The organism is Kitasatospora sp. NPDC088346 (assembly GCF_044740765.1).
Lineage (GTDB): Bacteria > Actinomycetota > Actinomycetes > Streptomycetales > Streptomycetaceae > Kitasatospora.
The window spans coordinates 54,892-155,786 of sequence record NZ_JBIURH010000015.1 but is presented as its reverse complement, the minus strand read 5'-3'; the positions used below and the strand labels follow the sequence as shown (position 1 = coordinate 155,786).

Genomic DNA, 100,895 nt, shown 5'->3' with positions numbered 1-100,895 from the left:
CGAGTTCGGGTACCTCACCCCACTCGAAACCCGAGCCAGACTGCAGCACGACTTCACCCCCGCAGCGTAAGCACCCGCTGTCCAGTTCCAAGGGGGAACTTCAGACTGACGCCGAGCGAGAGGATCAGCCGTGCTCGAACCCGACGACGAAACCGTGACCGACTGGTACGGCGTTCGCGCCAACCGAGAACGGCCACCGGGAACACGAGACGCGCTGACCCTTGACGCCGAAGTCCGGCGGGGACACCTGTTCCAAGACACCCCCCGCCTTGTCGTGGAGTGGGACGGTAAGCAGTGGCAGCCGGTCGGGGTGGCCGATACCTACGCCGATGCCTACCCGATGATCGTTCGGAGAGGCGAGGACTTTGCCCCGCCACAGGCCGACACCCCCGTGGCACTGCTGCGCAAGGGAAACGGTCGGCACCGGAAGAACTAGGCAGATATCCTCCGGATAGGCGCGGCGTCTCCTGAAATTACGACCCCCGCCTTCGCTGCGCCCCGTTAGGCCCTGTCCCGCTGGTGATCCAGAAGGGGCGGGGCCTACTGCTCCCCGCGGCTCTCAAGGTCGGTGACGTAGCTGCCCATGCCGAACTCGGTCCGAACCAGCTTCCGGGCCCGAAGCTCTGCCGTAACCTTCCCCGCGGTCACCTTGGACACCCCGAACTCCGCCATGATCTCCGGAACGGTGATCTTTCGGCCAGGCTTCCACCTCTCGCCCGTGATGCGCTCCGCCAGCGTCTCGGCGATCTGGGGCCACTTGGGGCGGGTCGGGTCGAGGTCATCCATGTTGCAACGGTAGCGGGCTGTATGCGGCTGCACCCGCCTACTAGAGCCTGTAGGCGCCTATAGACAGGTATAGGCTGGTCCAGTATTTTCAAGGAAAACAGAGACCCCCAGCAGCCTGGCCGGGCTACCGGGGGTACAGCCGAACAGCTTTCGAGGAGCTGCCGACATGCGTCACCTTATCGCCAGTGTCCTACGGGCCGCCCTGCACCTTGTCCTGCCGGCCCGCGGACAGCACCGCGCCGCGCCGACTAGCCCTGAGACCATCCGGATCAAGCTCGCCGGGCAGCGACTCGCACCGCGGGCAGAGCGAGAGAACCCGTTCCTGGGGCCCCTTGTCCGTCCCTACATCGACCGGGAAGCCTGGTTGGTCGAGTTGGACGAGATGCAGCGAAAGTACGAGGAGGGGGAGCAGCAGCGCGTACGGCGCGAAGCTCTTCGGGCAGTCGTGATGGGGCTTCCGGACCCCGGATACACCTACCCTGGTGCACACGCCCTCGCCGGGGCGGTGGCGTGATGGCTCGGAAGTTCATCAAGACTCTGGAAAGCGGCGTGCGCGTCGGCAACACGCGCGGCCTGATGCAGTCCCAGCGGGACGGCTGGACCCTCATGGGCGGCCCGTATCAGTACGTGACCTACGCGCCCCGAACGAAGAACGACCCCCGCCCGTGGACCGACGGCACGTTCCGATACCGAGCGCTGGACTGTTGGGCCGTTGCGCCGACCGCTCCGCAGATCCCCGCCGAGTAGTACCCCCTCGGCCCCGTCCGTGACCGATCCGGGCGGGGCCCTCTCGGCTCTATCGCAGAACCCCTAAGACCGCCTCTCCGGAGACCCGGAAGGCAACGAATTCTGCCTCCTGCGCACCCGGCTCCGCCCGCTCTGATCCCTCCGCCCCCTCGTCCCGGGGCTCCCCGCCCGGCCGAAGAGCGGTGCCCGCCCGATCGGGTGAGCGGCCGTCGGTTCCGGGCCGACCGTCGGTGGTCGCCGCTACCGTCCACAGGATGAGCGACATCACCGACCTGTCCGGGCCGACCGCCGCCGCCCTCGACGAAGTGGTCACCGGCACGCACCGGTTGTACCCCGACCCCGGCCCCCACCCGACGCTGGACGGCGACCCGATCAGCTACGTGTCCGCCCCCCTGTGGGACGCACTGACCGTCATGGCCGCGGGCCTCGATCCGGTCGCGACCGCCGCCGACCCCGGCGGCACCGCCTGCGACGCACTCCGGCTGATCGTGGCCGCCGCCCAGGACACCGCCGACCCGGACGAACCGGCCGGCCGCCTCTACATCACCCCCAGCGTGGTCGAACTCGGCCGCCGCCCCGTCTGGCTGCTGCGCCCCGCCCCGCGCGGACCGATCACGGCGGGCTTCCCCGCCGACCACTGAGCGGGCGGCGGGGAGCGGCGAACGAGCGGGCGGCGGGGAAGGCGGCGAACGAGCGGGGCGAACTCCCCCGCGCCGGCCGGGCGGGGCGTGAGGCGGGCGGTGGTGTGGTGCCGCCCGGCCGGGGCGCCGGGCTGGCAGGATGGGGCGCATGGAACGTGTGCTTGGAATCGGTGGATACTTCCTGCGGGCCGCCGACCCCGCCTCCCTGGGTGCCTGGTACCGCGACTGTCTGGGCCTGGACGCCGACGAGAACGGTCTGTGGCGTCAGGAGACCGGTCCGACGGTCTTCGCGACGTTCGAGTCCGGGACCGACTACTTCGGTTCCCTCGCGCAGCAGAGCATGCTCAACTTCCGGGTCGGCGACCTGGACGCGATGCTCGCGCAACTGCGGGCGAAGGGGGCGGACGTGGCCGGGGAGACGCAGGAGATGGCGGGGGTCGGCCGGTTCGGCTGGGTCACCGATCCCGAGGGCAACCGGATCGAGCTCTGGCAGCCCGCCTGACCCGACCCGCGGCTCAAATCCGACATCCCTCCGCAAGGGGTCTCAAAGCCGGTCTTGCCGGTGTTGCACGTTCACCCGGCCGTGAGAGGCTCTCAGCCATGCCCACGGTCAACTCCCGTTTCAGCGTCCTCTCACCGGACTTCGCCGCCGACCCGTACCCGTACTTCGCGGGGCTGCGGGAGTACGCGCCGGTGCACTACGAATCCGGGATCGACAGCTACTTCCTGTCCCGCCGGCACGACGTGCTGCGGGTGCTGACCGACCATGAGACGTTCTCCACCGAGATGCTCCAGGTACGGGCCGAGCCGGTGATGCGCGGTCGGGTCCTCGCCCAGATGACCGGCGCCGAGCACACGGCGAAGCGCAAGATCGTCGTCCGGGGCTTCACCGGGCAGGCCCTCCAGGACCTGATCCCCGCCATCCGCACCAACGCCGCCGAACTCCTCGCGCCGTTCCTCCCCCGAGGCCGGATGGACCTCGTGAACGACTTCGGCAAGCCCCTCGCGGTGCTCGTGACGCTCGACGTCCTCGGGCTGGACCGCCGGGACTGGCGGCAGATCGCGGCCTGGCACAGCGGGGTCGCCGAGTTCATCACCGCCATCACCCTCACCCCCGAGCGCCGCGCGCACTGCCTGGACTGCGCCGAGCAGTTGGAGGCGTACCTCGTCCCCGTCATCGAGCAGCGGCGGCGCCGTCCGGGCGACGACCTCATATCGAGGCTGTGCACCGCCGAGTTCGACGGCGTCGCCATGAGCAACCGCGACGTCACCGCGCTGATCGTCAACGTCCTGGCCGCCGCCACCGAGCCCGCCGACAAGACCCTCGCCCTGCTGTTCAAGCACCTGATCGACCACCCCGAGCAACTGGCGGAGGTGCGCCGCGACCCGTCCCTGCTGCCCGCCGCGATCGCCGAGACGCTGCGGTACACCCCGCCGGTGCAGCTCATCCCCCGTCAGGCGGAGTCGGACACCGAGTTCGCCGGCACGACCGTCCCGGCGGGCGCCACGCTGTTCTGCATGATCGGGTCGGCCAACCGGGACCCCGAGGCGTTCACGGCCCCCGACACCTTCGACATCCACCGCCCGGACCTGGGCACCGCCCGCTCCTTCACCGCGGCCGCGCAGCACCTCGCCTTCGGCACCGGGCTCCACCAGTGCGTCGGTGCGGCGTTCGCCCGGGCGGAGATCGAGACCGTCGCCGCGATGCTCCTTCCGCTGCTCGACCAGGTCCGCTTCAGCCCCGGTTCCGCCTACCGGGAGTCCGGGCTGTACACCCGCGGCCCCGCCTCGCTGTGCCTGGACTTCACGCCCGTCGACGGGGGTGCGGCCCGGCCGTGATCCGGCCGCCGCCGGGGGCTGCGGCTGGGCCGGGCGGGTGGGGTCCGGTGGTGTTCTGGTGCGGTACCGGCGCGGTGGCGGGTGCTGAGGGCCGGTGGCGGCGGGAGGCTGGTGACCCGGTGGCGGCCAGGAGAGCGGGAGGGCGTGTGAGTGCGCCCAGTGGAGGTGTCCGGGGGCCGGGGGCCGCGGGCGGGCAGCGGGGGGCCGCCGATCCCGGTGTGCTGGGGACCGCGCTGGCGGCGTACTCGCTGGTGGTGGGTCTGTGCGTGGCGCTGGCGGTGGCTCCGGCGCTCCAGCGCTGGGACTGGCTGTTCCCCATGCCGGCCACCCGGCACGGCTGCGTGGAGGCCGGCCGCTACGAGGTTCTGCGCACGCAGGCCGCGCTGGGGGCGGCGCTGCTGGTGGGCCTGGGGTCGTGATGGTGGGCCCGGTCCCGGGCGCGGCGCGCCGCAACGGCACCGGGGTGAGCAGGGCCTGATGTGCCGTCCGGAACACCGCGGCCGGTGGCTACCGGTCCGGCAGCGCCTCGCGCATCGCCTTGGCGGTGGTGGCCGGGTCGTAGCCGTCGGGGACGCCCGGGACCAGGATGACGTCGCCCGCGATGTGCCGCGAACGCAGGGGGGCGATGTCCCGGTAGGCCGGCGAGTCCCACCACGCCCGGGCCTCGTCGATCCCCGGGAAGGCGATGACGACGACGTGTCCGGGCCAGCTGCCCTCCTTCACCTCGTGCTGCGCGGCGTGCACCAGGAAGCGTCCGCCGTGGGGCTCGAAGGTGGCGGTGATCCGCTCGACGTACTCGGCGATCTCGGGGTGCGGGGCGGCCTCGCACAGGTGGGCGATGGCGTAGGCGGGCATGGTGTCCTCCGGTCGGGTGCGGTTCGGCAGTGCGTCGATCGTCGCAGCCCGCCCGGGCGGGGTCCATGACCTCGGAGGTCATGGACCCCGCCCGGCGCGGCTACCGCAGCCGGGCGTCGGCGGCGAGCGACTCGACCAGTTCCGCGATGCGGTGCTCGGCGAGACCTCGGGAGGCGAACCAGGCGCCGACGTTGCGAACGTCCCGCTCCAGGAAGGACCGGCCGCGCGGGTTGGCGATGACGTCCACGATCTGCGGGACGTCGATGATCACCAGCCGCCCGCGGTCGACCAGGATGTTGTACGCCGACAGGTCGCCGTGCGCGTAGCCGTCGACGGCGAGCAGGGACAGGCTGCGGCCCAGCTGCTCCCACAGGTCCTCGATGTCGGCGTCCTCGGAACGGAGTTGGGCGAGCCGGGGCGCGGCCTTGCCACCCGCGTCGCCGACGAACTCCATCAGGATCTCGGTCCCGGTGATCTGCACCGGGTACGGCACGGCCACCCCGGCCGACCAGAGCCGGCACAGCGCGGCGAACTCGGCCGCCGCCCACTGCCCGGAGATCGCCTCCTTGCCGAACGCGGTGCGCTTGGCCATCGCCCGGCTGACCCGGGACTCCTTGTGCTGACGGCCCTCCAGGTACCCGGAGTCGCGGTGGAACATCCGGTGCCGGCCGTCCCGGTAGCGCTTGGCGGCCATCAGGGTGCGCCGCTCGGTGCCCGGGACGCCGCGCTCCAGCAGGAAGACGTCGGCCTCCTTGCCGGTCTTGACGATCCCGAGCTCGGTGTCCACGGCCGCCAGCTCGGTCACCACCCAGGCGGGACGCGGCTCGGGCCCCTTCTCGGTGGGCGTGGACCGGTCCCAGGTGGACCAGCGGTCCCCCTCGGCGGGACCGTCGGGCGAGGCGGGGACGGCGGATGCGGACGGGTCGAGGTCGTCGGAGCCCTCCGGGGACCCGACCGCCCCGGAGGGGAGGTACTCGGGCTCGAAGTCGTCGAACCGGTCGGACCGGCGGCCACGCCGGGACCCGCCCCTGGGGCGGATACGGGAGAAGGAATCGCTGTCGGCAAAGCGCTCACGCACTGCGGTGGCTCCTGAGGAGTGGCCCACCGGGGCGCGTGCGGTGCGACGCGCTGTCAGCCGGTGGGGAGAGGACGTACGAGGAGGGCGTATGGCGCGCACACGAAGGCGCGCCGCGACACGGCGGCAACCATCCGGACACACCTCCTCGACGTCTGGTCCTCGCCCGGCACGGGCGGGAACGGGACCACCCTAGCCGCCACCCCTCCCGGCGCAACCGGTTTTCCCGCGCACCCGCGCACCCGCCCCGCCTCCCACTCCGCCGGGCCGACGGCCTACTCGGCGCCGCCGATACCCGGGGCGAGGAACCGCCGGTGCAGCGGGGCGAAGGCGACCTGGGGCGCACCGGCGATCCCGGCCTTCGCGACCGCCGGTGCCAGCCGCTCCGCGAGGAAGGACTCGAACGCCTGCTGGGATTCCCACACGTCGGTCACGTGCAGGCCCTCGCCGTCGAACCAGGCCACGTGGACCTGGCCGCCGGCGGCCGGGACCTGCTCCCAGTCGACGGCGTCCCGCACCACGTCGTACTGGTCGGGCGTGACTCCGGCCCACTGCATCGACATCACCACGGCCATGCTCAAGTCCCCTCTGTTCGGTATCGGCACACCGGTCGCCCACCAGCCAACATCCCGGGCCCGCGCCCCGCATCCCCGCGAGGGTCGGTCGGGCCACCGGGCGCGGACGGCCGGGGCCGGCCAGGACCGGCCCCGGGGCCCGTCCCGCAACGGGCCCGTCCATCGTCCCGCCGGGCCGGCCCCGCCAGCAGAGCGCGCGGAGGCGCGGCAAAGGCGGCGACCGCCCCGAACGCCCGGTACACGGTCCGATGACCGCTGGCCGGGCGCCGCCGTACGGATGAAACGGGCCGCCCGCCGCCCCCGGTGCGGGGCGTGGCGGGCGGCCGCTCGGCATGGTGGGACGGACCGACCGACCCCGCACGTCCCAGGAGGCCATCATGCTCGGCACCGACTTCCGTACCGGATCGCCCAACTGGCTCGACCTCGGCAGCCCCGACACCGCGGCGGCGGCCGCCTTCTACGGCCGGGTCTTCGGCTGGGAGTTCGTCTCCGCCGGTCCGGAGGCCGGTGGCTACGGCTTCTTCCGGGTCCAGGACCGGACGGTGGCCGCGCTGGGCCCGCTCACCGAGGAGGGGGCGACGTCCGCGTGGATGGTCCACTTCCAGAGCCCCGACGTGCAGGCCACCACGGCCTCCGTCCGGGCGGGCGGCGGTGCGGTGCGGATGGAGCCCATGGACGTGATGGGCGAGGGCGTACTGGCCCAGTTCACCGACCCGCAGGGCGCCGAGTTCGCCTGCTGGCAGCCCGGCCGGACGCCCGGACTGGGGCTGGCCTCCGCCGAGAACTCGCTGCTGTGGGTGGAGCTGCACGTGCCGGATCCGGTGGCGGCGATCGCCTTCTACGCCTCGCTCTTCGGGTGGCGGCACGCCGAGATGGAGGCCCCCGGGATGCTGTACCGGGTGCTCAGCGTCGCGGACGGCGACCAGCAGGACGGCTCCTTCGGCGGGGTCGCTCCCCAGGGCGACGGGGCGGGCGCCGGGTCGAACGAGGTGCCGCGGTGGGTCCCGTACTTCAACGTGGCGGACGTGGACGCCACCGTCACCGCGATCGAGGGCGCCGGCGGGCGGGTGCTGATGCCGGCGGCGGACGTGCCGCAGGTCGGCCGGATCGCGTGGGCCGCGGACCCGGCCGGCGCGGTGTTCGCCCTGCTGAAGCCGGACCCGCAGATGTGACGGGACGGCCGGCGCCGCGGCCCGCTCGGGCGTTCACGCACCAGGTGCTGGTCGCCGCGGCGACGGCGCTCGACGCGCAGCTCGACGAGGCCGGGGGCGGGGGCGGGTGAGCCGGTCAGGGGCCGTCGGCCAGCCGGAAGGCCAGGCAGACCACGGCGGTGTCGGCCCCGACCGGGCTGCCCAGGAGCCGCCAGTAGCGGCGGTGTCCAGCGTCCCACTCCTCCCGTGAGGCGAAGCCCTCGCCCTCGGCCCGGGCATGCTCCCAGGTCACCTCGCCGAACGGTGTGACCTCCACCCCGGTGATCTCGATGACGGCGACGAACCGCCCGCCGTCGTCCACCAGAGCGCCAGCCGCTCGCCGAGGTGCTCCAGTTCCTCGCCCTCCTCGGCGTAGTCCGCCAGCAGGCCGGTGGTGGCGGTCTTCTCGCCGCTCAGCACCAGGGCGTTCAGCTCCGCCCGCATCCCGCCCGGGGTGCCGAGCTCCATCGAGCGCATTCCGTTGACCCGCGGCCACATCCCGCCATCGCCTCCTCGGACACCGCCGACGGCCTGCGCGTCCTCCCCCGACGATAGGAGCACCGGTGTCCGCACGACCGCCCGCACCACCGGTGACCGGGGGCTCGGCGCGTCCGACCCGCCGCCGAGCGGCTACGGCAGGGCGCAGCCGTCCGGGCCGCAGGACTCCGCGGTGGTGTCGGCGCCGGTGAGCAGGGGCACGGGGACGCGGCTGTCCCAGGCCTGTTCCAGTGCGGCGGTGAAGGTGGCCGGCGGCTGGGCGCCGGAGACCCCGAGGCGGCGGTCGAAGACGAAGAAGGGTACGCCGGTGGCGCCCATCGCGCTCGCGGTCGCCTCGTCCTCGCGGACGGCGTCCGCGTAGGCGGTGCGGTCGGCCAGGACGTGTGCGGCCGCTCCGGCGTCGAGGCCGGCCTCGACGGCCAGCTCCAGCAGGCGCCCGGGGGCGAACGCGGACCGCTCGTCGGCGAAGTTGGCCCGGTAGAGGACGTCGAGCAGTTGCGCCCGGCGTCCGTGCTCCTCGGCGAAGTGCAGCAGGCGGTGCATGTCGAAGGAGTTCGCGGCGTCCCGTCCCTCGGTGCGGTAGGTGAGGCCCTCGTCGCGGGCACTGGCGGCGATGCCCTGCTCGGCGGCCTCGGCGCGGTCGAGCCCGATGCCGTACTTGGCGGCGATCAGCGGGACCACCGGGCGCGCCTCGGCCGGCGCGGTGGGGTCGAGCTCGAAGGAGCGGTGGACGATCTCCACGTCCTCCCGGTGGGGGAACCGTTCGAGGGCCTTCTCGAACCGTGCCTTGCCGATGTAGCACCACGGGCAGTTGATGTCGCTCCAGATCTCGACGCGCACGGCGCTGCTCCTGTCCTCGGTCGGGCGGGGACTTCCCGCTCCGCTCGACGTCCAGCATCCGTGATGCGTTAAATATTTCCCGTACTGAAGCAATAGCGGGCGACGGACGGGCCGGGCGGCCCGGGCTCAGCAGCCGGGGCCGGAGTGCCAGCCGGAGCTCCAGTTCACGATCTGCTGGTTGTCGAGGTTGAACATCGTGACGTGCTCGTTGACGCAGGCGTCCACCCCGTCGACGCTGACCGGTCCGGCGTAGGTGGTGAAGCCGCCGTGGTCGAAGCCGCCGTGCACACCCCGGTTGTTGACGATCGAGATCTGGGTCTCGGACCTGATCCCCGCGAACTCGGTCTTGACCACCACCGAGCAGTTCTGCGACCCGTTCCAGTAGTCGTAGACCCAGCCGGCCTCGTTCCCGCCGTAGTCGGTGACCTTCCCGGACCACGAGAGGTTCCCCGTGCAGCCGTACCCGCCGGCGTGCGCCGCCGGGGCGGCCACCAGCGTGCTCATCGCCACCAGGCCGGCCACCGACAGGGCCGCCCCCGTCCTGCCTGCGCGTGCGGTCATGTCCGCTCCCCCGTCGTGGAGTTGATCGATCGTCGGGCGATCCTATCCACCACCCGTCCCCGGGGACCGACCGGGATCGGGACGTCGGCGACCGGAACGGGATCCCCGCTGCGGACCGGCCGCCGGACTCCCGGGGTCAGGCCGCGAAGCCGCCGTCGACGGCGATCTCGGCTGCCGTGATGTAGCGGCCCCTCGGCTCCGCAGAGGTGGGCGACGGTGGCGGCGACGTCCGCTGCGCGGCCGAAGGCGCCGAGGGCCGTCAGGGAGGCCTGGAGTTCGGCGGCGGGGCCGTCGGCGGGGTTCAGGTCGGTGTCGATCGGGCCCGGGTGGACCACGTTGACGGTGATGCCGCGGGGGCCGAGTTCGCGGGCCAGCGCCTTGGTGAGTCCGATCGTCGCGGCCTTGCTGGCGCTGTAGAGCGAGGCGCCGGGGAAGGCGACGCGCTTGGCGATGCAACTGCCGACGGTGATGATCCGGCCGTCGGCGGCCAGGTGGGCGGAGGCGGCCTGGGCGAACAGGAACGGCGCCCGGACGTTCACCTCCAGGACCCGGTCGACGTCGTCCAGGGCGATGTCCCCGATCGGGCCGAGGACGCCGATCCCCGCGTTGTTCACCAGGATGTCCAGGCGCCCGAAGCGCTCGGCCGCCGCCTCCACAACGGTCCGGACGGCCTGCGGGTCGGCACTGTCCGCCCGGACCGCCCAGCCGCGCCGGCCCATCGCGCCGATCCTGTCGGCGACCGCTCCGGCCCGTTCGACGTCCTCCCGGTAGGTCAGGACGACGTCGGCGCCCTCCTCGGCCAGCCGCAGGGCCACGGCCTCGCCGATCCCCCTGCTGCCGCCGGTCACCAGGGCCACCCTGCCGTCGAGCTTCGCCGTGCCGGGGGTGGTCGTGGTCAGCGTCGTCATGATGCTCGAACTCCTCTTCTCGGTCTCGGACATGACTCGATCCTCGGCCCGCGGGAGGTGCGGGTCCGGCGGTATTCGGACGTCGTGCTCACCGTTCAACCATTCGCCGGGATCAGGACTTGAGGCGGTACTGCAACGGCGACAGCCCGATCGTCCGCCGAAAGGCCCGCCGCATGGCCTCCGGCGTGGGGTATCCGGCCTGGCGGGCGACGTGTTCGACGGGGGCGGGGGTGTCGTCCAGGAGGCGGCGTGCGGTCTCCAGTCGGATGCGGTCGACGTAGCGGCCCGGCGGGGTGCCGGTCTCGGCGGTGAAGGCGCGACTGAAGTGGCGCGGCGACAGGCCCGCGCGCCGGGCGAGGGCCGGGACGCTCAGGTCGGCGTCGGGGTGTTCGGCGATCCACCGCTGCACCGTGCGCAGGCCGGGGCGCCGGGCGGGCCGGCCGCGCGGCCGCACGGTGAACTGCTGCTGGCTGCCGTGCCGTTGGGCGGAGACCAGCAGGTGACGGGCGATCAGGACGGCAGCTTCGCGGCCGAGGTCGTCCTCGACGAGCGCCAGTGCCAGGTCGATGCCGCCGGCGGCGCCGGCCGAGGTGGACACCCGGCCGTCGCGGACGACGGTCGGCTCGGTCTCCACCCGCACGTCCGGGTGGCGGGCGGCGAGTTCGGCGGTGCGGCGCCAGTGGGTGGTGGCGCGGCGCCCGCGCAGCAGGCGGGCCTCGGCGAGGCTGAAGGCCCCCGTACCGACCGCCACCACGCGCCGGCAGCGCCGGACGGCACCGGACGCCAGCCAGGCGACCACGTCCGGATCGAGGACGGTGCCGCCGTGCGGCGTGGTGGCGCCGCCGGGGACGACCAGCGTGTGCGGCGGCTCGGCGGCATACAGGTCGAGGTCGGGAAGGAGGGTCAGGCCGCCGGACGTCCGGACCGGGCGGCCGGCCGGACCGGCGGTCCGCACCAGGTAGGCCGGGCCGCCGGGGCTCGCGGGGAACCTGCGCGCCGCCCAGGCGTTCGCCTCGGTGAACACCTCCAGGGGCCCGACCACGTTCAGGGCCACGACCCCGTCGAACAGCACGACCAGCACCTCGCGCGTTCCCACACCCTCCACTGTCCGGCCCGCCCGGGAGGGCCGCAAATGCGCCCACCCCTCCTTTCGTGCCACCGCCGGGCCGGCTCCGGCACACCCGGAACGGGCGTTTCGGTCACGCAGGGGAGCGGGGCGACTACCCGGGAGGACCGTCCCGGGCCCGGGAGCGCGGGGCCGCGAGGGCCGGCGGCGGTCCGGCACAGCGTCCGGTGGCTACTCATTGTGCTTTCCCAGGGCCCGAGTTGACGCTGCTACGAGCCGTTCGCCCGGATGCGGCCCGCAGACGCTGCCCCTAGCGTGAGTCGCGGGGCACCGTCGGACCCGGCGGTGACGTCCTGAAGGAGGAGGCGTTCTGACAATGGCGACCCAGGAAGTGCTGCGTTCCTCGGTGACGCACCGCGCGACCGCACAGGAACGGCTCGCGGCCACCGCGCTGATGACGGAACACGAGACGGCGGTCAGCGACCCGCCGGTGTTCTGCCCGCAGGCGCTCGGTGCCGGCGTGTTGCTGCTCGGCCTGCTGCTCTCCCCGAAGGTCCCCAAGGAGCGGCCGCCGCGATAGGGGTGTCGTCGACGACGATCCCCCGGGCCGCGAGGCCGACCGACGCCCGAGCCGTCGCGCTCCACGGCGGCCACGAGTGAAGGATCTTCCCATGCCGTTCACGGACACCGCGCTGCAGGACGAGTTCACCGCAGCGGTCGAGTGGGTGGCGGACCGAGTCCTCGGCGCCCTGACCGGCGCCGGGGGCATCGGTGTGCCCGGCGACGCACTCGGCACCGACCACCACCCGCACGTTCCCGCGGCGCCGGCCACCGCCGCCGCGCTGCGCGTCATCGGCCCCGACCTGTTCGCGCCGGAGCTGCTCGCCGGGAAACCCCTCGACACCTCCACCGCCGCCGCACTGGCCGCCGCCGGGCACGCCTTCGACGCGTTCCGGCCCCCCGGGGACGGCCGCGAGGAGCTGGTGGTCGGCTGGCGGGACTGGGCCGGCGCCGAACTCCTCCACGCCGCAGGCCGGGACGACGTCCCGGTGCACCGCCCCGCGGCCCTTCCGTGGGGCCGGGACGACAACCCTCCCGGCGGGCCCGGGGACTGGCCCGCGTGGTCGGTCCCGATGTCGCAACTGAGCTGCCTCGCACTGCCCGGACTCGACAGTGCGGTCCACGAGTCGGCCCGGCGCTCGCCGCTCGCGCTGGCCCGCGGCACCACCCGCTCGCTGCTGCGCCGCGACCACCGGGTGGCCGCCCGGCTGGTCCGCTGGCTGGCCTGGGTGCAGACGACCGGCACGCCCGTCCCGATCGAGGTCGCACCGGTGGTGCGCCACCTCGCCCTCGTCGGCGGCGGCGGCTCCCGCACCGCGCTCGACCTGGAGATCGCCCGCCGCCTGCTGGCCGAGGAGCCGTCCCCATGACCACCACCGCGACCGACACCGCCACCCTCGCCACCGCCCACACCGTCGCGGCCGCCTCGCTGGCCTGGCTGCACGGTCAGCACCGCCAGGGACGCGGCGCGCTGCCCGCCGACACCGGCATCGAGCTGAACGACCCCGACGGCGCCTACAAGCCGCTCGGCGAGTACGCGCTCGCCGCCTCGCTGGTGCTCCGCGAACGGGTCTCGGGTGCCGCGGAGACCCGCCTGGCGGCCGACCTGCTGGCGGAGGCCTGGCGGCAACTGCGCCACGGCGACCTGCTGTTCGACCGCCAGCTGCGGCACCTCCTGCTCACCGACCCGCTGGAGACGTACTCGCACTTCGTCCGGGGCGGCTACCGCCACCCCCCGCTCGACGAGCTGCTGGTCGAGCTGAGCCGGCTGCGCGCCCCGCACGCCGTGGAGATGTACCCCAACCGCCGGCTGGCGGTCGCCAACGCCCGCCGCGTCGTCGGCCTCGACCACCGGCCGGACTGGACGGCCCTGTGCGCGGCGACCTGGCTGGGGGCGAGGCCCGAACCGTGGGCGATCGACTGGACGACCGCGTACGACCTGACCCACACCGTCTTCCACCTCACCGACTGGGGCGCCCGTCCCGACGGTCTGCCGGGGCCGCTCGCGGCCTACCTGCGCGACTGGCTGCCGGTCTGGCTGGACGTCTGGCTGGAGGTCGGCCAGTGGGACCTGGTCGGTGAACTCCTCATCGTCGACGCCTGCCTGGCCGAACCGGCCGGTACCGGTGACGCCTGGCCGCGACTGGCCGGGGCGCAGCGCCCGGACGGTCTCCTCCCCCGGGACGCCGAACCCGTCGACGACGGCGACCCGGACACCACCTTCAAGAACCACGAGCACACCGCGGTGGTGGCGGCCGTCGCCGGCACCCTCACCCTGGCCCGCGCACTCGGAGCGGGCCGTGCGGCCGCGGCCTGAACAGCCCTTCGCGGGGCGGGTGGTGGCGGATCCGGCAGTGACGGACCCGGCCGCCGAGGGCTTGGACGCCGTCTCCCGGCGGGCCCGTACCGCCCTGGTCGGCTGCCTGGCACCGCGCTCCGCCCTGTCGCTCGCCCTGGTCGGCCGGGAGGGCGTGGCCCTGCGGACGCACGGCCGCACCGCGCAGGCGGCGGGCCCGCCGGTCACCCCGGAGACCCCGTTCGAGGTCGGGTCGGTGAGCAAGGTCTTCACGGCGCTGCTGTTCGCCGACGCCGTCGCGCGCGGTGAACTCGCCCACCGGGACCCGATCGACGCGCTGCTCGCGCCCCGGCACCGCCCGGACCTGTCCCACGGCGGTCCGATCACCCTGCTGCACCTGGCCACCCACACCTCGGGGCTGCCGCGGCTGCCGCCCGGCCTGCTGCGCAGCGCGCTGCCCCACTGGGCGAGCAACCCGTACGAGGCTTTCTCCGCAGAGCAGTTGACGGCCGCGCTCGGCCGTACCCGGGTCCGCGGCCGTCCAGGGGGCCGCCTACGGTACTCCAACTTCGGTGTCGGGCTGCTGGGCCGACTGCTGGCGGACGCGGCCGGGACCGACTACCCCGCCCTGCTGGCCGAGCGGATCGCCGGGCCGCTCCGGCTCACCGGGACCGGCTGCGCGGCGGGACCGCCGTCCCGGGCCGTGGGCCACGCCCACGGCCGGGACCTGCCGCCGTGGCGGATCCCGGGGATGCCGGGTGCGGGGGCCGTCCGCGCCACCGGCCATGACCTGGCGGTCCTCCTGCGGGCCCACCTCACGGCGGGCGGCGATCCGTCCCCGGACCTCTCCGTGCTGGGCGCGGCGCTGCGGGACGTGCAGCGGCCGAGGCTCACCGTGCCGCACGGCACCGACCGGCTGGCGCTGGTCTGGAACGTGCGCCGGTGCGGTGAGGGCGATCTGCTCTTCCACTCCGGTGCGACGCGCGGATTCACCGCCTTCCTCGGCTTCGCCCCGCACGCCGGGGTCGGGCTCGCCGCGCTGACCAACCAGCCGCCCGCGCTGAACGGCCGGTTCGTGCAGGCCGCCTACGAGCAGCTGCGCGCCCTGGCCGGCTGACCCGCCGCCGGTCAACGGAGGTGTCAGCAGGAGGAGTTCGCCGAAGGTTCAGCGGGTTCTCGGCTCCGACGCGGGTCAGCTTCTCCGGGGTGCGGACGCAGGACGAGCCGGGAGCCGCTGCGGTACGGCCGGGCGGGGCGTCAGGACGGCGGGTCGAGGCACTCCTCGGCCATCGCGCCGCCGAAGGCGTGACGGGCGTGGAGGTGCATCCGGGCGCCGTAGCGGTGGTCCGCGGCGAGGGCCGAGTAGCCGGAGCCCCGGCGGGTGATCAGGCCGGCCGTGTCGGCGAGGTAGACGTCGAAGCCGGGGTACATCAGCTCGATGCAGGGCAGGTCGTCGATGTCGAGGGCGAAGACCGGGTACTCGCCGTGCCCGTCGGGCGCTCCGACGGCGAGCACCCGGCGGGAGTCGGAGCCGCCGGGGAGCAGGAAGCACTCGGGGAACCGCCCCGACAGGGCGTCGTAGACCGCTCCCCAGCCGTCGCCGTACTCCGCCCGGGCCAGTTCGCCGAGCGGGCGGGGGGTCAGCTCGAAGCCCGGGTCGGCCCCGGTCGCGCCGGTGGGCCGGTCGGCATACCAGGTGGTGGGCCCGAACCAGCCGAAGCGGCGCAGCAGGCTGGTGTCGTAGGCGAGCCATCGGCGCAGGCTCGGCGACAGTGGCCGTCCGCCGGGGAGGGCGGCGGTGGCCAGGAGGTCGGCCGGGAACGGCGTCCGCTCACCGCCGACCCACGGCCCCGCGGCCTCGTTGTAGTCGAGGACGAGGCGGTGGGGGTCGGCGTCGACCGCGGCGATGGCTCGCTCGGTGAGGGCGAGGCCGTGGTCGGGCGACGGGGTGGCGGGCTGGTCCACGGATCCGGGTGTCCTTGCTCGAACGAGCCCGGCTCGGGGCGGCGGGCGGCCGGCCGCCGGTGCGGCGGTCGGCACGACCTTACGGGCCGGCGCCGACAGTGGGTCTGCGCCGGCGGGGGACGGGCTGCGGTCGGGGTGGCGGGCGGGTCAGTTGACGTGGACCGCGGGGCTGCCGGGCTGGGTGCTGTCGGTGACGGCGCCGTAGGTGGCGGAGAAGTAGCCGTCGGCGGGGCAGAGCAGGGAGCCGCCGCTCTTGGCGAAGTGCTCGTTGCGGAACGCCAGGCTGTGGGCTGTGTTGTCGGCGTTCCCGGTGAACGCGCCGCTGAGCTGGTAGGTGCAGGTGAGGGTGCCGAACCAGCTGTTGAGCACGGCGGTGGCCTGGATCGGCCCGGTGGCTGCGCCGGTGAGGGTGACCGGGAGTCCGGCGGCGTCGTCGACGGCGATGCCGTAGGGGAGGTTGCCGACCGTCAGGCTGCGGACGGAGGTGACCCCGGTGACGTTGCTGGTGCAGGAGCCGAAGGTCAGCGCGGTCAGGGAGGCGGTCGCCGTGGCGGGTGCCACCGGGTTGCTCTGCACCGTGGCCGCGAGCTGGGAGACGGCGCAGGTGACGCCGGTCGTGCTGTTCGCGGCCGAGAAGAAGGTGGCGCGGGTGGTCGCGGCGAGCGGCGCGGCGAGCACGTCGCCCACTGCGACGGCGGTGCCACCGGCGCCGCCGGTGGTCAGGACCGGGGTGGCGGCCGGGTGCGGTGTCGCGGATGCGGGGACCGCGCCGAGCGCGAGCGCGGCGCCGAGGGTGACGGTGGCGGCGAGGTGGCGGTGCATGCGCATGGGAAAGCCTCTTCCTCGGTGAGGGGGGATCGAGAAGGTGAACTTTCGCTGCTCCCGCACGGTGGGGGAATCGGGGAGCTGAACTACGTTGTAGAGCCGTGTCCATGCACCGTCAAGACGATGGGCCGAACTTGCTGACAATTCGTCAGCAAGAACGGGAGGGCCCGGGCGGCCGCTCCGGCGGCGTTCCGGGTGTCCGACCCCCGTTCGCCACTCCCCCGGGCTGGGGCAGAATGACTCCGCCGGGACGCCCGAGCCGATCACCGGCACCGGGCCGGCAGGCCCCCACCAGGGCGGCCGGGGCGACGGAGGCGACGGCGTGGTGCAGTGGCAGGGCATCGACTTCACCGTGGACGGCCGCGAGCCGGCGACCGCCGAGGAGTACTACCGGATCGGGCTGCACTGCTGGAACGGGACCCGGCAACGCGAGGCGGCCCCCTTCTTCCTGGCGACCGCGGCCGGCGCCGGCCACGAGGCGGCCGTCGAGCTCCTGGGACACATCGACTACGTGCAGGGGCGGTACGCGAGCGCGGTGCCGCGGCTCCGCCGGAGCACCGGGTCGCCGCGCGCCGCGTACTACCTCGGCACGCTGCACCAGCAGGGGTGCCCGCCGGCGGGCCTCGCGCAGTCCTTCGACGAGGCGGCCCGCTGGTACCGCGCCGCCGCCGAACTCGGCGAACCCGAAGCCATGCTCGCCCTGGGCGACCTGTACCTCGAACGGCTGCTGCCGCCCACCCGCAGCCCCGCCGAACACGCCCTGGAACACTTCCTGGCGGCCGCCGCCCGCAACCACCCCTACGGCCAGTACCGCGCGGCCGAGATCTACCGCACCCTCTACCAGGACGTCGAACGGGCGGCCGCGCTGTACCGCGCCTGCGCGGACAACCCGCTGACCCCGCGCCACGCGCTGGGATCGCTGATGACCCTGCAGAGCCAGGCCCAGCTGCGGGAGGCGGCCGCGGCCCGGACGGCCGGACTGCTGCGGCAGCGACGCGAGTCCGTCGATCCGGCGCGCGATCGGGGCGACTTCTTCTGAACCCCGGCCGGGCCCCGACGAACCGGGACGGGACGAGCCGGGCCAGGACGGGCCCTGGGGGGCCGGGCGCTCAGCCGCAGGCCAGCGTCCACAGGAACGCGGCGACCACCCGCAGCAGGTCCTCCGTCTCCTCGGCCTGGTCCTTCAGCGCCGGAGGTACCCGGGACAGCTCCCACTCCGCCGGGTCGGCGGGCTCGTGCGACCTGCCCTCCCACAGCCGCTCGACCTCCTCGGTACCGGCCCGCAGCGCCTCGCACGCCCGGGCCGCGGCCTCCAGGACCTCCGCCACCGGACCGGGGCGGCCGCCGTCGGCACACGACAGGGTCCCGGCGACCGCCGACAGCACCGGACCGAGGCGGACCAGTCGGGACGCCCGGCCGAGCCGGCCCGGTACCGGATCCGCCGGGGCCGCGGTGGTACTCCCCGGGGGATCCCGGTCCAGTCCGGTGCGCCGGCCGGCCGACCGGTCCTCGGCGGTGGGCCGCCAGGCCCCCGACGCGCGGAGGTCGTCCGCCCGCCGCATCGCCCGGCGGGCCCGGGTGAGGGACTCCGTCCAGTCCCCGTGCTCCCAGTCGGGCGTCGCCCGCAGCTCCCGGACCCGGTAGCCGAGGGTCGGCGCCGACCCGGGGGGCCGGTGCCGCGGGGTGCCGTCCGCGAGGTGGGCCCGCACCACCCGTCCGGCTTCGGTCGGCGACTCGGCAGCGTCGTACCGCGCGGCGTCGGCCAGGGGGACGTCGTCGACCAGGGAGCCGCCCTCCCGGGCGGTCCGCCAGAGCAGCCGGGCCACCTCGGTGTTCAGGGCGCTGCGCCACGGCCACTTGGGACGGGCCCGCCGACCGATCTGCCGCTCGTCGTACCAGGCGACCAGCAGGTCCCCCTGGCGACAGGCCCGTTCCCAGGACGTGCAGCCGTACGCCGTCCCGTGCCGCGTCTCCCATGCACCCGTGTCCACGGGCACGAACCGTATCCCGGGCGGGCGGGCGTCAGACGCCGCCCTCCGCCTGCGCTGCGACGGCCTCGACGACCGCGGCCTCGACGGCGGCCTTGTCGAGGCCGAGACCGGTGAGCACGCCGGCACCGGCCTCCTGTTCCAGCAGGGCGAGCAGGATGTGCTCGGTGCCGACGTGCCGGTGGTCCTGCCGCAGCGCCTCCCGGAAGGTCAGCTCCAGCACCTTGCGGGCCGGCGCGTCGTACGGGATCAGGTCGGGCACCTCGGCGGCCGGCGGCGGGAGCACGGCGGTCACCGCGGCCCGGACGGCGTCGAGCGCGATGCCCCGGGCCTCGATCACCCGTGCGGCGACGGCCTGCGGTTCGGCGAGCAGTCCGAGCGCGAGGTGCGCGGTGCCGATCTCCTCGTTCCCGGCGGTGCGGGCCTCGTTCTGCGAGGTGACCACCACGTTGCGGGCCGGGACGGTGAAGCGGCCGAAACCCTGGCTCGGGTCGAGGTCGGAGGGCTCGCCCGGGTCCTTCGGCACGAAGCGCTTCTGCGCCGCCTGGCGGGTGACGCCCATGCTGCGGCCGATCTCGCTCCAGGACGCGCCGGAGCGGCGTGCCTGGTCCACGAAGTGGCCGATCAGGTGGTCGGCCAGCTCGCCGAGGTGGTCGGCGGCGATCACGGCGCCGGAGAGCTGGTCGAGCGCGTCGGGGTGGACCTTCTTGATGCCCGCGATCAGGTCGTCGAGGCGTACGGGGCCGGCCAACTGCAGGGATTCGTCCATGCGTCAACCGTAGGTTGACACCCCGAGTCGCGTCAACCCTCGGTTGACACCTGCTCCGCCGGGAACGCCCGCAGGTCGCCCGCCGCGGCGCGACGGCCTCCGCCTGGGCCAACAGGACCGGCACCCGGGCCGCTCGGCGCGGTCCGCCGGCGCGGCCACCGCCCGCTGCCAGCGCAGCCATGGCGTGGCACGGCTGAGGTCGGCCGCCGGATCCAGGCACGCGTGCGCCAGCTCCAGGAGCCCGCCCGAAGCCGGTCCACCGCCGCACGGACCCGCGTCGAGTGCAGCCGCACCCGGACCGCCTCGGGCGCGGCGACGGCGGCGACGGCGTCCAGCTCCGAGCGGGTGCGCGGTGGGCGGCCACCGTGGCGTCGATGCGCTCCCGCCCGGGCCAGGACCACTCGGGGCGCAAGGCCCACCGCCACGCGCGCCCCGCAGATCTCACAGACCTCATGGACCTCATGGACCTCATGGACCTCATGCTGGCAGCCCCGACGCTCGGCCCCGGCGGCCACGAGCCGGCGAGCGGGGTGATCCAAAATCGCAGGCGCCGAGCCCCCGCTCCGGCCTAGGCTCTGCCGGCACCCGACGACGACACCACCTGGAGAATCGTGTACCGACCCGTCATGTCCTGGGCCCCGACGGCCCTGCTGCTGACCGCCGTGCTGTCGGGCTGCGCGTCGGCTCCGGGCGGCCGGCCGGACGCTGCGGCCCCGCCGTCCGCGTCCGGCGGTGCCTCCCCGCGCGCGTGGGTCACGCTCGGACCGCTGACGGAGGACCAGCTCTGGGCGGCCCGGCTGGTCGCCTCGGACCTGCCCGGCGGCACGGTCGTCGAGCCGCCCGGACCGGCGGCACGCACGCAGTCGGCGACGCCGGACGCGGAGACGGCGGCCGGGTCGCCGGAGTGCGGGTCCGTGCTCGCCGCGGTCACCGAGCAGCCGCGGGCCCGGTGGGGCGCGGTGTACGTGGTGGGCAACAACACGCTCGGCAACCGGACCGAGGTGGACCTGGGCAGCTTCGACCCCGGGCGGGTGCGGGCGCGGTTCGACGCGCTCTCGGCGGCGGTGCACGGGGGCTGTCCGCGCCTGCGGATCCCCGCCGGTAGCGGCTACCGGACCCTGACGGTACGGGAGGTGCCGTTCGACAGGCTCGACGTCCCGGCGGTCTGCTTCGCCCTCGACGACCCGTCCGGGGGCTTCGCCTCCACCGGTGGTCTCACCACCGTGGTCCTGTACGCCGCGCTGGGTGACAACCGGGTGCGCTTCGCGACCGCCGACGACACCGGGAAGGCACCGGCCCTGCGTGCGGACATCGTGCAGGCACAGCTCCGCAAGCTGGCCGCGCAGGCGAGCCCCGGCACGCCGTCCACGACCGGCTGACCCGGGGCCGGACGGGGGCGGCCGTCGCGGCTCGTCCGGCGCACCCCGCCGCGGGAAGGCCCGGCGGTTCGGCGCCGCCATCGACGCCCCGGCCCGGCGTCGGACGCTACGGTGAGTGCATGTCCAGTAGCCGTCCGCCCGAGACACCAGTCGGTGCCCGTACGGCGGGCGAGATCGAGGCCGCCGTCGCCCGGCTCTCGACCGCGCCCGCCGCCGGCTCCGAGACCGTCCGCGGTGCGCTCGCCGCCTACACGTGGGTGGCGGGTCACCAGCGCGAGGCACCCGTCAGCGGCGCCGCCGGCCCCGGGGAGGTGCCCGACGACGCCGAGGTCGACGGGGAGGAGCGGGCGGCCATGCGGCGCGCCCACGACACCACGGCGGCCGGCGACGCCCGGGACTTCTCCTCCGGCGTGGCCCAGGCACTCGCCTGGGTGCTCGGACACATCGACCACCAGCCCTGAGCGGCTCCGGTGCGGCCGGGCGTACGGTTCACCGCCGGCCGGGCGGCGGGCCGGCGGCCGGGCGGCGGGCCGGCGGCCGGGTCAGGCCGGGGAGCCGAAGTCCTGGGTCCACCAGGGGCCACCGGAGCCGAGGTGGACACCGACGCCGAGTTCGGTGAAGGAGCAGTTGAGGATGTTGGCCCGGTGCCCGGGGCTGTGCATCCAGCCGTCCACCACGTCGGCCGGGTTCTGCTGACCCCTGGCGATGTTCTCCCCCAGGCCGCCCCATCGGTAGCCGACGGCGTCGACGCGGTTGCCGAGGCCGGCGCCGTCGGGGTTGGTGTGTTCGAAGAAGTTCCGCGCCGCCATGTCGTCGGAGTGGCCCTGCGCCGCGGCCCGGAGCTTGTCGTTGGCGGCGAGGGGGCCGCAACCGTTCTGGGCCCGTTGGACGTTGGTCAGGTCGAGGACCTGCTGGGCGAACTGCTGCTCGGTCCCGCCGCCGGGCGGCGGGGTGGACGGGCCCGCGGTGTTCGACGGCTTGGCGGACGGCTTGGGGGTCGGCTTCGCGGGCGGTGCCACCTTCGTACGGTCGGCCGCGGTGGGGTCGGCCTTCGGGGGGTCGATCTTCGGGGGGTCGGCCTTGGGGGGCTCGGCAGCGGGTGCGGTGGACGCCGGGGCGGCGGGTGCGGCCACAGCGGCGGCGCTGTCGCCGGCGGCCGGAACGGGCTGCGCGGAGCCGCCGCCGGCCCCCGGGGAGACGACGGCGACGGCCGTAGCCGACGGGACGGCCGACCGGACGCCCTGCGGTGCGGTGGCGCCGGCCCGGGTGGACGTCCCGGCCGGCCCGTCGGAGTACGCCGTCACGCCCACGACCAGGCCCGCCACCACGGTGGCCGCGCCCACCAGGGCGAGGGTCAGCGGCGCGCCCGCGCGGCTCCGACGGGGCGCGGCCCGCCGGCCGCCGCCCGCCCGCCGGCCCCGCTGTGCGGCGCGGCCCTGCCGGCCCGCCTGCGCGCCGGACTGCGCACCGGACTGCGGATCGAGGAACTCGGCCGGTATCGACGGTAGTAGGGCGGTCTCCGCCTCGGAGTGGCTGTTCACGGGGTGCACCTCTTCGTTCGTGCGGCTGTGGGATCGGTTCCGGTCAGGGCCGGTTGGTCCTTCGGTTCGTACGACACGCCGCCCGGGGTGTACGGGAGTTCGCGATCGGACCCGGAGGTGTCCGGGCGGACGGCCGACCGGTCGGCGGGAGGCCGGGAAGCGGAAGGCCGGGAAGCGGGTACGGACCCGGCAGCGGGAGCGGCAGGGAGCCCGGCGGCGGGAGCGGGAGCCGGGGCGGCCCGGGGAGGGGCAGCGGGCCCGGATGCGGGAGCGGACCCGGGTGGCGCCGCGGCGCCGTCCGCGGCGGCTGGATCGGGGCGTTCATGATCACACCTCGGCATTCCTCGAAGTCCGTTGCGGTGATACTCCGTTGGTGCGCGGCCGGCACGTCCGCACGCCGCAGGTCACCCAGCCGCCCTGCGGTGCCGGACGGACCGGGCGCCGAGGTAGGCGGTCCGGGCCGCACCGGGAAGCAGGACCTCGACCGGCATCAGGTCGCGCTGCTGGCCGCAGCAGCACTCGCAGCCGCGGACGTGCCGGGCGATGCGGTTGCGCCACAGCGGTGTGACGGCGTCGTCGCGGTCGGCGGTCGCGGCGGTGAGGGCGGGGCATCCCGGCCGCACGGCCAGCGCCCGTACCACCGAACGGCCGGTGGTGAGGCGGGCCTTGAGCCGCTGGACGCGTACGCCCGCGTGGTGCAGCGAGATCCCCAGGGCCGCGGCGAGCTCGGCCCGGCTCAGCTCACCCGCGTTCTCCCGGCACCAGAGGGCCAGCAGCTCGCCGTCCTCCGGGTCCAGCCACCGGACGGCCTCCGCGAACTCCCGCCGGGCCTCCAGGATGCCCAGTCGCAGGATGGTCACCTCGACGAAGTCGGCCTGCGGGTCGGGAAGTTGGTCCCCCGGCTCGACCGGCTCCAGGACCTGCTGGCGGCGGGTCCAGCGGCGGCGCACCTCGTTCTTGGCCACCGCCACCAGCCAGGACCGGAACGAGGCCGGGTCGCGCAGGGTGCCCAGGCGGTCGACGACCCGGACCATGGTCTCCTGGACCACGTCGTCCACGTCCACGTGCCCGTCCAGCTCGCGCCCGATCAACCGGTACACCAGCGGCAGGAACGCGGCCACCAGCCGGCCCAGCGCCGCCTTGTCACCGGCCTGGGCCGCGGCGACGTCCGCCACCCATGCCTGTCGATCGGACGTCACACTCGGCTCCTCATTCGTTGTCCTCGGCCGCGCTGCCGCCGCCGGCACCGCACGCACGGCAGGGCGCCTCGGCGCGGGACCCGCGGGGGCGGGCAGCCACCGGGGCAGGCCGTCGGCGGCAGGTGATCCGGGGGCCGGCCCATGCGGCGCGGTCATGGTCACGGCGTTACCTCAGGCGGTGTGGCCACTGAGCACACTCGTTCCGATCGGGGACACGGGGGTGTCCGGCGAGGGGGACCCGGCGGACCGCGGGAGGCAGGCCTGCGGTCCGCCGGGAGCGGCGCGCCGGCCCCTCCGGTCCGGGGGAGGTTCCGGAAGGGCCGGCACGGGACGGTCCGTGCGGCGGTGGATGTCGCGAGCGGAATCCGCCCGCGGACACCTCCGCGCCGCGGGAACCGGATCCTTGGCGAGCTGGTGCCGGACCGCGGTCCCCGAACCGTCCTCCGGCGGGGCTGACGGGCCCGGCCGGTGACCGATGTGATCGATCGTAGGAGCGGCTCAGCGCCGAACGCGCAGTTCACAGGGTGCGCTGACCATGCCCTAATGTTCCGCTCAGCTTCGGGCCGGCCGGCTGCCCGGACGTCCCGGCCGCACTTCCCCGCCGCACCGCCGGACGCCGCACCGGCCGCCGCGGCCCGGTCGACCCCCGCCGGCCGGGTGCCCGGGCCGGGTGCCCTCCGGGTCGTCATATTCCCGGCCGCGGGCGCCGATCGGCCCGTAGGATCAGCGGCCATGGCTGATCTCTATCCTCCGACGAACCCCTACGACCACGGATTCCTCGACACCGGAGACGGCAACCGCGTCTACTACGAGCAGCTCGGCAACCCCCGGGGCAAGCCGGCGCTGTTCGTCCACGGCGGCCCCGGCTCGGGCGCGCCGCAGCGGCCGACCAGGGCGTGGGACCCCGAGCGCTACCGTCTCATCCGCTTCGACCAGCGCAACTGCGGCCGCAGCACCCCGCACGCCGCCGACCCCGCGGCGGACATGAGCCTCAACACCACCCAGCACCTGATCGATGACATGGAACGGCTGCGCCGACACCTGGGCATCGACAGGTGGTTGCTGGAGGGCGCTTCCTGGGGCTCCACACTCATCCTGGCCTACGCGCAGCAACACCCTGAGCGGGTCAGTGAGATCGTCATCCAGGCCGTGACGACGACCCGACCGGCCGAGACCGACTGGCTCTACCGGGGCGCCGGGCAGTTCCGGCCGGAAGCGTGGGACCGTTTCCGCGACGGCGTCCCCGAGGACGAGCGGGACGGCGACCTGCTCGCGGCCTACGCGCGGTTGATGGAGAACCCCGACCGGGCCGTCCGGGAGAAGGCCGCGGCCGACTGGCTCGCCTGGGAGGACGCCGTCATCTCCGACGAGCCCAACGGTGTGCCCGGCATGTACAGCGCCCGGGAGATCGACGCGCAGATCGCGTTCGTGCGGATCTGCGCCCACTACTTCAGCCACGGCGCCTGGCTGGCCGAGAACCAACTCCTGCGCGACGCACACCGGTTGGCGGGCATCCCGGCGGTACTGGTGCACGGTCGGCACGACATGGGCAGCCCGGTCCAGACCGCGTGGGAGCTGGCGAAGGCCTGGCCGGACGCCCGGCTCCACATCTTCGAGGACTCCGGGCACGTCGGCGGCGAGGCGATGCAGCGGACGGTCCGGGCGGCCATCGAGGAGTTCAAGGACCGCTGAGGGCCCGCGTCGGGGCGGCTGATCCCGGGTCAGGCGCCGGACGGCCCGAGGTGGGCGTCCAGGACCGCGGTGAGGAGGTGGTCGAGCGCGTCGGGCCCCTGGTCGGCGGGGGCCCGGCCGGCGGGGGCCCGGCCGGTGGATGTGCGGCCGGCGGATGTGCGGCCGGCGGATGTGCGGCCGGCGGGGGCGTGGTCGGCCGGCGGGGTGTCGAGGGCGAGTTGCAGGCTGCCCCAGGCCCACAGCTGGGCCGTCCCGTGCAGGTTGGCCCAGAGGGCCGCGGCCGTCACGGCCGGCGGCGGGCCGGTGTCGCTCGGCGTGAAGGGGCGGCGGGCGACGGCCCGTTCCGCCCGGTACTCGGCGACCAGGCCGACCGTGCGCTCGAACAGCGGAAGGGTCGAATCCCGCAGGCGGGGCTGGTCCGACCGGTGCTTCCCGCCGTCGAGCAGGTCGTGGCGGAACATCAGCTCGAACATCCCGCGGTGCGCGAGGGCGTACCCGACGTACGCCCGGCCGAGCGCGTGCAGTTGGCCGCGCGGGGAGGCCGCTCCGCCGGTCGCGGCAGCGAAGAGGGCGGACAGGTCGGCGAAGCCGCGGCGGGCGATCGTGGAGAGCAGCGCGTGGTGGGTGGGGAAGTACCGGCGTGGCGCGCCGTGCGAGACCCCCGCACGCCGGGCGATCTCCCGGAGTCCCAGCGACCCCGGCCCCTCGGCCGTCACGAGCTCCACGCCGACGTCGACCAACCGCTCCCGCAGGGAGCCCCCACTGTCCATGGACACCGTCTACCAGCCATGGGTAGACAGTGTCTACCCATGCCCGCACTCCGCCGTCCGGGGCCCGGTCTGGTGCGTCGGGCGCCGTTGGGCCGGTCGGAGCAGCCGGGGCCCCGAGACTGATCGGAGCCGAGGGAAGGTGAGGTGGCCGACATGGCCGAGGCTCCGACGGGCGGGCCGAAGGACGGGGACACCAAGGACGCCAAGGACACCGGGGACGTCGCGGAGACCGGGGACGTCGGAGGGTACCGGCAGGAGCTGAGGCGCAGCCTCGGCTCGTTCCAGGTGTTCGCGATCTCGTTCGCGTTCATCTCGGTGGCGGTCGGGATCTTCGCGACGTTCGACGAGGTGCTGCAGACGGCCGGGCCGGTCGGGATCTGGCTCTGGCTGATCGCGGCGGTGGGGCAGACGCTGGTGGCGCTGGTGGTCGCCCAATTCGCGGCGCGCATCTCGCTCAGCGGCTCCTCCTACCAGTGGGCGTCACGGCTGGGCAACCCGCGGGTCGGGTGGTGGTTCGGCTGGCTGACCTTCTGTTACCTGTCGATCGCCGTCGTGGCGATCGACAACGCGCTGGCGAGCCAGGCGTTCATGCCGCTCGCCGGCATCGCGCCGGACGAGGACACGGCACGGGTGATCACGCTGGTGGTCCTGCTCGTCCAGGCGGTGCTCGCGATCGCCTCGACCCGGCTGGTCAGCTGGATCAACTCGGCCGCGGTGGCGATGGAACTGACGCTCGTGGTGGTCGTGGCGGTCGCGCTCGTCGTCGCCGTGGCGGTCACCGGTGACGGGTCGGTCGGCAACCTCACCTCCCAGGGCATCGCCGAGGGCGCCTCCGACTACTTCGCGTTCGGCGGCGGACTGATGCTCGCGATGATCATGGGGCTGGCCACCCTGGTCGGTTTCGACTCCGCCGCCAACCTCGCCGAGGAGGCCAAGGACCCCTACCGCAGCGTCCCGCGCGCGATCGTCGGGTCCGTCGTGGCGGCCGGCGTCCTGGGACTGCTGTTCCTGATCACCCTCACCGTCGCGATCAGGGACATCCCCCGGATCAGCGACGAGGGTTCACCGGTCGCGGCCATCATGAACGACCGCCTCGGCCCGGTCGCGGAACGGATCCTGCTGGTCGCGATCACCTTCGCGTTCTTCGGCGCCGGGATCGTGGTGATGGTCGCCTGTTCCCGGCTCGTGTACGCCATGTCGCGCGACTCGCGGTTCCCCGCGTACCGCCTGATGCGACGGGTCGACCCGCGGACCCGGACGCCGGTCCCCGCGACGGTTCTCGTCCTCGTGCTCGGGGCGGTTCTGATGGGAACGCTGCCAGGCAGCGCACTCCTGGAGCTGATCACCGCGTCGACCATCCTGCCCGCCCTGATCTACGGCGCCACCGTCGTCCTCTACCTCGCCGTACGCCGGCGGCTGGACCGCCGGCACGGTGCCTTCGACCTCGGGCGGTGGGAACTGCCGGTCGCCGTCTGCGCCCTGGTGTGGACGGTGGTCGCGCTGCTGGTCCTGGTGGCGCCGGAGGAGGCCCTCACCTCCGTGGTCATCGTGGCGGGACTGCTCGTGGTCGGCGGCGTGTTCTTCCTGCACATGCTCGTCTTCGGTCGGGCGGCGCTGGAGCGCGAGCCGGCGGACGAACGCGGCGGCCCCCGCTGACGCCGGACACGGCCGGACGGACCCCGCCGGCGCCCGTCCCGGCCCGTCCCGGCCCGGGCCGGGACGGGCCGGGACGGGCCGGGACGGGCCGGGACGGGCCGGGACGGGACGGGACGGGACGGGACGGGCCGGGACGGGACGGGACGGGACGGGCCGGGACGGGCCGGGACGGGACGGGCCGGGACGGGCCGGGACGGGACGGTCGGATCACCGACCGAGGTGGTGCGTCATGCCGTGGAGGACCGCGGTGACGGCGAGCAGCAGCAGGACGATCGCCCGCCGCTGCCCGCGGCCGGCCCGCCGCCACGGGTTCACCGGGCCGCCGCCGCCCGCACCGGGGCGCGGGCGCCGTCCGGGGCGGGCGTGGACTGCTCGTCCGAGCCGGCGGCCCACAGCACCGCGCCGGCGACGGCCAGCAGCAGCAGGCCCACCAGCACGGCCACGAACACCCGGATCAGGCGGGAGGCCGACGTCATCGCATCTCCTCGGGGTGGGTCAGATGTTCTTCAGGTAGCCGCTCTTGAAGCCGTAGGCGTTGGCCGTGACGTGGTGACGCTTGTCGATCTCGACACCGAAGCCCCGGTAGATGATCGACCCCTCCCAGATGACCTCGCCGTTGGCCTCGCCACCGTACAGCGACGCCTTCGGGACGCTGTGGCTGATGGAGACGGCACCGTTGAAGTTCCGCTTGCCGCAGTCCGCGTGGTCCACCTTGGTGATCTTCGACCCGTTGGTGTAGTAGTCGACCCACACGCTCAGCTTGGTGATGGTGATGCCGAGGATCTTCTGCTTGACGGTGTAGGTGGTCTCCCACCAGCCCTTGCTGAGCTTGCCGCGGGCCGCGACCCCGTCGGCGTCGCCCGCGTCGGGGTCGGCGGTGAAGACGGCGGCGCTGTCGGCCTCGATCTGCACCTCGCCGCCCTTGAGGTTGACCAGCTGGTGCACGGTGGTGCCGGGCTCGGGAGCCTCGGCGGCCTCCTGCAGCAGGGCCTTGAGGTTCTCGGGGTCCTCGGCGTAGTCGAGGAACCGGACCTGCTTGTCGTGGGACAGTGCGTCGAACTCCCTGAGGGTGTCGGCGGCGCCGGGCTCGGCGCTGTTCCGCAGGCCGTCCTGGTAGGCCGCGATGCGCAGGCCGTCCTTGGAGATGATCGAGGCGTTGGCGGTGCCGGTGCCCAGCAGGGCGGCGGTGGCCAGGCCTGCGACGACGGTGGTGGCGATGCGGCGGGCTATGACTGTGGACATGGTGTGAGTGAATCCCCCGTGCGTGGTTGGCTTGTGACGATCAGTCAATCAGCCTGCGGGGCTCCTGTGCCTCAAGGGAAGCTCAGACTTTTGACCTCCCGTCGACAACCACCCCGCTGCGCCGGGTCGGGCCGGCGCAGCGGGGTCGGCGGAGCGGGGCCCCGGCGCAGCGGAGGCGGCGGCCCGCCGCAGCGGGGTCAGCGCAGCAGGCTCGCGGCCAGGGTGATCGGCACGCCGGCCAGGGCCTGGCTGACGGGGCAGTTCCGCTTGGCGTCCTCGGCCGCGGCGGCGAAGGCCTCGGCCGACAGGTTCGGCACGTCGCCCTCGACGGCGAGGATGATGCCGGTGATCCCGGTGCCCGGCTGGAACGTCACCTCGGCGCGCGCGTCCAGCGACTGCGGCGGGGTGCCCGCCTCGGTCAGGCCGTGCGAGAGGGCCATGCAGTAGCAGGAGGCGTGTGCGGCGGCGATCAGCTCCTCCGGGCTGGTCACCCCGTTCGCCTCCTCGGCGCGTGCCGGCCAGGACACCGGGTGGGCGCCGACGCTGGACGACTCCAGGGTGACGAGACCCTCGCCGCCGATCAGTGCGCCCTTCCAAGCCGCGGACGCGGTGCGGGTGGTGGCCATTGTTCCTCCAACGATGTACGGAGACCGCGCGTCCGGCCGGCCGCATCCCGTCGGGCCGGTCCGACCGGGGCCGGTCGTGGGGTTCGCAGGCCCCGTGACGCGGCGGCACCCGTACGTACGCGGCCCGCCCGACCTGCCCACCGATCAGACCAGGTCGGACCGGCCACCGGCCAGCGCGTCCGGGGACTGCGGGGGAAAGATTTCGGTACCGCCCGCGCACCGTGCCGGTGTCCGCAGGCCCCCTGCGACCCGCGGCCGCGCACCGTCGTCGACCGCGGGGCGGTCAGCGGGCGCTGCCGAGGTTCCGGTCGGCCTCGGCGCCCGCCAGCATGAGGGTGGTCTCCTCGACCCGGCGGAACCGCCCGTCGGGGGCGAACTCACCGAAGAGGTAGACCTCCATGCGGACCGTGGAGCCGTCGTTCTTGGTGACGGTGACGGTGTGGCGGTCGGCGTACCGGTCACCGTCCACGAGCTCGTCGTGGACCTCGACCGTGCCGCCGGCCACGACCTCGCGCAGGTGGGCGATGTGGGCGAGGAAGGCGGTGCGGTCGTCCCAACGGCCGTCGGTGCGCTGGCGGTAGTCGGGGGCGAAGTGGCGGTCGGCGGCCTCGTCCAGGTCGAGCCCCGGGGTGAAGAGCAGGTCGGTGAGGGCGGCGGTGATGCCGGTGCGGTTCACGGGGAGTCCTTCGGTTCGCGGGCGGGCCGCCCTGGAGAGTCAAGTGCGTGCCTTACGCACGCTTCGCACTCTACCGCAAACGCGTGCTCGATGCACGCTAAAGTTGGGGGGTGACCAACACCACCGGATCCGACATCGCGGACGCCCTGGGGGTGCTCCTGCGGCGGAGCACCCGCGAACACCTCTACGCCCACCTCACCGAGGGCCTCGGCGAGGCCGTCGACGAACTCACCTACCCGGTCCTCAGCGGCCTCGCCCGGACGGGCCGGTGCAGCGCCACCGACCTCGGCCGCGAGGTCTCCCTCGACCGCTCCACCGTCACCCGCCGCGCCGACCGGCTCGAACACGCCGGCCTGCTGCGGCGCGAGCCCGACCCCGCCGACGGCCGCGCCACCCTGCTCGACCTCACCCCCGCCGGCCACCGCATCGTCGCGGCCACCCGGCAGCGGCTCGCGGCCACCATCGAGGCCTCCGTCGCCTCCTGGCCGCCGGACGAGGCCCAGGCGTTCGCCCGCCAGCTGCGCCGGTTCGTCGACGAGGGCCCGTTCGCCGCGGCCACCGGCGACAACGGCTGAGCCCGGACGGGCACTTCAGGGAGCAGTCGGCCCGTCGGCCGGACGGACGGCGAGCCGCCCGGCCGCGTCGAGCCGGGTCAGCCGGCGGTGTTCCCGGGCGGCCCAGCGCCGCACCCGCCCGGGCTCCAGCGGGGAGCCGTGCCCGACGTGGAGCCGGGCCGGGTCGAGGGCCAGCATCCGTCGCAGACTGGCGAGGTTGAGCAGCGGGTCGTCGTGGAACGGCGGATTGGCCGGCCGGCCCGGGACGAAGCCCATGAAGGAGTTGGCGATCAGGTCGCCCGCCACCAGGTCGCCCTCGTCGGTGAGCACCGAGACCGATCCGGCGGTGTGCCCGGGGGTGGGCATGACGCGCGCCGCGACGCCGTACTCCGCCAGGTCGGTCGCACCCCGCAGGAGCACGCCGGGTTCCAGCGGTTCGGCCCGGACGTGCAGCTTCCGGTTCCGTGCCAGCAGGCGTCCCATCGGGCCGGTGGGCAGGTACGGTTCGCGGACCCGGCCGGTGCGGAACGGACCGAGGTCCGCGACGTGTCCCGCCACCGGCGCCCCGGTCAGCCGGCTCAGCTCGGCCGCGGAGCCGAAGTGGTCGATGTGGCCGTGGGTGATGACGATCAGTGCGACGTCGGCCGGGTCCACGCCGTGCGCGGCGATCTGCCGGTGGATCCGCCGACCACTGCCGGGGGTGCCCGCGTCCACGACGACGGGCCGCCGTCCCAGCAGCAGGTAGGCGTTGACGGTGTGCCGGCCCAGGACCGGGATGGGGATGACCTTCGTACGGGACACGGTGCGGCTCCTCGGGTGTGTGCGGGACGGGGCGCTCGGCGGGGCGCGGCAGGGCGCGGCGACGCTCCGCCGCGGCGGTACGGCGGTGCGGCGGTGCGGCGGGGAAGGGCGTACGGGGGAAGGGGTGCGGACGGGGTCAGCGGAAGCGGCGCCGGTACTCGGCGGGGGTGGTGCCCAGACGGCGCCGGAAGGAACGGTGCAGGCTCTCCACGGACCCGAGCCCGCTGGCCGCGGCGATCTCCGCCAGGCCGCGCTCGCTGTCCTGGAGCAGCCGGCGGGCGGATTCCAGCCGGACGGACTCGACGTAGGCGGCCGGCGTGGTGGAGGTGCGCCGGTGGAACAGCCGGGAGAAGTGCCGCACGCTCAGGTGCAGCCGGTCGGCGAGCGCCTCGGCGCGCAGGTCCTCGGTGAGGTGCTCGCCGATCCACACCCGCAGTTCGCCGATGCGGTCGCCGGTGGCCTCCGGCACCGCGAGCGGAACGCTGAACTGGCTCTGCCCGCCCGAGCGTTTGACGTACATGACCATCATCCGGGCGGTGGCCAGGGCGAGGTCCGGGCCGTGGTCCTCGGCGACCATCGCGAGCGCCATGTCCATCCCCGCGGTGACGCCGGCGCAGGTCCAGACGGAGCCCTCCCGGATGAAGATCGGGTCCGGATCGACGGTGACCCGCGGGTGGTCGGCGGCCAGCCGCGCGGCGGTGAGCCAGTGGGTGGTCGCCGACCGGCCGTCCAGCAGGCCCGCCGCGGCCAGCAGGTGCGCACCCGCGCAGACCGAACCCGTCCGACGGGCGCCGGGAGCCGCTCCGCGGAGCCAGTCGACGACCCCGCGGTCCAGGACCGGCTCCACACCGTGGTCGCGGACGTCGACGGCGCCGGACACCAGCAGGGTGTCCACCTGGCCGTCCACCTCGTCCAGCGTCAGGTCCGCGATCAGCCGCACGCCGCTGGAGGTGACCACCGGGCCGCCGTCGGCCGTGGCGATCCGCACGAGGTAGCCGCTGCGGCCCGGGTCGGCGACCCGGGTCGCGACCGAGAACACCTCGGCCGGTCCCGTGACGTCGAGCAGTTCGACCCCGGGGAAGGCCACGATGACGACTCTGTGCGGTGCGGGCATGGGCTGATCATTTCGCCCGCGCCGTCGGGGCCGCAATGACGAGGTTCTGTCAGTTCCGGCCCTCGGGCCGGGCCCGCCCGGCGAGTCCGTCCGCGGCCGGCCCGGGGCGCCGCGCGAGACCGTCCACCGGGACGCCCGGGGCGTTGCCCGGCCCGGCCCCGCCGTCGCCCTCCGGCCCCATCGGTACCCCGTTGCCGCGCAGCACGTCCCGGACGTCCAGGATCAGCGGGAACACCTCGTGGTTGCGGTCCCCGCCCTGCTCGTCCCAGGCCCGCTGTTCGGCCTCGACCGCCATCCGGTCCTGGGCGAAGACCCGTTCCGTGAAGCGCCGGATCAACGGCCACGCCACGTGCAGTGCTCCCGGCACCGGCGGCTTCTCGATCATCAGCAGGCCGTAGGCGTGGCAGGTGCGCTGCTCGGCGTCCTCCGGCACGTACGCCGCCCAGAGCGAGAAGGCCGGCAGGCCCGCGCCCTCCGGGACGTCCTGGAGCGTCTGGTACGGGTACTCCGTCCGGATGGTGACGACGTCGGGCCGCTCGCGTCCGCGCAGCCCCTCGGCGGACAGCAGACCGGCCCCCCGGTCCTTGCGGCCGCCGGCCGGCACGAAGAGGTACCGGGCCTCGACGAACCGCGGACCGCACTCGTAGCCCAGCAGCTCGGGCTGGATCCGGCCCAGCACCCCCCGGTGCAGGAACTGGTGGTTCATGTCCAGCAGGTTCTCGTGCATGAACGAGTAGTGGCAGCGGACGGTGCGGGAGAACGTCATGGTCCGGTGGGTGGCTGCGCCGTACTGCGGCAGCACCGGGAACGGGGCCCCGTCGGCCTTCTCCGGATCGCCCGGGAAGACGAAGACCAGGCCGAACGCCTCGCGGACCGGGTAGGACCGCACCCCGCGCGGCGGCCGTTCGCAGCCCTTGGGCAGGTACGGGATCTGCGAGATGTGCCCGTTCCCCCGGTACGCCCAGGCGTGGTAGCAGCACCGCAGGGCCTCCCCCTCGACCACCCCGAGGCTCAGCGGCACCTGCCGGTGCGCGCAGCGGTCCTCCAGGGCGTACACGCGACCGCTGCCGCCCCGGTAGAGGGCGATCCGCTCGCCGGCGAAGACGGCCGCGAACGTCCGCTCCCTGCGGACCTTGCGGGAGACCGCCACCGGGTACCAGTAGTCGGGGTCGATCCCCACCCTCCGCAGGTCCACGACGCTCCCGTCCCGGTCGTCCGCCGGTCGCGGAGACACCCCCGCGGGCCTGTCGAAGGGGTACCGCTCCCCCGGTCGGTCCTCGGTCATGTACCGCTCCCTCGCACTCACGCCGAACGGGCACAGCTGCTGCGGACGACGGGCCGCCGCGCCGCATGGCCCGCACCCGGTGCGGGCCGGAACGCGTGGCAGCCGGCCGCGGCAGGACTCCACCGTCCACGGTCGCCGGGCCCGGGACGAACGGCAACCGCGACGGCCGAGGGCCGGCCGCTCGCGGGGTGACAGGAAGATTTCCTGCCACCGAGGCAACAAGTGGGTCCGTTCCAGCGGCGGGCGCCGAAGAATCTACGGTCGCCGGCGGCAACAGGCGCCGTTCAGGGGAAGTACTGACGCGGGGTGACACCGAGGATCCGGTGGAAGGCTGCGACGAACGAGCTGGCCGAGGCGTAGCCGACCCGGCGGGCCACGGACTCGACCGTCAGGCCCGCGGCGAGCAGGGGCAGGGCGGCCTGCATGCGCAGCTGCTCGCGCCAGCGGCCGAAGCTCGTGCCCGTCTGGGCGGCGAACAGTCGGGCGAGGGTCCGGCCGCTGGTACCCGCGGCGCGGCCCCAGGACTCCAGGGTGCGGTCGTCGGCCGGGTCGACGGCCAGGGCGTCGGCCACCAGGCGGGCCCGGGGGTCGGTGGGCGGGGTGGCGGTGACGGTCCGAACGGGGACGGGCCGGAGGAGGTCGAACAGCACCGCTTCGGCGCGGCCGCGTGCCGGCGGCGGCAGCGAGGGACCGGCGAGGTGGTCGATGAGCTCGCGCAGCAGCGGGGGAACGGCCACCACGGTGGGGTCCGGCCAGCCGACCGGGCAGCGCTCGGGGTCGACGTACGGGCTGCGCATGTGGGCGCCGTCGGTGGTGCCGGTGGCGTGCCGGACAGTTCGGGGGATCCACAGCGCCATCGTCGGCGGCAGCAGCCAACTGCGCTGCTCGGCACGGACGGTGAGGAGTCCGGTGCGCGACCAGGCCAGCTGGTGGACCGGGTGCCGGTGCAACGGGAACCAGTGGCCGCGCGGCAGCGTGAAGCTGCCCACCGCCACCACCCGAGCGGGGGCGACGCCCTGCTGTCCTGAACGCGACATCGGTTGGCAGCCTAGCGCGTGGCCGACACGTCCGGGCCCGGACTAGCGTCGGAGCATGCCGATGAACGCAGCGCACCAGAAGTTGTGCAGCTCCCGGAAGTGGGCCCGGACCACCGAGGAGCAGATCCTGCCGTGGGCCCTGGAGGACGTCGAACTGGGCAACGACGTCCTGGAACTCGGGCCCGGATACGGCGCGAACCTGCGGGTCCTCGTGAAGCGGGTCCCCCGGCTGACGGCGGTGGAGATCGACCCGGCCACGGTACGGCTGCTGGAGCGCGACTACGGCGACCGGGCGCGGATCGTGCACGCCGACGCGTCGCAACTGCCCCTCCCGGACGGGGCGTTCTCCGCCGTCGTGTGCTTCACGATGCTGCACCACGTGCCGACGGACACCCTCCAGGACCGGATCTTCGCGGAGACGTTCCGGGTCCTGCGCCCCGGCGGTGCGTTCGCGGGGAGCGACAGCCAACCCAGCGTCCCGTTCCGCCTGCTCCACGTCGGCGACACCATGAACACCCTCGACCCCGGGCTCCTGCCGGGCCGCCTGGCCGCCGCCGGGTTCACCGACGTGGTCACCGACCTCGGTGCGGACGGGCGGCGGGTACGCTTCCGGGCCCGCCGACCCTGAGACCGGCCGGCGCGGGGGAACGTGCGCCGGGGCCGTCCGGCGCGGGCCCGGCGCCGCGGACGATCTCGGCCAGGCGGTCGGCCGATTCGGCGGTCAGCCGGTAGAAGCCCTGGAGGCTGACGGCGCGTTCGAGGCGGCCGTCCACCACGTGCTTCAGGCCGCGGGTCACGCCGCGGCGGTTGCGCCAGGTCAGGCCCCCCAGGAGGTCGCCGGGAACGGGCACGTCGAACCGTACGGGGGTCGAGTCCACGTGCACCACCGCGGCGCCGCAGCCGCCCGCGCCGAGCATCGACCAGTCGCGGTGGCCGGGGAACGCCGGGTCGCTCCAGCCGGCGGGGGCCGGACCGCAGCACTCCCCCCGCTCCCGGTCGATCACCCGCATGCGGCTCACCACGTACACGGCGCAGCGGTTGACGTGCAGGGCGTAGACCTCGTCGTCGGCGCGGGCGGTGGACCAGGCGGGCAGGGAGGTGTGGACACCGCTGAAGGCGACGGGTGGTGGCTCGCCCACGCGGCCCGCCTTGCGCAGGGCTCGGCAGGTGTCGTGGGTCCACAGGACGGTGAAGGCATCGGGCATGCGGTGATCGTACGGAGGGGGACCGACAGCGCCCGGCGCCGTCGGGAGGTCGCCTCGGCGGCCCGCGCGGGAGCCGGGGGTCACTTCACGAACTGCCGCGCGTCGAGCAGACTTGGCACGTGATCCCCTCCTCGTCGGGCCCCGTCCCGGACCTCGCCCTGCCTGCCGGAACGCCTGCCACCGGCAGTCTCACGGACCGCCTGTCGCGCACGGCCACGGAGCTCGGCCTCGGCCTGCCCGCGCCGGAGGACGGGTCGGCGTTCCGGTGCGTGTTCGAGGGCGCGGACGGCGACCGGGTGGTCGTGCGCGACCTCCGGGAGGAGTGCCGACGGCTCTGCGTGCGGTTCCACCGGCAGGGCGCCTGGCTCGCCGACGGGAGGACCGCCGACCTGGCCGCCGTCGTCCGGGCCGCGGCCGCCTGGACGGCCGGTGCCGGCCTCGAACGCACGCGTGCGGCGGCCCCGTTCGTCCGGTTCGGCGACTGGGCCCTCGCCCATGAACGCGAGCCGCTCGGTCCCGTCGAGCTGGCCTGGTGGCACAAGCTCGACTCCTTCCGCCTGCCCCCGTTGGCCCGGCACGCCAACGCGCTGGCCGTGGTGGAGGCGGCGCACGCGCAGCCGAGGCTTCGTCAGCTGATGCCGGCCACCAGCCACTTCATGCTGTGGCTCTCCACCGTCGAGCACCCGCGGGTCCGGGTCGGGCACTCGGTCGAGCCGCAGGCCGACGGGCGGTTCTTCCTCCGGGACCGGGGGACGGTGCTCGCGAGCACCGCGACCGCCGAGGAGGCCGTCGCCCTGGTGGTGGCCGCGCTGCCGGAGGACGTCGGCGACCCGACCCCTATCATGTAAGATATGAAGAACCAGAATGACCCTTACGAGCTACGCCCGGGAGTCCCGCCCGTCGACGTCTACCGCCACCTGCGGACCGTCGCGGGACTCTCCGACAAGGCCGCCGAGGCCGCCGCGCTGGGCCTGCCCAACACGTGGTTCGGCGTGGTGCTGCACCACGGGGACGAGCCCGTCGGCATGGGCCGGATCATCGGTGACGGCGGGACCGCGTTCCAGATCGTCGACATCTGCGTCCACCCCGCCCACCAGGGCCGGGGTCTCGGCCGGCTGATCATGGGCGCGCTGACCGGGGAACTGGACCGCCGGGCCCCCGCCACCGCCTACGTCTCGCTGATCGCGGACGGCCCCGCGCGCTTCCTCTACGAGAAGTTCGGCTTCGCCGACACCGCCGCCCACGGCTCCGTCGGCATGTACCGCACGGCCGCGACCCACTGACCCGGCCCCGGACCGGCCCGGACCGGCCCGGGACCGCCAGCCGCACCGGCCCTACCGGCCCCGCCGCGTCAGGAGGCGGCGGGGGCCGCGGCCGTCGGGGGCACCGGCAGCAGGCGGTAGGCGGCGCCGTCGGCGGTCACGCGGCCTGCGGTCGGGGCCGGGAAGTGTGTGCCGAGGACGAGGGTGTCGGTGCCGGCGAGCGAGCCGAGGAGCCGGCGGCGCGACGCCTCGGACTCCGCCGGGTCGATGTCGACGCAGCTTCCGATGGCCGGGTGGGCGAACTGGACCGGGTGGTGGATGCAGTCCCCGGTCACCAGCGCGGACCCGTCCCGGCCGGTCAGCCGGACGGCGACGTGGCCGGGGGTGTGGCCCGGCGTGGGGAGCAGCTGCAGTCCCGGTGCGATCGTGGCGCCGCCCGCGGGGACGTCGACGAGGTCCAGCAGCCCGGCGTCCTCGACGGGGTGGACGGAGTCGCGGAACATCTGCCGCCGGGGCTCGTCCATGTCCTGGGCGGCCCAGAACTCGCGCTCCGTACGGGAGGTGAGGTAGCGGGCGTTGGGGAAGGTGGGGATCCAGCCGCCGTTGCCGTCCGCGCGGGTGTTCCAGCCGACGTGGTCGGTGTGCAGGTGGGTGAGGACGACCAGGTCGACCGAGTCCGGCGCGAAGCCCGCGGCGGTCAGGCGCGCGAGGTAGTCGGTGTCCAGGTCGTTCCAGGCCGGGTTGGTCCGGGTCTTGTGGTTGCCGATGCCGGTGTCGACGAGGACCTTCACACCACCGGTCTCGAAGGCGAAGGTGTGGCTGTGGATCCGCAGGATTCCGTCCGCGTCGGCGAAGTCGGGGCTCAGCCAGGCCTGTTCGCGCACCACCTCGGGGGTGGCGCCGGGCAGCAGCCAGGGGCCGGTGGAGGCCGGGAGGGCGGTCTCGTCGATGCGGTGGACGGTGAGGTCACCGATGGTCCAGGAGGGGGCGGCGGTGGTGTCGGTGCGGTCGGCGGGCGAGGTGGGCATGGTCTGCGGTGTCCTTCGTCGGGTCGGGGCGAAGCGGGTCGGGGCGGGTCGAGGTGGGTGTTGTCGTGCCGGCGGATGCGCCGGTCGGGGTGCGGGTGGACGCGCTGCCGGGTGGACGCACTACCGGGTGTGCGCGACCTCCCGGACGTACGAGTGATCATTTTCGGTGATCCGGTCGGGGCCGCCGCGCCGGGGTCCGGCGGCGGGGCGCCGCGCGGCGACCAGGGCCGCAACCGCGATCAGGGCGAGCAGGGCGGCTCCGGCCAGGTACCCGTGCGCGGTGACCCGGGGTCCGCCGTGCTGGGTGGCCGCGCCGGCGGCCATCGCGGGGAGTCCCATCGAGAGGTAGCAGAGCACGTTGAAGGAGGCCAGCGCCGCGGCCCGGTCGTCCTGGACGAGCGGGGCGAGCGTCATCGTCATCGCCGCCTGGGTGACGGCGCCGAACGCACCGCCGGACAGGGCCGCCGCGCCGAACAGCGCGGGCAGGCCGGCGCCGTGCAGGGCGGCCAGGGCCAGCGCCGCCGCGGGGACGACCAGGGCGCTGCCGGCGGTGGCCACGGCGACCGGCGGCCGGCGGCGGGTGGCCGTCATCGCCAGGGCGGCGGCGACGGTGAGGGTGAGGAAGAGCAGGCCGCCCGCGGTGCGGGGTGCACCGGGGTCGATGACGGTGGTGAGGGCCGGGCCGAGCGAGGAGTAGTAGCCGCCGAGAGCCCAGACGGCCGCGACGCCGGTACCGGTCAGCAGCAGTGCACGACGGGCCGCGGGCGGTGGGGTGAGGCGCGGGCGCAGGGAGCGCAGGGCGCCGGGCCGGCGGGTGGCGCTCTCGCCGGCGAGGGCGACGGCGACGGCCTGCGCGACGGCCACCAGGGCCAGCGCGGTGAAGGCGGTGGGGGCGGGCCGGGCGGCGGAGCGGACCAGCAGGGTGGAGGCGAGGACGCCCACGGCCATGCCGACGATGGGGGCGACGGCGTTGGCCCGGGCGGAGCGCGCCGCCCGGGCCGGCTGCCCGAGGTCGAGCAGGGCCGCGCCGGCGGCGGTGGTGGCGGTGCCGGTGGCGACACCCTGGAGGATCCGGGCCGCGATCAGTTGACCGGGGCCGCCGGCCGTCGCGAGGAGGGCCATCGCGACGGCCTGGGCGGCGAGCGCCCCGACCAGGACCGGGCGCCGGCCCAGGTGGTCGGAGAGACGGCCGGCGGCGATCAGCGCCAGCAGCAGGGCGAGCGCGTAGGCGGCGAAGACCACGGTGACGGTGAGCGCGGAGAGCTGCCACTGCCGTTGGTAGAGCGGGTAGAGCGGGGTGGGTGCGCTGGAGGCGGCCAGGAGGGCGACGAGGACCGAGGTGTGCAGGGCGAAGGACGCCCGGCTCGGGCCGGGGCGACGCCACCCGGACGCCGGCGGTAGGTCGGCCGGCATGGGGACCCCTTTCGACTAACGCAACGAATTTGCTTTAACTGACGATAGGCCCGTACGGTCGCTAACGCAAATCCTTCGCTTTTAAGTGCGGTCGCCACCCCGGCGCCGCCCGGAACAGGGAGAACTCCACATGCCGACACCGGAACTGACGCCCCCGGAGGCCGCCCGATGGGCCGCCCGCGCGGGCCTGCCGCTCGCCGACGACCGTCACGCCGCCGTGGCGGTGACGGCCGATCACATCCAGGCCGTCGTCTCGGTCCTGCGCGAACTGGACCTGCTGGAGACGCCGCCCGCCTTCACCTTCCACCCGTACGAGGAGAACGACCGTGTCACTTCCTGACCTGACCCTCGCCCAGGCCGCGGACGCCGTCCGGGCGCGGCGCGTCTCCCCCGTCGAGCTGGTGGACGCGGTCCTGGAACGCATCGAGCAGTCCGAGCCGCTCCTCAACGCCTACGCCACCGTCACCGCCGAACAGGCTCGCCGCCAAGCCCGCGAGGCCGAACGCGAAGCCGCCGCCGGGCAGTTCCGCGGCCCGCTGCACGGCGTCCCGATGGCGCTCAAGGACCTCATCGACGCCGCCGGCACCCCGACCGGCGCCGGCTCCCGGGTGCGCGCCGGCCACCGGGCCGCCACCGACAGCGCCGTCGCCGCGCGCCTCGCCGAGGCCGGCGCGATCCTCGTCGGCAAGGCCCACACCCACGAGCTGGCCTACGGGCTGACCACCCCCCAGACCCGCAACGCCTGGGACGGCGGCCGGGTCGCGGGCGGCTCCAGCGGCGGTTCGGCCGTCGCGGTCGCGGCAGGGTCCGCCACCTTCGCCCTCGGCACCGACACCGGCGGGTCCATCCGGGTGCCCGCCGCCCTGAACGGCGTCGTCGGCCTCAAGCCGACCTACGACCTGCTGCCCCGCCGCGGCGTCACCTCGCTGTCCTGGTCGCTCGACCACGTCGGCCCGCTCACCCGCACCACCGCCGACGCCGCCCTCGTCCTGCGCGCGCTGACCCCGGACGGGTCCCGCGCCCCGTCCGTCCACCACCCGCGCCCCGCGGGCGATCTGACCGGCCTGCGCGTCGGCGTGCCGTCCAACCACTATTTCGACCACGTCGACCAGGACGTGGAGACCGCCGTCCGGGCGGCCGTCGCCCGCCTGGAGGCCCTCGGCGCGACACTCGTCGACGTCGAGATCCCCCTGACCCGCTACCTCCGGGCCACCCACTGGGGTCTGATGGTCCCGGAGGCCAGCGCCTACCACGAGCGGGCGCTGCGCGCCGCGCCCGACCTGTTCGGCGCCGACGTGCGGGTGCTGCTGGAGGCCGGCGCACTGATGCCCGCGCTGGACTACCTGCGCGCCCAGCGTGCCCGGACCCTCATGCGCGAGGCATGGGCAGGCCTGTTCGCGACGGTCGACGTGATCGCCGCGCCCACCGTGCCGACCACCGCCGCACGCACCGGCCAGCCGTCGGTCACCTGGCCGGACGGCACCACCGAGAGCGTCCCGGACGCCTACGTCCGACTGTCCGCCCCCGCCAACATCACCGGGATCCCGGCCCTGTCCCTGCCGGTCGGCCTCGACCGCGACGGCCTGCCGATCGGCATGCAGCTACTCGCCCGGCCCCTCGGCGAGGCCGTCCTGCTGCGCACCGGGCGGGCGTACGAACAGGCCGCACCGGCCACCCGGCTCCCGTTCGCGGCCTGACGGCCGCACCTCGGCGGCGGACGATCACATGCGACTCCTTGACGCAACGAATTTGCTTTAAGCTGGTGAGGTGAGCCGCAAACCGATCGTCCGCCCCGGGGGGCGCAGCGCCCGTGTCCAGCAGTCGGTCCACACCGCCGTGCGCGAGCTCGTGGCGGAGGTGGGCCGTGACGCGCTGACCGTGCCGCTGATCGCCGCCCGCGCCGGGGTCACGCCCTCGACCGTCTACCGGCGCTGGGGCGACGTCCACGAGTTGCTGTCGGACGTGGCGGTCGAGCGCCTGCGCCCCGAGTCCGCGCCGGAGGACCTGGGCGACCTGACGTCCGACCTCACCGCCTGGGCGGAACAGTTCCTCGACGAGATGAACTCTCCCCCCGGCCGCGCCTACATCCGTGACACCCTGCTCGGCGACCCGGACGGGGACAACGCGGGCCAGTGCTCCTCCTACGCCGCCGAGCAGATCGACGCCGTCCTCGCCCGCGCGGCCGCCCGCGCCGAGCCGGCCCCCGACACGGAGGCCGTCCTGGACGCCGTGGTCGCCCCCCTGATGTACCGCATCCTCTTCAGGCCCGGCGGGCTCGACGCCCCGTACGCCCGGAGCCTGGTGAACTCCCTGCTGGCCGCACCCAGGTAGGACCTGTCCGGCCGAGGCCCCGCGCGAACCGCGACGGAACTCGAAATCCCGGTCAACCGGTAAAAGCGCTTTCCGTGATCGCGGAACTGCTGGAGGCTGTGCTCCGGCGGACACGGGCGTGCCGGAGGGAGATCGGCGATGGGGGAACTTCGAGGCGGCCACCGGCTGCACTTCGCACTGGCGCTGGCACTCGGTACGGTCGAGGTGCTGTGCACGGCCTCGACCTGGCTGCCCGGTGCGTACGGCGCGCCGCGATGGCTCGTGCTGGGGCTGTTCGTCGCGGTCTTCCCGATCTTCGTGACCGCGCTCATCCGCTGCGTGATCAGCGGACGAGGGTTGTGGGAGGACCGCACCGCCCGCGGCGACCTGCTCAGGGCCACCCTGCCGCTGCCACCGCTGACGTGGTTCGTCTACCCGCTCTTCCTCGGGGTCGCCGTGCTGGGCTTCGCGACGGGGGCGGGGAGGGCGCAGGACGCGCAGGCCCACGCATCGGGCTACTACTACACCTTCTGGGACAGGTCCGCCCAGCCGCAGCACCTCAGCCGGGTCGACCTCAGCGAGTCCGAGTACCACCAGGTGCTCAAGTGCCAGCTGCGGGTCTTCGGTGCGGGGGCGTCGCTGTTCTACACGGTCAGCAGCTTCCTCGTCCTCGTCTCGGCGGCGGCCGCGGCCCCGACCACCGGGGCGCGGACCCGGCGGCCGGGCCGAACTGCACCGGCCGGCCCGGCGTCGGCGGAGAGGGCAGGATTCGAACCTGCGCGGGCGCCCGAAGGCACCCGATCCGGACCCGAAGGTCCCGGTCCCCGATAAGCCGCTCCGGGCACCTCTCCCTGCTCAGGTCGGGCACCGGGTGCCTCCCCTGACGTGTGTCCATGCTGCCCGGAGGCCCTGACCGGGTGCTGACCGGGTGCTGCGGGCGAGCTGACCCGGGCGGGGTCCGCACGCTACCGTTCGGAAGGTGCGCACGGCGGACCGGTCGGCCCATCAGGAGTGCGCACGTGGGGAGTTGAGGGGGCTCGGCGTGGTGCTGCGGTGGCTGTGGCAGCAGGCGATCGGCGGGTGCGTGCCCGTCACGACAGGGCTGGCCGCGCCAGGGTCGGGGTCGGCGGGGTCGGCGCCGGCCGGGTCGGCGCCGGCGGGAGCCGGGGCGCCCACCGGCCGGGTCGTGAACACCCGCAACGAGATCCGCGGCGGCACGTTCAACGGGCCCACCATCCAGGCCGGACGGATCGCCATCACGGTCGTCCCCCAACCTCCGGAGCCTCCCCCGCAGGTCCTGGTGGGCCGCATCCCGGCGGAGGCCACCGCCTTCCAGCCCCGCGCCGTGCTGCGCGCGGCCGTCGACCGGGCCCACGAGAACCACGGCACCGTGGTGCTCACCCAGCTGCTGGCCGGCGGCGGAGGCGTCGGCAAGACCCAGCTCGCCGCCCACTACGCCCGCCGGGCGCTCGCCGAGGGCACCGACCTCGTCCTGTGGGCCGACGCCTCCGAACCGCAGAACGTGACCGCGCTCTACGCCCGCGCCGCCGGCGTCGTCCACGCACCGGGTGCCGGCGGGCGGCAGGTCGACGCCGAGCACGACGCCGCCTGCTTCCTCTCCTGGCTGGCCACGACGGAACGGAGCTGGCTGGTCGTGCTCGACAACGCCACCGAGCTCGACACCGGCCGCCAGGACCTGTGGCCCGACACCGCGGGCGCCGGCAGCGGTCGGGTGCTGGCCACCACCCGACGGCGCGACGCCGCCGCCAGCGGCGCCGCCCGCAGCCTCGTCGACGTCGGCGTCTACTCCCCCGCCGAGGCCATCGCCTACCTGCGCGAACGCCTCGGCCGGGCGGGCTGCGCGCACCTCCTCGACGACACGGCGTCCGCCCTGGTCGAGGCACTCGGTCACCTGCCGCTCGCACTCGGACACGCCGCCGCGTACCTGGTCAACACCCGGCGCACGAGCGGCCGTTACCTGGAGCTGTTCCGGCGGCGGGCCACCGCGCTGGACCGGGTGCTGCCGCGCTCCGCCGATGCCGACGGCTACGGCCGTGCCGTCGCCACCTCGCTGCTGCTCGCACTGGACGCCGCCCAGCGCGAGGAGCCCCGGGGTCTCGCCGTCCCCGCGATCCGGCTGGCCGCCCACCTCGATCCCGCCGGCCATCCCCGCTCGTTGTGGAGCACCGCGGCCGTCGCCGCCCACCTCGCCCGGCACCGCACCGACGCCGAGCCGGACGCCGAGCCGAGCGTCGACGACGTCCTGGACGTGCTGGCCGTGCTGCACAACTACAGCCTGCTCACCGATGCCGACCCCGCCGGCCCCCGTTCGGTCGCGGTCCACGCCCTCACCGCCCGCGCAGCCCGCGAGAGCGCCCCGGACTCCGCCGCACCGGGCCTGGCCGCCGCCGACGCCCTCCTCGAACTGTGGCCGCAGGACGACCACGGCGACCTGGAGCTGACCGCCGCCCTGCGCGCGAACGCCGACACCGTCCGGGCCACCGCCGGCGAGCACCTGTGGCGCGGCGAGGGCCACCCCGTGCTGTTCCGCGCCGGAAACAGCCTGCTGGAGGGAGGCCTGCCCACCGCCGCCACCAGCCACTGGGCCGACCTCGCCACCACCAGCGAGCGGCTCCTCGGCCCCGAGCACCCCGGCACCCTGTCCGCCCTGGCCGGCCTCGGCGCCGCCCACCGGCAGGCCGGGCGGACCACCGAAGCCATCGACCTCCTCAAGCGCGTCGCCGCCGACCACCGACGACTGCTCGGTCCCCGGCACACCGACACCCTCGTCACCCAGGCCAACCTGGCGGCCACCTACGAGCAGGCCGACCGCATCGCGGAGGCGACCGCCCTCCTCGAACGGGTGCTCGGCGACTACCACCGCTCCCTCGGCCCCGACGATCCCCTGACCCTCACCGCCCGGGCCAACCTCGCTGCCTGCTACGCCCGTTCCGGCCGTACCGCGGCCGCCACCGCGATCGAGGAACAGGTCCTCGCCGACCGCCTACGGGTCCTGGGACCGGACCATCCCCACACCCTGATCACCCGGGCCAACCTCGCCACCTCGTACTGGCTGGCCGGCCGCACCGCAGAGGCCATCGCCATCGAGGAACGGGTCCTCGCCGACCGGCTGCGCCTCCTCGGGCCCGACCACCCCAGCACCCTCACCGTCGGCTTCAACCTCGCCGCGTCCTACCGGCAGGCCGGCCGCGCCACCGACGCCGTCGACCTGCTCGCCCGGGTCCTCGCCGACACGGAACGCGTCCTCGGCCCCGAGCACGCCGAGAGCGTGAGCCGTCGCAGATGGCTGGCGGTCATGCTGACCGAACGGGCCCTGGCCGGTCTCCCCGCGGAGGTGGGCGGGGCGCTGCGCGACGCCGCGCGGGCCATCGAGACCGTGGAGCCGGGTGTGGCGGACCACCCCGAGGAGTTCGGCCCGGTGCTGAGGGCCGCCTACCGGCTGACCGCCGACCTCCTCGACCACAGCCAACGGCCGTTGGAGGCAGCGGATTTCAGGCAGCGGGCGGACCGCGTCCCACCGGGCGGCCGGAAGGGGTGAGAGGCCGATCGGAGGGGACGGGCGGGGCGCCGCGGGACGCTCAGCGGTCCGGGCCGTCGAGGATGCGCCGGAGCCAGCGGGTCCGGGCACCGCGGGCGTCCCGGGCGAGAGCGGCGTCCGGCGCCAAGCCGTCGAAGCCGTGGAAGGCGCCGGGCCACACGTGCAGTTCGGCCTGGCCGCCGGCCTGCCAGATCGCGTTCGCGTACGCCACGCTCTCGTCCCGGAGCGTCTCGGCCGATCCGACCTCGACGAAGGCCGGGGGCAGCCCGGACAGGTCCGTGGCCCGCGCGGGAGCGGCGTACGGCGGCAGGTCGGCGGCGCCGTACCGCTCGCCCAGCAGCGCCTGCCAGGCGGTCGCGTTCGAGGTCCGGTCCCAGGTGTCGCGGCCCGCCATCTGGTAGGAGGAGAACGTCTCGCCGCGGTCGTCGAGCATCGGGCACAGCAGCAGCTGCCCGATCGGCGCGGGCCCGCCCCGGTCGCGCGTGAGCAACGCGAGGGCAGCGGCGAGTCCACCGCCGGCGCTCTTGCCTCCCACGACGATGCGGCCCGCGTCGACGCCGAGGGCATCGGCGTTGGCGGCCGCCCAGACCAGCCCCGCGTAACAGTCCTCGACCGGTCCGGGGTACCGCGTCCGCGGCGCCAGCCGGTACTCGACGGAGATCACGGCCACCCCCAGCGGGAGCGCCCACTCCCGCAGCGACTCCGGGAGGACGGACCACGCGTTGCCCACGACCATTCCGCCACCGTGCATGTAGTACAGCAGCGGCAGCGGCCCGGCGCTGCCGGCCGGCCGTGCGCTCACCAGCGTGACGCCCGGCCCGGTCGACCCGCCCGGCACCGTGATCTCGTCCACCTCGAAGAGACCGTCGGCCCGGAGCTCCCGGACCGTCGGCCTGGGCCGCTGCGCAGCGTCCCGTTCCTGCCGCTCCGCGAGGTTCCCGGGGGTCATCGGGTCGTACGCCTCCGCTCCCAACGCCGCCAGCACGGGCGCCAGTTCGGGGTCGATCGGGGGCGCGGGCCGATCCGTCGGCAGCGGGTCGCGGGTGGGGGTGGGTCCGGGTGGAGAGTCCATGCGGCCCAGTCTCCATCACCCGCCGGACGCCGGCCACAACCGCCCGCCGCCGCGCAGCCCGGATGCGGCAACGCCCGTGCTCCCGTGCGGGTACCGTGCCGGCGTGGAGACCGTCCGTTGTGCACCCGACAGGGGGAGCACCCGATGGAGAGCCTGATCACGCTGGACGATCGCGGCCGGATGGTCCCCACCGACCGCGCGGCCTTGGCCGAGTCGATCGCCGCACTCCTCGACGGACCGCTCGCCCAGCCCGGCCCGCTGCGTCAAGCCGGCGTGGGGCTCCTGGTGTTGGGCCGCCACCACGAGGCCGTGAGGGTCCTCGAACGGGCGTTGGCGCTCGCCGACGAGAGGCGCGCCGTCGCCGTCCACATCAATCTCGGGGATGCCCGCCGGTACCGCGGCGACCCTGCCACGGCCGAGCCGCACTACCAGGAGGCGCTTCGGCTCGCCCACGCCCACGCACCGGAGCTGCTGTACCACTGCTTCCAGCACCTGGGCAAGCAGCGTCTGGAGCAGGGCCGCACCGTCGAGGCCCGCACGCTGCTGGACGAGGCCATGCGCCGTATCGACGGGGACGCGCCCCTCGTCGCCGCCACCGCGACCGCACTGCGGCTGGCCGACGAAGCCGACGCGGCGGCGGGCCCACCCGACGGGGGCGGCGAGGTCCGACCGGCCGGCCGCAGCTGATCCGTCGGCTGAGGAACCGGCGGCTTCCCCGCTACTGCGGAGGGCACTCCAGGACGAGTCGGACCTCCGTCACCTCGTACCCGGCGCGGTCGAAGGCGGCGGCCATCGGGCGGTTGACGGTGTCGGTGGTCGCGGTGATGCGGTCGGCGCCCGCCGCCGCGTGGAAGCGGGTGATCTCGGCCAGGACCTCGTCGATCAGACCCCGGCCCCGCTGCTCCGGCACCACACCCAGGTATCCCACGTTGCGGTGGTAGGGCGTCGCCGACGGGATGGCCATCCCCGCCAGTGTCCCGTCCGGGAGGTGCGCCAGCCGCCACCACGAACGCTCGCCCGGACAGTCGAGGTAGAACTCGAAGTCCTCGCGGGCCAGTTGCTCGGCGTCCATGGCGAGCAGCTCGTTCCGGGTCGCCAGGTCGAGGCTGTCGTGGGAGAGGCGCACGAAGGCATCGAGGAACTCCTCGTCCGTCCCCTCCCGGAAGACCAGCCGCCCGGTGGGCTCGGCCACCGGGGCCTGCGGAGTCCATTCGTAGCGCAGGCGCTCGATCTCGCGGGTCAGCCCCGCCCTTCCGGCGCCCTCCCGGCGCCATGCGACCGCCGCGGCCGACTCCGGTGCGGCGCGCCAGTCACGCGGCAGGGAGATGTTGTACCCGGGGCGGTTCCCGAACGCCGCGTGCCCGGCCGCCAGCAGGTCGGCCGCCACGGCAGCCGGATCGGCCACGCCGGCACGGACCTGGAGACAGTCGAGCGCGATCGGCCGCTCACTGTCGGCCCGCCCCCACCACAGCGCTCGGGCCACCAACTCCCCGTCCCCGTCCTCCGCGACCCACACCCACTCGGGTCGCATCCGGTTCTCGGCGAGTTCCTCGCGGATCCTCTCGGCGGTCAGGGCGGGTACGGGACCGTCCGCCGCGAAGGCGACAGCTCGGTCGAGGTCTGAGGGGCCGGCAGTGGCCGAACGACAACGCATCGGGTGATGATCACACAGAACGCCTGATCACGCCATCGATTCGGACACGGACGGCAGAACGCGGGGCAGCCGCCGGGCCGGCACCTCGCTGACACACCCGGTGCCGCATCAGGGAGCCTTCGCGCCGTCCTCGGCCCAGGTCTCGCCGGGGCGTCGAGCAGACCGCGGTTCCGTCGGTGCGTTCAGCGGCCAAGGTGTGTCGAACTCCTCATCGGTGTGCGCGAGCAGCGGCGGATCGGTGCCGGGCGGGAGCGACTCCGGTGAGGCATCGCGGGCTCCGGTAGAGTCCCCGACGTGAACACCGGAACGGCATCACGCCACGCACGGATCGGCTGTCCGGCGGACGACTGACCCCGCCGCGGGTGCGTGACGGGCACCCCTTCGGTTCGGCACGCGGACCTCCCCGTACTCGCTGCACCCGCGAGTCCGAGTTCCGTGTCGACCACAGCGAGGCCATCCGAATGACCGTCACGTTCAACCACACCATCATCGCCGCCCGGGACCGCAACGAGTCGGCCCGCTTCCTCCGCGAGCTGCTGGAACTGCCGGAAGCACCGTCCTGGGGCCCCTTCACCAACGTCCGGCTCGCCGACGGCGTGCTCCTCCAGTTCGCCGAGCCGCCGGTCGAGATCCAGATGCAGCACTACGCGTTCCTCGTGGACGACGAGCTGTTCGACCGCGCGTACCGACGGCTGTGCGACCTCGGCGTCGAGCACTGGGCCGACCCGCAGATGCGGCGCCCCGGTGAGACCAACACCGAACACGGCGGCCGCGGGGTGTACTTCAAGGACCCCTCCGGCCACGCGCTCGAACTGATCACCCGCCCGTACCTGTAGCCGGCACCACTGGTGGGAGGTGGCGGTCGCCGCAACGCCCGTGCGTTGACGGGCCGCAACCTCCCGCCCCGGGGCCGGACAAGACCAGCCGCCTTCCGGTGGACTCGCTCACGCTCGACGGTGACCGGATCGACGGTGACCGGATCGTCCTCGACCGGCCGGTGGCCCGGGAGCCGGAGGAGGCAGTACCGCCGCACCACCGACCGCTCCCGCCGGGCCTTCGGCCGCCGCCCTCCACCGCGCGAGGGCGGCGGCTCGGTGCGTGGACGGGGCCCGGTGAGGCCCCGCCCGCCGCACGGCCGGGGCCACGGCTCGTCGTCGCAGGCCACGTCCGTGGTCCGCCCGCGAGCGTCCCCGGCGCCGTCGTGCCCTGCACCGTCGTGCCCTGCACCGTACGGGTCGGGGGCGCCCTGTTCGGCCTGGTCCTGGAGGGGGGCGTCGGCCGCCGGCCACCTGCCGCGGTCCCCGCGGCCCGCCGGTGAGCCTCCGGCCGCGGAACACGAGGTCACCGTTCACGCGCTGGTGACGAGAGGTCAGCCGCATCCGGGCGGCGGTCTCGGCGGTCGGCGCCGGGTCGTGTCCGAACCGAAGTCTCCCGCGCCCGACCCCTTGCCGTCGCCGCTCGACCTCCCTACTGTGAACCTTCAAATCCCTCGAAAGACTCGCAGGAAGCCTGCATGGCGACAGATTTGAACGATCAAATAGGCCCGCCCTTGGGCTATCTCGACTTCGCCCGGGTCGGCCCGCTCTCCCGCCCGGCCGCTGCCGCGATCGGCGAGGCGACCGGGCTGGCCTCCCGCCTCCAACCGGGCGATCTGGACCGGCTGTTCGCCCGGGCGGACGCCGCCCGGGCCTCGGCGGCCCGGCTGCTGGACGCCCGCCCGCAGGAGGTCGCCCTCGTCCCGTCCACCAGCAACGGCCTGTTCACCGTGGCCGCGGCGCTCGACGGGGCCGGTACCGTCCTGGTGCCGCGCGCCGAGTTCCCGGCCAACGTCTATCCCTGGCTCCGGTTCGCCGAACGCGGCGGGCCCGCCGTCCGCTTCGTCGAGCCGGACACCACCGACCCCTTCGAACACCGGCACCTCACCCCCGACCTGTTGCGCCGTCACCTCACCCCGGACGTCACCGCGGTCACCGTCAGCGCCGTCGACTCGCTCACCGGCCACCTCGCCCCGCTGGGTGATCTCAAGGAGGTCCTCGGCCCGGACCGGTTGCTGATCGTCGACGCCATCCAGGGGCTGGGCAGCGTGCTCCTGGAGGCCGAGGCCGCGGACGTCCTGGTCAGCGGCGGCCAGAAGTGGCTGCGCGCGGGGTGGGGAGCGGCGCTGCTGCTGATCCGGGACCGTCTCGCGGACCGGCTGCGGCCGGGCCTCGGCGGCTGGGCCGGCGTCACGGACCCGTTCGCGGAACGGCATCCGGCGCCCTCCCTGCCCGGCGCCGCCGCCCATCTCGCCACCAACCCGGACTTCCCGGCCGCCGCCGCCCTGGGCGCGGCCCTCGACGACCTCGGTGAGCGCGGCCAGGACGGGCCGGCCGCCGTCGGTGCCCGGATCCGCGCCGTCCTCGCGGAGCTGCTCGACCGGGCGCGACGGGCCGGCGCCGACGTCCTGCTGGACGGTCTCGACCCTCGGGAGCGCGGCGGCATCGGCACCTTCCGGCTGCCCGGGCACGATCCCGCCGCCGTCCACCGGGCCCTCGGAGCCGCCGGGCTGACCACCACCCGTCGCGGCGAGTGGATCCGGCTCTCCCCCCACGCCTCCACCGACCCGGCAGCCGCCGACCTGCTCACCGACGCCCTGCGCACCCTCACCCGCCCCGCCCCGCACCCCCACACCGCGCCGTACACCACACCGCACCCCGCACCCGACACCGCACCCGCACCGCGCCCCCACCCCCAGGAGCCGACATGTCCCACCAGCTGAGCCGCCGACACCTCCTCCAACTCGCCACCGCGTCAGCCGCCGGGTTCGGCCTCACCGCCTGCGGCGGCGGGTCGGGCGGGGCCCCCTCCGGCGGCGACGGCGAGAGCGGCCGGATCACCGTCTGGAGCTGGACCACCGCCGCGGAGGCCCTGCGCGGGGTCGTCCCCTCGTTCGAGAGGGACAACCCCGGCATCACGGTCGACGTCCAGGACGTCGGCAACCCGGCCATCTGGGACAAGATCACCGTCGGTCTCGCCTCGGGCGGCAAGGGCCTCGCCGACGTTCTGCACATCGGCGTCGACTACCTGCCCGGCTACCTGGAGAAGTTCCCGAACGGCCTCGCCGACCTGTCCGCGCTCGGCGCCGACCGGCACAGGGACGAGTTCGCGCAGGGGCTGTGGCCGACCGTCATCGGCAAGGACAAGGCGGCGCACGCCCTCCCCTGGGAGGTGAACCCGCTCGGTCTGTTCTACCGGCAGGACTACTTCGAGAAGGCCGGTGTCGACCCCGCCGCCATCGGCAGCTGGGACGACCTGATCGCCGCCGGCCCGAAGGTCCTCGCCGCCACCGGAGCCCAGCTGATCGGCCTGGACAAGCCCGGGACCACCCAGGACATGGACTTCTTCCAGAACCTGATGCAGCTCCAGGGCGCCTTCTACTTCGACCACGACGGCAGGGTGACGCTCGCCTCGCCCGCCGCCGTCCAGGCCCTCACCCTCATCAAGCGGCTCAACGACGCGGGCCTGCTCGCCGACACCGCCGGCCAGGGCACCTGGAAGCGTCTGGTCGGCGAGGGCCGGCTCGCCACCGTCCCCTATCCGGCCTGGGCGGTCGAGTACCTGGCCACCAAGTTCCCCGACCAGAGCGGGAAGTGGCGCGTGATGCAGCCGCCCGCCGCCGTCGCCGGGGGCCGGCGCAGCGCGATCGTCAACTCGACCTACCTGGCGGTCGCGTCGTCCAGCAAGCGCCGCCGGGCGGCCTGGCGCTTCGTGGAGTACGCGCTCACCAGGCCCGCCGAGATCAACCGGATGTTCACCTCCGGCGGGGTCTTCCCGGCGCTCGGCGCCGCCTACGCCGACCCGATGTTCTCGGCGCCCCACCCGTTCTACGGGGGCCAGAGCGTGCTGAAGTCCTTCGTCGACTCGCTCACCACCGGCGCGGACGCCACCAACTTCACCGGTGACTACGCCCGTGCGCTCAAGCTCGCCAGTGACGCGCAGAGCCAGGTGCTGCTCAAGGGCGCCGACCCGGCGACCGCGCTCCGGGACGCCGCCCGGCAGCTCTCCCAGCAGACCGGCCGGCAGCAGGCGGTCTGAGCCGATGGCCCTCGCCCCGCCCGAACCCGCGCCCGCCACTCCCCCCTCCGCGGCTCCCCCGGCCACCGCCCGCGCCGGCGCCCGCGCCACCGACCGCGCCCGCGCCGGACGGCGCCCGCTGCTGACCCGCAGCTCCGTCCCCTACCTGCTGATCACGCCCGCCGTCCTGGGCTTCGCGGTGTTCAAGGCGTACCCCATCGCCGACTCGCTGTGGATCAGCCTCACCACCGGCACCGGCGACGACCCCCGGTACGCCGGGCTCGCCAACTACCGGCGGCTGCTGCACGACCCGCTGTTCTGGACGGCGCTGAGGAACACCGGGCTGATCCTGGTCGTCCAGGTGCCGCTGATGCTCGCCCTGGCGCTGCTGGTCGCGCTCGGCCTCAACTCCGGCCGGGTGCTGCTGCGCCCGCTCTGGCGGCTGGGCGTCTTCGTGCCCTCGCTGACCGGGCTGGTCGCGGCCGGCGTGATGTTCTCGGTGATCCTCAACCGCGACGCCGGGCTGCTGAACTGGGTGCTGTCGCTGTTCGGCGTCGACCGGGTGAACTGGCTCGGCAGCCCGGCCTGGGCCCGGGTGGGCGTCGTGCTGGTCATCACCTGGCACTACACGGGCTACAACGCCGTGCTGTACCTGGCCGGGCTGCAGGGCGTGCCGGTCGAGCTGTACGAGGCCGCGATGGTCGACGGCGCCGGCCCGGTCCGCCGGTTCGTCTCCATCACGCTGCCCCAGCTGCGGCCGATCCTCCTGCTCACGGTGGTCCTCTCGACCATCGGCACCCTGCAGCTCTTCGACGAGCCGTACGTCCTGACCGGCGGCGGGCCCGACAACGCCACCCTCACGGTCACCATGTACCTCTACGACAACGGCTTCAAGTACTTCGACTTCGGCTACGCCTCGGCCCTCGCCTACGCGCTCGCGCTGATCGTGTCGGTGCTGGGCGTCCTCCAGGTCCGTCTGATGGGAGAGCGCCGGTGAAGGCCCGCGGCACCCTGCTCACGCTGCTGCTCGCGGGCGCCTTCGCGCTCTGCGTCGGCCCCTTCTACTGGCTCGCCGTCGCGGCCACCCAGGACGACCGGGACGTGTTCTCCTGGCCGCCGAAGCTGCTTCCCGGCGGCCACCTCATGGAGAACCTGCGCGGGCTCCAGGAGTCGGTCGGGCTCACCCGCGTCCTGTTCAACACCGTGCTGGTGGCGGGGGTCCAGACGGTCGGCGCGGTCGTCGTCTCGGTGCTGGCGGGTTACGCCTTCGCCAAGTTCGAGTTCCGGGGGCGCTCGCTGTTCTTCGTGCTGCTGCTCAGCACCCTGGTCATCCCGGACACGGTGATGCTGATCCCGGTGTTCCGGATGATGACGGACCTGGGCCTGATCGACTCCTACCAGTCCGTCATCCTGCCCGGCCTGGTGACCCCGTTCGGCATCTTCCTGATGCGGCAGGCGCTGCGTTCCATGCCGGACGAACTCCTGGACGCGGCCCGGGTCGACGGGGCCGGCGAGCTGCGGGTGCTGTGGCGGATCGTCCTGCCGGTGAACCGGCCGGTCATCGCGGCCCTCGCGCTGTTCGTCTTCCTCGGCGGCTGGAACCAGTTCGTCTGGCCGCTGATCGCGCTGCGCAGCCCGGAGATGTACACCCTGCCGGTCGCCACCGCGACCCTGCAGGGGCTGTCCACCACCGACTACGCGCAGGTCCTGCTGGCCGGTGCCATCGCCGCCGTGCCCGTGATGCTGCTGTTCCTCGTCCTGCAACGCCAGTTCGTCTCCGGTCTGCTGGCCGGGGCCACCAAGGAGTGACCACCGTGACCACCGAACCACGCCCCGGAGCCGCCACCGCGACCGGAGCCGCCGCCGAGGGCGGGGCGGCGACCACGCCGGCCGTGCCGCAGCCCGTCCCGGTCTGGCGGCCGAACACCCCGGCCGGGGCCGTCCCCGACACCGTCGGCGAGTGGTGGCTGACCACCGGCCTGCTCGGCCCCACCGGCGCTCCGCTGAGCGTCCAGCTGACCGGGCTCGGCTGCGACCGCCTGGACACCACCGTCACCCCGGTCGGCGAGGGGGTGGCGCTGATCGAGATCGCGGTGCCGGTCCGGGCCACGGTCCGCGCCGAGTGGCGGGTCCCGTGCGTCGGCGCCACGGCGTACTGGACCCCCGACACCAACGCCTCGCGCTGGCTGCCGCCGTCCTGGGTCGCCCCGCGGACCGTCTCGCTCAGCCTCGGTGCTCCCGTGGCCGCTCTGGTCGGCGCCGGGGACCGCACGCTCTGCACCGCCGCCGCCGGCGAGACCACCGCGCCGGTGCGGGTGGGTGCCGGAGTGGTGGAGGAGAGCGGGGAGTTCGCGTTCACCGTGGAGCAGGAGCTGCGTCCGGACGGGCCGCCGATGCGGCTGCGGATCGACCTCAGCGGCCGCCACTTCGCCACCACCCTGCACGAGGTCGGCGCCTGGTGGGCCGAGGGCCGCCACCATCCCGGTGTCGCCCCCGCCGCCCGGATGCCCGCCTACTCCACCTGGTACAGCCTCCACCAGAGCGTGGACGCCGCCACCGTCGAGCAACAGGCCGTCCTGGCGGCGGCCGTGGGCTGCGAGAGCATCATCGTGGACGACGGCTGGCAGACCACCGACCGGGCCCGCGGGTACGGGCACTGCGGCGACTGGGTGCCCAACCCGGCGGCCTTCCCCGATCCGGCGGCGCACGTCGCCGAGGTCCACCGGGCCGGTCTGGCCTACCTCCTGTGGTACGCGGTGCCGTTCATCGGCCGGCACAACGACGCCCGGGACCGCTTCAAGGGCATGATCCTGCGCGAGGAGCCGCACCTGGACGCCGCGGTGCTGGACCCCCGCCACCCCGAGGTCCGGGCCCACCTGGTCGAGCGGATCTCCCGGGCCGTCGAGGAGTGGGGCATGGACGGTGTGAAGCTGGACTTCATCGACCGCTTCGCCGTCGCCGACCCACCGCCTGCGCCGGCCGGCGCGGACCGCGGCGAGGTCCACGAGGGCGTGCTCCAACTGCTCGCCGACCTCGACACCCGCCTGCGCCGCACCCGGCCGGACGTCATCGTCGAGCACCGCCAGCCGTACGTCGGGCCCGGTCTGTGGCCGTACGCGACGATGGTCCGGGCGACGGACTGCCCGCTCAGCCCGGCCGAGAACCGCCAGCGCACGGTCGACTGCCGGCTCACCGCCGGGCCGCTCGCGGTGCACGCCGACATGATCATGTGGAATCCGGCCGAGACGCCCGAGGCCGTCGCCGTGCACCTCGTCAACGCGCTGTTCTCGGTGCCGCAGATCTCCGTCGACCTCGCCGCCCAGAGCCCGGGCCAGCTCGCGGCGCTGCGCTTCTGGCTCGGCGTCTTCCGCCGGTACGCCGCCGTCCTCCAGTTCGGCACCCTGGAGCCGGCGCGGCCCGACCTCGGCTACCCGCTGGTGCGCGCCGGGGACGCCGGCACCACCGTGGTCGCGCGCTACGCGCCGCTGCCGGTCGCCCTGCCGGCCCGGGAGGCCGGGGACGGTCCGCGGACGGTGCTCGTCGCCAACGCGGACGCCGACCCCGTGGTGCTGCTGACCGCGACCCGGCCGGAGCGGACCCGGGCCCTCGTCCAGGACTGCCGTGGTGAGATCCTGTCCGAGACCGTGCTCGACCTCGTGCCCGGGGTGAATCCGGTGACCGTGCCGACCGGTGGCCTGCTCACCCTGACCCGCGAGGACTGACGCCGGGGGCCGGGGGCACCCGCCCGGGTGCCCCCGGCCCGCCGACCACCGCCAGCAGAGGAACGATGACCGCTCGACAGGTGACCATCGAGGACGTCGCGCGCGCGGCCGGCGTCTCCCGCCAGACCGTCTCGAACGCCCTCAACGCGCCCGACCGGCTGCGCTCCTCCACCCTCGCCCGGGTCACCGCCGCCATCGACGAACTCGGCTACCGGCCCGACCAGTCCGCCCGCAGCCTGCGCACCGGCACCCGCAAGGTCATCGCCTATCCCGCCCCCGCCGACAACCCGGCGGACCCCAATCCGCTGATGGGCGGCTTCCTCCAGGCCCTGGTGACCGCCGCCGACGACGTGGGCCACCGCGTGCTGCTCTTCCGCGCCGACCCTCGGCAGGGCGCCGGGGCGGTCGCCCGTTCCTTCCACGGCCTGATCGCCGCCCGCCAGGTCGACGGCTTCGTGCTGTCCGACGTGGTCCACGACGATCCCCGGGTGGACGTGCTCACCGAGGCGGGCTTCCCGTTCGCCGCCTTCGGACGGACCGCCCCGGGCCGCCCGCAGAACTGGGTGGACATCGACTCCACCGGCGCGACCGCCGGGCTCGTACGGCACCTGCTCGACCAGGGCCACCGCCGGATCTGCTACCTCAACTCGGCCGCCTCGCTGCCCTGGCTCGCCGACCGCCGGGCCGGCTTCCTGCGGGCGGCGGCCGAGGCCCCCGACGGCGGGTTCGAGGTCGGCGTCCCCGACGACGACCCGGCCGCGCTGGCCCGCGCCGTCCAGCGGCTGCTCACCGGCCCGGACCGGCCGACCGCGCTGGTCTGCGCGAGCGACTGGCTGGCCCTCACCGCCTACCAGGCCGTCCGCGCGGCGGGCCTCGCCGTCGGGGCCGAGGTCGCCGTCGCCGGCTTCAACGACATCCCGCTGTGCACGCTGTTGCAGCCCGCCCTCACCAGCGTCCGGCTGCCGCTCGCCGCCATCGCACGCGGCCTGGTCGACCGCCTGGTCACGGCCGTCGAGGACCAGGCCGCCGCGCCGGCGGCCGGGCTGCTGCTCCCCGCCGAGCTGGTCCTGCGCGGCAGCACACCCGGGCGGTAGCCGACGCGGGCCGGTCAGGAGCCGGTCAGGAGCCGGTCGGGAGCCGGTCAGGAGGAGGGCTGTTCGACCAGCTGCGCGATGTAGAGCGCCTCGCCGAGCTTGCCGACCAGGGCGAGCTGGGTGTCGAGGTAGTCGACGTGCTCCTCCTCGTCGGCGAGGATCGCCTCGAAGAGGTTGGCCGAGGTGACGTCGTTCCTGGCGCGCATCACGGCGATGCCGCGGCGCAGCCGGTCGATCGCCTCGACCTCGACGGTGCGGTCCACGGTCAGCATCTCGGTGACGCTCTGGCCGATCTGGACGTGGAAGAGCCGCTGGTAGTTGGGCAGTCCGTCGAGCATCAGGATCCGGTCGGTGAGGATCTCGGCGTGGCGCATCTCGTCGAAGGACTCGGCGCGGGTGTGGGTGGCGAGCTTCGTCCAGCCGAAGTGTTCCTGCATCTTGGCGTGCAGGAAGTACTGGTTGATCGCGGTGAGCTCGGCGGTGAGCTGCTCGTTCAGGAACTCGATGACCTCGGCGTCGCCGTCCATGGGACGTCTCGCTCTCTCCGGCCCGGTGACCGGTTCGCGGTCGGCGTCCTTCCATTGGACCGCGCGGCCCGGTCCTGCGCCATCGTGCGGCCGGCTCAGCGCCCGGGGCCGGCCGCCTTCGCGGGGGTGGGCTGCGGCCTGCGCAGGAACAGGTAGAGCACGGGCACCAGGTAGAGGACCCAGACCACGACCTGGAGGACGGTGGGGTCGGGCTGGAAGTTGAGGACGCCCTTGAGGAGCGTGCCGTACCAGCTGTCCTTGGGGATGGTGGAGCTGATGTCGAAGGCCAGGTTGTCGAGGCCGGGCAGCCAGCCGGCCTCCTGGAGGTCGTGGACGCCGTAGGCGAGGACGCCGGCCGCGACGACGATGAGCAGCGCGCCGGTCCAGGTGAAGAACCTGGCGAGGTTGATCCGCAGGGCGCCGCGGTAGAACAGCCAGCCGAGGACGACGGCGGTGAGCAGGCCGAGGGCGGCGCCGACGAGCGGGCGCACACCGTCGCCGGTGGCCTGGACGGCCGTCCAGATGAACAGGGCCGTCTCCAGTCCCTCGCGGCCCACGGCGAGGAAGGCGGTGGTGACCAGGGCGACGGTGCCGAGGGCGATCGCCTCGTCCAGCCGGCCCTGGAGTTCGCCCTTGAGGTGACGGGCGGTGCGACGCATCCAGAACACCATCCAGGTGACCAGCGCGACGGCGATGATCGACAGGGTGCCGCCGAGGGCCTCCTGCGCCTCGAAGCTCAGCTGGGCGGAGCCGAACTGCAGGACGGCTCCGAAGGCCATGCTGAGGACCACGGCGGCGGTGATGCCGGTCCAGACCGGGAGCAGCGCGTCCCGGCGGTCGGTCTTGACCAGGTACGCGATCAGGATGCAGGCGATCAGGCTGGCCTCCAGTCCTTCGCGCAGGCCGATCAGGTAGTTCGCGAACACGCGCGCTCCTCGGGGGTCATGGGGGCCCGGCCCGGCCGAACAGGGTGCGGCCCCACCAGTCGTCCGGCCCGGTCACGCCCGGCGGGCAGGCGAAGTGGGCGGAGGCGACGTGCTGGAGGTACTCGCCGAGCGCCTCGGTACCGGCCAGGTGCTGCTGCACGGGCAGGAACCCGGTGCGGGTGTCGCGCTGGTAGGCCAGGAAGAACAGCCCCGCGTCCAGCCGTCCGAGGCCGTCCGTGCCGTCGGTGAAGGAGTAGCCCGCGGTGGCGAGCAGCACCGCGCCGAGCGGGAGGACCACGGCGAGGGGACGGGCCGCGGAGGGCACGGCGCGGTGGGTGGGCATGGGGCTCCCGGGGACGGCGGTGCGGCGTCGCACGGGTCGGGCCGGGTGCGGAGCGCCGCCAGGGTAGCTAAGGCATACCTTAGTTCCGGGGTCGGGGTGCGGCCACACGGCCGCGCGGACCCGCGGTTCACCTGGACGGCCCGCCGGGTCGGGGCGGCCCGGTCGCCGTGGCGGTGCGCGCACTCTGCGGGGTCGGGGGGTCGGCGGGCATGGGGGAGCCTCTCGGGTCGGTCGGGTCGGCCCTCCGCGCGGGACCGGGCACGCACCCCGGGCTCGGCGGCGCTCCGGCGGTGGCCGGCGCTGGGCCTGTGGTGCCAGCTTCGGCGGGGCGTCCGCCGCCGTCAACGGACACCTGTGACCGGGACTTGGACTTTTGTGGGCGGCCGGGCGGGGTGGTGGGCGACCGGCACGGCGATCCTCCGGAGTCCGGTCGGCGGGTCTTGACTTCTCCGGGAGAGTGCTGTCACGGTTTGCTCGAAGTTGCTCCGACTGCACCGGTAGTGAGCAACTCGGAACACGGTCGCCGTCCCTGCGGACCTCGCGGGACGGCCACGGAGACGACCGCCGGCCCGGGCCCGCACACCCGGACCGGCCCGTCGGCGTACCGGCCCGCGCGGCCCGTCCGGCCCGGCGATCGTGCCGTCGTGAGTCGGCCCCGCCGATCCGCACCCCTGCCTCCCCAACGGGCCGGGGCCACGGCATGCGGTCGCCCGCGCTCCCTCCCCCACCACCCCCAAGGAGTACCCGTGTCCTCCCCGCCCCGCAGAGCGCTGGCCGCGGCCCTCACCGCCGCCGCCCTGCTGCTGCCCGCCACCTCCGCGACCCCCGCCGCGGCGACCCCGCCCACGACCGGCTACACCGTCACGGTCGGTACGCCCGTCCCGTACGCCCACCCCACGGACACCCCGGCCTCCACCTTCGTCGACCGGGACGGCACGTTCTGGTTCCAGCAGTCCGCCGCCCTGTACGGCGCGACCCAGCCGCGCTACTGGGACTTCTTCACCGGGGCGGACTTCGACACCGCCCCCCGGTCCGCCGCGGTCAGCGACGCCGTCAACCCCGCGAACGCCGACGACCGGAACAACGACACCACCTGGCGGTGCAACAACAGCCCGACCGGCCTGGGCGCGACCTACTCGGTCGGCAACACGAGCTACTCCCAGAAGAACTACTGCGACCTGTCGGGCGTCTGGGTGGATCCGGACACCGGCGACTGGTACGGGCTGGTGCACAACGAGTTCACCCCTTCGCCGTTCGCCGACGGCATCCACTTCGACGCGATCGACTACGCGGTCTCCACCGACCGGGGCCGGACCTGGACGATCAAGGACCACGTGCTCACCTCGCCGCACTCCACCCAGCGCGGCGACACCACGCAGTTCCCCCACCAGACGTACTCCTACGGCGACGGCGACCAGCGGCTGTTCGTCGACACCGCCTCGGGCTACTTCTACGTCTTCTACGGCTCGCGCATCGTGGAGAAGGGCGGCAACTGGACCGACAGCCTGGCCCACGTCGCCCGCTCCCCGATCGCCGCCAAGATGGCGCCCGGCTCGTGGCAGAAGTGGTACGACGGCGCGTGGTCGCAGCCCGGCGTCGGCGGGCTGGAGAGCAACCAGGTGCCGGTCGACTCCGCGAACCGGACCGGCTACACGCCGGTCGCGGGAGACTACAGCCCCGCCAACACCGGTACGGCCGCGCAGCAGATCGCAGCCGGAAAACTGCCTCCCAAGTCGCCGCTGTTCGTCATGAACATCGCCTACAACGCCTACCTGCGGCTGTACATCGGCGAGCCGGAGGCGGTGTCGGGCGCCGCCCCGCAGCGGTTCTACGTCACCGACGACCTGTCCAGCCAGAAGTGGTACCTGATCGGCGACACCGGCGGTTACACCACCAACTCCTGGTACCGCTGGTTCCTCGACGGTGCCAACCGGACCAACTCCACCATCGTCGGCAGGAGTTTCCGGTCCTACTGCGCCTTCGAGTGCTCCAACGGTGCCTCCGGCGAGTACGTCGACGTCACCCTCGGCGCCACCGCCCGGGCCGCCGCGCCGGTGGACGAGACCAAGGCCTACCGGATCAGCAGCGGCGCCGGGCGCGTCCTCGCGCAGGTCTCCGGCGGCTCCTCCGCGACCACCTCGCTGGCCGCCGCCACCGGCTCCGCCCTGGAGTCGTGGACCTTCACCGGCAACGGCGACGGCTCCTACCGGATCGTCAACTCCTCGACCGGCCGGCTGCTCGGCGTCGACTCCTCGGTCACGGCGGGCCGGGCGTGGGGCGCCCGGCCGACCGTCACCGCCGCGGCGGCGGGCGGTCCCGGCGTCGGACAGCAGTGGTTCGTCGTCCCCGGCACCTCCGCCGGCGGCGCCCTGGACGGGACGCACCGGCTGGTCAACCGCTACAGCGGCCTGGTGATCGGCCTGTCCGCCGACTCCGGCCGGCTCGCCGAGACCACCCCCACCCGCACGTGGAGCAACACCACCGGCAACCCGGTCGGCGGATCCCGCGGCGCGGCGGAGCAGACCCTGACGCTGACCCAGACCGGCACCGCCCCCGAGACGGTCACGGTCGCCGGCCCCGGCAACCAGTCCGGGAAGGTCAACACGGCGGTGTCGCTCCAGCTCGGCGCCGAGGACTCGGCCGGCAAGGCCCTCACCTTCTCCGCCACCGGCCTGCCCGCCGGCCTGTCGATCAGCTCCTCGGGGCTGGTCTCCGGCACGCCGACCACCGTCGGCTCGTCGACGGTCACGGTCACCGCCTCCTCCGCCACCGCCACCGGCTCGACCGCCTTCACCTGGGCGGTCAACCCGGCGCTCGGCGGCACCCACACCCTGGTCGCCTCGGGCAAGGCGCTCGACGACCCGAACCACTCGACCAGCCCGGGGACCCAGCTGGTCACCTGGAGTCCCAACGGCGGCACCAACCAGAACTGGGTCCTCACCCCGCAGCCGGACGGCAGCTACCGGATCGCCAACGGCCTCTCCAACCTCTGCATGGACGTCAGCGGCGGCAGCGGTGCGCCCGGTGCGCAGGTCATCCAGTGGACCTGCACGGGCGGCGGCAACCAGCGCTGGACGGTCACCGCCCTCCCGGGCGGCGGCTACCGGATCGCCTCGCAGAGCAGCGGGCTGCTGCTGACCACCGCGTCGGGCGCGGACGGGGCCCTGGTCACCCAGCAGTCCGACACCGGATCGGCGCTCCAGCGCTGGACCATCGGCTGACGCCCGGCCCCGAGGGGCGGGGCCGGAGCGGACGGGTCGGGCCCCGCGGCATCCAGCCGCGGGGCCCGACCGCTCTCCCGGACGCCCGGGTTGACGATCCGTCCGGATCAGGGGCCCGGCGAGCCGCCCGCGCAGCGCGCGTAGACGTCGCGCGTAGAGTCCACTTGACCAGCCTGGTTACCCGCCCGTACGTTCATCCCCGCATCGTGCGCGCCGGGCCTGCGGGGGGACGATTCGCGTCCGCCCGCCCGGCGAAGGGCAGGGGACGGAACACATGATCAGGAAGAGCCTCGGGAAGCGTTCGAGGACCATCGCCACCCTCGCCGTCGGCGTGGTCGTCGGCGGCGCGGTCGCGGGTGGCGGCTTCGCCGTCGCCGACACCAGGGCGCCGCGGACCGACCGTCAGATCACCAACATGACGGACGAGGTCAGCGACATCAAGGCGTACTACGGCGACACCGTCGACGCCCAGGGCGAGCACTGGCCGTCCCCGACCGGCAACTACGCCAAGCAGGTCGCCGGGATCGAGAAGGACGCCAAGCAGTTCCTGCAGAACCGCACCCGTCACGACCGCAACAAGAAGAAGGCGATCGTGCTCGACGTCGACGACACCTCGCTGTCGACGTACAACTACGAGCTGGAGACGACGTTCGTCTACAGCCCCGCCAGCAACGCGCAGTACATCGCCACCAAGACCATGCCGGCCGTCTTCGGCATGAACACCCTGGCGAAGGAGGCCGAGCAGCAGGGCTACACCGTCTTCTTCGTCACCGGCCGGCCCGAGTCGCAGCGCGCCGCCACCGCGGCCAACCTGGCCGCCGTGGGCTTCCCGGCCGCGGACGCCCCGCACCTGTACCTGAAGAACAAGGAGAACCCGCCGGCGTACCTGGCCTGCGGTGCGACCTGCACCACCGTCGAGTACAAGTCCGGCACCCGTGCGCACATCGAGAGCCTCGGCTACGAGATCGTCGCCAACTTCGGCGACCAGAACAGTGACCTGTCCGGCGGCCACGCCGCCCGGACGTACAAGCTCCCCAACCCGATGTACTACCTGCCCTGATCCCGGCGGGGTGGCGCGGCCGGGCACGCCGGCCGCGCCGCCCGGTGCGGTCGGACGGCTCCCGGCCGAGGCCGGACCTGAAGGGACGTCGGCACTTCTCGCGCCGACGACCGGTCAACGTGCGGGCGGGCGACATTATCGCCCGGACACCGCCGTCCACTCAGTGAGGCTAATCACGGGCTTGCGGTCTCGGCCCGGGACGCCGCCTGGGTGTACGTTCCTGCGACCAGCGGGTGCTGGATTCCCCCCGCTGCCGCAGGATGCCCGGTCAGCAGCGCCTCCGACGCGAGAGAGACACCATGTCTGCACAGGTTCCGACCCATCACCCTCCCCAGCGCATCGGCGTGGTCGCCGAGTCGACCGCCGGGGAGACCCGCGTCGCGGCGACGCCCGCGACGGTGCGGCAGTTGCTCGACCTCGGCTACGAGGTCGTCGTGGAGTCGGAGGCCGGCTCGGCCTCCGGGTTCACCGACGAGGCCTACGCCGAGGCGGGCGCGAGCATCGGTGACGCCTGGGCGGCCGAGGTGGTGCTCAAGGTCAACGCACCGTCGGGCGGCGAGATCGCCCGGCTGCGCCAGGACGCCACCGTCGTCGGTCTGCTCGCCCCGGCTCAGCACCCCGACCTGGTGCAGGAGCTGTCCGCGCGGGGCGTGACGGCGCTCGCGCTGGACGCCGTCCCGCGGATCTCGCGGGCCCAGTCGATGGACGTGCTCAGCTCCATGGCGAACATCGCGGGGTACCGGGCGGTGATCGAGGCCGCCCACGTGTTCGGGCGCTTCTTCACCGGCCAGGTGACCGCCGCGGGCAAGGTACCGCCGGCGAAGGTGCTGGTGGCGGGTGCCGGCGTGGCCGGGCTCGCCGCGATCGGCGCGGCGTCCAGCCTGGGCGCGATCGTCCGGGCCACCGATCCGCGGCCCGAGGTCGCGGACCAGGTCCGCTCGTTGGGCGGCGAGTACCTGGCCGTGGACGTCGTCCAGGAGGCGAGCACCGACGGCTACGCCAAGGCGACCTCCGACGACTACGACCGCGCCGCCGCCGCGCTCTACCACGCACAGGCCGCGGACGTGGACATCATCGTCACCACGGCGCTGATCCCCGGCCGGCCCGCCCCCCGGCTGGTCACGGCCGCGGACGTGGCGGCGATGAAGCCGGGCAGCGTCATCGTCGACATGGCCGCCGCCCAGGGCGGCAACGTCGAGGGCACCGTGCCCGGCCGGGCGGTGGTCACCGACAACGGCGTCACCATCATCGGCTACACCGACCTGGCGGGCCGGCTGGCCACCCAGGCGTCGCAGCTGTTCGGCACCAACCTGGTGAACCTGCTGAAGCTGCTGACCCCCGGCCGGGACGGCCGGCTGGTCATCGACTTCGACGACGTGGTCCAGCGCGCCGTGACGGTCGTCCGGTCCGGTGAGGTCACCTGGCCGCCGCCGCCGGTGGCCGTGTCGGCGGCGCCCGCCACGGCGCCCGCGGCCCCGGTCGCGCCGGTGGGCGCGAAGGAGTCCCGGCTGACGCCCGCGGTGCGGTTCGGCCTGATCGGCCTGGGGATGCTGGCGGTCTTCCTGCTGATCGCCTTCGCGCCGACCCAACTCGCGGAGAACTTCACGGTCTTCGCGCTCGCCGTGGTCATCGGCTACTACGTGATCGGCAAGGTCCACCACGCGCTGCACACCCCGCTGATGTCGGTGACCAACGCGATCTCCGGGATCGTGGTGATCGGCGCGCTGGTCCAGATCGGGCACCAGAGCTGGATCGTGACCGCGCTGTCGTTCGTGGCCGTGCTGCTGACCAGCGTGAACATCTTCGGTGGCTTCGCCGTGACCCGCCGCATGCTGAGCATGTTCTCGACTGCCCCGGAAAGGCGCTGAGCCCCGATGACTTCCACGACGGCCTCCCACGCCGCGGACCTGGTCGCCGCGCTGCTGTTCATCCTCAGTCTGGCCGGGCTGTCCCAGCACCGGACGTCCCGCGCCGGCGTCGTGTACGGCATCGCCGGCATGGCCCTCGCGCTGGTCGCCACGGTCGTGCTGGCGGCGCAGAGCATCACCGCCGGTGCGGTCGCCCTGATCGTCCTCGCGATGGCGCTCGGCGCCGCCGCCGGCCTGTGGCGGGCGCGCCGGGTCGAGATGACGCAGATGCCCGAACTCATCGCCGTCCTGCACAGCTTCGTCGGTCTCGCGGCCGTCCTGGTCGGCTGGAACGGCTACCTGGAGGTCGAGGCGCACGGCTCGGCCCAGACGCTGGTCTCCGGCGACCTGCTGGGCATCCACCACGCCGAGGTCTTCATCGGCATCTTCATCGGCGGGGTCACCTTCACCGGCTCCGTCGTGGCCTTCCTCAAGCTGTCCGCCCGGATCGCCTCCCGCCCGCTGACGCTGCCCGGCAAGAACATCCTCAACCTGGGGGCGCTGGCCGCGTTCGCCGGGCTCACCGGCTGGTTCACCGCCAGCCCGGGCCTCGGGCTGATGGTCGCGGTGACCGTCCTGGCCCTGGCCCTCGGGTGGCACCTGGTCGCCTCGATCGGCGGTGGCGACATGCCGGTGGTCGTCTCCATGCTGAACAGCTACTCGGGCTGGGCCGCGGCCGCCGCCGGGTTCCTCCTCGACAACAACCTGCTCATCGTCACCGGGGCCCTGGTCGGTTCCTCCGGCGCCTACCTGTCGTACATCATGTGCCGGGCGATGAACCGCTCCTTCATCTCGGTCATCGCCGGCGGCTTCGGCATCGAGGCCCCCTCGGGCGGGGACGAGGAGCAGGGCGAGCACCGCGAGATCCGCGCCGAGGAGACCGCGAGGCTCCTCGAACAGGCCCGGTCCGTGGTCATCACCCCCGGGTACGGGATGGCGGTGGCCCAGGCCCAGCACCCCGTGGCGGAGCTGACCCGCCGGCTGCGGGAGCGCGGCGTCGAGGTCCGCTTCGCCGTGCACCCGGTGGCCGGACGCCTGCCGGGGCACATGAACGTGCTGCTGGCCGAGGCGAAGGTGCCGTACGACATCGTCCTGGAGATGGACGAGATCAACGACGACCTCGCGGCGACCTCCGTCGTCCTCGTCATCGGCGCCAACGACACCGTCAACCCGGCCGCCACCGAGGACCCGACCAGCCCGATCGCGGGCATGCCGGTCCTGCGGGTCTGGGAGGCGGAGCAGGTGATCGTCTTCAAGCGCTCGATGGCGTCCGGCTACGCGGGCGTGCAGAACCCGCTGTTCTTCCGCGAGAACAGCAGCATGCTCTTCGGGGACGCCAAGCAGAGCGTGGACGCGATCCTCCAGGCCCTCACCGGGCCGGCCCAGGACGCCCCCGTCCGGGCCGTCCGCCAGCCGACGACGGCCGGATAGGAGGACCCGTCCGGTCGATCAGGCCCAGGGGCGCGCGTCCCCTCGGCAGCTCGGGCCCTGCGGCACACCGCCGCGGGGCCCGAGCCGTTTCCCGGCGGCCGCGCTGACGATCCGTCGGCCCGTCGTCCACGCCCTGCTCGTGATCACGCGGGCGGCGCGACCGGCCCGTCCGAGGCGGACGACCTGGTCGGCCCTCCCACCGCCACCACCACCGTCGCCGAGCGGAGCCGCCGCACCGCCGAGCGGGAGGGCGCGCCGACCGGACGGATCACCGTGGTGCTGCGCGCCGCCGACCGCGACCCCGCGGTGTTCCCCGACCCGGACCGGCTCGACCCCACCCGGCCGCCCCGCCGCCACCTCACCTTCGGACACGGCCGGCACTTCTGCGCCGGGGCCCGGTTCGCCGAGGAACTGGTCACGGCCGGCCTGGAGACCGCCCTCGACCTCGGCCACGCGGAACCCGGCCGGCAGGCCGACGCCCGCTTCCACCGGACGGCCGGCATGACCAGGGCCGCCGCCCTCACGATCCGCCGCACCTCCCGCTGACCGACGCGGCCCGGCCCGGCACGCGAGCGCGATGGCCGGCTGGACGCGGCCCCGGGCGCGGTCCCGGAGAGCAGCCGGGTCAGAGAGGTGTTCACCGTCGCGATGCGCAGGCCGGTACCGACGGCGGCCCGTCCGGCCGAACGCCGCACCTCCGACCCTCCGGCCCTCCGACTCTCCGGCCCTCCGACTCTCCGGGTTCGACACCAGAAGGCGTGTGCGAATCTGAGCACGATTGTTGACTCATGCTCGGTTCCGCCTGAAACTTGACGAGTTCACGCAATTCGCACACTCCGCGGCCGCCCCCGGGCCGCCGAGAAGGCGTCGGTGCGCGGCGCCCCCGACTGCCCGCCCGCCGCCCCACCCCACACCCGCTCCGCGAAGGAGTCACCATGCCCCGGGCATCAGTGCGTCTACGTCCAACTGCGGCCGTGGCCGCGGCCGCAGCCGTGAGCCTCCTGACCGGCCTGGCCACCCCGGCCCAGGCCGGGCCCGCCGTCCCCGCGGCCTCGACCGCCGTCACCGTCGACGGGACCGAGCCGGGACAGGCCTTCGACGGGGTCGGCGCCATCTCCGGGGGCGGCGGCAACTCACGTCTGCTGGCCGACTACCCGGAGCCCCAGCGCGGCCAGTTGCTCGACTACCTCTTCAAGCCCGGCTACGGCGCCGGTCTCCAGCTCCTCAAACTGGAGATCGGCGGTGACACGAACTCCACCGACGGCGCCGAGCCGAGCATCGAACACACCGCCGGCACGGTCGACTGCGACCAGGGGTACGAATGGTGGCTCGCCGAGCAGGCCAAGGCCCGCAACCCCGGCATCAGGATCGCCGCCCTGTCCTGGGGCGCCCCCGGCTGGATCGGCGGCGGCACCTTCTGGTCCCAGGACACCATCGACTACCTGATGGCCTGGATGGGTTGCGCCGCGCAGCACCACCTGACCGTGGACTACCTCGGCGGCTGGAACGAGCGCGGCTACGACAAGGCCTGGTACGAGAAGCTCAAGAGCACGCTGGTGTCGCGGGGTTACACCACCCGGGTCGTCGCCGCCGACAGCGACTGGGGCGTGGCCGACGCCATGGCCGCCGACCCGGCCTTCGGGAACGCCGTCGACATCGTCGGCACCCACTATCCCTGCGGCTACCTCGGCGACTACACCACCTGCCCGAGCACCCCCACCGCCCAGGGTCTCGGCAAGCCCCTGTGGGCCAGCGAGAACGGTTCCGAGGACGCCGACACCGGCGCCGCCCCGGTCGCCCGGGCGATCAACCGCGGTTACCTCGACGGAAGGATGACCGCCTTCTTCAACTGGCCGGTGATCGCGGCGCTCTACCCGGACCTGTACTTCTCCACCGACGGCATGTCGATCGCCAACCAGCCCTGGTCGGGCCACTACCGCATCGGCAGGACCACCTGGGTCACCGCGCACACCACCCAGTTCACCGAGCCCGGATGGCAGTACATCGACTCCGCCGGCGGCTACCTCGGCGGCAGCCGCGCCAACGGCAGCTACGTGACGCTGAAGTCGACGAACAACGCCGACTACAGCACCGTCATCGAGACGGCCGACGCCACCGCCGCCCAGAGCGCCCGATTCACCGTCACCGGCGGCCTGTCCACCGGCCGGGTCCACGTCTGGGCCACCGACCTCACCTCGGACGACTCCACCGACTGGTTCGTCCACCAGCAGGACCTGACCCCGGTCGACGGCGCGTACACGCTCACCCTCCGACCCGGATACGTCTACACCGTGACGACCACGACCGGCCAGGGCAAGGGCACCGCCACCCCGCCCGCCGCGGGCACCCTCGCACTGCCCTACGCGGACACCTTCGAGACCCCCGCCGCCACCACCTCGCCGAGGTACTTCAGCGACATGAACGGCGCCTTCCAGACCGTGGCCTGCGGCGGTGGCCGGACCGGCACCTGCCTGCGCCAGATGGCCCCGACCACGCCGATCCGGTGGACCGACGAACCGTACAGCGCGCCGTACACGATCATGGGCGACGGAGGCTGGAGCAACTACACCGTCACCACCGACACGCTCTTCGAGCAGAGCGGCACCATCGAGCTGCTCGGCCGGGTCAACCAGCAGGGCCGCAACAACAACGGCCTCAACGCCTACCACCTGCGGGTCAGCGACACCGGCGCCTGGTCCATCGACCGGAGCGACACCACCTGGACCTGGACCACCCTGGCCAAGGGCACCACCGCCGCACTCGGCACCGGACGCTGGCACACCGTCGCCCTCACCCTCCAGGGCTCCACCCTCTCGGCGGCCGTCGACGGCACCACCCTCGGCACCGCCACCGACCACGGCTACACCAACGGCCGGGCCGGCCTCGGCGTCACCGACTACCGCACCGAACAGTTCGACGACTTCCGCCTCACCCCCGGCACCCCCACCGTCCACACCGGCCCGGTCACCTCCGCCCTGCCCGGCAAGTGCGTCGACGCCGACGCCGACTCGGGCACCAACGGCACCCGGGTCCAGCTCTGGGACTGCCACGGCGGCAGCGCCCAGCAGTGGAACCGGGCCAACGGTACGCTCACCCACCACGACAGCTGCCTGGACGTCACCGGCCAGGGCACCGCCAACGGAACCCCGGTCGAACTGTGGACCTGCAACGGCGGCGCCAACCAGCAGTGGGCCCCGCAGCCGGACGGCACCCTCAGGAGCCTCCAGTCCGGCCGCTGCCTCGACGACCCCGCCGCATCCACCGCCGACGGCACCCAACTGATCATCTACGACTGCAACGGCGGTGCCAACCAGCGCTGGACACTCCCCTGAGCAGGCCCTGGCCGGCCGATCCCGTCGGGCCCGCTGCGCCCGCGCGGGTGGGGATCGCGCCGGCCCCGGGCGCCCGGGCCGGTCAGGGTGCGGGCAGCCCGGCCGCCATCGGCGGCCAGGCCGGGTCGAGGGCGAGGGCCGACAGCTGGTCCGGGCTCAGCAGCGGCGCGTTCGGGTAGGGCTCCGAACGGCCCGATCCCGGGCCCGGCACGTTGCCCGCGCTGACGCTCACCACCGTCCCGTCGGGCCGCCGCAGGACGGCCCTCCACACCTGCTCGCCGCCGAGCGCCCGCTCGGGCCGGTGGACCGTCAGGTAGCTGCCGTCGGGCTGCGCGGCGGTGGTGCAGTCGGCGGTGTCGGGCCCGCACCCGCCGTCGCCCGCCGTCCGGCCGTGCGGCACCCCCCGGCTGATGCTGATCTCGACGCCGCCCGTGCCGCGGCCGTCCGTGGCGGTGTAGCCGGCCGTCATCAGGCCGGCGGCCGGGCTGCCGGCGGGGCCGGGGTCGTGCTTGACCGGACGGCTGAGCCGCAGGTCGGCGGGCAGCTTGGACGCGAACAGCTCCAGCAGCCTGCCGGCGTCGGCCGGCGCCTGGGCCGACGCGGAGGGCGAGGGAGAGGCGGCGGCCGGGGCCGTCGCGGGGGTTCGGCCGGCGTCCTCGGATGCCGGACGGAGCTGGAGGGTGAACGCGCCGAGGCAGCCGAGTGCCGCCACGGCCGCGGCGCTCGCGATCACCGCGTGCCGACGCCTGCGACGGCGCCCGCGCTGCGCCGCGCCGGCCGCCATGAGCTCCAGCGGAGCGGGCGGCGCGGACTGGGCGGCCGCCCGCAGGGCGTGGCTGAAGTCGTCCTCTGGGGACATGGGAGAGCCTGCTTTCGGATCGGATTGGAAGGCTGGGTCGGCCGGAGCCGGTACGCCGGGTCAGCGCGGATCGGCCGCCGCGTGTTCGGCGAACTCGTCGCCGAGCAGGGCGCGGATCCGGTTCAGCGCCCGGTGGCTGCGCGAGCGGACCGCGGTGGCACTCAGCCGCAGGACCTCCGCGGTCTCCTCGACGCTGCGGTCCTCCCAGAACCGGAGGACCAGCACGGCGCGGTCCTGGGCGGAGAGGTCCCGCAGCGCGCGCAGCAGGGTGAGACGCAGCGCGGGGTCGTGGTCGGTGACGGCGATCTCGGGGAACTCGAAGGTCACCTGCTCGCGGCTGCTGCGCCTGCGGCGCTGCGACAGGAAGGTGTTGACCAGGACCGTCCGCGCGTAGCCGGCGGGGTTCTCCAGGCGGGACAGGCGTCGCCAGCGTACGAACATCCGGCTCAGCGCCTCCTGCACCAGGTCCTCGGCGAGATGCGGGTCACCTCCGGTGAGCAGGTAGGCGGTCCGGTACAGCTGCCCTCCGCAGGCCACGGCGAAGTCGAGGAATTCGAGCGGTCCCGGTGGCGGGTGAGCGGTCGTCGATGAGTGGTCCATGCCCGGCTAACGCCGTGGACCCGCGGTCGCGTTGCAGGGTGCCCGGAATCTTCCGCGCCGGCCCGGGAGGGCGCCCACCTGCCGCGTTCCCGTCGCGGGTGTGGCACCCGATGGCGGCTGACGTGCCCATCGCCGCTATAGTTCGGCCAGCCTCTCTCCTCCGGGCGCCGCCGTGCACCGCCACGTCCGCCCGGGCGGGCGGGATGCGTCTCGCCGGAACGGGGCCGGTGCGGCGCGCTGTTGGCGCGGCGGACCGGGGACGGGCCGCCGCCGAGCCCGAACCCCGGAACTGTGCGTCGAACCATCCGGGAGTAGCGATCATGACCCCCTCCACGAGCCGCCGCTGCGGCGCCGTCGCCGCCGTCACCACCGGCGCCCTCCTGCTGAGCGCCTGCGGCACGAGCGGTGGCAAGCCCTCGCTGCGCGACCAGCTGCCCGAGGCGATCCGCAAGGCCGGGGTGATCAAGGTGGGCGCTTCGTACACCGCCGCCCCGATGATATTCCGGAGCCCGCAGGGCCTGCCGGACGGTCTCGACCCCGACCTCGCCGCGGCACTGGGGAAGGCGCTCGGGGTCAAGTTCGAGTTCCAGGACGTCGGCGCGTTCGCCAACGTGATTCCGGGCGTGCTCGACAAGAAGTTCGACGTCGGGATGTCGGGCATCACCGACACCCGCGAGCGGCAGCAGGGCGTCGACAAGGACAACAAGCCGGTCAACGAGGGCGTCGACTTCGTGGACTACTTCATGGCCGGCTTCGGGATGATGGTCACCAAGGGCAACCCGGCGAAGGTCACGAAGCTCGACGACCTGTGCGGCCACTCCGCGGTGGCGAAGAAGGGCACCATCCACGACGACCTCGCCACCCGCCAGCAGAAGGCCTGCGAGCGCCTGGGCAAGCCCCTCAAGGTGGTGGAGGTGGACGCGGACGCGGACGCCATCGCCGGTCTGCAGAAGAAGCAGGTGGACGTCTACATCACCGACTACCCGAAGGCGCTGTACAACGCCCAGACCGTCGACGGCGGGCAGACCTTCGAGGTCGCGGGCCAGCAGCTCCAGCCGCGCCCGTACGGCATCGCGCTGCGCAAGAGCGACACCGAGCTGCGGGACGCCCTCACCAAGGCGATGAACTCCCTCGTGGTGAACGGCACGTACGACAGCATCCTGTCGGCGCGCCAGCTGACCGCCGGCGCGGTCCAGAACTCCGTCGTCAACGGCGGCAGCTGAGCGGATCCCCGGGCGCCGGGCGGGCAGCCGGTCGCGGCCCGGCCGGTGACGGCGGTAGCCATGCGTAGATGTGTCATGTACGCTGCGTGCTGCTGGCATGGAACGACATGCGGGTCCGGCCGTCGCCCCGTGGGGGGAGCGCCGACCGGACCCTGTTGCCCAGCTGAGGCCCGGTTGCCGCTCCGTGGGGGGAGCGCCGACCGGGCCTGGCTTCTATATACCCCATCCCGTGGGCCGCGTGCATGACAATTGTCTGGTCTGCGGCCCTTTCCGCGCCCATCTGTCCAGAAACCGCCGACCGGCCGGCACCCCGGCGGCGGCCGTCGAGCGGCCTCCCGCGCCCCCGTACGCGAAGCTGGGGGTGGCAGGCAGCGGGGACGACGGGCTTCCGGGAGGTGGACAGGTGTCCTCCAGCAGCAGGCCGGATCGGCGTGAGCGGCGCCGGCCGCGCCCGTGGATCCTGGTCGCGGCCATGGCGGCGGTGCCGGCCGCGCTCCTGGTGGTGGACGAGCTCACCCCGCCCGACATCCGGCTCGGCCCGCTGATGGTGGCCGCTCCCCCGCTCTCAGCGGCGTTCTGCGCGCCGGCCGGAGTGCTGGTCGTGGTGCTGGTCATGCTGCCGTGCGTGATCCTCTCCGGCCGGGCCAACCACCAGTTGGGCTCCCCGAACTTCCCCGTGCAGCTCGCCACCATCCTCCTGATCAGCCTCGCCTCCGTCGTCGCCGCCGCCGTGCGGCAGCGGCGCGAACGCCAGCTGGCCCGGTCCCGGTCGGCCGTGGAGGTGCTCCAGCACATCCTGCTGCGCCCGCCGCCGGCCCGGATCGGCCCCCTCGACCTGGCCTGCCTCTACCTGACCGCCGACGAGGAGTCCTCGGTCGGCGGCGACCTCTACGCCGCCACCGTCGCGCACGGCCGGGTCCGCCTCCTGCTGGGGGACGCCCAGGGCAAGGGCCTGGTCGCGCTGGAGACGGCGGGCCAGGTGCTCGGCGCCTTCCGGCGGGCCGCCCGGCACCACGCACGGATGGAGGACCTGGTCGCCGAGGTCGAGGAGGACCTCCGGCAGGTCCTGGCGGAGGCCGCCGCCGGGGGCGCGCCCGGCGCCAACGAGGGCGACTTCGTCACCGCCGTCTTCCTCGACCTGCCCGCCGACGACGACCGCCGGATCCTGATCGCCAACCTCGGCCATCCGCCGCCGCTGCTGCTCCACGCCCACCTGGTCAGTGCGCTGGACCCGACCACCCCCACCCCGCCGCTCGGGCTGGGCGACCTGGCCGGGGCCCGTCCGCCGGCCGACACCTTCGGCTTCCCGCCCGGCGCCACCCTGCTGCTGTACACCGACGGCGTCGTGGAGGCCCGCAACCGTGCCGGGGACTTCTACCCGCTGGCCGAGCGGCTGCGCCGGTGGACCGCCCTGCCACCGGCCGGCCTCCTGGACGCCATCCACACCGACCTGCGCCACCACGTCGGGGCGCGTCTCGGCGACGACGTCGCCATGGTGGCGATCCGCCGCACGGTGCTGCCCACGCCGGACCAGGACCGCTGAGCGCCCCCGCCGGCCCCGGCTCCGCGGCCGTCCGGCGCGTCAGTCCCGGAAGCTGGCCCGGTCCTTGGCGAGGAAGATCTTCCCCGGCCGGATCGACTCACCGCCCCGCACCGGTCGGAGCTCCACGCCGAGCCGGCGGACCCCGACCACGGCCCACACCATCCCCTCGGAGAAGGACTGCTGGCGCCACTCCTCCTGCGCGGCGAACAGCGGGCTGACCGCGGCCCAGCCACGACCCGGCACGAACCGGCCGACCGACCACGGGTGATCACCCCGGACGTCCCAGAGGGTGCCGATCAGCGAATCGCCCTGCCACACCTCGAAGTCGGCCGACCTCTGCGCGACCTTCGGCACGTCACCACCTCCACCGTCGGCCCGACCGTACCGGCAGCCGGCCGACCGGCAGGCAACGCCCAGCGGGCCGGCAGCCCAACAATCGGCACCCCGCGCCCGGGCCGCCCGGCCGGTGAGGGCCACCGCGGACGCCGGCCGGCGTCACCCGCGCGGCGGCCGCGCCTCCCGTTCCGCGGCCTCGGCGACGCGTTTGATGCGCGCCAGCCGCCGGTCCCAGTCGGCCGCGAGTGCGGCCATCCACCGCGCCGTCGCGTCCAGCGCCGCGGGCCGCACCGCGTACCGCACCTCGCGTCCCACCCGGCCGCCGGTGACCAGCCCCGCGGCGTCGAGTGCGGCCAGGTGCTTGACGACGGCCTGCCGGGAGACCGGCAGCTGTGCCGCGAGGGTCGTCGCGGTGGCCTCGCCCTGTGCGGAGAGCAGGTCCAGCAGGTGCCGCCGCGTCGGGTCCGCCAGGGCCGCGAGGACGCCGTCGACCCCCTCCGCGGCGGCGCTGTGCTCCTGCGTCACGCGGGGGCCTGTTCGGCGCGCGTCCGCAGGGCGCCGAGGACCTGAGGCCAGCCGCCGGTGTTGTCCTCGACCGCCTTGGTACGCAGCTCCTCGGACCCGGCGAGCGCCGCGAACCCGCTCTCCACCACGCGCAGCCTGGTCCACTCGCCCTCCGGGGTCAGCGTGAACTCCACGAGGGTGCTGTTGTCCGCGCGCAGCTCCTCCCCGGGGAAGGCGCTGGCCCAGCGGTAGGCCAGGTAGGTCGGCGCTTCGACCTTCTCCACCCGCACCGGGAACTCCCCGTAGGTGGCGTTCTTCGCCACCACGGACTCCCCCGCCCTGGCCACCGTGCCGGCCACGGCGTCCGGCTCCGCCACCCAGAAGCCGGGCTCCGCCACCAGGGCCCAGACCCGCTCCACGGTGGCCTCGATCAGAATGTCGCGTTCGATCCGGTCCTCGGTCATGAGAGGGCTCCTCCGTGTCTCCGTCGCCATCGTGTGCAACTCCAGAGTTGCACGTCGAGCCCCCAGGTGCAACCTATGAGTTGCACCTGGGGGCGACAGGAGAACGCGCCGCGACGGCGGGCCACACGGTCAGGCGTCCACCGCCGCGAAGGTGCGCCGCAGGTGCGCCACGGCCGCGCCGGGCCCGGCGATCCGGAGCCGGGCACCCAGGTACCCGTCCGGCCGGACCAGGAAGGCGTCGCCGTCCCGCGCCGCGTAGGCGGTCCGGAAGGAGCCGTCGGCGTCCCGGAGCCACGCGGTCCGCGCACCGTCCGCACGCGTCCCGGGCGCCAGCACCGCGTAGACGTCCAGCAGACCGTGCGCCGCCGTCCGGGCCGCCTCCGCGAAGCGGTACAGCTCGTCGGACGCGGTGGACCCGCCCGCGTACAGCAGCAGCGCGTGGTTCGGACTGCGCAGCAGGTCGTACAGGCGCACCGGGTAGGCCGCCAGGGGGCGCCGCAGCCCGGTGCAGTCGGGGGCGCGGTCGCCGGCGGCGGGCCCGGCCGCGGCCGTGCCGCCCGCGCCGTCCGGCTCGGCGAGCGGCCCACCGCGGTAGTTGATCAGCAACTGAGCCTCCCGGCGCAGCAGCGTGGCCGGGTCCTCCGGGTCACCCTCGATGCCCGTACGGGCGTGCCGCACGGTGCGGCTGACGACCTCCTCGCCGACCGGGTGGCGTTCGGCGTGGTACGTGTCGAGCAGCCCGTCGGCGGCGATGCCCCGGACGGCCAGGGCCAGCTTCCAGGCCAGGTTGTACGCGTCCTGCACACCGGTGTTCATGCCCTGGGCGCCGGTCGGCGGATGGATGTGGGCGGCGTCGCCCGCGAGGAGGAGCCGGCCCTCCCGGTAGCGCTCGGCGAGGCGGTGGCTGATCCGGAAGACGGAGGACCAGCGCATCGCGGAGGCCGTGGTGGGCTGCGGCGAGAGCCGGTCGAGGACCGCCTGGATGTGGTGCAGCTCCGGCTCCCCGCCGCTCTCCAGGCCGTGCGCGACGCGGTCGCCCGCGGGCCGGGCGAGTTCGGGCGGGACGAGCATCGACATCCGGTACCGCCGCACGCCCGGCAGCGGGATGCAGACCAGCAGGTCGTCGGTGCCGCCGTCGGCGGCGCGGTGGACGGCGCGGACGCCGTAGCCCTCCGGCAGGTCCCAGTCGACCTCGACGTCCCCGAGCATGTACTGCTCGGGGAAGGCGTCACCCTCGAAGCCGATCCCGGCGGCGCGGCGCACCCGGCTGTGGGCGCCGTCGCAGCCGACCACGTAGCGGGCCAGGACCTCCTCCGGCCCGGTGGGCGTGTCCAGCGCGGCCCGGACGTGGTCGGGGCCCTGTTCCAGGCCGGTCAGCTCGCTCCCGCGCTCGACGGCCGTTCCGTAGCCGGCGAGGTGCTCGGTCAGCAGCCGCTCGGTGGTGTACTGCGGCAGCGCGGCGAAGCGGTACGGCACGTCGTCGGGCAGTTCCAGTTCGATCCGCGGCCCGGCCTCGCCGTCGACGAACAGCAGCTGGCCGAGCATCGGGACGGCCGCGTCGAGCGCCTCGCGCGCCAGCCCCATGGCGTCCCACAGCTCCAGCGTCCGGGGCTGGACGCCGACCGCCTTGGCGTACATCTGGGGTGCCGCGAGCCGGTCGACGATCCGGCAGTCGACACCCCGGCGCCGCAGCTCGGCCGCGGCCGTCAACCCGACCGGACCGGCTCCCACAACCAGTACGTCCGTCTCGCCCATGGAGTGCTCCCGGGTGTCGGGGCCGTGCGGATCCGCACCCGTCCAGGCTGCCCCGCGCGGCCACCGGGCCGCCACTCGGGCCGGGCGGCGGCCGCGCGGGGGCGGCCCGGTCAGGTCATGGTGACCGTGGCCACCCACGGCGGTCCGGGGTTGGCGGCCGTCAGGAGCTGCATCCCGATGCTCCCGCCCGGGTCGACGCCCAGGTCCCGGCACCAGTCGTCGAAGGCGTCGAAGGGCACGGTCACGGCGTACGGGCCGTGCCAGACCCCGCCGTCGTCCGCCTCCGCGGAGAACGTCGAGTACGCGTCGGTGGTCCACGGCGGGGCGACCGACCCGCCGGGCTCGATCCGGAACCATCCCCCGGAGGCCCGGTCCGCGCCCTCGTCACAGCCCTTGCCGAGGTAGCCGGGCACGGGCCGGACGCCCGCGCTGTGCTGGAGTGGTTCCCGGGGGGCCGGGCGGCGACCGGATCGGTGGTCTCCTCCGCGTAGCCGGCCCGCCGCTCCGCGAGGACGCGGTCCTGGGCCCGCAGGCCGTCCGGGCGGAACGCCACCCGTCGGTCGGGTTCCGGCACGTCATGGGGCGGCACGGTGGACTCCCTTCGTCGGATCCGATTCCGTCCGTCCAGGCCGTACACGTCCCGCCCCGGCCGGGGACGCGCCGCCGAGCCGGTCTCCCGCCAACCCTGCAGCCAGGAACCGAAGTTGACCGTTCACCAGGTCGACCGTCAGCGCGGGCGGCACGAGGCCTCCGACCGGTGACCGCCGACCGGTCCGCCGGGGAGGCGGCAACCCTCAGGGGTCACCTGGTCCGCCTCCTGGGAGGCGGTGACCGGGGGAAGGACCGGCGTGGTGGAGGGGTGGGCCCGTCCGGCGGCCGCCGCTGCGGCGCAGACGGCCACGCCGAGCAGCACGCTCGCCAGGCCGACGACGCGGCTCCGCACGGCGGGGTTCACCGGGGGGCGGACACCCCGGCCGGCTGGACGCCGGCGCGGGACGGGCGGCCCGCGGCACGGGCGAGCGCGGTGTCGATCAGCAGGTCGAGCAGGTCGGCGTAGTCCAGGCCCGCGGCGGCCCAGATCCGGGGGAACTGGGAGGCGGCGGTGAAGCCGGGGAAGGTGTTCACCTCGTTGACCACGGGCCGTACGCCGTCCCGGAGCAGGAAGTCGACCCGCAGCAGGCCCGAGCAGCCCAGCGCCTCGAACACCTCCAGCGCCATCTCCTGGAGCCGGGCACCGAGCCCGTCCGGCAGCCGGGCCGGGATCTCGAACCGGGTCGAGCCGTCGTGGTACTTGGCGTCGTGGTCGAAGAACGCCCGGCCCCCGCCCAACCGGATCTCCAGCGGCGGTCCGGCGTGCAGGGTGCCGTCCGGGTGCTCGACGACCGCCACGTCCACCTCCCGGCCGAGGACCGCCTCCTCCACCAGCACCTTGCGGTCCGACTCCCGGGCGGTGGCGACCGCGGCGGCGAGTCCGTCCCAGGAATCCACCCTGGTCACGCCCAGGCTGGAGCCGGCCCGCGCCGGCTTGACGAACACCGGCAGGCCGAGCCGCCGCCGCTCGCCCTCCGGCAGGTCGTCGCAGCCCGGGCCGCAGAGCAGTGCCGAGGCCGCCACCGGCAGGCCGACCGAGCCGAGCAGCCGCTTGGTGACGTCCTTGTCCATGCCGGCGGCACTGGCCAGCACCCCGCTGCCGACGTACGGGACGCCCAGCAGCTCCAGCAGTCCCTGCACCGTGCCGTCCTCCCCGTACGGGCCGTGCAGGGCCGGGAAGACCAGATCGGCGGTGCCGAGGAGCCGGCCGGCCGCCGACAGGCTGTCCCAGGGGGTGCGCCCGCGGGCCGGGGTGAGGCGGGCCAGGTCCGCGACATCGTAGGAGGCGGCCGGCAGGTCGGCGGGGCCGAACACCCACTCACCGCCCGTGGTGATCCGGACCGGCCGGACGCGGTAGCGGCCGCGGTCGAGGTGGGTGAGGATGCCGGCGGCGGAGGCGCACGACACGTCGTGCTCGCCGCTGCGTCCGCCGAACAGGACGACGACGTCGGTCCTGCCGGGGGTGTGCGGCCGGGTGGGGGTGTCAGACACGGTGGTCGGTCTCCGTCTCGGTCGGGGTCTTGGGCTTGGGCTTGGGCTTGGGCTTGGGCTGGGGCTGGGGCCTGGTCAGGCGCGGCGCGGCGGCCGGGGTCGGGGCAGCGGCCGGGACAGGGACCGGCAGGTAGCGGCGGGGCACCCGGGCGCCGATCCCGGTCAGCACCTCGTGCGGGTTGGTACCGGCCCAGCGGGCCCAGTCGGCGGCGGTGGGCTCCCCCCGGTCGCCGGGGCCGAACACGACGACGTCCTCGCCGATCCCGACGGGCAGCGCGCCCGCGTCCAGCACGCACTGGTCCATCGCGATCCGCCCCGCCACCGGCCGCCGCTCCCCCGCCACCCACATCCGGGCCCGCCCGGAGGCGGCCCGCGGCACGCCGTCCGCGAAGCCGAGCGGGACCAGCAGCAGGGTGCCGTCCCGCGCGGCGGTGTACTCGTGCCCGTACGAGACGCCCTCCCCGGCCGTCACCGGGCGGGCCATGATGGCGCGCGCCCTCAGGGTCATGGCGGGACGCAGCCCGAACACCCGCCCCGGGACCGGCTCGACGCCGTACAGGCCGAGACCCGCGCGGACCAGGTCGAAGTGGGTGGCCGGGGCGGCGAGGCAGGCCGCCGAGTTGGCCAGGTGCAGCAGCTCGGGGCGCAGTCCGGCGTCCCGGGCCGTGGCGACGGCCCGTTCGAACGCGGCCACCTGGGCGGCGGTTCCGGGGCCCGGTCCGTCCGGGGAGACGAGGTGCGACCACAGGCCGCGGACGGCGAGCAGGCCGCGGGTCTCCAGCGCCCGCGCGTGCCGCACCAGGGCGGGCCAGTCGGCCGGTGCGGCGCCGTTGCGGCGCAGTCCGGTGTCGGCCTTCAGGTGGACCCGGGCGGCGACACCGCCGCGGGCCGCGCAGGCCGCGATGCCGGCCAGGTGGACCGGTGAGGAGACGGCGAGGTCCACGCCGGCCAGCAGGGCGGGCGTGAAGTCCTCGTCGGGCAGGTGCATCCAGCTGAGCACGGGGGCGGTGATGCCCTCGGCGCGCAGCGCGAGCGCCTCGGCGGTGGAGGTGACGCCGAGCCAGCTCGCGCCGTGCGCGAGCGCGGTCCGGGCGACCTGGACCGCGCCGTGGCCGAAGCCGTCGGCCTTCACGACGGCCATCAGGGCGCCGCGGGCCCGGGCGGCGAGCAGTTCGGTGTTGTGGGCGACCGCGGCCAGGTCGACGACGGCCTCGGCGTACCGGGCGTCGGCGTGCCGGCCCTCGGTCTGCGGCGGGGCGGGCCGCGGCGGGGCGGCGTGCGCGCGGTGCGGGGGCCGGGGTTCCGCGCCCGCGGGATGGCGGCCGTGGGTCGCCGGTGGTCGGCTGCTGGTCGTGCTCCGCATGGATGGCACCTCCGTCGGGCTCGTGCGGCGGGCACCGGACGTCCGGTCCCGGGCCGCGGCCCAGTCCATCCGACGGACCGTGAACGGGCGGTGAGCCGATCACTCACGTGGGGCTCACACCGGATCGCGCATACTGGGCTGCTCATGATCGGCCCGGGGCGAGCCCGGCCGGACCCGGGGGGACGCGTGGGACAGTTGAGACGGGTCGGACGGGGCGAGCGGGTCGCAAGGGCCGGACGACCGGCCGCGCGAGGAGCCGGACGGCGGACCGGTGGGCGGCGGCCGTGACGACGTACCGCGCGCCGGGGTCCGACTCCCGGCACACCTGGGGCGGGAGCCTGCGACTCCGGCTCACCGTGGTGTTCGGCGTGATGTTCTTCGTGGCGGCCGCGGCCGTCCTGGCGGTGACCCTCGTCCTGGTCGGCAACTCGATGCGGTACGGGCTGGACCTGGCGTTCCCCACCGCCCACAGCGTCGAGCCCTACCTGTCCTCGGACGTGCAGAGGTACCTGGCGCAGCAGCAGTCGGCACAGCCCGCGACGAAGCGGATCATGCTGGCGTCGATGCAGGACAACCTGCTGTTCAAGGGCGGCCTGACGGTGCTCGCCGTCGGGGTGGTCGCGACCACTGCGGGCTGGCTGGTGGCCGGCCGCCTGGTCCGGCCGCTCAGCATGATCAGCTCGACCGCCGAGCGGATCGCCGGCCGCACCCTGCACCGGCGGATCGACCTCCAGGCACCGCCGGGCGAGGTGAAGTCACTGGCCGACTCGTTCGACAGCATGCTGGACCGGCTCGACCAGGCCTTCGCCGGGCAGTCCCGGTTCATCGCCAACGCCGCGCACGAGCTGAAGACCCCGATCGCCGTCAACCGGACACTCGTCGAGGTCGCGATGGGTCGGCCCGAGGCCCCGCCCGAGGTCCGGCAGCTCGGCGAGAACCTGCTCGCCGTCGCCGCGCGCCACGAGCGCCTGATCGACGCCCTGTTGACGCTCGCCCGGGCCGAGGACTCCCTGACCGAGCTGGTGCCGCTGGACCTGGCGGAGCTCGCCGAGTCCGTCCTGGACTCGGCCGCCGTCGAGGCGGAGCGACGCGGGGTGACCCTGGACGACCAGGTGCAGCCGAGCACCGTGACCGGTGACCCCGTGCTCCTGGAGCAGGTGGTGCGCAACCTGGTCGACAACGCCATGCGCTACAACGTGCCCGGCGGGAAGGTGACGGTGCGGACCTCGATGGGCCGGCAGGACGCCGAGATCGTGGTGGCCAACACCGGTCCGGTCATCTCCGCGCACGAGATCCCGGTGCTGTTCGCGCCGTTCCGGCGGCTCACCGACCGGGTCGGTTCGGCCCGTGGCAGCGGGCTCGGCCTGTCGATCGTCCGGGCGGTGGCGCAGGCCCACGGCGGCGAGGCGACCGCGCTGCCGCGCCGCGGCGGCGGGCTCACCGTCCGGGTGCTGCTGCCGGTGTCCGGGCCCGATCCGGCCGCGGGCCACGGCCGCTGACGGTGCGTCGGCCGGCGACCGCCGGCGACCGCCCGGCCGGTGGTCAGGGGATGCGGTAGCCCGTCCCCGTGATGGTCTGGATCAGCGGCGGTTCGGCGAGCTTGCGACGCAGGCCGCGGATGGTGACCCGGACGATCGTGGTGAACGGGTCGATGTTCTCGTCCCAGACCCGTTCGAGCAGGTCCTCGGCGGAGACCGGCGCGCCCTGGGCCCGCAGCAGCTCCTCCAGGACGGCGAACTCCCTGCGCGACAGGGCCAGCGGCCTGCCGTCGCGGGCGGCCGCTCGGTGGTGCGGGTCCAGCCGCACGCCCGAGCGTTCCAGGACGGGCGGTGCGGCCGGGCGGGCGCGCCGTCCGAGCGCGCGGATCCGGGCGACCAGCTCGGCGAAGGCGAACGGCTTCGCCAGGTAGTCGTCGGCCCCCAGGTTCAGGCCCTCGACGCGCTGGGCCAGCGAGGCCGAGACGGTCAGCATCAGGACCCGCACGTCCGACCCGGCCGCCACCGTCCGGCGGCACACCTCGTCGCCGTGCAGCCCCGGCAGGTCGCGGTCGAGGACCATCACGTCGTAGCTGTTGACCGTCAGGCGCTCCATCGCCGCCTCGCCGTCGTGGGCGAGGTCCACGGCGAAGCCCTCGTTCCGCAGCCCCTCCGCGATGGCCCGGGCCAGCAGTTCCTCGTCCTCGACCACCAGTACGCGCATGGACTCCCGCTCTCGTTCCCGTCCCTTGATCGGACGTGGCCCACCCCCGAACGGTTGCGCGACACCGGGCCCGGAGCCCGCCGCGGTGGGACCGGCCGCGCGGTCGGCCGACGTGATCCCGGCAACTCCGGACCGGAAATCCCGGCGAACCCCTGGACACCAACCGGACCGAACAGGTAGAAATCGCGCAACGAAACTCCGTGTACCCACGGTTTTCGATCATGGGCCGCTCCCTCGCGCCCGACCCTGCCCCACCCCCGCACGCGCGGCCCACCGCCGCCGCGGCGGACCGGGCCGCAGTCCCGCCCCACCACCACGCCGTGGGAGCACGGACCCAGATCCCGACACGCCCACCGCCGAGGTACCCCATGCCGCTGACCCCCGCAGACATCCGCAGCAAGCGGTTCGCCACCGTCCGCCTCCGCGAGGGCTACGACGAGACCGAGGTCGACGACTTCCTCGACGAGGCCGAGGCCGAGGTGGAACGGCTGCTGCGGGAGAACGAGGCCCTGCGCGCGAAGCTCTCCTCGACCCGGCTGCGGCCTGCGCCCGCTCCTGCGCCTGCCCCTGCGCCTGCGCCCGCGCCCGCCTCCCTGCCCGCGCCCACCCCCATACCCGCACCCGCGCCTGCGCCTGCACCTGCGCCCCGCCCGGCCTTCGCACAGAGCGCCGGCCACGTACTGGAGCACGCCCAGCGGGTGGCCGACCAGGCCGTCGCAGCCGCCCGCGGCGAGGCCCAGGCGATCTTCACCGCGGCCCGGATCCGCGCGGACGGCGTCGAACACGGCGCCCGCGCCCGCGCCGCCTCCCTGGAGCACGAGGCCCGGACCAGGCACCAGACGGTGATCGGCGGGCTGGAAGCCGCCAAGGCCGCCGTCGAAGGCCGCCTCGACGAGCTGCGCAGCCTCGAACTCGAGTACCGCATCCGCCTCAAGTCCTACCTGGCCCAGCAGTTGCGCCGCCTCGACCCACCCGCCGACCCGGTCGCCCCCGCCCCCACCGACCTCCCCCCGCCCCACGCCACCACCCCACCGGCCGACACCCAGCCCCTGCCGACGATCCCCACCTCGCCGGAACTGCTCCACGCGGCTGCCGCCCGCTAGTCCTGTCCGCCCCGCTCCGCCGGCCGCCGCGGCGAAGCCACCCGGGACGACGCATCCACCCCGGTCGACGCCGGTGCCTGCCCGACCGCGGAATCTCGCGCGATGATCCGCACAAGGTCAAGGACGACTACCAGGGGCCCGGCGGACGCCGGGTGGCAGGACGCTACCTGGCGCACGAGTTCCGTGCGGACGCCGGGCGCCGCATGCTCTACCTGGAAAAGCACTGCTGACAGCGGGACGAGTCACGCTCGTACGAGGATCCGGGTGCGGAAGAGCCGGAATGGGGCCCGGCCGCACATGGCACTCTTGATGTGGCCGGCCACGACCGTGCGCGTGGGCGGCAGTGCGTCCACCAGCGGTATCTGGATCGGGCGGCCGTCTCCCCTTTTCACGTGCTTCTTCAGGCACGGTCGGCGCTGGAGGCAGGTCCGCTGACCTCCACGAGCCGCCGGTAGTCCAGTGCCAGCGCACCCGTACCGCTCCGCGGCGCCGCACCCGGTACGGGGGACGTACCCACGCGCCCCGCCTTCGTGGCGCGATCCTGCCGGACGGCGCGTCCCCGGCTGCCCTTCGGATCGCGCCGGGGCGCCCGCCTCCGGGTGCCCCCGCCGACGACGTGCGCCGGTCCGACGTGCGCCGATCCGGCGTGATCAGTGTGAGGGTCCCTCGGTCCCGCTCTGGCCGGGGAGACCGGCCTCCCGGGCCAGGGTGCCGAGGATGCGGCGGAGGGCGTCGCGGTCGGGCGCGCCCAGGGAGGCCGTGAGGTCCGCGTCGAGGGCGTTGGTGACGGCCAGGCAGGTGTCGAGGAGGGCCCGGCCGGTGTCGGTGAGGGAGAGCTTCTGGCGGCGGCGGTCGTCCGGGTCGCGGACGCGTTCGATGGCGCCGAGTGCCTCCAGTTGGTCGGCGAGGCCGACCACCAGGCTCGGCATCACGCCCATGGTGCGGGCGATCTCCTGCTGGGAGGCGGGGGTTCCGGTGCTGAGGACGGCCATCAGCCCGACGTGCTTCGGTTTGACGCCCAGCGGCTCGACTGCGTCGGCGAACCGGGCGGAGACCAGCGAGCCCAGGATGCCGAGGCGAAAGGCGAGGGTGCCGGTCAGCTCGGAGGCGTTGACATCGTCCATGGCGGTAACGCTACTCTCTGAGAATCGTTCGAAGCACGAATCATTCAAAGAGGGATCGAAATGGCCGTCACCACCCGCGCCCGCCGGGGCCGCCTGCTGCTCGCCGCCAACGCCGTCTTCGCCGCTGTCTCGGCCGCCTTCTGTGTGGCGGCCGCCCTCGATCCCGGACTGCTGCTGCCGGACGCCGGCACCGGCGCCGGCTCCTACGCCCTGGCCTACGCCGCCCGCCAACTCCCGCTCAGCGGCGCGCTCGTGCTGCTCCTCGCACGCGGCCGCCGCTCCGCGCCGGTACCGCTGCTCGCGGTGTCGGGTGTGGCGCAGCTCGGCGACGCCCTGCTCGGGCTCGGCTCCGGGATCCCGGGCGTGGCCGCCGGGGGAGGCGTCGGCGCCGCCCTGCACCTCGCCACCGCCTGGCACCTTCGCCGCACCGCCCACCACCCTTCGACCACCCCCACCCCCACCCCCGCCACCACGTGACGCCACGACGCCCGTCGGCCCTGCGGTGTCCGAGTCCCGGACGCCCCGGTGGCCGGGCGCGCGGGGGTTGGTAGCATCCGAGCGAGCCGTGACTGGCGCGCAGGGATGGATTCACCATCGGGGAGCGGCTCCGTGTCTCACGCTGTCGCCGTGCGCCTGGGCCGTCCGAATCCCCCGCGAGGAGACCGCCTTGGCCAGTCCTGTCACGCATTCCCCCGCCAACACCGCCTTCCGCACCGCGCTCGACGTCGTGCGCGAGGTCGAGCCGCGCGTCGCGGCCGCCATCGGGGCCGAGATCGCCGACCAGCGGGCGTCCCTCAAGCTGATCGCCAGCGAGAACTACGCCTCCCCCGCCGTGCTCCTCGCGATGGGCAACTGGCTGAGCGACAAGTACGCCGAGGGCACCGTCGGGCGCCGCTTCTACGCCGGCTGCCGCAACGTCGACACGGTGGAGTCGCTGGCCGCCGAGCACGCCCGCGCCCTGTTCGGCGCCCAGCACGCCTACGTGCAGCCCCACTCGGGGATCGACGCCAACCTGGTGGCGTTCTGGGCGGTGCTCTCCCAGCGGGTCGAGAGTCCGGCGCTCGGCCGGGCCGGGGTCCGCCAGGTCAACGACCTCGGCGAGCAGGACTGGGCCGAGCTCCGCCGGGAACTCGGGAACCAGCGGATGCTGGGGATGTCGCTGGACACCGGCGGGCACCTCACCCACGGCTTCCGTCCGAACATCTCGGGCAAGATGTTCGACCAGCGCAGCTACGGCACCGACCCCGCCACCGGGCTGATCGACTACGACGCGCTGCGGGCCACCGCACGGGAGTTCCGGCCGCTGATCCTGGTGGCCGGCTACTCCGCCTACCCGCGGCTGGTGAACTTCCGGCTGATGCGGGAGATCGCCGACGAGGTCGGCGCGACGCTGATGGTCGACATGGCGCACTTCGCCGGGCTGGTCGCGGGCAAGGTGCTCACCGGCGACTTCGACCCCGTGCCGCACGCGCAGATCGTCACCAGCACGACCCACAAGTCGCTGCGCGGCCCGCGCGGCGGCCTGGTGCTGTGCGACGCCGAGCTGGCCGAACACGTCGACCGGGGCTGCCCGATGGTGCTCGGCGGCCCGCTCTCCCATGTGATGGCGGCCAAGGCCGTGGCGTTCGCGGAGGCCCGCCGGCCCGAGTTCCAGGACTACGCCCGGCGGGTGGTGGACAACGCCCGGGCGCTGGCCGAGGGCCTGCTGCGGCGCGGGGCCTCCCTGGTCACCGGCGGCACGGACAACCACCTGGTGCTCGCGGACGTCTCCGGTTACGGTCTGACCGGCCGTCAGGCCGAGGCGGCGCTGCTCGACTCGGGCATCGTCACCAACCGCAACGCGGTGCCGCAGGACCCGAACGGCGCCTGGTACACCTCCGGCATCCGGATCGGCACGCCCGCGCTGACCACCCGGGGCCTCGGTGCGGCGGAGATGGACGAGATCGCGGGCCTGATCGACACCGTGCTGCGCGGTACGACCCCGGCGCCCGGGTCCGGGGGCGCACCGTCCAGGGCCGGATACCGGCTGGACGACGCGCTGCGCGACGGCGTGGCCGAGCGCGCGGCCGACCTGCTGGCGGGCTTCCCGCTGTATCCGGGCATCGACCTGACGTAGCGCGCACGGCGGCGCGCCGCCGCCGGAAGACGCGCGTCCGGGCCGGCCCGCGAGGGCCGGCCCGGACGCTGTGGTCGCATCGGGTCAGACCAGGTCGAACCGGTCGAGGTCCATGACCTTCGCCCACGCCGCGACGAAGTCGGTCACGAACTTCTCCTTCGCGTCGTCGCTCGCGTAGACCTCGGCGAGCGCGCGCAGTTCGGAGTTGGAGCCGAAGACCAGGTCGGCTCGGGTGCCGGTCCAGCGGACCTCACCCGTGTCGGCGTCGCGGCCCTCGAAGGTGTTCGCGTCCTCGGAGGTGGCCTTCCACGTCGTGCCCAGGTCGAGCAGGTTGACGAAGAAGTCGTTGGTCAGCACGCCCGGGGACGTGGTGAGCACACCGTGCGAGGAGCCCTGGTGGTTCGCGCCCAGTACCCGCAGGCCGCCGACGAGCGCCGTCATCTCGGGGGCGCTCAGGGTCAGCAGGTTGGCCCGGTCGACCAGCAGGTACTCGGCGGGCAGCCGGGTGCCCTTGCCGAGGTAGTTGCGGAACCCGTCCGCGGCCGGCTCCAGCGCCGCGAACGACTCCCGGTCGGTCTGGTCCTGCGCGGCGTCCACCCGGCCGGGGGTGAACGGCACCTGGAGGTCGAAGCCGGCGTCCTTGGCGGCCCGTTCGACGGCGGCGCCGCCGGCGAGCACGATCAGGTCGGCCAGCGAGATCCGCTTTCCGCCGCTCTGGGCGGAGTTGAAGGACTCCTGGACGCCCTCCAGGGCGCGCAGCACGACGGCCAGCTGGTCGGGCTCGTTGACCTCCCAGCCGTTCTGCGGCTCCAGCCGGATGCGGCCGCCGTTGGCGCCGCCGCGCTTGTCGCTGCCGCGGAAGGACGAGGCCGACGCCCAGGCGGTGGACACCAGCTGGGACACCGGGAGGCCCGCGGCGAGGACGCGGCCCTTCAGGTCGGCGACGTCGGCGGCGTCGACGAGCTCGTGGGTCAGGGCGGGCAGCGGGTCCTGCCACAGCAGCACCTCGGTGGGGACCTCCGGGCCGAGGTAGCGCGCGACGGGACCCATGTCACGGTGGGTCAGCTTGTACCAGGCACGGGCGAAGGCGTCCGCGAACGCCGCCGGGTCCTCCAGGAAGCGGCGGGAGATCTGCTCGTAGGCCGGGTCGATGCGCAGCGCGAGGTCGGTCGTCAGCATCGTCGGGGCGTGGGTCTTCGACGGGTCGTGGGCGTCCGGGACGGTGCCCGCGCCGCCGCCGTCCTTCGGCTTCCACTGGTGGGCACCGGCAGGGCTCTTGGACAGCTCCCACTCGAAGCCGAAGAGGATCTCGAAGAAGGTGTTGTCCCAGGTCACCGGGGTGTTCGTCCAGGCGCCCTCAAGGCCGCTGGTGATCGTGTCGCCGCCCTTGCCGGTGCCGAAGGCGCTCTTCCAGCCGAGGCCCTGCTGCTCCAGCGGGGCGGCCTCGGGGTCGTCGCCGACGGAGTCCGCCGGGCCGGCGCCGTGGGTCTTGCCGAAGGTGTGGCCGCCCGCGATCAGGGCCACCGTCTCCTCGTCGTTCATCGCCATCCGGCGGAAGGTCTCGCGGATGTCGCGGGCCGCGGCGAGCGGGTCCGGGTTGCCGTTCGGGCCCTCGGGGTTGACGTAGATGAGGCCCATCTGGACGGCGCCGAGCGGGTTCTCCAGCTGCCGGTCACCGGTGTAGCGCTCGTCGCCCAGCCAGGTGGTCTCGGGGCCCCAGTAGACGTCCTCCTCGGCCTCCCAGACGTCCTCGCGGCCGCCGGCGAAGCCGAAGGTGGTGAAGCCCATCGACTCCAGCGCGACGTTGCCGGCCAGGATCATCAGGTCGGCCCAGGAGATGTTCTGGCCGTACTTCTTCTTGACCGGCCACAGCAGGCGGCGGGCCTTGTCCAGGTTGGCGTTGTCCGGCCAGCTGTTGAGCGGGGCGAAGCGCTGCTGGCCGGCCCCGGCGCCGCCGCGGCCGTCGCTGATCCGGTAGGTGCCGGCGCTGTGCCACGCCATCCGGATCATGAACGGGCCGTAGTGGCCGTAGTCGGCCGGCCACCAGTCCTGCGAGGTCGTGAGGACCTCCGCGAGGTCCTGCTTGACGGCGGCGAGGTCGAGGCCGCCGAACGCCTGGGCGTAGTCGAAGTCCGCGCCGAGCGGGTTGGCCACGGCCGGGTTCTTGGCGAGGATCCGCAGGTTGAGGCGGTCCGGCCACCATTGGCGGTTCCCGCCGCCCTGGGTCGGGTGCGGGGAGCGCCCGTGCACGACCGGGCAGCCGCCCGTGTCCTCCGTCTTCGCGTCTACGACGATTGCATCATGGTTCTCAGACATGGGAATCCTTCCGGGGCGGGCGGATCGCGGTGCACAGGAACGATGGGCTGCGGAGCGGCCGGGGAGCGGGCCCCGGCGGACGGCCCCGGCCCCGCGGAACGGGAGGCCGTGGCCGGTCGAGAGGGTGCGGCAGGCGGGGCCGCGGACGCGCCGGCGGCCGGTGGGACACGAGAGACGGGGAGGTCCGGCCGGTGCGAGCGGGCGCAGCCGGGGCGGTCGCCCCGACGCGGGGGCGTTCCCCGTCCCGGAGGCTCTCGGACGGTGCGGCGGACACGGCAGTCACCTGCGGGCCGACCCCGCGCTGCTGCTCGGCGGTGGTCCCGTCATGTGTCTGCCTCCTGCCGGTTGGGAGTCGTCCCGCCCCTTGGCTCGTGCCGGAGCCGATCTTACGATAGACAGAGTCCAAGTCAAGAATATCACCAGAAGCACGCCCAATCGGAATGCGGACTTCCACTGATAAAATCCCGAAATCCCACGACCCGAAGGTGAACCGATATGAGCGACCTGCTGGAGCGACTCAGAGGACGCGGCTGGCGGATGACCTCGCAGCGGCGTGTCGTTGCGGAGGTACTCGACGGCGACCACGTGCATCTGACGGCCGACGAGGTCCACGCCCGCGCGATACAGCGCCTGCCCGAGATCTCCCGGGCGACCGTCTACAACACCCTGGGCGAGCTGGTCTCGCTGGGTGAGGTCACCGAGGTCTCGACCGACGGGCGCGCCAAGCGCTACGACCCCAACGCCCACCATCCGCACCAGCACCTGGTCTGCTCCGGCTGCGGCACCATCCGCGACGTCCACCCGACCGGCGATCCGCTGGCCGACCTGCCGACCGCCGAGCGGTTCGGCTTCACCGTCTCGCGGGTCGAGGTCACCTACCGCGGGCTGTGCGAGTCCTGCGCCCGGACACCGTCCGCGGGCCCGGCGGCCTGAGAACGGCAGAACGAACCGGCCGGCGAGCAAACCGAACGAACCGGCCGAAGAACCGACCGAACGGACGAACCAGCCGAACGAACCGGCCGGGCGGCCTCACCCCCAGGGCAGCGCGGCCCGGGTGCGCCAGTACGCCTCGGCGGGTTCGGCGAGCGCGGCGAGCCCGGACAGCTCCTCGGGGGCGAGCCGCAGCCCGGCGGCGGTGAGGTTGGAGGCCAGCTGGTCCGGGGTGGCGGCGCCGCTGAGCACGATGTCGGCCCACGGCTGGGCGGCGACCGCGGCGAGCGCCAGCGCGTCTCCGGACGCCCCGGTGCGGGCCGCGCAGGCGCGGAGCGCAGCGGTGTCGGGGCCGGTGGCGTTGCGTCCGGCGAGGCGGCCGTTGGCCATGCCCTCCTTCACCACGACCAGCCATCCGGCCGCGTGCGCCTCGGCCAGCGCCGGCCCGGCGGACGGCTCCAGCAGGTTCCAGGTGGCCTGGACGGCGGCGAACAGCGGCTGCCCGTCCACCGTCACCTCCAGCGCCGCGCGCACGGCGGCCGCCTGCGCGGAGCCGCTGGTGGACAGCCCCACCCGGACGCCCTCGGCGGCGAGTCCGGCCAGCCGCCGGTGCAGGGCGGGGTCGGTCAGCGCCGGACTGTCGGGGGTGACCGAGTGCACCAGGTACACGTCGAGCCGGCGGCCCAACAGCGCTCTGGTCTCGGCGATCTGACGGTCGAACACCGCCGCCGCGTGCTCCTTGACCTCGTGCACGGGCACCCCCGAGGCCTGCCAGTCCGCGGTGTAGGTGTAGCCCCACTTGCTGCCGACCGTGGAGTCGGCGGCCGCGTCGGGCCTGGCCGCCAGCCACTCGGCGAGGAACTCCTCGGCGCGGCCGTAGGAGCGGGCCGTGTCGAAGTACCGCACCCCGGCCGCGTGGGCGGCGTCGAGCAGGGCGTGCGTCCGCCGCCGCAGCGCGTCGACCGTCCGCTCGGCGGGCAGGTCGAGGTCCCGGCCGAGCGTGATGTAGCCCGGCCGCCCGACGGCGGCGGTGCCCAGGCCGAACCGGCCCGTGGACGGGCCCGCGGGGTCGGTGGCGGCGGTTGCGGCCGGCATGACGTGGTCCTTTCGGTGGCTCCCGCCGGCGGCCCCGTGCACACCGCCGCCGGCACCGCCACCCTATCCACCCCCCGGCGGCCCGCTGCCGGGGTGCCGGGCGTCCGGGCGGCGCCGGTGCCGCGCGGCACGGCCTAACCTGATCGCCATGGACGAGATCGACGGTGTGGAGATCCTCGCGTTCGCGGACGCTCCCGCGTTCGAGCGCTGGCTGGCCGAGCACCACACCCGCCACGAGGGCGTGTGGATCCGGATGGCGAGGAGGACCTCGGGCATCGCGTCGGTCACCTCCGACGAACTGGTCGACGTCGGGCTCTGCTTCGGCTGGGTCTCCGGGCAGCGTCGCGCCCTCGACGAGCGGCACTACCTGCAGAAGTACGTGCCGCGCCGGGCCCGGAGCCTGTGGTCGCAGGTGAACGTGGAGAAGGTCGCGCACCTGACGGCCGCCGGCCGGATGCGGGATCCGGGCCTCGCCGAGGTGCGCCGGGCCCAGGAGGACGGCCGGTGGGCCGCCGCGTACGCGTCGCAGCGCACGGCGACGGTACCGGAGGACCTCAGGTCCGCGCTCGACGCGGACCCGGCGGCCAGGGCCGCGTTCGAGGCGCTGGACCGGACCGGCCGCTACCTGGTCGCCCTCCCGCTGCTCCAGGCACGCACCCCCGAGGCCCGGCGGGCCCGTCTGGAGAAGGCCGTCCGCCTGCTGGGGCACGGCGACGCAGCGGGCGGCGCGTAGCGCCCCGCTCCGGGGCCCGCTCCGTCTCCGGTTCCGATGCCGGACCCCGACCATCGCGTCGGTCGGGCGAGTTCCCGCATCGGCGCCCCGCCCCGGTCCGGCCACAGGTCACGGCCGGGGCGGGGCACCGGGGCGGGGCACCGGAAACGGCGCCGGGGAGGGCCCGGGGAGGGCCCCGGATGACGACGGCACAGGTTTTGCCGTTATCCGCCCCGCTCGCCGGGGTCTCCTGAACATGCGGCCGTGCCCGTGCGGCGGACGGCGTCCAAGGTGGCGGCCGCACGGCCGAGGTCAAAGGCCCCGGGCCGGGGCCGGAGAAGGAGTGACGGCATGTGGACCCAACCGCGTTGCGAGGAGTGCCACCGGAACGGGCGGGGCGGGGCGTGTTCCTGCGGCCGGGAGACGGGTGGCCCGGGCGCTGCGAACTACGCGCCCACGGCGCTCCTCCCGGTGTTCCCGGGCGACTTCGGGGCGGGCGACGGCAGGCCACCGGACTCCTCCGGCCTGCGGATCTTCGAGCCGGCCGGCCCGGACGGCGCCGGCTACTACCCCGGGGAGCGCCGGGCACCGGCGGCGGAGAGCCGCCCCGGCGTACCGGCACCGCAGGTCGCCGCGGTGGCCGGGGCCGCGATGCTGGCCGCCACGGTGGCGGTCTGCGTCCTGGCCGTGGTGACGGCGCACCGCACGCCCGACGTGCCCGCTCCCGGCTCGCGGCCCGTGGCGGGCGCGGCGCCCGTGACCTCGCCGTCCGCCCGGCCCGCGCCGCCGAGCCCGGGCGTGGCCTCCCCGAGCCCCACACCGACGGCCTCCGCATCCGCGTCCGTGTCGGCATCCGCGTCCGCCACGGAGTCGGTGCAGGCGTCCGATTCCCCGGCGGCCTCGCCCCCATCGTCCGTCGCCGCGCCGGCCTCCGTCCGGGTGCGGGCCGCCGCCTCGGGGCGCTGCCTGACCGTCAGGAACGCCGTGGACGTGGAGATGCGGGACTGCGACGGCAGCCGCAGCCAGCAGTGGTCCCTCACCGCGGCCGGTGAGCTCCGCGACGCGAACGACGCCTGCCTGGCCCCCCGGGCCACCACCGGACGACCGTCGGCCGTGGTGCACCTGCTGCCCTGCGGCGGGAACGCGGACCAGACGTGGGCGGCGGGGCCGGGCGGGGCCGTGGTCGGGGTCGGATCCGGCCTGTGCCTGGACGTGTTCCAGGGGCGGCCCGACAACGGCACCCCCGTCCTGGTGCAACCCTGCACCAGGCAGCCGAACCAGCGGTGGAGCGTTCGGTGAGCCCGGAACGGCGTACCGGCCTCAGCCGACCGGCGTCGCGTCCCGGTCCGGGCCCGCGTCCCGGGCGCCGTCCCCGACCGCCGGCGCCCCGACGGCCGCCGCCGCGGCGCGGGTCCCTCCGTGATGGACCGGGCCGGCCGTCGGCAGCGTCCGCAGCCGGCGGGTGCAGGCGCGGTGCTGCACCGCCGCGAGCCCGGCGACCGCCGCCCCCAGCACCACCCAGCCCACCGGGCCGGCCGCCATCACCACACCGGTCAGCAGCGGCGGGCCCGCGGACTTCTGGACGGACTGGGCCATCCCGGCCACCCCCAGGTACGAGGCGCGGGCGTCCTCGGGCGCCAGCAGCACCGCGAGCTCCCACGAGCTCACCGAGCGCATCAGCTCGGCGAGGGTGACCAGCAGTGCCGCGGCGAGCAGGACGGCCGCGGCCACCCAGGTGCCGCCCCGGACGGCGACCGCCAGGCCCGTGCAGGTGACGAGGACCAGCACGCCGTACCGGAGCACGGCCCGGGTGGCCCGGCGCGGCCCCTCCGCCGCGGCCGACACCCGCAGTTGCAGCACCACCACCAGCACGGTGTTGACGACCAGGAAGACCGGGACGAGCGCGTGCGGCGCCGAGGTCCGGTTCACCAGCCACAGCGGCAGGCCGACGGCGAGGATCGAGTCGTCGATGTTCATCGGGACGTCCAGCAGGACGAAGAACAGGTAGCGGCGGTCGCGCCAGGGGCTCGCCGGGCGGGCCGTCCGCGTCGCCCGGTCCGTCCGCGTCGCCCGCACCTCGCGCACCGCACGTGCCGCGCGTGCTTCCCGGGGCTCGCGGGGCTCCCGGGTGCGCCACACCAGCGCGGCCGCGACCGCGAACGACAGCGCGTCGCCCACGATCAGGACCCGGTAGGCGGCACCCGTCCCGACCGCCAGGCCGACGGCCGCGATCCCGGCACCGACGCCGTACCCCGCGTTGGCCGCGCTGCGCGACAGCGCCTGGTAGGTCGCGCGGCGCCCCCCGGCGACCTGGGTGGCGAACAGCATCTCCAGGGTCTTCGCCGCCCGGTCCCCCAGGTACGTGGCGGCGACGACGGGCAGCAGCGCGTCGAAGCCGGTGACCACCAGCAGCAGGCCGAGGGTGCCGAGGCGGAGCAGGTGGCAGCCGATCAGCAGCGCGCGCACCGGGGCCCGGCCGGCCAGCCTCCCGGCCAGCGGCGAGCCGACGATCCCCGCGATGCCGGCCGCACCGAGCAGCACGCCGATCTGCTGGGCGCTCAGCCGGGTCACGAAGGTGAAGTACAGGACGGAGGACGCGGCCCAGAGCCCGGAGCCGACGCGGTCGACGGCCAGGGCGAGCAGCATGATCCGCGCGTTGCGCCCGCCGGGCGGTCGGCGCAACTGCGCGATCAGGCCCTGTCCGCCCTTCGGGGTCTCCCCGCTGTCCGTGTCGCCGCGCCGCATCGCTCGCCCCCGAATGTATCTTGACGTCAAGAGATCGAGGGGCAGCCTGCCCGCAAATTCTCTTGATGTCAAGATTCTCGAAGTCGACAGAATGGCGCGGCCCTCACCCCCGGGCCGCGCAGCTGAGGCTGACGGTCTCGGCGAAGGTGCGTGCGAGGGGCGTGAGCGCGTCCCACCGCCGGACGGCCCAGCCGACCGGCAGCCGGGGGAGGTCGGGGATGGGGACGAACCGCACCGGGCCGCTCCGGCCGTGGACGTCGTGCTCGGGCAGCGCGGGGACGACGGCGCGGCCGAGGCCGAGCTCGGTGAGGAGGATCGCGGTGTCCCAGTCGGCGACGCTCGGTTCGGAGCTGACCCGGACGCCGAGGTCGGCGAAGGCCGTGTCGAGGTGCGCCCGCGCGGAGGAGTTCTCCGGGAGCCGGATGTGGCGGACGTCCGCGAGATCGGCCGCCTCGACCCGGGGGCGGCCGGCGAGCGGATCCTCGGCACGGACGGCGAGCACCCAGGGCAGCTCGACGACGGGCCGCTGCTCGATGCCGCGGACCGGGCCGCCGAGAGTGAGCCAGGCCAGGTCGATGGTGTTGGCCGCGAGGGCGGCGAAGCACCTGCGACTGGAGCTCTCGGTCTGGAACTCCAGGCTCACCCGGGGGTGGTGCTGCCGGAAGGCGACGATCGCCTCCGCCATGAAGTGCCGCACGGTGGTCGCCCCCGTGGTCACCCGCACCGAACCACCCTCGCCGCGCACCAGTTCGTCGATGCGGCGGACGGCGAGGTCGAGTCCGGCGAGCCCGTCCGCGGCCGCCGCCCGCAGGACGTGTCCGGCGGGCGTGGGGACGACGCCCCGCGGATGGCGCTCCAGGAGCCGGGTGCCGGTGGCCCGCTCCAGTCGCTTCACGTGCTGGCTCACCGCGGACTGGGTGCAGGAGAGTTCGCGCGCGACGGCGCTCAGACTGCCGCTCCGGCACACGGCGACGAACACCCGGAGATCATCGAGGGTCATGCGACCCAAGGTATTCCTTGGGTCAGGCTTAGGAAACCCTAGGATTGACTGGGAGTCAGCCCGTCGTCGAGGATCGCCGTAGGGCCCAGGGCGGCAACCCGTCCCGATCCCCCCGCACCCGGTCCGGACCGGTAGGGCGAGGGGGTCGGGACGGGTGTCGACCCGTCAACCGGCCCTCCTCACCGTCGAATCCGGCTCGACCGATCGACCGCTCCGCACCTCCGGCCCGACCCGGCCCGACCCGGGCGGACCCGGGCGGACCCGGGCGGACCCGCAAGGAAGGACCTGCCGCACCGTGCACTCCCCCCTCCCCTCCCCCACGGCCCCCACGCCCACCCCACTCCGCCGCACGGTGGCGGTCCTCGGCCCGGGCGGTGTCGGCGGGCTGCTCGCCGCCGTGCTCGCCCGTGCCGGACACCGCGTGGTCTGCCTGGCCGGGGAGTCGACGGTCCACACCCTGCGCCGGGACGGGATCCGGCTGCACAGCCGGCAGTTCGGGGACTTCCGGGCCGCCGTGGAGGCCGACACCGCCCTGCGGGAGCCGGTCGACCTGTGCCTGGTGGCCGTCAAACACACCGCCCTCGACTCGGCTCTGGAACGGATCCCGCCCGCCGTCCTCGGCGAGGGCCCGCTGGTGCCGCTGCTCAACGGCGTCGAGCACGCGGACGTACTGCGCGAACGCTACGGGCCGCACGCGGTGGTGCCGGGGGTGATCAGGGTGGAGTCCACCCGGACGGCGCCCGGCGTCATCGAGCACGGCAGCCCGTTCACGGAGATCGACCTGGCCGGCGATCCCGAACGGCTCGCCCCGGCGGCCGCGCTGCTCACCGCCGCGGGCGTGACCACCCGCGTGATCGAGGACGAACGCACCGTGCTCTGGTCCAAGCTGGCCTTCCTCGCTCCGTTCGCCCTGCTCACCACGGGCCACCGGCTCACCATCGGCGAGCTGCGGACGGCCCGCCGCGCGGAGCTGGAGGCGCTCGTGGCGGAGGCCGCCGCCGTGAGCCGGGCCTGCGGCGTGCCGGCCGACCCCGCGCGGACCATGGCACGGTACGACGCGTTCCCGGCCGACGGCAAGTCGTCCATGCTGCGCGACGCGGAGGCGGGCCGGCCGCTGGAACTCGACGCGATCGGCGGGGCGTTGCTGCGGGCGGCGGACCGGCACGGCGTCCCGGTGCCGGTCGCCCGCCGGCTGATCGCCGAACTGGCGACCGACTGACGGGTAAAGCGGGCGGGGAGCCGGCCGGTCAGCCGGCCTGTCGGCCTGTCGGCCTGTCGGCCTGTCGGTCGGTCAGTCGGTCGGTCAGTCGGTCGGTCGGTCGGTCAGTCGGTCAGTTCGGCCAGGATCCACTCGGCCAGGGTCTCGGTCACCGCGCTGTGCTCGGAGTTGGTGGAGTCGCAGCAGAAGGCGTCGAGGTCGCTCCGGCCGGCCGGGAGGCCGTTCAGATCGGCGTTGAGGTCGACGTCCCAGGTGACCGGGTCGTACTTGAGGGCGACGGCGCTGACCGAGGGCACGAAGCACCCGGAGCGGTGCCGGTCGTCGATCGTGGCGCCGAGCGCGTCGGCGAGCATCCCGTACGAGGCCAGGGTGCCGCCGGGAGCCCCGTCCAGCGGGGGGATCTCGCTGGTGCGGCTGGTGCGGTAACCGAGCAGGACCGCCGACATCCGGACGGCCTCCTGCATCTGTCCGAAGGCCGGCTGGGTGCGGAGCACCGCGCGGGCCAGCCTCGGCTTCGACCAGTCGAAGACCTGCTCGCCGGGCAGCAACGGACCGCCGGTGGTGTCACCGGTGCCGTTCGCGACGCCGATCCGGCGCAGACCCGGCTTGGACGGGAACCAGCCCACGTCCTTGAGGTCCTGGAGGAAGTCGCGGCGCAGCGGGCTCCAGGTGGCGACGGCGCCCGAGTCCCTGGCGTTCTCCACCCACGCCCACAGCAGCTGCTGGGCGGCGGGACTCCTGATCAGTTCGGCCTGCTTCGGCTTGCCGGACGGGTCCGGGACCGACTCGAAGAAGTAGGCCAACTGCTGGAGGGCGACCGGGATCCAGGCGCCGTTGTGCGGGGAGTCGAAGGAGAGGTAGGTGCCCGTCTCGTGCTCCTCGCCCTCGTTCTCCATCCGGGCCAGCGCGTACCGGGTGATCAGGCCTCCCATGCTGACGCCGCCGACGATCAGCGGGGAGCCGCCGGGCTGCCGTTCGTCGATCACCCGGCGCACGGCGCTGACCGCGACGCCGGCGTTGGCCTGGATGTAGGTGTGGCGCTCCGTGAAGCCGAGCAGGACGATGTCCACGCCCGCGGCCCGCAGCTGGCTCAGCAGCCTTCTGCCGTCGGGGCCGTAGGGCGCGTCGAGGTGGGCGTAGAGGTCGTCGAGGTTGCTCTCGCCGTAGTTGAAGCCGTCCGCGAAGACCATGGGGTTCACGAGGCCCTCGTGGGGGGTGCCGTCGGGGTCGAGGCCGTAGTGGACGGCGGCGGTCCCGGTGGCCGTCTCCCCCTCGTGCTCCCAGGCCCCGGTGAGGTCCCACACCGCGTTGGGGCGGTTCACCCTGCGGGCGGTGTCGGCGCGCAGCGGCGGTGCGAACAGCACTCCCGGCGCGAGCGTGTCGGGGGTGCCGCCGGCCGGGGCCTCGGTTCCCTCCGATTCCGTCCAGGCCTCCAGACTGACGTCGACTCTGGCTTCACTGCGCAGCGTCATTGCTGCCGCCTCTCTTGTCGGTCGTATGAGATCGGTGAGCGGGGCGCACCTGGTCGCGCCCGGCCGGTCCGGACCGGGTGCCGGCGGTCGGGCCGCTGCCGGCTCCGGCGGCCGGCGGCGCACCCGCCGACAAGCAAAGGTATGTGCACGGAAGACCATGGGCGTGAGCCGACACCCGGCGCCCGGCCCGCGCCAGGGCGCACTCACGACGCAGGTCGTGCGCCCCCGCGCCGCCTCCCGGCCGCCGGCGCGAGCAGGGCCGACTGGACCGGGCGGAGCGGGACGGGACGGCCGGAGGGGGCCCACGCGGTCAGCGCTGCGCCGGCTGCTCCTGCCCGATCGCGGCACGAAGACGGCTGAGGACCGCTGCGGTGGCCTCCCGGGTGACGGCGTCCGACTGCTCGCCTAGCCGGTCGTCCAGGAGTTCCGCCGCGGCGGAGATCACCGCGGCGGGGAGGGTCACGTTGCGCAGGCCGAGCATCTGCGCGGCGGCCCGCTGCCCGGCGGTGGCGGTGTCCTGCGCGGGCACGCGCGCGGCGATACCGCGAGGGGGCTGGTGGACGGTGGTCATCGGATCATCCCTCCGGGAACGGCTGCGCCGGTCCGTCGTTGGCGGCTGTGAAGCTGTGAAAGCGGGGTCGGGCCCCCGCGGGGAGTGCACGGACGGCCGGTCAGGACGCCTGGCGCTGGTCCCGATCCGGACCGGCCGGACCGGCCGGGCGGGACGCCGCGAGGGCCGGCGGGCTCTCCCGGCGGCTCGGCCGGCGTCCCTCGGCCGCGCCGACGGCGGGTGCCCGGGCGACGGCCTCCCAGGTGGCGGACGGCGGCGCGGCGCCGTGGGCCCGGTGGATCCACCGGGCGAGCGCCTGCACGAACTCCGGCCCCAGGGCGGCGGCGCTCCGGAGCTGGTCCAGGTCACCCGGGCCGACCGGGACACCCGCGCGGGTCAGCGCGGCCAGCAGCGGGTGCACCAGGACCCAGTCGGTGCCGGTGGCGGGCAGCCGGCCGGGATGCGCGGGTTCTGTCACCCCCGGTTCAACCGGCGCCGGCACGGGTCGGAAACGGCGTCCGGCCCGGTTTCCCACTTCAGGGCTATCCGCGGCGCGTCGGCTCCTGTCCGGTGCCGCCGAACCTTGACCGCCTGCCACCGAGGTTGGCGGACGCGGCTCCCCGTCGCCGGGGATCGGCCGACGAGGTAGGGCGCGCGGGAGTAGGTTGTGGCGATGACCGAATCCCTGCCGCCCGGCGGTGTCGTGCTCGACGCGGATGAGATGGCTGCCCGGTGGGCGCAGGCGTGGCGGCCGGAACAGGTCGCCGAGCGGTTGGGCGGGGTCGGCGCGCCCTGGTGCGTCGCCGCGGGGTGGGCGTTGGACCTCTTCCGCGGGGGGCAGTCACGGCCGCACGGCGACTTGGAGATCGCGGTGCCCGCGGCGGGATTCCCGGAGATTCGGGACCGCTTCCCCGAGTACGCGTTCGACGCGGCGGGCTCGGGCCGGGTCTGGCCGGACGCGGGGCCCGAAGCGCTGGCGGTCACCCACCAGACCTGGGTGCGGGATCCGGCGAGCGACCGGTTCCTGTTCGACGTCTTCCGCGAGCCGCACCGGGGCGCGACCTGGATCTGCCGGCGTGACGAGAGCCTGCGGCTGCCGTACGACACCGTCATCGAGCGGACGGCGGACGGGGTGCCCTACCTCCTGCCGGAACTGGTGCTGCTGTTCAAGGCGAAGGCCGCGCGGCCCAAGGACCAGTCGGACTTCGACGGTGCGCTGCCGCTGCTGGGCCGGGCCCGGCGGGACACCCTCCGTGGGTGGCTGGAGCGTGTACACCCCGGGCATCCCTGGCTGGCACGGCTGACGGACTAGCGATGCCCGGTGCGGACCGGTCCCCGGTGGCGGAGAGCCGCACCCGTCAACGGCCCCGGCCTGCGCCGCGCGCCCCGGGCCGACCGGCCGTCAGGGGC

The 100,895-nt window shown here is 74.5% G+C and carries 99 protein-coding genes, 1 tRNA gene, 2 pseudogenes and 1 riboswitch (1 of these 103 running past the window's edge); of the genes and pseudogenes, 49 read left to right on the top strand and 53 right to left on the bottom strand.

The window, feature by feature from the left end; genetic code table 11:
- Positions 1 to 130 precede the first annotated feature (130 nt).
- The gene (locus ACIOFR_RS21340) at positions 131 to 436 is read left to right on the top strand and encodes a DUF6087 family protein (protein WP_266288984.1); all 306 of its coding nucleotides are present in this window, start codon (positions 131 to 133) and stop codon (positions 434 to 436) included.
- A gap of 104 nt (positions 437 to 540) precedes the next feature.
- On the opposite strand, the gene ACIOFR_RS21335 is transcribed toward ACIOFR_RS21340, so the two are convergent.
- Positions 541 to 786 (bottom strand): GntR family transcriptional regulator, encoded by a 246-nt coding sequence (locus ACIOFR_RS21335; protein ID WP_400999513.1) that lies wholly within the window; start codon positions 784 to 786, stop codon positions 541 to 543.
- Positions 787 to 1,299: 513 nt separating this feature from the next.
- Here ACIOFR_RS21335 and ACIOFR_RS21330 point away from each other — a divergent pair.
- The 5 genes from ACIOFR_RS21330 (at position 1,300) to ACIOFR_RS21310 (ending at position 4,432) form a co-directional block, all read left to right on the top strand.
- A complete protein-coding gene (locus tag ACIOFR_RS21330; protein ID WP_400999511.1) occupies positions 1,300 to 1,533 on the top strand; it encodes a hypothetical protein in 234 nt (77 codons plus the stop codon).
- A gap of 254 nt (positions 1,534 to 1,787) precedes the next feature.
- Positions 1,788 to 2,174, top strand: coding sequence for a hypothetical protein (locus ACIOFR_RS21325; RefSeq protein WP_400999509.1), 387 nt, complete (start codon positions 1,788 to 1,790; stop codon positions 2,172 to 2,174).
- 148 nt (positions 2,175 to 2,322) lie between these two features.
- Positions 2,323 to 2,676, top strand: coding sequence for a VOC family protein (locus ACIOFR_RS21320; protein ID WP_400999507.1), 354 nt, complete (start codon positions 2,323 to 2,325; stop codon positions 2,674 to 2,676).
- 98 nt (positions 2,677 to 2,774) lie between these two features.
- A complete protein-coding gene (locus ACIOFR_RS21315) occupies positions 2,775 to 4,013 on the top strand; it encodes a cytochrome P450, cyclodipeptide synthase-associated (RefSeq protein ID WP_400999505.1) in 1,239 nt (412 codons plus the stop codon).
- A 218-nt stretch (positions 4,014 to 4,231) separates the two neighbouring features.
- Positions 4,232 to 4,432, top strand: a complete 201-nt coding sequence (locus ACIOFR_RS21310; protein ID WP_400999504.1) for a hypothetical protein — start codon at positions 4,232 to 4,234, stop codon at positions 4,430 to 4,432.
- A gap of 88 nt (positions 4,433 to 4,520) precedes the next feature.
- Here the strand turns inward: ACIOFR_RS21310 and ACIOFR_RS21305 are convergent, their stop codons facing one another.
- From ACIOFR_RS21305 to ACIOFR_RS21295, 3 genes are all read right to left on the bottom strand, one after another.
- Positions 4,521 to 4,868 (bottom strand): DUF1330 domain-containing protein, encoded by a 348-nt coding sequence (locus ACIOFR_RS21305; RefSeq protein WP_400999502.1) that lies wholly within the window; start codon positions 4,866 to 4,868, stop codon positions 4,521 to 4,523.
- Between the two features lie 100 nt (positions 4,869 to 4,968).
- A complete protein-coding gene (locus ACIOFR_RS21300) occupies positions 4,969 to 5,946 on the bottom strand; it encodes a serine protein kinase RIO (RefSeq protein ID WP_400999500.1) in 978 nt (325 codons plus the stop codon).
- A gap of 272 nt (positions 5,947 to 6,218) precedes the next feature.
- Positions 6,219 to 6,518: a hypothetical protein gene (locus tag ACIOFR_RS21295; protein ID WP_400999498.1), complete on the bottom strand. Its 300-nt coding sequence runs from the start codon at positions 6,516 to 6,518 to the stop codon at positions 6,219 to 6,221.
- A gap of 377 nt (positions 6,519 to 6,895) precedes the next feature.
- Between ACIOFR_RS21295 and ACIOFR_RS21290 the strand changes: the two genes are divergently transcribed.
- On the top strand, positions 6,896 to 7,690 hold the full coding sequence (locus tag ACIOFR_RS21290; RefSeq protein ID WP_400999496.1) for a VOC family protein: 795 nt from the start codon (positions 6,896 to 6,898) through the stop codon (positions 7,688 to 7,690).
- A gap of 115 nt (positions 7,691 to 7,805) precedes the next feature.
- Here ACIOFR_RS21290 and ACIOFR_RS21285 read toward each other — a convergent pair whose 3' ends face one another.
- The 6 genes and pseudogenes from ACIOFR_RS21285 to ACIOFR_RS21260 form a co-directional block, all read right to left on the bottom strand.
- The gene (locus ACIOFR_RS21285) at positions 7,806 to 7,985 is read right to left on the bottom strand and encodes an ASCH domain-containing protein (RefSeq protein WP_400999522.1); all 180 of its coding nucleotides are present in this window, start codon (positions 7,983 to 7,985) and stop codon (positions 7,806 to 7,808) included.
- Positions 7,958 to 8,176 (bottom strand): hypothetical protein, encoded by a 219-nt coding sequence (locus ACIOFR_RS21280; protein ID WP_400999495.1) that lies wholly within the window; start codon positions 8,174 to 8,176, stop codon positions 7,958 to 7,960. The genes ACIOFR_RS21285 and ACIOFR_RS21280 overlap by 28 nt, the downstream gene beginning before the upstream one ends.
- 162 nt (positions 8,177 to 8,338) lie before the next feature.
- Complete coding sequence (locus ACIOFR_RS21275) at positions 8,339 to 9,046, bottom strand: DsbA family oxidoreductase (protein ID WP_400999493.1); 708 nt, start codon at positions 9,044 to 9,046, stop codon at positions 8,339 to 8,341.
- Between the two features lie 126 nt (positions 9,047 to 9,172).
- Complete coding sequence (locus ACIOFR_RS21270; protein ID WP_400999491.1) at positions 9,173 to 9,607, bottom strand: hypothetical protein; 435 nt, start codon at positions 9,605 to 9,607, stop codon at positions 9,173 to 9,175.
- A 136-nt stretch (positions 9,608 to 9,743) separates the two neighbouring features.
- Positions 9,744 to 10,515, bottom strand: a pseudogene (locus tag ACIOFR_RS21265) (SDR family NAD(P)-dependent oxidoreductase).
- A gap of 112 nt (positions 10,516 to 10,627) precedes the next feature.
- Positions 10,628 to 11,611, bottom strand: a complete 984-nt coding sequence (locus ACIOFR_RS21260; RefSeq protein WP_400999489.1) for a GlxA family transcriptional regulator — start codon at positions 11,609 to 11,611, stop codon at positions 10,628 to 10,630.
- Positions 11,612 to 11,957: 346 nt separating this feature from the next.
- Here ACIOFR_RS21260 and ACIOFR_RS21255 point away from each other — a divergent pair, with 346 nt between their 5' ends.
- The 4 genes from ACIOFR_RS21255 to ACIOFR_RS21240 all read left to right on the top strand — a co-directional run bounded on the left by ACIOFR_RS21255 (position 11,958) and on the right by ACIOFR_RS21240 (position 15,054).
- Positions 11,958 to 12,161 (top strand): hypothetical protein, encoded by a 204-nt coding sequence (locus ACIOFR_RS21255; RefSeq protein ID WP_400999487.1) that lies wholly within the window; start codon positions 11,958 to 11,960, stop codon positions 12,159 to 12,161.
- Positions 12,162 to 12,252: 91 nt separating this feature from the next.
- The gene (locus ACIOFR_RS21250; protein ID WP_400999485.1) at positions 12,253 to 13,011 is read left to right on the top strand and encodes a hypothetical protein; all 759 of its coding nucleotides are present in this window, start codon (positions 12,253 to 12,255) and stop codon (positions 13,009 to 13,011) included.
- Complete coding sequence (locus tag ACIOFR_RS21245; protein ID WP_400999484.1) at positions 13,008 to 13,958, top strand: DUF6895 family protein; 951 nt, start codon at positions 13,008 to 13,010, stop codon at positions 13,956 to 13,958. Before ACIOFR_RS21250 ends, ACIOFR_RS21245 begins: the two co-directional genes overlap by 4 nt.
- A gap of 37 nt (positions 13,959 to 13,995) precedes the next feature.
- Positions 13,996 to 15,054 carry a serine hydrolase domain-containing protein gene (locus tag ACIOFR_RS21240; RefSeq protein ID WP_400999482.1) on the top strand — a complete coding sequence of 353 codons (1,059 nt, stop codon included), beginning with the start codon at positions 13,996 to 13,998 and terminating at the stop codon, positions 15,052 to 15,054.
- A 140-nt stretch (positions 15,055 to 15,194) separates the two neighbouring features.
- Here ACIOFR_RS21240 and ACIOFR_RS21235 read toward each other — a convergent pair whose 3' ends face one another.
- A complete protein-coding gene (locus ACIOFR_RS21235) occupies positions 15,195 to 15,902 on the bottom strand; it encodes a hypothetical protein (RefSeq protein ID WP_400999480.1) in 708 nt (235 codons plus the stop codon).
- A gap of 147 nt (positions 15,903 to 16,049) precedes the next feature.
- Positions 16,050 to 16,730 (bottom strand): Tat pathway signal sequence domain protein, encoded by a 681-nt coding sequence (locus ACIOFR_RS21230; protein ID WP_400999478.1) that lies wholly within the window; start codon positions 16,728 to 16,730, stop codon positions 16,050 to 16,052.
- A 319-nt stretch (positions 16,731 to 17,049) separates the two neighbouring features.
- Between ACIOFR_RS21230 and ACIOFR_RS21225 the strand changes: the two genes are divergently transcribed.
- Entirely contained in the window at positions 17,050 to 17,766 is a 717-nt protein-coding gene (locus tag ACIOFR_RS21225) for a tetratricopeptide repeat protein (RefSeq protein ID WP_400999476.1), read from the top strand.
- A gap of 70 nt (positions 17,767 to 17,836) precedes the next feature.
- Here ACIOFR_RS21225 and ACIOFR_RS21220 read toward each other — a convergent pair whose 3' ends face one another.
- Positions 17,837 to 18,718 (bottom strand): hypothetical protein, encoded by an 882-nt coding sequence (locus ACIOFR_RS21220; RefSeq protein WP_400999474.1) that lies wholly within the window; start codon positions 18,716 to 18,718, stop codon positions 17,837 to 17,839.
- A gap of 31 nt (positions 18,719 to 18,749) precedes the next feature.
- Positions 18,750 to 19,484 (bottom strand): Clp protease N-terminal domain-containing protein, encoded by a 735-nt coding sequence (locus ACIOFR_RS21215; protein ID WP_400999472.1) that lies wholly within the window; start codon positions 19,482 to 19,484, stop codon positions 18,750 to 18,752.
- 626 nt (positions 19,485 to 20,110) lie between these two features.
- Here ACIOFR_RS21215 and ACIOFR_RS21210 point away from each other — a divergent pair.
- Together ACIOFR_RS21210 and ACIOFR_RS21205 are read left to right on the top strand one after the other, a co-directional pair.
- Positions 20,111 to 20,863, top strand: a complete 753-nt coding sequence (locus ACIOFR_RS21210; protein ID WP_400999470.1) for a hypothetical protein — start codon at positions 20,111 to 20,113, stop codon at positions 20,861 to 20,863.
- 119 nt (positions 20,864 to 20,982) lie between these two features.
- Entirely contained in the window at positions 20,983 to 21,324 is a 342-nt protein-coding gene (locus tag ACIOFR_RS21205; protein ID WP_400999468.1) for a hypothetical protein, read from the top strand.
- An 81-nt stretch (positions 21,325 to 21,405) separates the two neighbouring features.
- Here ACIOFR_RS21205 and ACIOFR_RS21200 read toward each other — a convergent pair whose 3' ends face one another.
- Both ACIOFR_RS21200 and ACIOFR_RS21195 read right to left on the bottom strand, forming a co-directional pair.
- Positions 21,406 to 22,404 (bottom strand): CAP domain-containing protein, encoded by a 999-nt coding sequence (locus ACIOFR_RS21200; protein WP_400999466.1) that lies wholly within the window; start codon positions 22,402 to 22,404, stop codon positions 21,406 to 21,408.
- 404 nt (positions 22,405 to 22,808) lie between these two features.
- Positions 22,809 to 23,603 (bottom strand): sigma-70 family RNA polymerase sigma factor, encoded by a 795-nt coding sequence (locus tag ACIOFR_RS21195; protein WP_400999464.1) that lies wholly within the window; start codon positions 23,601 to 23,603, stop codon positions 22,809 to 22,811.
- 732 nt (positions 23,604 to 24,335) lie between these two features.
- Here ACIOFR_RS21195 and pip point away from each other — a divergent pair.
- Entirely contained in the window at positions 24,336 to 25,295 is a 960-nt protein-coding gene (gene pip, locus ACIOFR_RS21190) for a prolyl aminopeptidase (RefSeq protein WP_400999462.1), read from the top strand.
- A gap of 29 nt (positions 25,296 to 25,324) precedes the next feature.
- Here pip and ACIOFR_RS21185 read toward each other — a convergent pair whose 3' ends face one another.
- Positions 25,325 to 26,065, bottom strand: coding sequence for a TetR/AcrR family transcriptional regulator (locus ACIOFR_RS21185; RefSeq protein ID WP_400999460.1), 741 nt, complete (start codon positions 26,063 to 26,065; stop codon positions 25,325 to 25,327).
- A gap of 153 nt (positions 26,066 to 26,218) precedes the next feature.
- Between ACIOFR_RS21185 and ACIOFR_RS21180 the strand changes: the two genes are divergently transcribed.
- Positions 26,219 to 27,721: an APC family permease gene (locus ACIOFR_RS21180; RefSeq protein ID WP_400999458.1), complete on the top strand. Its 1,503-nt coding sequence runs from the start codon at positions 26,219 to 26,221 to the stop codon at positions 27,719 to 27,721.
- Between the two features lie 311 nt (positions 27,722 to 28,032).
- Here the strand turns inward: ACIOFR_RS21180 and ACIOFR_RS21175 are convergent, their stop codons facing one another.
- The 4 genes from ACIOFR_RS21175 to ACIOFR_RS21160 all read right to left on the bottom strand — a co-directional run bounded on the left by ACIOFR_RS21175 (position 28,033) and on the right by ACIOFR_RS21160 (position 30,265).
- The gene (locus tag ACIOFR_RS21175) at positions 28,033 to 28,197 is read right to left on the bottom strand and encodes a hypothetical protein (protein WP_400999456.1); all 165 of its coding nucleotides are present in this window, start codon (positions 28,195 to 28,197) and stop codon (positions 28,033 to 28,035) included.
- 19 nt (positions 28,198 to 28,216) lie between these two features.
- Positions 28,217 to 28,963 carry a hypothetical protein gene (locus ACIOFR_RS21170; RefSeq protein ID WP_400999454.1) on the bottom strand — a complete coding sequence of 249 codons (747 nt, stop codon included), beginning with the start codon at positions 28,961 to 28,963 and terminating at the stop codon, positions 28,217 to 28,219.
- Positions 28,964 to 29,160: 197 nt separating this feature from the next.
- Positions 29,161 to 29,589 carry an OsmC family peroxiredoxin gene (locus ACIOFR_RS21165; RefSeq protein ID WP_400999452.1) on the bottom strand — a complete coding sequence of 143 codons (429 nt, stop codon included), beginning with the start codon at positions 29,587 to 29,589 and terminating at the stop codon, positions 29,161 to 29,163.
- Between the two features lie 283 nt (positions 29,590 to 29,872).
- The gene (locus ACIOFR_RS21160) at positions 29,873 to 30,265 is read right to left on the bottom strand and encodes a nuclear transport factor 2 family protein (protein WP_400999450.1); all 393 of its coding nucleotides are present in this window, start codon (positions 30,263 to 30,265) and stop codon (positions 29,873 to 29,875) included.
- 110 nt (positions 30,266 to 30,375) lie between these two features.
- Here ACIOFR_RS21160 and ACIOFR_RS21155 point away from each other — a divergent pair, with 110 nt between their 5' ends.
- On the top strand, positions 30,376 to 30,840 hold the full coding sequence (locus tag ACIOFR_RS21155) for a MarR family winged helix-turn-helix transcriptional regulator (RefSeq protein WP_400999448.1): 465 nt from the start codon (positions 30,376 to 30,378) through the stop codon (positions 30,838 to 30,840).
- A 15-nt stretch (positions 30,841 to 30,855) separates the two neighbouring features.
- Here ACIOFR_RS21155 and ACIOFR_RS21150 read toward each other — a convergent pair whose 3' ends face one another.
- The 4 genes from ACIOFR_RS21150 to ACIOFR_RS21135 form a co-directional block, all read right to left on the bottom strand.
- Positions 30,856 to 31,620 carry an MBL fold metallo-hydrolase gene (locus tag ACIOFR_RS21150; protein ID WP_400999446.1) on the bottom strand — a complete coding sequence of 255 codons (765 nt, stop codon included), beginning with the start codon at positions 31,618 to 31,620 and terminating at the stop codon, positions 30,856 to 30,858.
- 136 nt (positions 31,621 to 31,756) lie between these two features.
- Positions 31,757 to 32,734 carry a GlxA family transcriptional regulator gene (locus ACIOFR_RS21145; protein ID WP_400999444.1) on the bottom strand — a complete coding sequence of 326 codons (978 nt, stop codon included), beginning with the start codon at positions 32,732 to 32,734 and terminating at the stop codon, positions 31,757 to 31,759.
- 49 nt (positions 32,735 to 32,783) lie between these two features.
- A complete protein-coding gene (locus tag ACIOFR_RS21140) occupies positions 32,784 to 34,019 on the bottom strand; it encodes a Rieske 2Fe-2S domain-containing protein (protein ID WP_400999442.1) in 1,236 nt (411 codons plus the stop codon).
- Between the two features lie 284 nt (positions 34,020 to 34,303).
- Positions 34,304 to 35,056: an AraC family transcriptional regulator gene (locus tag ACIOFR_RS21135; RefSeq protein ID WP_400999440.1), complete on the bottom strand. Its 753-nt coding sequence runs from the start codon at positions 35,054 to 35,056 to the stop codon at positions 34,304 to 34,306.
- 55 nt (positions 35,057 to 35,111) lie between these two features.
- Here ACIOFR_RS21135 and ACIOFR_RS21130 point away from each other — a divergent pair, with 55 nt between their 5' ends.
- A complete protein-coding gene (locus tag ACIOFR_RS21130; RefSeq protein ID WP_400999438.1) occupies positions 35,112 to 35,684 on the top strand; it encodes a class I SAM-dependent methyltransferase in 573 nt (190 codons plus the stop codon).
- Here the strand turns inward: ACIOFR_RS21130 and ACIOFR_RS21125 are convergent.
- Entirely contained in the window at positions 35,629 to 36,261 is a 633-nt protein-coding gene (locus ACIOFR_RS21125) for a hypothetical protein (RefSeq protein ID WP_400999436.1), read from the bottom strand. The genes ACIOFR_RS21130 and ACIOFR_RS21125 overlap by 56 nt on opposite strands.
- Before the next feature lie 119 nt (positions 36,262 to 36,380).
- Here ACIOFR_RS21125 and ACIOFR_RS21120 point away from each other — a divergent pair, with 119 nt between their 5' ends.
- The gene (locus ACIOFR_RS21120) at positions 36,381 to 37,109 is read left to right on the top strand and encodes a DUF6193 family natural product biosynthesis protein (protein WP_400999434.1); all 729 of its coding nucleotides are present in this window, start codon (positions 36,381 to 36,383) and stop codon (positions 37,107 to 37,109) included.
- A 3-nt stretch (positions 37,110 to 37,112) separates the two neighbouring features.
- Positions 37,113 to 37,544 (top strand): GNAT family N-acetyltransferase, encoded by a 432-nt coding sequence (locus ACIOFR_RS21115; RefSeq protein ID WP_400999432.1) that lies wholly within the window; start codon positions 37,113 to 37,115, stop codon positions 37,542 to 37,544.
- Positions 37,545 to 37,612: 68 nt separating this feature from the next.
- On the opposite strand, the gene ACIOFR_RS21110 is transcribed toward ACIOFR_RS21115, so the two are convergent.
- The gene (locus ACIOFR_RS21110) at positions 37,613 to 38,551 is read right to left on the bottom strand and encodes an MBL fold metallo-hydrolase (protein ID WP_400999430.1); all 939 of its coding nucleotides are present in this window, start codon (positions 38,549 to 38,551) and stop codon (positions 37,613 to 37,615) included.
- Positions 38,552 to 38,671: 120 nt separating this feature from the next.
- Positions 38,672 to 39,964, bottom strand: a complete 1,293-nt coding sequence (locus ACIOFR_RS21105) for an MFS transporter (RefSeq protein WP_400999428.1) — start codon at positions 39,962 to 39,964, stop codon at positions 38,672 to 38,674.
- Between the two features lie 130 nt (positions 39,965 to 40,094).
- On the opposite strand from ACIOFR_RS21105, the gene ACIOFR_RS21100 reads away from it, so the two are divergent.
- From ACIOFR_RS21100 to ACIOFR_RS21090, 3 genes are all read left to right on the top strand, one after another.
- Positions 40,095 to 40,304: a hypothetical protein gene (locus ACIOFR_RS21100; RefSeq protein WP_400999426.1), complete on the top strand. Its 210-nt coding sequence runs from the start codon at positions 40,095 to 40,097 to the stop codon at positions 40,302 to 40,304.
- Entirely contained in the window at positions 40,291 to 41,661 is a 1,371-nt protein-coding gene (locus ACIOFR_RS21095; RefSeq protein ID WP_400999424.1) for an amidase, read from the top strand. The genes ACIOFR_RS21100 and ACIOFR_RS21095 overlap by 14 nt, the downstream gene beginning before the upstream one ends.
- A gap of 70 nt (positions 41,662 to 41,731) precedes the next feature.
- Entirely contained in the window at positions 41,732 to 42,295 is a 564-nt protein-coding gene (locus tag ACIOFR_RS21090) for a TetR/AcrR family transcriptional regulator (RefSeq protein WP_400999422.1), read from the top strand.
- A 733-nt stretch (positions 42,296 to 43,028) separates the two neighbouring features.
- Here the strand turns inward: ACIOFR_RS21090 and ACIOFR_RS21085 are convergent.
- Positions 43,029 to 43,125 (bottom strand) — tRNA-OTHER (locus ACIOFR_RS21085).
- Between the two features lie 335 nt (positions 43,126 to 43,460).
- Here ACIOFR_RS21085 and ACIOFR_RS21080 point away from each other — a divergent pair.
- The gene (locus tag ACIOFR_RS21080; RefSeq protein ID WP_400999420.1) at positions 43,461 to 45,833 is read left to right on the top strand and encodes a tetratricopeptide repeat protein; all 2,373 of its coding nucleotides are present in this window, start codon (positions 43,461 to 43,463) and stop codon (positions 45,831 to 45,833) included.
- A gap of 40 nt (positions 45,834 to 45,873) precedes the next feature.
- Here the strand turns inward: ACIOFR_RS21080 and ACIOFR_RS21075 are convergent, their stop codons facing one another.
- Complete coding sequence (locus ACIOFR_RS21075) at positions 45,874 to 46,905, bottom strand: alpha/beta hydrolase fold domain-containing protein (protein ID WP_400999418.1); 1,032 nt, start codon at positions 46,903 to 46,905, stop codon at positions 45,874 to 45,876.
- 144 nt (positions 46,906 to 47,049) lie between these two features.
- Between ACIOFR_RS21075 and ACIOFR_RS21070 the strand changes: the two genes are divergently transcribed.
- Positions 47,050 to 47,592, top strand: coding sequence for a tetratricopeptide repeat protein (locus tag ACIOFR_RS21070; protein ID WP_400999416.1), 543 nt, complete (start codon positions 47,050 to 47,052; stop codon positions 47,590 to 47,592).
- A gap of 31 nt (positions 47,593 to 47,623) precedes the next feature.
- On the opposite strand, the gene ACIOFR_RS21065 is transcribed toward ACIOFR_RS21070, so the two are convergent.
- Positions 47,624 to 48,559, bottom strand: a complete 936-nt coding sequence (locus ACIOFR_RS21065) for a GNAT family N-acetyltransferase (RefSeq protein ID WP_400999414.1) — start codon at positions 48,557 to 48,559, stop codon at positions 47,624 to 47,626.
- A 461-nt stretch (positions 48,560 to 49,020) separates the two neighbouring features.
- Between ACIOFR_RS21065 and ACIOFR_RS21060 the strand changes: the two genes are divergently transcribed.
- The 7 genes from ACIOFR_RS21060 (at position 49,021) to ACIOFR_RS21030 (ending at position 57,428) form a co-directional block, all read left to right on the top strand.
- Entirely contained in the window at positions 49,021 to 49,395 is a 375-nt protein-coding gene (locus tag ACIOFR_RS21060) for a VOC family protein (RefSeq protein WP_400999412.1), read from the top strand.
- Positions 49,396 to 50,072: 677 nt separating this feature from the next.
- The gene (locus ACIOFR_RS21055; RefSeq protein WP_400999410.1) at positions 50,073 to 51,317 is read left to right on the top strand and encodes an aminotransferase class V-fold PLP-dependent enzyme; all 1,245 of its coding nucleotides are present in this window, start codon (positions 50,073 to 50,075) and stop codon (positions 51,315 to 51,317) included.
- Positions 51,302 to 52,633, top strand: coding sequence for an ABC transporter substrate-binding protein (locus tag ACIOFR_RS21050; protein WP_400999408.1), 1,332 nt, complete (start codon positions 51,302 to 51,304; stop codon positions 52,631 to 52,633). The genes ACIOFR_RS21055 and ACIOFR_RS21050 overlap by 16 nt, the downstream gene beginning before the upstream one ends.
- A gap of 4 nt (positions 52,634 to 52,637) precedes the next feature.
- On the top strand, positions 52,638 to 53,609 hold the full coding sequence (locus ACIOFR_RS21045; RefSeq protein ID WP_400999406.1) for a carbohydrate ABC transporter permease: 972 nt from the start codon (positions 52,638 to 52,640) through the stop codon (positions 53,607 to 53,609).
- Positions 53,606 to 54,421, top strand: a complete 816-nt coding sequence (locus ACIOFR_RS21040) for a carbohydrate ABC transporter permease (RefSeq protein ID WP_400999404.1) — start codon at positions 53,606 to 53,608, stop codon at positions 54,419 to 54,421. The genes ACIOFR_RS21045 and ACIOFR_RS21040 overlap by 4 nt, the downstream gene beginning before the upstream one ends.
- A gap of 5 nt (positions 54,422 to 54,426) precedes the next feature.
- Positions 54,427 to 56,334: a glycoside hydrolase family 36 protein gene (locus tag ACIOFR_RS21035; RefSeq protein WP_400999402.1), complete on the top strand. Its 1,908-nt coding sequence runs from the start codon at positions 54,427 to 54,429 to the stop codon at positions 56,332 to 56,334.
- A 65-nt stretch (positions 56,335 to 56,399) separates the two neighbouring features.
- Complete coding sequence (locus tag ACIOFR_RS21030; RefSeq protein ID WP_400999400.1) at positions 56,400 to 57,428, top strand: LacI family DNA-binding transcriptional regulator; 1,029 nt, start codon at positions 56,400 to 56,402, stop codon at positions 57,426 to 57,428.
- Positions 57,429 to 57,475: 47 nt separating this feature from the next.
- Here the strand turns inward: ACIOFR_RS21030 and bfr are convergent, their stop codons facing one another.
- From bfr to ACIOFR_RS21015, 3 genes and pseudogenes are all read right to left on the bottom strand, one after another.
- Positions 57,476 to 57,955, bottom strand: coding sequence for a bacterioferritin (gene bfr, locus ACIOFR_RS21025; RefSeq protein ID WP_400999398.1), 480 nt, complete (start codon positions 57,953 to 57,955; stop codon positions 57,476 to 57,478).
- Positions 57,956 to 58,050: 95 nt separating this feature from the next.
- Entirely contained in the window at positions 58,051 to 58,881 is an 831-nt protein-coding gene (gene efeU / locus ACIOFR_RS21020) for an iron uptake transporter permease EfeU (RefSeq protein ID WP_400999396.1), read from the bottom strand.
- Between the two features lie 16 nt (positions 58,882 to 58,897).
- A pseudogene (locus tag ACIOFR_RS21015) lies at positions 58,898 to 59,143 on the bottom strand (deferrochelatase/peroxidase EfeB); the annotation flags it as partial.
- 827 nt (positions 59,144 to 59,970) lie between these two features.
- Here ACIOFR_RS21015 and ACIOFR_RS21010 point away from each other — a divergent pair.
- From ACIOFR_RS21010 to ACIOFR_RS20985, 6 genes are all read left to right on the top strand, one after another.
- The gene (locus ACIOFR_RS21010) at positions 59,971 to 62,445 is read left to right on the top strand and encodes an RICIN domain-containing protein (protein ID WP_400999394.1); all 2,475 of its coding nucleotides are present in this window, start codon (positions 59,971 to 59,973) and stop codon (positions 62,443 to 62,445) included.
- A gap of 274 nt (positions 62,446 to 62,719) precedes the next feature.
- Positions 62,720 to 63,505 carry an HAD family acid phosphatase gene (locus ACIOFR_RS21005; RefSeq protein ID WP_400999392.1) on the top strand — a complete coding sequence of 262 codons (786 nt, stop codon included), beginning with the start codon at positions 62,720 to 62,722 and terminating at the stop codon, positions 63,503 to 63,505.
- 299 nt (positions 63,506 to 63,804) lie between these two features.
- Entirely contained in the window at positions 63,805 to 65,373 is a 1,569-nt protein-coding gene (locus tag ACIOFR_RS21000) for a Re/Si-specific NAD(P)(+) transhydrogenase subunit alpha (RefSeq protein WP_400999390.1), read from the top strand.
- A 6-nt stretch (positions 65,374 to 65,379) separates the two neighbouring features.
- Positions 65,380 to 66,843 (top strand): Re/Si-specific NAD(P)(+) transhydrogenase subunit beta, encoded by a 1,464-nt coding sequence (gene pntB, locus ACIOFR_RS20995; protein ID WP_400999388.1) that lies wholly within the window; start codon positions 65,380 to 65,382, stop codon positions 66,841 to 66,843.
- 273 nt (positions 66,844 to 67,116) lie between these two features.
- Positions 67,117 to 67,389, top strand: a complete 273-nt coding sequence (locus ACIOFR_RS20990) for a cytochrome P450 (protein WP_400999386.1) — start codon at positions 67,117 to 67,119, stop codon at positions 67,387 to 67,389.
- Between the two features lie 446 nt (positions 67,390 to 67,835).
- A complete protein-coding gene (locus ACIOFR_RS20985; RefSeq protein ID WP_400999384.1) occupies positions 67,836 to 70,175 on the top strand; it encodes a ricin-type beta-trefoil lectin domain protein in 2,340 nt (779 codons plus the stop codon).
- 82 nt (positions 70,176 to 70,257) lie between these two features.
- On the opposite strand, the gene ACIOFR_RS20980 is transcribed toward ACIOFR_RS20985, so the two are convergent.
- Positions 70,258 to 71,034: a hypothetical protein gene (locus tag ACIOFR_RS20980; protein WP_400999382.1), complete on the bottom strand. Its 777-nt coding sequence runs from the start codon at positions 71,032 to 71,034 to the stop codon at positions 70,258 to 70,260.
- A gap of 60 nt (positions 71,035 to 71,094) precedes the next feature.
- Complete coding sequence (locus tag ACIOFR_RS20975; RefSeq protein ID WP_400999380.1) at positions 71,095 to 71,634, bottom strand: SigE family RNA polymerase sigma factor; 540 nt, start codon at positions 71,632 to 71,634, stop codon at positions 71,095 to 71,097.
- Positions 71,635 to 71,954: 320 nt separating this feature from the next.
- On the opposite strand from ACIOFR_RS20975, the gene ACIOFR_RS20970 reads away from it, so the two are divergent.
- A complete protein-coding gene (locus ACIOFR_RS20970) occupies positions 71,955 to 72,857 on the top strand; it encodes an ABC transporter substrate-binding protein (protein ID WP_400999378.1) in 903 nt (300 codons plus the stop codon).
- Between the two features lie 403 nt (positions 72,858 to 73,260).
- Positions 73,261 to 74,400: a PP2C family protein-serine/threonine phosphatase gene (locus ACIOFR_RS20965; RefSeq protein WP_400999376.1), complete on the top strand. Its 1,140-nt coding sequence runs from the start codon at positions 73,261 to 73,263 to the stop codon at positions 74,398 to 74,400.
- A gap of 39 nt (positions 74,401 to 74,439) precedes the next feature.
- Here the strand turns inward: ACIOFR_RS20965 and ACIOFR_RS20960 are convergent, their stop codons facing one another.
- The 7 genes from ACIOFR_RS20960 to alr all read right to left on the bottom strand — a co-directional run bounded on the left by ACIOFR_RS20960 (position 74,440) and on the right by alr (position 80,904).
- The gene (locus ACIOFR_RS20960) at positions 74,440 to 74,754 is read right to left on the bottom strand and encodes a hypothetical protein (protein WP_400999374.1); all 315 of its coding nucleotides are present in this window, start codon (positions 74,752 to 74,754) and stop codon (positions 74,440 to 74,442) included.
- 141 nt (positions 74,755 to 74,895) lie between these two features.
- A complete protein-coding gene (locus ACIOFR_RS20955; protein ID WP_400999372.1) occupies positions 74,896 to 75,261 on the bottom strand; it encodes an ArsR/SmtB family transcription factor in 366 nt (121 codons plus the stop codon).
- Positions 75,258 to 75,704: an SRPBCC domain-containing protein gene (locus ACIOFR_RS20950; protein ID WP_400999370.1), complete on the bottom strand. Its 447-nt coding sequence runs from the start codon at positions 75,702 to 75,704 to the stop codon at positions 75,258 to 75,260. Before ACIOFR_RS20950 ends, ACIOFR_RS20955 begins: the two co-directional genes overlap by 4 nt.
- Before the next feature lie 129 nt (positions 75,705 to 75,833).
- Positions 75,834 to 77,459 (bottom strand): FAD-dependent monooxygenase, encoded by a 1,626-nt coding sequence (locus ACIOFR_RS20945; protein ID WP_400999368.1) that lies wholly within the window; start codon positions 77,457 to 77,459, stop codon positions 75,834 to 75,836.
- A 110-nt stretch (positions 77,460 to 77,569) separates the two neighbouring features.
- Positions 77,570 to 77,872 (bottom strand): hypothetical protein, encoded by a 303-nt coding sequence (locus ACIOFR_RS20940; RefSeq protein WP_400999366.1) that lies wholly within the window; start codon positions 77,870 to 77,872, stop codon positions 77,570 to 77,572.
- A 538-nt stretch (positions 77,873 to 78,410) separates the two neighbouring features.
- The gene (locus ACIOFR_RS20935; protein ID WP_400999364.1) at positions 78,411 to 79,541 is read right to left on the bottom strand and encodes a D-alanine--D-alanine ligase family protein; all 1,131 of its coding nucleotides are present in this window, start codon (positions 79,539 to 79,541) and stop codon (positions 78,411 to 78,413) included.
- Positions 79,534 to 80,904 (bottom strand): alanine racemase, encoded by a 1,371-nt coding sequence (alr, locus tag ACIOFR_RS20930; protein WP_400999362.1) that lies wholly within the window; start codon positions 80,902 to 80,904, stop codon positions 79,534 to 79,536. Before alr ends, ACIOFR_RS20935 begins: the two co-directional genes overlap by 8 nt.
- Before the next feature lie 284 nt (positions 80,905 to 81,188).
- Between alr and ACIOFR_RS20925 the strand changes: the two genes are divergently transcribed.
- Positions 81,189 to 82,403 carry a sensor histidine kinase gene (locus ACIOFR_RS20925; RefSeq protein ID WP_400999360.1) on the top strand — a complete coding sequence of 405 codons (1,215 nt, stop codon included), beginning with the start codon at positions 81,189 to 81,191 and terminating at the stop codon, positions 82,401 to 82,403.
- Between the two features lie 43 nt (positions 82,404 to 82,446).
- On the opposite strand, the gene ACIOFR_RS20920 is transcribed toward ACIOFR_RS20925, so the two are convergent.
- Positions 82,447 to 83,103: a response regulator transcription factor gene (locus tag ACIOFR_RS20920; protein WP_400999358.1), complete on the bottom strand. Its 657-nt coding sequence runs from the start codon at positions 83,101 to 83,103 to the stop codon at positions 82,447 to 82,449.
- A gap of 368 nt (positions 83,104 to 83,471) precedes the next feature.
- Here ACIOFR_RS20920 and ACIOFR_RS20915 point away from each other — a divergent pair, with 368 nt between their 5' ends.
- Positions 83,472 to 84,206, top strand: coding sequence for a DivIVA domain-containing protein (locus tag ACIOFR_RS20915; RefSeq protein WP_400999356.1), 735 nt, complete (start codon positions 83,472 to 83,474; stop codon positions 84,204 to 84,206).
- A 650-nt stretch (positions 84,207 to 84,856) separates the two neighbouring features.
- Here the strand turns inward: ACIOFR_RS20915 and ACIOFR_RS20910 are convergent.
- Positions 84,857 to 85,330, bottom strand: coding sequence for a MarR family winged helix-turn-helix transcriptional regulator (locus tag ACIOFR_RS20910; protein WP_400999354.1), 474 nt, complete (start codon positions 85,328 to 85,330; stop codon positions 84,857 to 84,859).
- Positions 85,331 to 85,390: 60 nt separating this feature from the next.
- On the opposite strand from ACIOFR_RS20910, the gene ACIOFR_RS20905 reads away from it, so the two are divergent.
- Both ACIOFR_RS20905 and ACIOFR_RS20900 read left to right on the top strand, forming a co-directional pair.
- Positions 85,391 to 85,807, top strand: a complete 417-nt coding sequence (locus ACIOFR_RS20905; RefSeq protein WP_400999352.1) for a hypothetical protein — start codon at positions 85,391 to 85,393, stop codon at positions 85,805 to 85,807.
- Between the two features lie 78 nt (positions 85,808 to 85,885).
- Positions 85,886 to 85,976: riboswitch (ZMP/ZTP riboswitch) on the top strand.
- 21 nt (positions 85,977 to 85,997) lie between these two features.
- Complete coding sequence (locus ACIOFR_RS20900) at positions 85,998 to 87,446, top strand: glycine hydroxymethyltransferase (RefSeq protein ID WP_400999350.1); 1,449 nt, start codon at positions 85,998 to 86,000, stop codon at positions 87,444 to 87,446.
- 84 nt (positions 87,447 to 87,530) lie between these two features.
- Here ACIOFR_RS20900 and katG read toward each other — a convergent pair whose 3' ends face one another.
- The gene (gene katG, locus ACIOFR_RS20895; protein WP_400999348.1) at positions 87,531 to 89,762 is read right to left on the bottom strand and encodes a catalase/peroxidase HPI; all 2,232 of its coding nucleotides are present in this window, start codon (positions 89,760 to 89,762) and stop codon (positions 87,531 to 87,533) included.
- Positions 89,763 to 90,257: 495 nt separating this feature from the next.
- Here katG and ACIOFR_RS20890 point away from each other — a divergent pair, with 495 nt between their 5' ends.
- The gene (locus tag ACIOFR_RS20890; RefSeq protein WP_400999346.1) at positions 90,258 to 90,695 is read left to right on the top strand and encodes a Fur family transcriptional regulator; all 438 of its coding nucleotides are present in this window, start codon (positions 90,258 to 90,260) and stop codon (positions 90,693 to 90,695) included.
- 96 nt (positions 90,696 to 90,791) lie between these two features.
- On the opposite strand, the gene ACIOFR_RS20885 is transcribed toward ACIOFR_RS20890, so the two are convergent.
- Complete coding sequence (locus ACIOFR_RS20885; protein WP_400999344.1) at positions 90,792 to 91,787, bottom strand: aldo/keto reductase; 996 nt, start codon at positions 91,785 to 91,787, stop codon at positions 90,792 to 90,794.
- 148 nt (positions 91,788 to 91,935) lie between these two features.
- Between ACIOFR_RS20885 and ACIOFR_RS20880 the strand changes: the two genes are divergently transcribed.
- Entirely contained in the window at positions 91,936 to 92,520 is a 585-nt protein-coding gene (locus ACIOFR_RS20880; protein ID WP_400999342.1) for a YdeI family protein, read from the top strand.
- A gap of 330 nt (positions 92,521 to 92,850) precedes the next feature.
- The gene (locus tag ACIOFR_RS20875; RefSeq protein ID WP_400999340.1) at positions 92,851 to 93,798 is read left to right on the top strand and encodes a ricin-type beta-trefoil lectin domain protein; all 948 of its coding nucleotides are present in this window, start codon (positions 92,851 to 92,853) and stop codon (positions 93,796 to 93,798) included.
- A gap of 21 nt (positions 93,799 to 93,819) precedes the next feature.
- Here the strand turns inward: ACIOFR_RS20875 and ACIOFR_RS20870 are convergent, their stop codons facing one another.
- Both ACIOFR_RS20870 and ACIOFR_RS20865 read right to left on the bottom strand, forming a co-directional pair.
- Positions 93,820 to 95,244: an MFS transporter gene (locus ACIOFR_RS20870; RefSeq protein WP_400999338.1), complete on the bottom strand. Its 1,425-nt coding sequence runs from the start codon at positions 95,242 to 95,244 to the stop codon at positions 93,820 to 93,822.
- Between the two features lie 103 nt (positions 95,245 to 95,347).
- Positions 95,348 to 96,244, bottom strand: a complete 897-nt coding sequence (locus ACIOFR_RS20865) for a LysR family transcriptional regulator (RefSeq protein WP_400999336.1) — start codon at positions 96,242 to 96,244, stop codon at positions 95,348 to 95,350.
- A gap of 295 nt (positions 96,245 to 96,539) precedes the next feature.
- Here ACIOFR_RS20865 and ACIOFR_RS20860 point away from each other — a divergent pair, with 295 nt between their 5' ends.
- Positions 96,540 to 97,463: a ketopantoate reductase family protein gene (locus tag ACIOFR_RS20860; RefSeq protein WP_400999334.1), complete on the top strand. Its 924-nt coding sequence runs from the start codon at positions 96,540 to 96,542 to the stop codon at positions 97,461 to 97,463.
- A gap of 104 nt (positions 97,464 to 97,567) precedes the next feature.
- Here ACIOFR_RS20860 and ACIOFR_RS20855 read toward each other — a convergent pair whose 3' ends face one another.
- From ACIOFR_RS20855 to ACIOFR_RS20845, 3 genes are all read right to left on the bottom strand, one after another.
- Positions 97,568 to 98,935, bottom strand: a complete 1,368-nt coding sequence (locus tag ACIOFR_RS20855; RefSeq protein WP_400999332.1) for a hypothetical protein — start codon at positions 98,933 to 98,935, stop codon at positions 97,568 to 97,570.
- 310 nt (positions 98,936 to 99,245) lie between these two features.
- A complete protein-coding gene (locus tag ACIOFR_RS20850; protein ID WP_400999330.1) occupies positions 99,246 to 99,506 on the bottom strand; it encodes a hypothetical protein in 261 nt (86 codons plus the stop codon).
- A gap of 100 nt (positions 99,507 to 99,606) precedes the next feature.
- Positions 99,607 to 99,963 carry a hypothetical protein gene (locus ACIOFR_RS20845; RefSeq protein ID WP_400999328.1) on the bottom strand — a complete coding sequence of 119 codons (357 nt, stop codon included), beginning with the start codon at positions 99,961 to 99,963 and terminating at the stop codon, positions 99,607 to 99,609.
- A 195-nt stretch (positions 99,964 to 100,158) separates the two neighbouring features.
- On the opposite strand from ACIOFR_RS20845, the gene ACIOFR_RS20840 reads away from it, so the two are divergent.
- On the top strand, positions 100,159 to 100,797 hold the full coding sequence (locus tag ACIOFR_RS20840; RefSeq protein ID WP_400999326.1) for a nucleotidyltransferase domain-containing protein: 639 nt from the start codon (positions 100,159 to 100,161) through the stop codon (positions 100,795 to 100,797).
- A gap of 90 nt (positions 100,798 to 100,887) precedes the next feature.
- Here the strand turns inward: ACIOFR_RS20840 and hpnD are convergent, their stop codons facing one another.
- Positions 100,888 to 100,895, bottom strand: the 3' portion of a protein-coding gene (hpnD, locus tag ACIOFR_RS20835; protein ID WP_400999324.1) for a presqualene diphosphate synthase HpnD. Its footprint extends 850 nt past the window's final position; the window shows 8 of its 858 coding nt (coding positions 851-858); its start codon lies off the right edge, out of view — the gene reads right to left on this strand; it ends in the stop codon at positions 100,888 to 100,890.

Bases quoted from the DNA above. Each gene is read 5' to 3' on its own strand.
- ACIOFR_RS21270 (WP_400999491.1), bottom strand. From the start codon at position 9,607: ATGACCGCACGCGCAGGCAGGACGGGGGCGGCCCTGTCGGTGGCCGGC.
- ACIOFR_RS21135 (WP_400999440.1), bottom strand. From the start codon at position 35,056: ATGTCGCGTTCAGGACAGCAGGGCGTCGCCCCCGCTCGGGTGGTGGCG.
- ACIOFR_RS21050 (WP_400999408.1), top strand. From the start codon at position 51,302: ATGTCCCACCAGCTGAGCCGCCGACACCTCCTCCAACTCGCCACCGCG.
- ACIOFR_RS21295 (WP_400999498.1), bottom strand. From the start codon at position 6,518: ATGGCCGTGGTGATGTCGATGCAGTGGGCCGGAGTCACGCCCGACCAG.
- ACIOFR_RS20920 (WP_400999358.1), bottom strand. From the start codon at position 83,103: ATGCGCGTACTGGTGGTCGAGGACGAGGAACTGCTGGCCCGGGCCATC.
- ACIOFR_RS21330 (WP_400999511.1), top strand. From the start codon at position 1,300: ATGGCTCGGAAGTTCATCAAGACTCTGGAAAGCGGCGTGCGCGTCGGC.
- ACIOFR_RS20855 (WP_400999332.1), bottom strand. From the start codon at position 98,935: ATGACGCTGCGCAGTGAAGCCAGAGTCGACGTCAGTCTGGAGGCCTGG.
- alr (WP_400999362.1), bottom strand. From the start codon at position 80,904: ATGCGGAGCACGACCAGCAGCCGACCACCGGCGACCCACGGCCGCCAT.
- ACIOFR_RS21255 (WP_400999487.1), top strand. From the start codon at position 11,958: ATGGCGACCCAGGAAGTGCTGCGTTCCTCGGTGACGCACCGCGCGACC.
- ACIOFR_RS21335 (WP_400999513.1), bottom strand. From the start codon at position 786: ATGGATGACCTCGACCCGACCCGCCCCAAGTGGCCCCAGATCGCCGAG.
- ACIOFR_RS20870 (WP_400999338.1), bottom strand. From the start codon at position 95,244: ATGCGGCGCGGCGACACGGACAGCGGGGAGACCCCGAAGGGCGGACAG.
- ACIOFR_RS21000 (WP_400999390.1), top strand. From the start codon at position 63,805: ATGTCTGCACAGGTTCCGACCCATCACCCTCCCCAGCGCATCGGCGTG.
- ACIOFR_RS21250 (WP_400999485.1), top strand. From the start codon at position 12,253: ATGCCGTTCACGGACACCGCGCTGCAGGACGAGTTCACCGCAGCGGTC.
- ACIOFR_RS21100 (WP_400999426.1), top strand. From the start codon at position 40,095: ATGCCGACACCGGAACTGACGCCCCCGGAGGCCGCCCGATGGGCCGCC.
- ACIOFR_RS21205 (WP_400999468.1), top strand. From the start codon at position 20,983: ATGTCCAGTAGCCGTCCGCCCGAGACACCAGTCGGTGCCCGTACGGCG.
- ACIOFR_RS20980 (WP_400999382.1), bottom strand. From the start codon at position 71,034: ATGTCCCCAGAGGACGACTTCAGCCACGCCCTGCGGGCGGCCGCCCAG.
- ACIOFR_RS20910 (WP_400999354.1), bottom strand. From the start codon at position 85,330: ATGGACGATGTCAACGCCTCCGAGCTGACCGGCACCCTCGCCTTTCGC.
- ACIOFR_RS21315 (WP_400999505.1), top strand. From the start codon at position 2,775: ATGCCCACGGTCAACTCCCGTTTCAGCGTCCTCTCACCGGACTTCGCC.
- ACIOFR_RS21245 (WP_400999484.1), top strand. From the start codon at position 13,008: ATGACCACCACCGCGACCGACACCGCCACCCTCGCCACCGCCCACACC.
- ACIOFR_RS21130 (WP_400999438.1), top strand. From the start codon at position 35,112: ATGCCGATGAACGCAGCGCACCAGAAGTTGTGCAGCTCCCGGAAGTGG.
- ACIOFR_RS21325 (WP_400999509.1), top strand. From the start codon at position 1,788: ATGAGCGACATCACCGACCTGTCCGGGCCGACCGCCGCCGCCCTCGAC.
- ACIOFR_RS21215 (WP_400999472.1), bottom strand. From the start codon at position 19,484: ATGGACGAATCCCTGCAGTTGGCCGGCCCCGTACGCCTCGACGACCTG.
- pip (WP_400999462.1), top strand. From the start codon at position 24,336: ATGGCTGATCTCTATCCTCCGACGAACCCCTACGACCACGGATTCCTC.
- ACIOFR_RS21170 (WP_400999454.1), bottom strand. From the start codon at position 28,963: ATGTCCACAGTCATAGCCCGCCGCATCGCCACCACCGTCGTCGCAGGC.
- ACIOFR_RS21290 (WP_400999496.1), top strand. From the start codon at position 6,896: ATGCTCGGCACCGACTTCCGTACCGGATCGCCCAACTGGCTCGACCTC.
- ACIOFR_RS20840 (WP_400999326.1), top strand. From the start codon at position 100,159: ATGACCGAATCCCTGCCGCCCGGCGGTGTCGTGCTCGACGCGGATGAG.
- ACIOFR_RS21030 (WP_400999400.1), top strand. From the start codon at position 56,400: ATGACCGCTCGACAGGTGACCATCGAGGACGTCGCGCGCGCGGCCGGC.
- ACIOFR_RS21180 (WP_400999458.1), top strand. From the start codon at position 26,219: ATGGCCGAGGCTCCGACGGGCGGGCCGAAGGACGGGGACACCAAGGAC.
- ACIOFR_RS21115 (WP_400999432.1), top strand. From the start codon at position 37,113: ATGAAGAACCAGAATGACCCTTACGAGCTACGCCCGGGAGTCCCGCCC.
- ACIOFR_RS20975 (WP_400999380.1), bottom strand. From the start codon at position 71,634: ATGGACCACTCATCGACGACCGCTCACCCGCCACCGGGACCGCTCGAA.
- ACIOFR_RS20945 (WP_400999368.1), bottom strand. From the start codon at position 77,459: ATGGGCGAGACGGACGTACTGGTTGTGGGAGCCGGTCCGGTCGGGTTG.
- ACIOFR_RS20850 (WP_400999330.1), bottom strand. From the start codon at position 99,506: ATGACCACCGTCCACCAGCCCCCTCGCGGTATCGCCGCGCGCGTGCCC.
- ACIOFR_RS20915 (WP_400999356.1), top strand. From the start codon at position 83,472: ATGCCGCTGACCCCCGCAGACATCCGCAGCAAGCGGTTCGCCACCGTC.
- ACIOFR_RS21185 (WP_400999460.1), bottom strand. From the start codon at position 26,065: ATGGACAGTGGGGGCTCCCTGCGGGAGCGGTTGGTCGACGTCGGCGTG.
- ACIOFR_RS20950 (WP_400999370.1), bottom strand. From the start codon at position 75,704: ATGACCGAGGACCGGATCGAACGCGACATTCTGATCGAGGCCACCGTG.
- bfr (WP_400999398.1), bottom strand. From the start codon at position 57,955: ATGGACGGCGACGCCGAGGTCATCGAGTTCCTGAACGAGCAGCTCACC.
- ACIOFR_RS21280 (WP_400999495.1), bottom strand. From the start codon at position 8,176: ATGGAGCTCGGCACCCCGGGCGGGATGCGGGCGGAGCTGAACGCCCTG.
- ACIOFR_RS20875 (WP_400999340.1), top strand. From the start codon at position 92,851: ATGTGGACCCAACCGCGTTGCGAGGAGTGCCACCGGAACGGGCGGGGC.
- katG (WP_400999348.1), bottom strand. From the start codon at position 89,762: ATGTCTGAGAACCATGATGCAATCGTCGTAGACGCGAAGACGGAGGAC.
- ACIOFR_RS21230 (WP_400999478.1), bottom strand. From the start codon at position 16,730: ATGCGCATGCACCGCCACCTCGCCGCCACCGTCACCCTCGGCGCCGCG.
- ACIOFR_RS20885 (WP_400999344.1), bottom strand. From the start codon at position 91,787: ATGCCGGCCGCAACCGCCGCCACCGACCCCGCGGGCCCGTCCACGGGC.
- ACIOFR_RS21165 (WP_400999452.1), bottom strand. From the start codon at position 29,589: ATGGCCACCACCCGCACCGCGTCCGCGGCTTGGAAGGGCGCACTGATC.
- ACIOFR_RS20880 (WP_400999342.1), top strand. From the start codon at position 91,936: ATGGACGAGATCGACGGTGTGGAGATCCTCGCGTTCGCGGACGCTCCC.
- ACIOFR_RS20970 (WP_400999378.1), top strand. From the start codon at position 71,955: ATGACCCCCTCCACGAGCCGCCGCTGCGGCGCCGTCGCCGCCGTCACC.
- ACIOFR_RS21125 (WP_400999436.1), bottom strand. From the start codon at position 36,261: ATGCCCGATGCCTTCACCGTCCTGTGGACCCACGACACCTGCCGAGCC.
- ACIOFR_RS20905 (WP_400999352.1), top strand. From the start codon at position 85,391: ATGGCCGTCACCACCCGCGCCCGCCGGGGCCGCCTGCTGCTCGCCGCC.
- ACIOFR_RS21060 (WP_400999412.1), top strand. From the start codon at position 49,021: ATGACCGTCACGTTCAACCACACCATCATCGCCGCCCGGGACCGCAAC.
- ACIOFR_RS21145 (WP_400999444.1), bottom strand. From the start codon at position 32,734: ATGCCCGCACCGCACAGAGTCGTCATCGTGGCCTTCCCCGGGGTCGAA.
- ACIOFR_RS21065 (WP_400999414.1), bottom strand. From the start codon at position 48,559: ATGCGTTGTCGTTCGGCCACTGCCGGCCCCTCAGACCTCGACCGAGCT.
- pntB (WP_400999388.1), top strand. From the start codon at position 65,380: ATGACTTCCACGACGGCCTCCCACGCCGCGGACCTGGTCGCCGCGCTG.
- ACIOFR_RS21070 (WP_400999416.1), top strand. From the start codon at position 47,050: ATGGAGAGCCTGATCACGCTGGACGATCGCGGCCGGATGGTCCCCACC.
- ACIOFR_RS21305 (WP_400999502.1), bottom strand. From the start codon at position 4,868: ATGCCCGCCTACGCCATCGCCCACCTGTGCGAGGCCGCCCCGCACCCC.
- ACIOFR_RS21055 (WP_400999410.1), top strand. From the start codon at position 50,073: ATGGCGACAGATTTGAACGATCAAATAGGCCCGCCCTTGGGCTATCTC.
- ACIOFR_RS20865 (WP_400999336.1), bottom strand. From the start codon at position 96,244: ATGACCCTCGATGATCTCCGGGTGTTCGTCGCCGTGTGCCGGAGCGGC.
- ACIOFR_RS20890 (WP_400999346.1), top strand. From the start codon at position 90,258: ATGAGCGACCTGCTGGAGCGACTCAGAGGACGCGGCTGGCGGATGACC.
- ACIOFR_RS21110 (WP_400999430.1), bottom strand. From the start codon at position 38,551: ATGCCCACCTCGCCCGCCGACCGCACCGACACCACCGCCGCCCCCTCC.
- ACIOFR_RS21210 (WP_400999470.1), top strand. From the start codon at position 20,111: ATGTCCTGGGCCCCGACGGCCCTGCTGCTGACCGCCGTGCTGTCGGGC.
- ACIOFR_RS21175 (WP_400999456.1), bottom strand. From the start codon at position 28,197: ATGACGTCGGCCTCCCGCCTGATCCGGGTGTTCGTGGCCGTGCTGGTG.
- ACIOFR_RS21320 (WP_400999507.1), top strand. From the start codon at position 2,323: ATGGAACGTGTGCTTGGAATCGGTGGATACTTCCTGCGGGCCGCCGAC.
- ACIOFR_RS21140 (WP_400999442.1), bottom strand. From the start codon at position 34,019: ATGACCGAGGACCGACCGGGGGAGCGGTACCCCTTCGACAGGCCCGCG.
- ACIOFR_RS21045 (WP_400999406.1), top strand. From the start codon at position 52,638: ATGGCCCTCGCCCCGCCCGAACCCGCGCCCGCCACTCCCCCCTCCGCG.
- ACIOFR_RS21105 (WP_400999428.1), bottom strand. From the start codon at position 39,964: ATGCCGGCCGACCTACCGCCGGCGTCCGGGTGGCGTCGCCCCGGCCCG.
- ACIOFR_RS21005 (WP_400999392.1), top strand. From the start codon at position 62,720: ATGATCAGGAAGAGCCTCGGGAAGCGTTCGAGGACCATCGCCACCCTC.
- ACIOFR_RS21075 (WP_400999418.1), bottom strand. From the start codon at position 46,905: ATGGACTCTCCACCCGGACCCACCCCCACCCGCGACCCGCTGCCGACG.